At 51.1% G+C, this 87,255-nt stretch carries 77 protein-coding genes and 1 pseudogene; 19 read left to right on the top strand and 59 right to left on the bottom strand.

Going from position 1 to position 87,255, the window contains the following annotated elements:
- The 7 genes from K0T92_RS21175 to ssuD all read right to left on the bottom strand — a co-directional run.
- On the bottom strand, window positions 1-182 hold a 182-nt coding region (locus K0T92_RS21175), incomplete at its 3' end, for a hypothetical protein (protein ID WP_219874478.1).
- A gap of 46 nt (window positions 183-228) precedes the next feature.
- Window positions 229-423 carry a hypothetical protein gene (locus K0T92_RS21170; protein ID WP_219874477.1) on the bottom strand — a complete coding sequence of 65 codons (195 nt, stop codon included), beginning with the start codon at window positions 421-423 and terminating at the stop codon, window positions 229-231.
- A gap of 374 nt (window positions 424-797) precedes the next feature.
- Window positions 798-1,391 carry a class I SAM-dependent methyltransferase gene (locus K0T92_RS21165; RefSeq protein ID WP_343223762.1) on the bottom strand — a complete coding sequence of 198 codons (594 nt, stop codon included), beginning with the start codon at window positions 1,389-1,391 and terminating at the stop codon, window positions 798-800.
- Window positions 1,392-1,427: 36 nt separating this feature from the next.
- The gene (locus K0T92_RS21160; protein WP_219874476.1) at window positions 1,428-3,206 is read right to left on the bottom strand and encodes an ABC transporter ATP-binding protein; all 1,779 of its coding nucleotides are present in this window, start codon (window positions 3,204-3,206) and stop codon (window positions 1,428-1,430) included.
- An 11-nt stretch (window positions 3,207-3,217) separates the two neighbouring features.
- Window positions 3,218-3,388: a hypothetical protein gene (locus tag K0T92_RS21155; protein ID WP_219874475.1), complete on the bottom strand. Its 171-nt coding sequence runs from the start codon at window positions 3,386-3,388 to the stop codon at window positions 3,218-3,220.
- 29 nt (window positions 3,389-3,417) lie between these two features.
- Complete coding sequence (locus K0T92_RS21150) at window positions 3,418-5,160, bottom strand: ABC transporter ATP-binding protein (RefSeq protein WP_246628331.1); 1,743 nt, start codon at window positions 5,158-5,160, stop codon at window positions 3,418-3,420.
- 232 nt (window positions 5,161-5,392) lie between these two features.
- Window positions 5,393-6,574: an FMNH2-dependent alkanesulfonate monooxygenase gene (gene ssuD, locus K0T92_RS21145; RefSeq protein WP_219874473.1), complete on the bottom strand. Its 1,182-nt coding sequence runs from the start codon at window positions 6,572-6,574 to the stop codon at window positions 5,393-5,395.
- A gap of 505 nt (window positions 6,575-7,079) precedes the next feature.
- Here ssuD and K0T92_RS21140 point away from each other — a divergent pair.
- Complete coding sequence (locus tag K0T92_RS21140; protein WP_219874472.1) at window positions 7,080-7,682, top strand: TetR/AcrR family transcriptional regulator; 603 nt, start codon at window positions 7,080-7,082, stop codon at window positions 7,680-7,682.
- Between the two features lie 567 nt (window positions 7,683-8,249).
- Here the strand turns inward: K0T92_RS21140 and K0T92_RS21135 are convergent.
- The 3 genes from K0T92_RS21135 to K0T92_RS21125 all read right to left on the bottom strand — a co-directional run bounded on the left by K0T92_RS21135 (window position 8,250) and on the right by K0T92_RS21125 (window position 10,838).
- Complete coding sequence (locus K0T92_RS21135) at window positions 8,250-9,389, bottom strand: glycerate kinase (protein WP_219874486.1); 1,140 nt, start codon at window positions 9,387-9,389, stop codon at window positions 8,250-8,252.
- A gap of 223 nt (window positions 9,390-9,612) precedes the next feature.
- Entirely contained in the window at window positions 9,613-10,383 is a 771-nt protein-coding gene (locus tag K0T92_RS21130; protein ID WP_219874471.1) for a dioxygenase family protein, read from the bottom strand.
- Between the two features lie 62 nt (window positions 10,384-10,445).
- A complete protein-coding gene (locus K0T92_RS21125; RefSeq protein ID WP_219874470.1) occupies window positions 10,446-10,838 on the bottom strand; it encodes a DoxX family protein in 393 nt (130 codons plus the stop codon).
- Window positions 10,839-11,145: 307 nt separating this feature from the next.
- Between K0T92_RS21125 and K0T92_RS21120 the strand changes: the two genes are divergently transcribed.
- Entirely contained in the window at window positions 11,146-11,691 is a 546-nt protein-coding gene (locus tag K0T92_RS21120; RefSeq protein WP_219874469.1) for a helix-turn-helix domain-containing protein, read from the top strand.
- A gap of 79 nt (window positions 11,692-11,770) precedes the next feature.
- On the opposite strand, the gene K0T92_RS21115 is transcribed toward K0T92_RS21120, so the two are convergent.
- Window positions 11,771-12,748 carry an aldo/keto reductase gene (locus K0T92_RS21115; RefSeq protein WP_219874468.1) on the bottom strand — a complete coding sequence of 326 codons (978 nt, stop codon included), beginning with the start codon at window positions 12,746-12,748 and terminating at the stop codon, window positions 11,771-11,773.
- 30 nt (window positions 12,749-12,778) lie between these two features.
- A complete protein-coding gene (locus tag K0T92_RS21110) occupies window positions 12,779-14,098 on the bottom strand; it encodes an MFS transporter (protein ID WP_219874467.1) in 1,320 nt (439 codons plus the stop codon).
- Between the two features lie 172 nt (window positions 14,099-14,270).
- On the opposite strand from K0T92_RS21110, the gene K0T92_RS21105 reads away from it, so the two are divergent.
- From K0T92_RS21105 to K0T92_RS21095, 3 genes are all read left to right on the top strand, one after another.
- Window positions 14,271-16,541, top strand: a complete 2,271-nt coding sequence (locus tag K0T92_RS21105) for a GDYXXLXY domain-containing protein (protein ID WP_246628330.1) — start codon at window positions 14,271-14,273, stop codon at window positions 16,539-16,541.
- 334 nt (window positions 16,542-16,875) lie between these two features.
- A complete protein-coding gene (locus tag K0T92_RS21100; RefSeq protein WP_219874466.1) occupies window positions 16,876-17,532 on the top strand; it encodes a cysteine hydrolase family protein in 657 nt (218 codons plus the stop codon).
- A gap of 121 nt (window positions 17,533-17,653) precedes the next feature.
- Complete coding sequence (locus tag K0T92_RS21095; RefSeq protein ID WP_219874465.1) at window positions 17,654-18,406, top strand: SDR family NAD(P)-dependent oxidoreductase; 753 nt, start codon at window positions 17,654-17,656, stop codon at window positions 18,404-18,406.
- Between the two features lie 51 nt (window positions 18,407-18,457).
- Here the strand turns inward: K0T92_RS21095 and K0T92_RS21090 are convergent, their stop codons facing one another.
- Together K0T92_RS21090 and K0T92_RS21085 are read right to left on the bottom strand one after the other, a co-directional pair.
- Complete coding sequence (locus K0T92_RS21090) at window positions 18,458-19,369, bottom strand: RNA polymerase sigma-70 factor (protein WP_219874484.1); 912 nt, start codon at window positions 19,367-19,369, stop codon at window positions 18,458-18,460.
- Between the two features lie 475 nt (window positions 19,370-19,844).
- The gene (locus K0T92_RS21085) at window positions 19,845-20,921 is read right to left on the bottom strand and encodes a branched-chain amino acid aminotransferase (RefSeq protein WP_219874464.1); all 1,077 of its coding nucleotides are present in this window, start codon (window positions 20,919-20,921) and stop codon (window positions 19,845-19,847) included.
- A gap of 124 nt (window positions 20,922-21,045) precedes the next feature.
- Between K0T92_RS21085 and K0T92_RS21080 the strand changes: the two genes are divergently transcribed.
- The gene (locus tag K0T92_RS21080) at window positions 21,046-21,930 is read left to right on the top strand and encodes a LysR family transcriptional regulator (RefSeq protein ID WP_219874463.1); all 885 of its coding nucleotides are present in this window, start codon (window positions 21,046-21,048) and stop codon (window positions 21,928-21,930) included.
- An 80-nt stretch (window positions 21,931-22,010) separates the two neighbouring features.
- Here K0T92_RS21080 and K0T92_RS21075 read toward each other — a convergent pair whose 3' ends face one another.
- The 7 genes from K0T92_RS21075 to K0T92_RS21045 all read right to left on the bottom strand — a co-directional run bounded on the left by K0T92_RS21075 (window position 22,011) and on the right by K0T92_RS21045 (window position 29,409).
- Window positions 22,011-23,168, bottom strand: coding sequence for a GNAT family N-acetyltransferase (locus K0T92_RS21075; protein ID WP_219874462.1), 1,158 nt, complete (start codon window positions 23,166-23,168; stop codon window positions 22,011-22,013).
- Between the two features lie 18 nt (window positions 23,169-23,186).
- Window positions 23,187-24,533, bottom strand: a complete 1,347-nt coding sequence (locus tag K0T92_RS21070) for a F390 synthetase-related protein (protein WP_219874461.1) — start codon at window positions 24,531-24,533, stop codon at window positions 23,187-23,189.
- Window positions 24,526-25,380: an MBL fold metallo-hydrolase gene (locus tag K0T92_RS21065; RefSeq protein ID WP_219874460.1), complete on the bottom strand. Its 855-nt coding sequence runs from the start codon at window positions 25,378-25,380 to the stop codon at window positions 24,526-24,528. Before K0T92_RS21065 ends, K0T92_RS21070 begins: the two co-directional genes overlap by 8 nt.
- Before the next feature lie 18 nt (window positions 25,381-25,398).
- On the bottom strand, window positions 25,399-26,403 hold the full coding sequence (locus tag K0T92_RS21060) for an NAD-dependent epimerase/dehydratase family protein (protein ID WP_219874459.1): 1,005 nt from the start codon (window positions 26,401-26,403) through the stop codon (window positions 25,399-25,401).
- Window positions 26,400-27,578: an ATP-grasp domain-containing protein gene (locus K0T92_RS21055; RefSeq protein WP_219874458.1), complete on the bottom strand. Its 1,179-nt coding sequence runs from the start codon at window positions 27,576-27,578 to the stop codon at window positions 26,400-26,402. The genes K0T92_RS21060 and K0T92_RS21055 overlap by 4 nt, the downstream gene beginning before the upstream one ends.
- Window positions 27,568-28,566, bottom strand: a complete 999-nt coding sequence (locus K0T92_RS21050) for a beta-ketoacyl-ACP synthase III (protein ID WP_219874457.1) — start codon at window positions 28,564-28,566, stop codon at window positions 27,568-27,570. The genes K0T92_RS21055 and K0T92_RS21050 overlap by 11 nt, the downstream gene beginning before the upstream one ends.
- Before the next feature lie 219 nt (window positions 28,567-28,785).
- A complete protein-coding gene (locus K0T92_RS21045; RefSeq protein ID WP_219874456.1) occupies window positions 28,786-29,409 on the bottom strand; it encodes a CDP-alcohol phosphatidyltransferase family protein in 624 nt (207 codons plus the stop codon).
- Between the two features lie 115 nt (window positions 29,410-29,524).
- On the opposite strand from K0T92_RS21045, the gene K0T92_RS21040 reads away from it, so the two are divergent.
- From K0T92_RS21040 to K0T92_RS21025, 4 genes are read left to right on the top strand one after another with little or no spacing between them, the layout of a single operon-like run.
- Window positions 29,525-32,122, top strand: a complete 2,598-nt coding sequence (locus tag K0T92_RS21040; protein ID WP_219874455.1) for a PEP/pyruvate-binding domain-containing protein — start codon at window positions 29,525-29,527, stop codon at window positions 32,120-32,122.
- Complete coding sequence (locus K0T92_RS21035) at window positions 32,119-32,967, top strand: UbiA family prenyltransferase (protein ID WP_219874454.1); 849 nt, start codon at window positions 32,119-32,121, stop codon at window positions 32,965-32,967. Before K0T92_RS21040 ends, K0T92_RS21035 begins: the two co-directional genes overlap by 4 nt.
- 28 nt (window positions 32,968-32,995) lie before the next feature.
- Complete coding sequence (locus K0T92_RS21030) at window positions 32,996-33,586, top strand: CDP-archaeol synthase (RefSeq protein WP_219874453.1); 591 nt, start codon at window positions 32,996-32,998, stop codon at window positions 33,584-33,586.
- 29 nt (window positions 33,587-33,615) lie between these two features.
- Entirely contained in the window at window positions 33,616-33,786 is a 171-nt protein-coding gene (locus K0T92_RS21025) for a hypothetical protein (RefSeq protein WP_219874452.1), read from the top strand.
- A gap of 262 nt (window positions 33,787-34,048) precedes the next feature.
- Here the strand turns inward: K0T92_RS21025 and K0T92_RS21020 are convergent, their stop codons facing one another.
- Window positions 34,049-36,895, bottom strand: a complete 2,847-nt coding sequence (locus K0T92_RS21020; RefSeq protein ID WP_219874451.1) for a phosphotransferase — start codon at window positions 36,893-36,895, stop codon at window positions 34,049-34,051.
- Between the two features lie 244 nt (window positions 36,896-37,139).
- Between K0T92_RS21020 and K0T92_RS21015 the strand changes: the two genes are divergently transcribed.
- Window positions 37,140-38,012 carry a DMT family transporter gene (locus K0T92_RS21015; RefSeq protein ID WP_219874450.1) on the top strand — a complete coding sequence of 291 codons (873 nt, stop codon included), beginning with the start codon at window positions 37,140-37,142 and terminating at the stop codon, window positions 38,010-38,012.
- Window positions 38,013-38,869: 857 nt separating this feature from the next.
- Here K0T92_RS21015 and K0T92_RS21010 read toward each other — a convergent pair.
- From K0T92_RS21010 to K0T92_RS20985, 6 genes are all read right to left on the bottom strand, one after another.
- On the bottom strand, window positions 38,870-39,079 hold the full coding sequence (locus K0T92_RS21010; RefSeq protein WP_219874449.1) for a hypothetical protein: 210 nt from the start codon (window positions 39,077-39,079) through the stop codon (window positions 38,870-38,872).
- A gap of 60 nt (window positions 39,080-39,139) precedes the next feature.
- The gene (gene pgmB, locus K0T92_RS21005; RefSeq protein ID WP_219874448.1) at window positions 39,140-39,811 is read right to left on the bottom strand and encodes a beta-phosphoglucomutase; all 672 of its coding nucleotides are present in this window, start codon (window positions 39,809-39,811) and stop codon (window positions 39,140-39,142) included.
- Complete coding sequence (locus K0T92_RS21000) at window positions 39,808-42,120, bottom strand: glycoside hydrolase family 65 protein (protein WP_219874447.1); 2,313 nt, start codon at window positions 42,118-42,120, stop codon at window positions 39,808-39,810. The genes pgmB and K0T92_RS21000 overlap by 4 nt, the downstream gene beginning before the upstream one ends.
- Before the next feature lie 521 nt (window positions 42,121-42,641).
- Window positions 42,642-44,162 carry a methyl-accepting chemotaxis protein gene (locus K0T92_RS20995; RefSeq protein WP_219874446.1) on the bottom strand — a complete coding sequence of 507 codons (1,521 nt, stop codon included), beginning with the start codon at window positions 44,160-44,162 and terminating at the stop codon, window positions 42,642-42,644.
- 311 nt (window positions 44,163-44,473) lie between these two features.
- Window positions 44,474-45,532, bottom strand: coding sequence for a dual-specificity RNA methyltransferase RlmN (rlmN, locus tag K0T92_RS20990; RefSeq protein ID WP_219874445.1), 1,059 nt, complete (start codon window positions 45,530-45,532; stop codon window positions 44,474-44,476).
- A gap of 758 nt (window positions 45,533-46,290) precedes the next feature.
- Window positions 46,291-47,205: an alpha/beta hydrolase gene (locus tag K0T92_RS20985; protein ID WP_219874444.1), complete on the bottom strand. Its 915-nt coding sequence runs from the start codon at window positions 47,203-47,205 to the stop codon at window positions 46,291-46,293.
- A gap of 374 nt (window positions 47,206-47,579) precedes the next feature.
- On the opposite strand from K0T92_RS20985, the gene K0T92_RS20980 reads away from it, so the two are divergent.
- Window positions 47,580-47,930 carry an ArsR/SmtB family transcription factor gene (locus K0T92_RS20980; RefSeq protein WP_219874443.1) on the top strand — a complete coding sequence of 117 codons (351 nt, stop codon included), beginning with the start codon at window positions 47,580-47,582 and terminating at the stop codon, window positions 47,928-47,930.
- Between the two features lie 86 nt (window positions 47,931-48,016).
- Entirely contained in the window at window positions 48,017-48,799 is a 783-nt protein-coding gene (locus K0T92_RS20975) for an SDR family NAD(P)-dependent oxidoreductase (RefSeq protein ID WP_219874442.1), read from the top strand.
- Window positions 48,800-48,865: 66 nt separating this feature from the next.
- On the opposite strand, the gene K0T92_RS25160 is transcribed toward K0T92_RS20975, so the two are convergent.
- The 20 genes from K0T92_RS25160 to K0T92_RS20880 form a co-directional block, all read right to left on the bottom strand.
- Window positions 48,866-49,195: a low molecular weight protein tyrosine phosphatase family protein gene (locus K0T92_RS25160; RefSeq protein WP_343223764.1), complete on the bottom strand. Its 330-nt coding sequence runs from the start codon at window positions 49,193-49,195 to the stop codon at window positions 48,866-48,868.
- Between the two features lie 451 nt (window positions 49,196-49,646).
- Window positions 49,647-50,117 carry a NanQ anomerase/TabA/YiaL family protein gene (locus tag K0T92_RS20970; RefSeq protein WP_219874441.1) on the bottom strand — a complete coding sequence of 157 codons (471 nt, stop codon included), beginning with the start codon at window positions 50,115-50,117 and terminating at the stop codon, window positions 49,647-49,649.
- A gap of 198 nt (window positions 50,118-50,315) precedes the next feature.
- On the bottom strand, window positions 50,316-51,170 hold the full coding sequence (locus K0T92_RS20965) for a MurR/RpiR family transcriptional regulator (protein ID WP_219874440.1): 855 nt from the start codon (window positions 51,168-51,170) through the stop codon (window positions 50,316-50,318).
- Window positions 51,171-51,235: 65 nt separating this feature from the next.
- Entirely contained in the window at window positions 51,236-52,123 is an 888-nt protein-coding gene (locus K0T92_RS20960) for an ROK family protein (protein WP_343223761.1), read from the bottom strand.
- 3 nt (window positions 52,124-52,126) lie between these two features.
- Complete coding sequence (locus tag K0T92_RS20955) at window positions 52,127-52,816, bottom strand: N-acetylmannosamine-6-phosphate 2-epimerase (protein ID WP_219874439.1); 690 nt, start codon at window positions 52,814-52,816, stop codon at window positions 52,127-52,129.
- 27 nt (window positions 52,817-52,843) lie between these two features.
- On the bottom strand, window positions 52,844-53,686 hold the full coding sequence (locus K0T92_RS20950; protein WP_219874438.1) for a carbohydrate ABC transporter permease: 843 nt from the start codon (window positions 53,684-53,686) through the stop codon (window positions 52,844-52,846).
- Window positions 53,687-53,698: 12 nt separating this feature from the next.
- Window positions 53,699-54,574 (bottom strand): carbohydrate ABC transporter permease, encoded by an 876-nt coding sequence (locus K0T92_RS20945; RefSeq protein ID WP_219874437.1) that lies wholly within the window; start codon window positions 54,572-54,574, stop codon window positions 53,699-53,701.
- 73 nt (window positions 54,575-54,647) lie between these two features.
- Window positions 54,648-56,060 carry an ABC transporter substrate-binding protein gene (locus K0T92_RS20940; protein WP_219874436.1) on the bottom strand — a complete coding sequence of 471 codons (1,413 nt, stop codon included), beginning with the start codon at window positions 56,058-56,060 and terminating at the stop codon, window positions 54,648-54,650.
- Between the two features lie 8 nt (window positions 56,061-56,068).
- Window positions 56,069-56,719: an SGNH/GDSL hydrolase family protein gene (locus tag K0T92_RS20935; protein ID WP_219874435.1), complete on the bottom strand. Its 651-nt coding sequence runs from the start codon at window positions 56,717-56,719 to the stop codon at window positions 56,069-56,071.
- A gap of 5 nt (window positions 56,720-56,724) precedes the next feature.
- Window positions 56,725-57,636 (bottom strand): dihydrodipicolinate synthase family protein, encoded by a 912-nt coding sequence (locus tag K0T92_RS20930; protein WP_219874434.1) that lies wholly within the window; start codon window positions 57,634-57,636, stop codon window positions 56,725-56,727.
- A 1,450-nt stretch (window positions 57,637-59,086) separates the two neighbouring features.
- Complete coding sequence (locus K0T92_RS20925) at window positions 59,087-60,718, bottom strand: MDR family MFS transporter (RefSeq protein WP_219874482.1); 1,632 nt, start codon at window positions 60,716-60,718, stop codon at window positions 59,087-59,089.
- 198 nt (window positions 60,719-60,916) lie between these two features.
- Entirely contained in the window at window positions 60,917-62,143 is a 1,227-nt protein-coding gene (locus K0T92_RS20920; protein WP_219874433.1) for an MFS transporter, read from the bottom strand.
- 43 nt (window positions 62,144-62,186) lie between these two features.
- Window positions 62,187-63,203, bottom strand: a complete 1,017-nt coding sequence (locus K0T92_RS20915) for an ABC transporter substrate-binding protein (RefSeq protein ID WP_219874432.1) — start codon at window positions 63,201-63,203, stop codon at window positions 62,187-62,189.
- 59 nt (window positions 63,204-63,262) lie between these two features.
- A complete protein-coding gene (locus K0T92_RS20910) occupies window positions 63,263-63,592 on the bottom strand; it encodes a 4Fe-4S dicluster domain-containing protein (RefSeq protein ID WP_219874431.1) in 330 nt (109 codons plus the stop codon).
- A complete protein-coding gene (locus tag K0T92_RS20905; RefSeq protein WP_219874430.1) occupies window positions 63,589-65,187 on the bottom strand; it encodes an FAD-dependent oxidoreductase in 1,599 nt (532 codons plus the stop codon). The genes K0T92_RS20910 and K0T92_RS20905 overlap by 4 nt, the downstream gene beginning before the upstream one ends.
- 18 nt (window positions 65,188-65,205) lie before the next feature.
- Entirely contained in the window at window positions 65,206-66,051 is an 846-nt protein-coding gene (locus K0T92_RS20900) for an ABC transporter permease (RefSeq protein WP_246628327.1), read from the bottom strand.
- Between the two features lie 15 nt (window positions 66,052-66,066).
- On the bottom strand, window positions 66,067-66,873 hold the full coding sequence (locus K0T92_RS20895; protein WP_219874429.1) for an ABC transporter permease: 807 nt from the start codon (window positions 66,871-66,873) through the stop codon (window positions 66,067-66,069).
- Window positions 66,874-66,906: 33 nt separating this feature from the next.
- Complete coding sequence (locus K0T92_RS20890; protein ID WP_219874480.1) at window positions 66,907-67,704, bottom strand: ABC transporter ATP-binding protein; 798 nt, start codon at window positions 67,702-67,704, stop codon at window positions 66,907-66,909.
- A 183-nt stretch (window positions 67,705-67,887) separates the two neighbouring features.
- Window positions 67,888-68,409 carry a peptide deformylase gene (gene def, locus K0T92_RS20885; protein WP_219874428.1) on the bottom strand — a complete coding sequence of 174 codons (522 nt, stop codon included), beginning with the start codon at window positions 68,407-68,409 and terminating at the stop codon, window positions 67,888-67,890.
- A gap of 2 nt (window positions 68,410-68,411) precedes the next feature.
- Window positions 68,412-68,654: a helix-turn-helix domain-containing protein gene (locus K0T92_RS20880; RefSeq protein ID WP_219874427.1), complete on the bottom strand. Its 243-nt coding sequence runs from the start codon at window positions 68,652-68,654 to the stop codon at window positions 68,412-68,414.
- 225 nt (window positions 68,655-68,879) lie between these two features.
- Between K0T92_RS20880 and K0T92_RS20875 the strand changes: the two genes are divergently transcribed.
- Window positions 68,880-69,161: an ArsR/SmtB family transcription factor gene (locus tag K0T92_RS20875; RefSeq protein WP_219874426.1), complete on the top strand. Its 282-nt coding sequence runs from the start codon at window positions 68,880-68,882 to the stop codon at window positions 69,159-69,161.
- Between the two features lie 69 nt (window positions 69,162-69,230).
- Window positions 69,231-70,439 carry an MFS transporter gene (locus K0T92_RS20870; RefSeq protein WP_219874425.1) on the top strand — a complete coding sequence of 403 codons (1,209 nt, stop codon included), beginning with the start codon at window positions 69,231-69,233 and terminating at the stop codon, window positions 70,437-70,439.
- Window positions 70,440-71,263: 824 nt separating this feature from the next.
- Here the strand turns inward: K0T92_RS20870 and K0T92_RS20865 are convergent.
- The 7 genes from K0T92_RS20865 to K0T92_RS20835 form a co-directional block, all read right to left on the bottom strand.
- Complete coding sequence (locus K0T92_RS20865; RefSeq protein ID WP_246628326.1) at window positions 71,264-72,322, bottom strand: NAD(P)-dependent alcohol dehydrogenase; 1,059 nt, start codon at window positions 72,320-72,322, stop codon at window positions 71,264-71,266.
- Window positions 72,323-72,341: 19 nt separating this feature from the next.
- Window positions 72,342-74,582 (bottom strand): FAD-dependent oxidoreductase, encoded by a 2,241-nt coding sequence (locus K0T92_RS20860; RefSeq protein ID WP_219874424.1) that lies wholly within the window; start codon window positions 74,580-74,582, stop codon window positions 72,342-72,344.
- A gap of 33 nt (window positions 74,583-74,615) precedes the next feature.
- Window positions 74,616-75,428 carry a carbohydrate ABC transporter permease gene (locus K0T92_RS20855; RefSeq protein ID WP_219874423.1) on the bottom strand — a complete coding sequence of 271 codons (813 nt, stop codon included), beginning with the start codon at window positions 75,426-75,428 and terminating at the stop codon, window positions 74,616-74,618.
- A gap of 13 nt (window positions 75,429-75,441) precedes the next feature.
- Entirely contained in the window at window positions 75,442-76,326 is an 885-nt protein-coding gene (locus K0T92_RS20850; RefSeq protein ID WP_219874422.1) for a carbohydrate ABC transporter permease, read from the bottom strand.
- A 64-nt stretch (window positions 76,327-76,390) separates the two neighbouring features.
- Window positions 76,391-77,707, bottom strand: coding sequence for an ABC transporter substrate-binding protein (locus tag K0T92_RS20845; RefSeq protein ID WP_246628325.1), 1,317 nt, complete (start codon window positions 77,705-77,707; stop codon window positions 76,391-76,393).
- A 120-nt stretch (window positions 77,708-77,827) separates the two neighbouring features.
- Complete coding sequence (locus tag K0T92_RS20840) at window positions 77,828-79,288, bottom strand: response regulator transcription factor (RefSeq protein WP_219874420.1); 1,461 nt, start codon at window positions 79,286-79,288, stop codon at window positions 77,828-77,830.
- 5 nt (window positions 79,289-79,293) lie between these two features.
- A complete protein-coding gene (locus K0T92_RS20835; RefSeq protein WP_219874419.1) occupies window positions 79,294-81,063 on the bottom strand; it encodes a sensor histidine kinase in 1,770 nt (589 codons plus the stop codon).
- Window positions 81,064-81,335: 272 nt separating this feature from the next.
- Between K0T92_RS20835 and rpe the strand changes: the two genes are divergently transcribed.
- Entirely contained in the window at window positions 81,336-82,004 is a 669-nt protein-coding gene (gene rpe, locus K0T92_RS20830) for a ribulose-phosphate 3-epimerase (protein ID WP_219874418.1), read from the top strand.
- A gap of 36 nt (window positions 82,005-82,040) precedes the next feature.
- The gene (rbsK, locus tag K0T92_RS20825) at window positions 82,041-82,988 is read left to right on the top strand and encodes a ribokinase (RefSeq protein WP_219874417.1); all 948 of its coding nucleotides are present in this window, start codon (window positions 82,041-82,043) and stop codon (window positions 82,986-82,988) included.
- Window positions 82,989-83,494: 506 nt separating this feature from the next.
- On the opposite strand, the gene K0T92_RS20820 is transcribed toward rbsK, so the two are convergent.
- The 4 genes from K0T92_RS20820 to K0T92_RS20805 form a co-directional block, all read right to left on the bottom strand.
- On the bottom strand, window positions 83,495-84,454 hold the full coding sequence (locus K0T92_RS20820; protein WP_219874416.1) for an ATP-grasp domain-containing protein: 960 nt from the start codon (window positions 84,452-84,454) through the stop codon (window positions 83,495-83,497).
- A 16-nt stretch (window positions 84,455-84,470) separates the two neighbouring features.
- Complete coding sequence (locus K0T92_RS20815; protein ID WP_219874415.1) at window positions 84,471-84,677, bottom strand: hypothetical protein; 207 nt, start codon at window positions 84,675-84,677, stop codon at window positions 84,471-84,473.
- A 251-nt stretch (window positions 84,678-84,928) separates the two neighbouring features.
- Window positions 84,929-85,468 (bottom strand): DinB family protein, encoded by a 540-nt coding sequence (locus K0T92_RS20810; protein WP_219874414.1) that lies wholly within the window; start codon window positions 85,466-85,468, stop codon window positions 84,929-84,931.
- A 186-nt stretch (window positions 85,469-85,654) separates the two neighbouring features.
- Window positions 85,655-86,194: an NAD(P)H-dependent oxidoreductase gene (locus K0T92_RS20805; RefSeq protein ID WP_219874413.1), complete on the bottom strand. Its 540-nt coding sequence runs from the start codon at window positions 86,192-86,194 to the stop codon at window positions 85,655-85,657.
- A gap of 217 nt (window positions 86,195-86,411) precedes the next feature.
- Between K0T92_RS20805 and K0T92_RS20800 the strand changes: the two genes are divergently transcribed.
- Window positions 86,412-86,768, top strand: a complete 357-nt coding sequence (locus tag K0T92_RS20800; protein WP_219874412.1) for a winged helix-turn-helix transcriptional regulator — start codon at window positions 86,412-86,414, stop codon at window positions 86,766-86,768.
- 361 nt (window positions 86,769-87,129) lie between these two features.
- Window positions 87,130-87,255, top strand: a pseudogene (locus K0T92_RS25700) (IS256 family transposase); the annotation flags it as partial.

The raw sequence follows: 87,255 nt of genomic DNA, 5'->3' as shown, positions 1-87,255 counted from the left end.
ACATACAACGCTCGTTCAGAAACCCCGCTTTTGTTCATAAAAAGTCGTGGCCCACTGCTTCTACGAGAATCCGTGTACAGCGAATTGCCGCTCTCTATAGGTAAGCTAACTCTTTGCAAAATTTCTGCTGTTGAAGACGAAATACCTGCCAAGGTGCAGGTATTTCGCCATATTTGCCTCAATTGGCCCTTTCTCCCGCTACATTCCTGCACTTATGCAGGCATTGCATCATCCACGGTCTCTTTTAACCGGAATGCCTGCGCTTACGCAGGCATTCCTTCTCGGCTGCAGCCGGCCGCCGACGCCATGCAAAGACAACACCACGCCTCCCGCTGGAAAATATACCTGCGGTACGGTGCGCGGTGTCGCGATGCGATGCTGCAATACGGTGCGATGCGATACGATACGATGCTGCGTTGCCATGCAATGCGATTCCACCACATGGGGCGGGCGAATATACCTGCGAAACGGCAGGCTTTCTCTCCATTTCGGCCTGTTGAAGACGAAATACCTGCCAAGGTGCAGGTATTTCGCCACATTTGCCTCAATTGGCCCCTTCTCCCGCTACATTCCTGCACTTATGCAGGCATTGCATCATCCAAGGTCTCTTTTAACCGAAATGCCTGCGCTCACGCAGGCATTCCTTCTCGGCTGCAGCCTGCCGCCGACGCCATGCAAGACAACACCACGCTACTCGCTGCAAAATGCGTGCGGTACGGCGCTGCGACGCGGTGCCGTTAGAGGAGCTTAAAGGGCTATTCCATAAGTCATGAACATGACAGGAATAGCCCCTGGCTTTAACTATGAATGTTCCCGCTGTAACCAACAGTGCGGTACACATAAATCTTCGTCCGGTATAAATCATTGCATGTTATAATGCGCTCCGGCCGCCAGCCGGGAAGAGCGAAGCAGACGCTAATGACCCGGGCACCCGGCTTCAGCCGTTCATTGAAAGCCAAGTTTAACCGTTCCATCGCTCCCGGGTATAAGTAACACAAGACGACATCCGCCCGTTCATACGAGTAGGTGTATATATCCCCGCGATTGAACGTTATGATTCCTCTTAAAGCGGACTTTCGCGACAATAGCAGACGAACACTAAGCCGGGACACCCATAGCGGTACCGGGGAATTCTCGATTCCGATCAGTTTCTGGCAGGAACAATGGCGGAGCACATGGAGCGCCAGCGTCCCCCAGCCAGAGCCTGCCTCCACAATGATACCGCCCTTCTCCAGCCGGTTAATCTCGTTCGATACCGCATAGCGTACAATTGCCGAGGAGGGCATGGGGGAGATCCCATTCCTCCAGCTCGCATATACAATCGAGAGTACCGCAAGCAGTACCACCACTACAAATAAAAGAGATATCGCATTATAAAGGGAAATCATCATCGCTGTCTTCCCTTCTCAGCACTCATGAATCAGCGTTTATTGGGAATGATTCGTTACCGCAGCGGAAGAAGAGGCCGCGGCCGATTCCCCTTTTTGCAGTTGATACATTTTGTAATATCTGCCTTCAAGCGCCATTAGCGCATCATGATTGCCCCGCTCCACAATTTCGCCACGATGCAGCACGAGAATTTGATCGGCATCACGTATCGTTGACAGCCTGTGCGCGATAACCAGAGTCGTCCGGCCTTCACTGACGACCTTCAGCGCCTCCTGAATCAGCCCTTCCGTCTCACTGTCGATACTAGCCGTCGCTTCATCAAGAATCAGGATAGAAGGATCGTAGGCGAGCGCTCTGGCAAAAGAAATCAGCTGCCGCTGTCCCGCAGACAGCGTACTGCCCCGCTCGACTACCTGCTCGTCATAACCATTAGGCAGCTGCTCAATGAAAGTCGATGCTCCAACCTCCTGAAGTGCGCTGCGCACACGCTCGAATGAAATATGCTCATTGTAGAGGCTGACGTTGAATTTGATATCTCCGGCAAAAAGGTACGGATCCTGCAGCACAATGCCCATATGCTTGCGCAGCGCCTGCTTGGACATGGATGCCGTATCCATCCCGTCAATCGTAATTTTGCCTTGCCCAGGCTCATAGAAGCCAAGGAGCAGATTCACAATCGAGCTTTTGCCGGAGCCTGTATGTCCGACAAGCGCGACCGTCTCCCCTTTGCGCACCTCGAAGGAGATACCGCTTAGCACATTCTCCCCTGCCTTATAGGCAAAGCTCACATTATCGAACTTCACAATGCCTTCGGGACGGGCCACACCATCGGTCTTCGCGACCTCAGTGCCCTCCATATCCATAATTGCAAACACCTTGTCCGCAGCTACAAAGGCTCTCTGCGCATTCGTCAGCTGATCGAATATCCCGATAATAGGATGGAAGATCCGCCCCAAGTAATCGATAAAAGCATAGAAAACGCCGAATGAAATAGCAGACTGCAGCGATTGAAAGCCAAAATACCAAATGACCAAAGCAGTAACCAGGCTGCCGATTGTACCTACAATATTACGCGAGGACAGAGAGAATACGCGGAACTGTTTGATCTGATTAATATAACGCTCATCATTAAGCACCTCAAACTCTTGCAGCGTCTTGCTCTCCCGGCGAAAGGCTTGAATAATAGGCATAACGGCAATGGATTCATTGATCATAGCGTTCATATCGCTGAGACGTGCGCGCATGATGCTGATGAATCCCTTCGAATATTTCAGATGGATGATCATAATGATGGCGAACATCGGCGGCAGCAGCAAGCAATACAGCGCAAGCTTCACATCCAGCACAAATAGTGCTACATAAATACCTGTCAGCTGTATGAAGCTCACGACGAACGTAGCCATAAAGCTCATAAACAGGTCGCGTACCGCCTCTGTATCATTGGCAATTCTCGAAACAACTCCGCCAATCGGAGTATTGTCGAAATACCGGAGCGGAATCCGCTGAATGTGCCTCATCAGATCCATACGCATGTTTTTAATAATTTGGAGAGCCGTTGACTGCAAAATATAGGCTTGCAGGAAATTGCCGATGCTGGCGACCAGCAGCAGGCCCATATAAAAGGCAAGCAGCACAAGCACCGATGACAGCTCCCCGGTATCCTTGGACAGATGCTGATCAATGATCGTCTTCGTAATATACGGACCGCCAAGCTCAGCGCCAACCGCACAGCACAGAATCAGCAGCGCGCCAATAATTCTAAATTTATAGACGAGAGCATACCCGAGTAGTCTTCTCGCCGTCGATTGCTTGGGCATAATGGAGCCTCCTAAAAGTTTTGCGAAGCATTACTTCCTTGAATCTGCATCGCAGCAAAACTCGCTTCGTAAGCATAGGCTTCGTTTTGCGAAGCATTACTTCCTTGAATCTGCATCGCAGCAAAACTTGCTTCGTAAGCATAGGCTTCGTTTTGCGAAGCATTACTTCCTTGATCCTGCATCGCAGCAAAACTCGCTTCGTTTTGCGATGCTACTCTTCCAGACTCGCTTCCATCTGCTGGCGCTCCCATTGCTGCTTGTACCAGCCGCCAAGCAGCATGAGCTGCTCATGCGTGCCTTCCTCAACAATGCGCCCTTCATCCAGCACGATAATCCAGTTCGCATGCGCTACTGCGGATAAGCGATGGGTCGTAATCATCGTCGTTCGGCCTGCACGCTCCTGGCGGATATGATGGAGAATCCGGCTTTCCGTCCGTGCATCTACCGCTGACAACGCATCATCAAGCAGCAGCAATTCCGAATCGATGAGCAGTGCCCGGGCAATCGCCAGACGCTGCTTCTGCCCGCCAGACAGCATGACGCCGTTCTCACCGACAATCGTCTCAAGACCCTCCGGCATGCCAGCAATATCCGAGGTGAAGGAGGCCATCTCTACTGCCCTTTCAATCTCCTCATGCGATGCATCCGGCTTGCCGAGCGCAATGTTCTCACGAATGGTTTTGGACAGCAGCAGATGCTCCTGCGGCACGTATGCGATCCAGCTTTTTATCCGATCCAAAGCAATTTGCTCCACAGGAATATCAGCGAAGTACAGCTGTTCCCGATCAACGGTATACTGGCGCAGCAGCTGCTTCAGCAGCGTACTCTTCCCACTGCCTGTCCTCCCTACAACGCCCAGTGTCTCCCCTCTCTCCAACCGCAAAGAAATCTGCCGGAGACTTGGTTGGCTCGCTCCAGGATAAGTGAAGGTCAGCCTCCTCATCTCAATGGAAGAAAGAACGGCCACTTCGGCAGGCGTTGCCGGGTCCTCCAGATCCGGTGTCTGAGCCTCCGTCGTTGCCAAACGGTCTGCGGATGCGCTTCCGCGCTGGAGCACGTTAATGAACTCACCGAAGGAGATCATCGGCCAGATCAGCATGCCGAGATAAATATTAAAAGATATCAATTGTCCAAGTGTAATCTGGCCATCCAATACAAGATAAGCGCCATAGCCGATCCCGATGGAGTAGCTCACGCCAACAATGAGTGAAATAACGGGCTGGAACAGCGCATTCAGAACGGACACACGCTTATTCTTGTTCATGACCTTCGAGGTCACTTTGTCAAAGGCAGCCAGATCATGCTCCTCCTGCACATAGGAACGAATAACCCGAATACCCGATATGGATTCCAGCGCATGATCATTCATTTGGCCGAAAGAAGCTTGGGCTTCAAGAAAACGGATTCTGACGCCCTTGCCCAGCTTGCTGATGACCCAGGCCAGGAAAGGCAGCGGTATCAGCGCCGCAAGCATTAGTTTGTAGCTGATAAGAGAGATCATAGTAACAATAACGACAGATGCGCCGACAAGCGTATTTACCAGTGTCATGACACCATAGCCAGCCGTCTGGCCGATCGCCAGAATGTCATTGGTAGCAAGCGCCATCAATTGTCCCGTACTGTTGCGCTGGTAGAAGGACGGCGTCATTCTGGTCAAATGGGCGAGCAGCCGCCCTCTAAGCAGCTTCTCGATCAGCGCGGAGTTGCCGAACAAGGTTGTAATCCAGACATAGACCATTACATAGAGCAGCAAGGACAGGCCTATGAGCAGCAGCACGGTCTGGCTCAAGCCGGAGGAGGTCAAATCTCCATTGCGAATATGATCTACTATATTGCCAATCAACTTGGGAGGTATAATTGTAAGCAGACTAACCGCCGTCATCAAACTGATTGCCAGCGCATAGCTGCCCCATCTCTCTCTGAAAAACCACTGCAGCCGAGTCACAAAGGACAAGACCCTCACCTCTTTCCTTCTCACGATTAAGATACAAAGATATTTTACAGTTCCTTCCGAATGAAGTCTACGCGAACAAAATGTAACGATTTTGACAAGCCGCCGGCGCATACCTGCGAAACGAAACAGGACCGGGCCTTCCCCCTTGAGAGGATACCCGGTCCTGTCCTATTTACGTATGAGTGTGACGGCAGCTCTGCAGCCCGTCATGCCTGCTATATATTGAAACCCTCTATCGGGCCGCATAAGCAGCCTGTGCAGCGGTGGAGTCCGGCTTCACGCGGTGCTCCGGAATTTTATTATTGGCAATGATTTCACCGAAAGGACTAATAAACGCCCTCGCATCCCCGGTTTCCTCCGGACGGCGAAGCGGCAGCCTGGGGAAGAGCAGCTCCGCTGTCCGGTAAGCTTCCTCGAGGTGAGGATAGCCGGAGAGGATAAACGTCTCAATGCCGAGCGCCGCATACTCCTTCATTCGGGCAGCCACATTGTCCGCACTGCCGACCAGCGCCGTCCCTGCCCCTCCGCGAACGAGCCCAATGCCTGCCCACAGATTGGGACTGATCTCCAGCTTGGAGCGGTCTCCCTTATGAAGCTGAGACATCCGCTTCTGCCCCTCCGAATCCATTCTGGCGAAAATGCTCTGCGCCGACGCAATTGTCTCCTCGTCCAGATGCGCAATCAGCTCATCCGCCGCCTGCCACGCCTCTTCCTCCGTCTTGCGCACAATGACATGCAGCCGAATTCCGAACCGCAGCGTCCGCCCCTTCGCAGCCGCCAGCTGGCGCATCCGGTTAATCTTCTGCTCCACCTGTGCAGGCGGCTCGCCCCATGTCAGATAGACATCAACATGATCAGCGGCAACATCCATCGCCGCATCGGACGATCCCCCGAAATATAGCGGCGGATAAGGCTTCTGCACAGTTGGATACAGCACCTGTCCTCCCTCTACCCGTATATGCTCGCCTTCGAAGTCAACCGATTCCCCATCCAGCTCACGACGCCACACGGACAGAAATTCATCAGTGAGCTTGTAACGCTCGTCGTGATCCAGAAACAGGCCGTCCCCCGCCAGCTCCACAGGATCGCCTCCGGCTACAACATTAATGAGCAGCCTTCCCTTCGAGAAACGATCCAGTGTAGCCGCCATCCGCGCGGCGAATGTCGGCGTCGTAAGGCCCGGGCGCAGCGCAACGAGAAACTTCAGCCTCTCCGTTGCCGGCACAAGTGTAGAAGCGACTACCCACGCATCCTCGCAGGATCGGCCTGTCGGCAGCAGCACCCCGGTGTAGCCTAATTCATCAACAGCTTGAGCGATTTGCCTGCAATAATTATAGCTGACTGCTCTCGCACCCTCATTTGTACCCAAATAACGACCATCACCATGCGTGGGAATAAACCAAAACAGCTCCACGCCCATCCCTCCTCCAGCCATCTCATATCGTTGTAACGGAAGTTATCCGCCCTCGCTCGCTCCCTACAGCAGCCGCTTCCACACCGGCTTCATTAGCCGCACCTGTCGAATCCGTTGTATGGAGTCCTGTCTCCCCGAGGAATAGAATAATCCCTAATATTCCGATTGATTTTATATGATTTATTTACTATGATAGCTAATAATTCCTGTATGACAACCATCAGTTTCCTTGGTTTTGACGCTTAACCAACATTTCATGCCGTTTTTGTTGTTTATATTCAAAATTAGGCTGCGAAGCGGTGTGGTTTGTTGAGGAGAATTCGGGAGCGTTGTTGAGTTCTGAGTTCTGAGTTCTGAGTTCTGAGTGCTAAGTCTGAGCTCTGAGTGCTAAGTCTGAGCTCTGAGTCTGAGTGCTTCAGAGGATTGCAGAGCATGCGCCATTTTGTCGGAGAATCGGTATCATTCGTAATAGTGTTGGTTGGATGGGGATAGGAGGTTATGGGTAATGACAGACGGTCAAACGGTGGATCGCCGTGTTCGCCGCACGCAAGGGATGATAATCGATGCTTTTCTGTCTCTTTGCCAGGAGAAGGAATTCGGTGACATTATTATTAAGGACATTACAGAACGCGCCAATGTGAACCGTTCCACGTTCTATGCGCATTATGAGGATAAGGAGGATCTGCTGAACAGAATAACGAATGAAAAGCTGTCGGCGCTGACCCGGTTATCCCGCGAGCAGGCAACGCCTTATGAGCCTGGCCCCGATACACTGGATCCTTACTATGTCGCGCTGTTCGAGCATCTCGCAGACAACAAGCTGTTCTATAGCGTCATTCTGGGGAAGATGAACAACACTCTTTTCGCAGACAAAATGACCGCAGCGATCCGCGAGAGCCTTCACATCCGCATCTCCAGCATGAACAAGGAGCAGAAGCTGCTTGTTTCGCTCGATATTTTGCTTGATTACGCCAGCTTCTCGATTCAAGGCATCCTTACAAAATGGCTCGCCCAGCAGTCGATCCATTCCCCCCGGCATATGGCCCTCCAACTCACCCGGCTGTCGCTGCTCGGCATCTACAAGGCCACAGGAATAACGGAGCGGTGATAGCACTTCCCGGCAGTATCTTTCCAAACACAAAACAGCGACAGGGCATCCTCTCGGCAGCAGCGTGGGGAGAGATGACAGAGATGAAGGAGATGACAGTCAAAGCCTGCGTAAGTGCAGGAATTTCGGTTAAAAGAAGCCGGAGGCCTTGCAATGCCTGCGATGATGCAGGAATATTAGGCAAAATTAGCCGGATGGAGGAAAACACGTCGAAATACCTGCGCTTTGGCAGGCATTAGGTCCTCAGCAGGCTGGAGTGGGAAGAAAACCTGCTATTTTGCATTTTTGCAGGCATGATGGTTTGACCGCCGACGTGTAACCGAGCAGCACCGCGGGCCACGCTTGCACCGTGCGCCGAAAGGCGCGCACGATGCGGAATCGCGGTGCGCACTTTATGGAATCGCCAGGCCCGAGGCTGTGCTGTTCAACAGCCTGGTCGGGGAGCTCATCCCCCGGCCCAGCAGCCCGGCTCCGAACCCTAGCGCCGAACTCCGGCTCCGAACTCCGAATCCGAACCCCGAATCCGAACTCCGGCTCCGAACCCCGGAGCCGAACCTGCCCCCGCCCTTAATCCGGGCGATGGCCTAAGCGGATGCGGGCGGCTCCTTCCGCCGCCTCTTCCAGAAGCGGCTCCGCTCCGCTCAAAGCCTCTTCAAGCGTCATCGGCCGGTTCATAATACTGACGACCGCCGTTACCCCATGGTCGTACAGGCTCTCAATGCCGGTGCCGATAGAGCCCGCCAGGATGATGACAGGCACGCCGTATTTGCGGGCAGCATGGGCAACTCCGCAAGGCGTCTTGCCGCGTGCCGTTTGGAAATCAACCTGGCCCTCGCCCGTTATGACAAGATCGGCATCCCGAACAGCGGCATCCAGCCCCATAACCCGGGCAATGATGGATACCCCTGATTCCAGCTTGCCGTTCATGAAGGCCAGGATTGCGCCTGATAATCCGCCCGCAGCACCCGTACCTGGAATGTTATGCAGGGCGATTCCTTGCTCACGCTGGATAACATCTGCGAAATTATTCATGCTGCGATCAAGCCGTCGAACGGCTTCCGGCGCGGCTCCCTTCTGTGGCCCGAATACAACCGATGCCCCGCTTGGGCCAACGAACGGATTGTCCACATCGCAAGCAACTATAAACTCGCACTCCGATATGCGCGGGTCCAAGCCCGCGGTGCGGATCTCTGCGATGGCCTCCAACTGTCCGCCGCCAAAGCCTACGGATTGACCAGCTTGATCCAATAGCTGGATGCCCAGCGCCTGAAGCATCCCTGCTCCGCCATCATTGGTCGCGCTCCCCCCGATGCCGAGTATAAACTTGCAGCAGCCATGATCCAGCGCCGCCAGGATGAGCTGTCCAAATCCATAAGTCGTTGTTACAAGCGGGTTCCGTTCATGGGGAGCAAGCAAATAAAGACCCGCGCACATTGCCATCTCGATAATACAGGTGGTTCGGTCGCCCAGTATGCCGAATCCGGACTCTATATCCCGGCCTAATGGATCCTTGACGGTCGTCTTGATCAATTGCCCCTCTGTTGCCTCAATCAAACATTCCAGCGTCCCCTCCCCGCCATCAGCCATCGGAATAACGACGGTGACGCTTTCTGGAAAGGCCCGCTTAACGCCCCTTTCGATTGCAAGGCCCGCTCTCTTCGCTGACAGGCTGCCTTTGAATGAATCTGGTGCAATGACAATTTTCACCTGTATATCCTCCTTCGACAAAACCTCCACCGCGCGCAGCTCCCAGCGGCGCTGTTCCGCTGCATGACGGTGGTCGGTCCGCGCCCTCGTCATCATCACAATCCACGAACGAACGATCACATCTGCACACATCTATTGAACATTATAGAGATCACTCCAGCACAAAGAAATAGGGGAGCAGCATAAAGCCGCTCCCCTTCTCCTGACGCTAACCTGCGCTGTCTCAATCAAATCTCCAGCAGCTCAAGCTGAGGCTGCCGAACTGATAGCTGCGGTGCAGCAGCGCAGCCTTCCTGCTCCTGTCTCCGGTTCCCATCGCCAGCAGAAGCGGGATGAAGTGCTCCGGCGTAGGTACCGCTTCTCTCGCATGCGGCGCCAGCTGCTCGTATTTGATCAACGATTCCACATCCCATGCCAGCAGCTTCTCCTGCAGCCATCCGTCAAACTCTGCCGCCCATTCATTAATGCCGGACGCGCCCCAATCGAGCCGCCGCAAATTATGGACGGTTCCTCCGCTCCCGATGATCAGAATATCCTGTTCACGAAGCGCGGAAATGGCCTTGCCGATCCGATATTGCTCCTCATTGGACAGATACCGATTGACCGACAGCGCGATGACCGGAATATCCGCTTCGGGATACATCAGATGCAGGACGACCCACGCGCCATGATCCAATCCTCTTTCTGTATCAATCGCTGCCGGAATGTTCTGCTCCTGGAATAACGATTGAATCTCCTTCGCCAAGTCTGGAGTACCGGCCGCCGGGTATTGCACCTGATACAATTCCGGTTGGAATCCGGAGAAATCATAGATCGTTTCATACGATTCCGCACCTGATACCTGCTGCTCGCTGCTCTCCCAATGAGCGGAGAACAGGACGATAGCCTTCGGCTTTGGCAGCCCGGCTGCAAGCTCCTTCAAAAAATCTGTATAAGCGTGATTCTCTATTGCCAGCGACGGAGCGCCGTGCGCGATAAAAAAGGAGGGTAACATATTCAGACTCCTTCCTCTCATTCCATATTTGTTTACTGCCCATCTGTGATCGATCGGAACAGTTATTTTTTGGCGATGAGCTGATCGACTCCGACTCCACGTTCATCCGCAATGGTGAAGTAGGCAGCCAATGCAATCAGCGCAAGATCCAGCTCATAACCCGCCATTCCATCGGTTCCAAGCAGGCCGCCCTCCAGCTTCGCAGTGAAGATTGCCCCGAGAAGCAGGATGATAAAGGCTGCCGAGAAGTACCGCGTTGCAAACCCGGCAATTAGTGCGATACCGCCGATCAATTCGAGGAAAGCAACGATATAAGCGACAAATTCCGGGATGCCGATACTGCCGAACCACCCCGCTGTATTGCCAAGCCCCATCTGAAATTTCGAAATCCCGTGCGCCATGAACAGAATCCCCAGCAACACCCGCATCAACGTTACAACTACTTTTGTCTTCATTATCTGCTAACACTCCTTCATTAAATCGATCCATTATTGTGAAATTATCCTTTTGCACCTTGATCATTAATCCATCTGCTAAGCTCCAAAAGTTATATAATAAATATATTATATTCATATAACAAAACCAATGGACCAAAAAAGAAGCACTACATCTGCAGGCTCACCTCCTTAAAAAGTATTCTTATAGCGAACTTTAGTTCATATATAATAACAATAATTTATCACTTGCCGTGTAGAGTGTCAACCTTCTTTTTGGTATTATGAATATCATGTATCTATTGCCAAACCGAGGAGTTGTTAACGAATGGATATCGGGGCTGCGATCCGCTCTATTCGCAAGCGCAAGGGACTGACCATTCCCCAGCTATGTGAAGGAACCGGTCTTTCCAAAGGATTCATAAGCAATGTCGAGAATAACAAAACCTCTCCCTCCATAGCTACTCTTGAGAGCATTGCCGCCTTTCTCAAGGTTCCTCTGCCGTACCTGCTGCTGCGCAAAGAGCAGCGCATGGACGTCGTGCGACGGGATGAGCGCAAACATACGACAACCGGCAAGGAGAAGCTGAAGGTCGAGCATCTGTCTGCCGAAGGCGGGCTGCGCATGATGATCGTGGAGTCTCCGCCAGGCTCATCCACCGGCGACCCCCATGCCCACGAAGGGGAGGAATGCCATTTTGTACTGAAGGGAAGAATATTGGCGGAGCAAGGCGAGGATTCAGCAATTCTGGAGGAGGGCGATGCCTTCAGCTGGAATGCCAGCGTACCTCATAAAGTAACCAATATTGGCGATCAGCCCGCATTAGTGCTTATCTCCGTCTATAGAGAAGTTCATTCCGACGATGTCATGTAACTGCAGGTTGATATAGCAGAGGCCTTCCCGTTGCCAAACCAATGGCTGAGAAGGCCTCTTTATATGCGTATAATTCCGCCTAGGGCAAGCGATAAATAGCGAACGGCTCGCCATAACGGCAGGGGCTGCTAATAGCATCCAGCTCTTCTTGCAAGCCTTCCGGCTCAAGGGAGATAGACAGGCTCTTCAGATTATCCTGAAGCTGACCCGTCGAGGTCGCACCCACAATAACGGTCGCAACCGCAGGCCTGTCCATCAGCCAGGCCAGCGACAGCGCGCTCGGCGTATGTCCGTAAGCCTCCGCCAGCTTGCTCGTCTGCTGTCCCAGAGCAATGGTTCGCTCATCAAGGAATCTGTGGAAGTTCTGATCCTTATCGGCCCTGGATCCGGACGGCACCTCGCCTGTGGAGCTGTATTTGCCGCTAAGAATGCCTCCTGCCAGCGGAAAATACGGGATGATGCCGACACCTTGATCCAGACACATCGGCACAAGCTCAAGCTCAGGCGTGCGATCTGCGAGCGAATAGCTGGATTGTGTGGCGATAAACCGATTAAGCCCGAGGCGATCACTAATCCCTAGCGCCTTCATCAGTTCCCATGCCGCATAATTCGAGGCGCCAATATAGCGAACCTTCCCTGAGCGGATCATATCCTCCAATGTGCGCAAAGTCTCTTCAAGCGGTGTATAGGGGTCAAAGGTATGAATTTGATACAGATCGATATAATCCGTGTTCAGCCGCCTCAGGCTGTTCTCCAGCTCCAACTGCAAATGGTAACGGGATGAGCCTCGCTCATTAGGACCCCTGCCCTTCACCAAGCCAGCCTTCGTTGCCAGCACAACCCCGTGGCGCTTGCCTTCCAGAGCGCGGCCGATAATCCGCTCCGATTCCGTATTCGCATATATATTCGCCGTATCGATGAAATTGATGCCGCTGTCTATCGCATGGTGAATAATCCCTGTAGAAGCGGCCTCGTCAGCCCTTTTCCCAAAGGCATTCGTACCTAATCCCAATGCGGATACTTGAAGTCCGCTATTGCCAAGATGACGATACTTCATATTGAACATCCTCCTCTAAATGAATCCTTATCAAGAAGCCTCAGGCAAGGAAGACCTCCTGTACCACAGCAGCATGCCAAGCGAACATAAACAGACAATGAACAAAAGGCCGTATATGTGCTGGTATGCCTTAACGAGCGGAGAAAACCGCTGCTCATGAAGCAAGATTCCGCACAGAGCGACCGATATTGAGCCGCCGAAGAACTGAACCAGCTGCATGAATCCCATGCCTGAGCCGATCTGCACGCGAGGGAGCGCGAGTGACGTCTCGTTGTTCAATGACGCGATTGTCGCCGAGAAAGCAGGAGAGAAGAACAGATAGCCCCCGATAATAATTGCTGGCGATACTGCGAGCTCCAAGGAAAAGAAGGCCAGCACAGCGGCAAGTATAATGTGCCCTAACAGCAGGAACCGGACATTCCCATAGCGGTCGATCCACCGTCCCACAAACCTGGAGAGAACAGCAGAGAGAATAGCGCCAGGGGCAATCATCAAGCCGATGCTCAGTGCCGACTGCTGGAACAAATGCGCCAGCACAAGCGGCATAAGGAACAAGTTCCCCAGATTAAGGACGAGTATGCAGAAGCCAACGAGCAGCAGCTTCCTGTACCCCGCCTTCTTCAACAGCTCAGGATTGATGAACGGATCCTTCCCTCTTCTCAGATGCCATGCATGTGCGGCAAAAGAAAGGACGCTGATTGCCAGCCACAAAACGGACAAATGTGTAACGGCCGTAAGCAGTGTTGCCGCATTAATGACGGTTAGTGCCGCGCCCGGAATATCGAAGCTGGACGCTTCAGGCTTCTCTTGCGGCAGCAGGCGCACAAGAACGGGAAGAATGACCAGCACAAGACACGTAACGGCAAAAAGCCCATTCCATCCGAAAAACTCGCTGATGGCTCCGCCGACAATCGGCCCAAGCCCGAACGCCATCGCGCTGCCTGCCGAGATCATTGCAATTGCCCTGCCCCGCCGCTCAATCGGGATGTACCTGCTGGCCAGAACCAGCCCAAGTCCCGCCATGGAGCCCGCACCTGCCGACTGCATAATTCTGGCTGCCAGCAGAATGTGAAATTCATGGGCGAAGATGCCGAGGAAGGAGGAAAGCCCAAGCACAATAAGCCCTACGATAAGCAGTCTTCGAATCGAGACCACATCCGACAACCGGCTGTAGATGACCGTAGATAGCGCGTATCCGATCGAGTAGCTGGATATAATCCATGACCCCAGATCTTCCGTAATATGAAGTTCCTGAATAATGCTTGGAATCGATACATTAAACATTGTGGTGTTCATAACAATAAGAAACAAGCCAAAGGTCCATATCGGCATTACAAGTCTGTCATTCATAAATCACCAGACACGCCTTTCGAGATGTATGTTTTCGTTAGTGGTAAAGCGTATAAGAATAATATAAGTTATTCTGCGCCAAATCAACACTTGAACACCGTTCCTGCACATCTGTTCAGCGAAGGGTACTAATAGAAGTTAGTACTAGGAGGCTACTAAAGGGGGAATTATAATGACAGTAAGAAAGAACAGAGGGGTAGTGACTTCGATGCTTCAGCTAGGTGCGATACGAACCGGCTTTGTACTGGGTATTTCGTTATTGCTTGCAGCCATTATCTATTTCTTCGCAGCCAATTGGGGCGGTCTGGACCGTGTAGAGCGAATCTTTGCTTCAGCCGGGCTGGTCGCACTGTTCTACGGCGCATCCTATGCCCTGTCCAAATTCCGGTCGATGCTTGGCCATCATACCTTCCTATCCGCGCTGCTTCTTGTCGGGGGCTGTATTTCCTTCGGCGCGGCAGTCGCTCTGCTCGGGCAAATCTATAATTCACATGCCGACAGCTACAGTCTATTCCTTGTATGGGCCATCCCCGCCCTATTATTCGCAGGGATTACACGATATCACCCTTTTTACCTGCTGTCCTATGTGCTGATTCATTTGACGCTGTGGTTCTACTTCTTTCCTTCATCCATGCCCGTGAACCATAGCGAAGCTGCGCTTCTAACCATTGGCGGCTTATTCGCCATTATCAATCTGATCCTCTTTATTCTTACAGAACGCTATATGGGGACATCCTCGCCGCTGAAGTTCATAAGCTTCATCGTTCTTCATACTTCTCTGCTGCTGATGACCAACTCGTTCGTGTACGAAAACGCGGGGCCGTGGATGAATTTGATAGGTGTGTCAGCAATCATTGCAGGGTTCTACTATTTCACCCGCGTCCGGCTGAGCAAGACTTACCTTGCGGTCAATGCCTTGGCGGCGTCCGCATTCGCGATCTTTAAATTCATCGAGCTGGCAGTCAGACATGCCTCTACCGCCTTTTTCTTCTACGGACTGGTCTTTGTCGCACTGCTGCTCGCGGGCAATGTGTTCTTCTTCCGCTACTTGAATAAGATGGGCCAGGACGACGACGGACACCCTCTCGATGCTGAACATGAACAGTCCGCTAAGAAAAAGCCTCGCCGCCGCTCCGACGGGAATGTTGCCGCGGTCGTATCCATCATCGTCACCGCGCTTGGCGTTACGATTGGCAGCGCATGCTTGATCGGACTCGTGCTGTTTACGATGGATAGCAGAGATCCGCAGATGATCTTCCTGTTCTTGTCCTTATTATTCGCCGTTCCGATGATTCTCTTGACAGCTATTAACCCTACCGTTCGCTATACCTTGCTCTACATCGGGTATCTGCTCGGGATCGTGTCCATCGTGTGGATCAACTCCATCGTAGTTGCGGCTCTCTTCGCGCTTCTCTTCGCAGCGGGGTGGATTCGCCTGGAAGGACGCTTGCAGCGCTTCATCTCCTACGGACTGGTTAATCTGGCACTGGCGATGGTGTTGCATTCGTTCGATTTCCGCCTGGAGCTGACCATCCTTCTCTTGGCCATTATGAATGCGGCCGCATATCTCTTCCATTCCCGCATCAGGGATGGTATAACCCAGCAGCAAATTAAGGAAAGCAGTCTGAGCTTCACTTTGCTCTTCTTGTTCTGGCTCACATTCTTCGGGGATATGTTCCCGTACTCTTACGCCATATTCAATGCCTTCTACTTGATTGCTGTCAGCTTGTTGCTGTTTCAATCCATTCGCAGAAATCTGGCACTGGAGACGGCCATCAGCTCGGTATTCTGGTTCGCCTTCCTGGTTTACAAATATTACGATCTCTTATGGTCGCTGCTGCACAAGTCCATCACCCTTGCACTTCTCGGCCTGCTGACCCTGTTCATCACTTATGCCATTGCCCGCCGAAGCCATATATCCGATGACAACGACAGTGCCGCAAACCACAATTACTGGCAAAGGGGCTTTCTGCTGCTCATTGTCATCATGCTGCAATTCGGATTCCTCACTTATCAGGCCGTGACCAGTGAACGGCTGCTGCGTACTGGCGATTCAATCAAGCTGGAGCTTGCGCCCATTGATCCCCGGTCCTTGCTGCAAGGGGACTATGTGACGCTGAATTACAGCATTTCAACACTGCCGCAGAGCGTAGCATCAGGACTGGAATCCCGTGGCAGCAGACAGAAGTTAAAAGTCGTGCTTGCGCCGGATGCCAAAGGGGTGCATGTCTTCAAACGCTTGTATCAGGAAGGCGAGACTCTCGCCTCCGATGAAATTGTATTGAATGGCACAACCAGCGGCTGGGGGCCCGTCTATTATGGAATCGAAACTTATTTCGTGCCAGAGGGAACCGGGCTGGAAGTAGAACGCAGCGCCCGATTCGCTTATATTCGTGTAAGCGCCAATGGGAATGCCCTGCTGGAGCGATTGACGAAGGAATGACCGGATTACCGTCCTGTCCTCGTTGATGAATGCCAATCTGTCTCTTTTTGAAAGCTAGAATCTGCTGTAAACTATGCTAGAGATTGTTATCTGCAATGGCAGGAGGTGCAATTGGGGCCCCCTGTTTTTTGCTGTGTGACAAACATTACCCTTAATCAGGGGATGACATGTGATTACTAGCATATTAAAGGGGGACAACAATGGTCATCAATTTACAGCAAACAATCGGTACAGTTATTCATCCACTGACCACTAGGAATGGGATATCAGGAAACAAAGAAGGGTTGCTTCAGCAACTGACAACAACCAATATCCCTGGCGGGGAGTGCGTGCAATGAGCCGTCATATCTACCCGGATTGGTCTACATCGGCACTTATTACGATTGATACACAGAATGATTTCACTCTGCCCGGGGCTCCAGCCGAGGTTAGCGGAACCTTCGAAATACTGCCTAATATGAAGCTGCTGCTGGATTTATACCGGGTCTCCAACCTGCCCATTGTGCATGTTGTCCGATTATATAAAGAAGACGGATCCAACGCAGAACTTTGCCGGCGGGAGGCTATTGAGCAAGGAGCACAGATTGTCGCTCCGGCGTCCCCGGGCTCTGAGCTTGTGGCGGAGATCAGACCCCTTGAGCGGGTCCGATTGGATCCGGATCTATTATTGAGAGGCGAGCTCCAGCAGATTGGCGCTAAGGAATGGATCATGTACAAGCCGAGGTGGGGAGCCTTCCACGGGACACAATGCGAGCAATTTCTGCGGGACAGGGGAGTGACCTCCCTCTTGTTCAGCGGATGCAATTATCCTCATTGCCCGCGGACTTCCATCTATGAAGCAAGCTCGCGCGATTTCCGGATCGTGCTTGCCGGAGATGCCGTATCAGGACTGTACGATCAGGGCGTGAAAGAGTTAAAGAACATAGGCGTGGAGGTTATCAAGACGACAGATATAATGGGCTGCTTCCCTAAGCTCAAATTTCTGGTCTAACGTGATGATCCATTTTCCCCCCGCTGAACTCCCCGTAGTGAATTTGCAGCCCCGGTTTCGGCTATCCTACAGTAGTCGAGGATAACGGACACCAAGAGAATTTATATGGGGGTTGTGGCTAATGGCTATGCTAATGAATAAGGTAGCGATCGTAACGGGGGCTGGCAGCGGAATGGGGCGGGAGGAAGCGATCCTGCTTGCTCGCGAAGGAGCCAGGGTCACGGCAACTGATATCAACGAAGCGGCCGTACTTGCGGTCGTTAAGGAGATCGAGGCGGCGGGAGGGGAAGCGATAGCTTTTGCTCATAATGTCGCTTCAGAAGAAGAATGGGTCAACGTGGTGAATGGTACGATTCAGAAATTCAGCAAAGTGGACGTGCTTGTGAACAACGCAGGCATTTCGCTGGCTGTCGGCTTGCTGGACACGACGATGGATCAATGGAACAAGGTCATTCAAATCAACCTGACAAGCGTTTTTCTGGGCATGAAGCATGTTATTCCGCATATGGAGACTAACAAGGGCGGCTCCATTATTAATATCTCATCCATCGCCGGGCTCACCGGAAGCAGTGGCGCTGGTGCTTACACGGCTTCCAAAGGCGGTGTCCGGATGCTGTCCAAAGCGGCTGCGGTAGATTTCGGCAAGCATAATATCCGCATTAACTCGGTTCACCCCGGCTTTATCGAGACACCAATGAGCTCGGACCTGGTTCATGATGATCGAATGCTGCAATGGTTTCTGTCTCAGACGGCTTTGCCGCGAATCGGACAAGCGTCAGAGGTAGCCGCCGCTGTATTGTTCCTGGCTTCTGATGCTTCCTCCTATATTACAGGCATCGAGCTTCCGGTGGACGGCGGCGTGACAGCCAAGTAAGTAATCATGCGCCAAGACGGGATAGATAAGCTGTGAATGTGGAGCGTGCCGCTAGTGGACATTCTTCAGCTTATCCGGATTATTGACAATATAAATAGCCGTAACGACATTGTTCTCCTGCCCGAAAGAATAGACAGATCTAATATGTCCGTCCACATAGGTCACGATTCCAGGCAGACCGTTGACAACCGTCTTCTTGAACGAGAAGCCCTCCGTCACCTTTGCTCTAATGCCAGTGAGGAAGCGGAGCACACGATCGGCTCCCAGTATAGGATTGATCGCAGCACGCACCTTGCCGCCGCCGTCAGAGTAAAGAATCGCCTCGCTGGACAACAGGTTCAGTATTTGGCCGATATCGCCGATAGCGAGCGCTTCAATAAATTGATTGATCGTGCCCGCAGCACCTTCATCCTGCGCTGCCATCTTCGGAGGGAGCACGCTTTCCTCCCCCTCCTGCAGCAAGGTTTGATTGCCGATTCTGCGCTTGGCGCGATGGAAGATTTGTCTGCAGTTCGTGCCGCTCTTGCCTACGATCTCGGCAATTTCCTCATAATCATACTGCAGCACCTCCCGCAGCAGGAAGACGGCCCGCTCCACTGCACTAAGCTGTTGAAGCAGCAGCAGATAGGCCGTTGACAGTGATTCCTGCTGCGCATAGGCGCGGTAGGGATCGCTGCTGTCATTCTGCTCCGTCACCAGCGGCTCCGGCAGCCACGGTCCAATATAAGTTTCGCGCTGCTTCTGTGCAGAGCGCAGGCGATCAATACAGCGATTCGTAACCATCCTGCACAGATACGATTTGATATTATCAATCCGTTCCGGCTCCACGCCATTCAAGGAAATAAAAGTCTCCTGTACAATATCCTCCGCATCCATAACACTTCCCAGCATCCGGTAGGCCAGCGTGAACAGCAAGGTTTTGTAGGTGGTATACATTTGCTCCGAGAACGATGTTTGCTCCATCAATGCTCTTCCCTTCTCAGTTTCGTAAGCGCGAGGCACACACGAATGGTTCAAGTCGTTGTCTCCAACACCCATTATACTTGATCAGATTACTGGATATCTAATTTCCCCTTGTAGTTTGACGGCAGCGTGACGGAGTAAGAAGCCTGCGAATGTGCATGTATTTCGATTACAAGACGCCATAATGGTTAAATTCCTGCGATCAAGCATGAATTTGGGAGAAAATCGGCCCTTAAAGAGAAATGAAGGTGAAATACCTGCACTCTGGCAGGCAATTCACCTTCATGGGGCAAGAAATGAGAAATGAAATGCCGTTTCGCATGTTTTGTATATTTCGCATGTTTCGCCTGGCTAGCATCTCGCATCTCGTATTTCGCATCTCGCTTGTCTCGGCGGCGTTCGATTGATGGATCGTCCTCTGGCGAGAAGTGCGTCAGCAACCCATGATCGCAGTCATTCTACATGGTTTGCGCTGCTATTCGCCCAGCTTAACAACCCAGCCGAACGGATCCTCTGTGGTTCCATTCTGAATACCCGTTATCGTATCGTATATACGGCTCGTTAATTGTCCGGTACGGCCTTCGCCGATCACGAGCTTGTCGTTATTCCAGTTCAACTCTCCAATGGGAGAAATAACAGCGGCTGTTCCCGTGCCGAACGCCTCTTGAAGCGTTCCGTTGCGACTCGCTTCATACAGCTCTTCGATTGAGATCGCCCGCTCTTCCACAGGCACATTCCAATGGCGCAGCAGCTGCATGACAGAATCTCTTGTAATGCCTTCCAGAATACTGCCGTTCAATGCAGGCGTCACCACTTTGCCATCGATCATGAAGAACACGTTCATGCTCCCAACTTCCTCGATGTACTTCCTGTGAACACCATCCAGCCACAGCACCTGTGTAAATCCTTTGTCTGCCGCTTCTTCCTGCGCTTTCATCCCTGCGGCATAATTGCCCGCTGTCTTCGCATTGCCGACACCGCCGGCTACAGCACGGACATACTGGGACTCTACATGGATCGTTACAGGATTGATGCCCTCCGCGTAATAAGCGCCCACCGGAGAGAGAATAATGATGAACAAGTACTCTTTGGACGATGCTACACCGAGCAATGGTTCGGTTGCGAATACGAATGGACGAATATAGAGCGATGTTCCCGGCTCCTCCGGAATCCAGTCCTGATCGACGAGAATCAATTGCTTCAATGCCTCCATCGCAATATCTTCGTCGACCGGCGGCATACATAGACGCGCATGGGATTTATTCAGACGCTCCCAGTTTTTCTGCGGACGGAACAGTTGAATTTGCCCATCCGACGTCCGATAAGCTTTCATGCCCTCGAACACGCTTTGGCCATAATGAAAGATCTTGGCTGCCGGGTCCAATGAGATTGGCTGATAAGGAACAATGCGCGGGGAATGCCAGCCTCCCTTCGCCTCTTCATAATTCATAATGAACATGTGGTCCGTATAATATTTGCCGAAGCCGAGCTTGTCCTCTGCAGGTTTCGTTTTTTTCGTATCCGTAAGCTCTACAGTTATCAGATGTGCCATCTGCGACATCATACTCCTATTGATCAATTTGTTAATTGAATCGTAACAAATGATTTTGTATATTTAAAGTATCTGATTTATATGATTAATATACCTGATTGGTATGATTGGGGAGAGGGACTTATTGGATATTCGCCAGCTGAGATACTTTCTTGCGGTAGCGAATGAAGGGCAGGTTACAAGCGCGGCCAAATCATTGAATATGGAGCAGCCGCCGCTCAGCCGCCAGCTCAAGCTGCTGGAGCAAGAGCTTGGCGTAACGCTGTTCGATCGGAGCGGCAAGCGGCTCAGGCTTACCCCGACAGGAGAGCTTCTGCGCTTGCGGGCCGCAGCGCTGCTGCAGCAGTTCAACGAAACCATTACCGAGGTGAAGGAGCAGGATGAGGGCATCCAGGGAGTATTATCCATTGGTGCGGTCGTCTCCTGTATTTCCCTGCTTCCGCAGCGGATCAAAATATTCAGGGAGCAGTACCCTCGTGTCACTTTTAAAGTGCAGGAAGGTGATCATTTTCTGCTGGGAGAGCAGCTGGAGCAGCGAACAATTGAGCTGATCGTAACACGGCTGCCCTTCGAGGCATCATCGGAGCTGCAGCGCTATTCTGTTCTGCAGCTGCCGTCCGATCCGTTCGTAGCCATCCTCCCCAGTCAATGGAGTCCGCCAATGTCGCAGCTGACGCTGACCATGCGCGAGCTGGCCCAGTATCCTTTTCTAACGTTGAAAACAGACCAAACGACGGGCATGCATGCCAAGGTGGTCAATGAGTTCCGGCAAAATGGCCTGGAGCCGCAAATTCTGTGCGAATGCTCCAGCGTTGCCATCATACTTGCATTCGTAGCCGCAGGAATCGGCGCCACGATACTGCCCAAATCCGTTATGGCATCCTTCCCCTTGAACAATATGCGGATGTACGATATTACCAACGCCGAATTCCAATCCGATGTGGGTATTGTATGGCTTCAGGACCGCTATCTATCCAAGACCGCCAAACGTTTCATCGATACGTTCTGACAGCCCGCTGTGCGCCGACCGGATCAATGTGTAATTGCGCTCTATCCGCTCCGCCGCACGCATTCGTTAGCTCACGATATTCATAGTTGATGCTTCCTCATCATAGGCACTCCTATCTTCATAAGCAGTCCCTCCAATATCCTCCACGGCCAACGCCGATAAGGGAGCAGATGACGGTCATAGACCGCGCTGTATTCTATCTCAGGCGTGCCCCCGCGCATTATCTTGAAGTGGGAGGCGCCCGAGCTCAGATGCAGTAGCAGCCCGCGGCTCGCGGCTTCCTGCAATACGACAGCCATCAGCATCCGGTATAGCCCCGCCTTCTGAGGCAGAGCGGTGTTGTAGCCAACCAGTGGAGCTGTAATGATCCCATTGCGGATAAAGCACCCGATTATTCCTTGGAGCACCCCGTCCCTATCGCGCAGGCCGAACATCGTCATCAGCTTCTTACCGTGGCACAACCGGATATATGCAGTCGTAAACTGCGGATTCAGCGAAGAATATTTGGCGATATACAGCAGGTCATACAGCTCCTTGATCCGCTCATAATCCCGCTCGCCAAGCTGCTCATGCGGGACAAGCTCCAGGGGTGAGCGCGCAAGCTGCTGCCGATCCCAGACATTATTCTTTTTCATCATATAATCTGGCTGCCGACCGTCGAAGAAGTACACCTGCCTGCTCGGTACGAAGCGGAATCCCAGCGCGGACAGATCATTCATTAGCCCCTTATTGGTGCGCTCATTCAACGAACGGAAGATGATGGCATGACCGGGATACTTGGTTGTCAGCTGTTCCTTCAACTCCGATAGATCCTCTATCTGCAAATCCTCGTATAGATTCGTAGACAGCAGCCAATTGTTGATATGAACGGCCTGGTTGATCCTCGCCCCTTTTAACAGTGGTGAGATTAGGCCAAGCATACCGGACAGCAAGCGCTCCAGCAGCCGATTGTTCAACAAATACAGCTCTTCCCTGGCATAGCTGACATAGGTGGAATAAGGGGAGCTGACGTAGGAGTTGCCATATTGCTTGTCATTCACCGTTACCGGCAGCAGCGGCTTGCCCACACGTACAACCTGGAACTCCGTTTCCACATTATGCACATAGGCCCGCGTCCCTTCCTCAAGAAGAGGCCTCATGTATTGCAGCTCGAATGATGCGGCTCCTCCCTCCCCTTCCTGAATATCCAACCCTGCCAGCTGCTCCAGATCCCTCAACCATTGCACGCTTGCCCCCATATGCTCCCCCTTCAACATTCAGCCCGATGGCGCATCTTCAGCTCCTGCAGTTCCATACTCCCGTTTAATTCGCCTCAGCTTCGTTGGCCCCGCATCCAATCGATAGGTTGTAAAATGTACATCGGGCGGCAGACAGCCATGCAGCCGAAAAACATCGGTCAGCTCCTGCCGCACCCTCGCCTCGGCAGCAGCATTATTCCCCGACTCCAGCTTCACGGCCACTTCCAGCTCCATTGGAGAAAGCTGGCTGACCCGATATTCCATCACCGCCTCAGAGGATAACAAGATCGCCCGGCGTATGAAGTCAGGGAACACCGGAATCCGCTGCTGCCCATCTTCTCTGTGGATGCCATAGAACAGATCATCCATTCGGCCTTCAATCGTCTCAATCGCCTTAAACAGAGAGCCGCAAGGGCAAGGCTCCTCCCGGAATGTCAGAATATCATTGAGCCGGTAGCGGATTACAGGCTGTGATGCCCGCGAGAAGTCAGTAATAATGGGGAGGAATCTGCGGCGCTCCTCATCGATATATTCCGGCTGAATGACCAGTACATCCTCATTGATATGGAGTGTTCCATGGGTGCAGGTGGAGGCGAGAAATCCTTCCGTGCATTGGTATACCTGATGAATCACGGATTGAAAGGCATGGCGTATATACTGTTCGTCCAGCGGCTCCAGCACCTCCGCAATGGAGATGACCTTCTTGGGCTGCAGGCGAAGCTCGCCCCGGTTCATCGCCTCCGCTAGCAGCCTTAGCATAGAAGGCGGCGCCACCAGCACCGTCGGCTGCAGCTCCTGCAGCCTGGCAATATGCTGCTCTATAGGATCCAGCAGATCCAGATAATGAAACTGCAGCAGCCTGGACTGCACCGTTTCGTATAGATTGCTGTTCGCTCTAAGGAAGAAGGCGATCCGCTGTTTCTTGTAAATCGGGTCAGGCAGCACCTTGGCCATAATTGTTCCCGCCCATGCCGCCCGTTCGCGGTCACTGACAAGGAAGATGCCCCGGTGGCCCGAGGTGCCGGAGGACAAGCCTACCGTAACCGCGCCAATCTTGGACGAGAAATCCCGCGTCATCTCCGCCTTGACCGCCAGCTCATAGGCCTCATTTTTGCTGATGCCCACTGTATTCAAATCATCGAATCCATCCATAAACTCCGTCTTGCTCATCACCGGCCACTGCTCCCAGTCCTCCACAGCCAGCCCGTCATAGCGGCTCCTGTAATAACGGGACTGGCTCCTAACCTTCAGAAGGAAGGCTCTCACCTTCCTCCCCTGCCATGCTGCAAGCTCTTCCCGGGTGCGGAACCGATTCCGCAGCCGCAAAGTCCTCATATAGGCGAATAGCAGCGCAAGCTTATTCAATGCCGACGCCCCTCCCTTCCTCCTCTACACGGCAACGCTCCCATGCCTCATGGCAATGGGAGAAGATCATTTGCAGACGAGGCTGATTATGATGGAGCTCCTCCAGCTTGCGGAACGTCTCCTTATAGGCGCTGGAATCGAACAGGGCGAAGGCGATGGGATGGGGCAGCCGGCTTTCCCTGATTGCCCTGGCCGACCAGCTGGCATCCGCCCCCAGAAGGTAAGCTGCTCCATGCCGATCCACCATATAGAGCCCGAGCTGGCCGACTGCATGGCCCGGAAGATCAATGGCCAGCAGACTGCCGTCCCCCATCACATCGTAACCATGCGTAAAAGGGGCCAGTGATGCAGGGAGGCTGCAAAGGGCCGATGGCCCCAGCAGGGTCAGCCGATCCTTAATATCATCCGGCATCAGATCAGGCAGGAACGCCTTTTTAACCGCCGCAAATCCTTGCAGTCCTGCGACCGACTCATAGGCAGCAGCCGAGCATATAATGCGGGCATTGGGAAAATCCCGCAAGCCCCCGACATGATCCGCGTGAAAGTGGGAAAGAAAAATATAACGGATATCCTCCGCGCGATACCCCCGCTGCTTCAACTGATGAAGGGCCGACTGCCCCTCCGAATACGTTACAGGTGTCGTCCAGCGGTATAGACGGTAAGGAAAGGCGTCCGACGCCCGGAAAAAGTGCGAGGAATACCCCGTATCAAACAAAATCAGCCCCCAGTACGGGTGCTCGATACAACCGAAGATCGCGGGAAACGCCATCGACCTCCATTTGCCGCCCCGTATGGAAATGGCCTCCAGCTGCTTGCAGTAGCCTGCACTGAACAAGGTGAGCTGCAAAATGAACCGACCTCCTTCTTAACCGTTCTGACCGTACATCCGCTTCCACCAGTCTGCGAACAGCCTGATGCCCGCTTCATTGCTGATAGAAGGACGATATCCCAGCTCCTCCCGGGCGGCCGTAATATCCAGGGTCTGATGAAAGCCCAGCGTTCCTAGCGTATACCGCGTCAGAACAGGCTCCGCCTTGCCGAGCAGCAGCGTCTTGGATGCCAGCTCCATAAGGCCGGCAAGCGAATAAGCCAACTTGTACGGAATTTCCTTGTGATGAAACGGCATATCCAACAGCCGAAAAACCTGCTCTAATATATTGATGAACGGAATCGGCTCGCCATTCGTAATATTATATTTTCTGCCTAGTGTGCTCTCGGGAGACCGCATGCACAGCAGCAGCGCATCTACACAATTGTCTATATAGGTAATATCCATCATAATCTGCCCCTTGCGGAACAGCGGGACGAACTTCTTCTGATTGGCTCTGACGAGCCGCGGGAAGATCGCATTGTCTCCCGGACCGAAGAGCGCCCTCGGCCTGATTGTTACCACTGGCAGACCTTGCGCGAATGCCTCATCCACCAGCGACTCGGCCATCCGTTTGGTCCGGGCGTAATGATTAACCGGCTTGTTCGGCAGAGGCGACGCTTCCGAGATCCCGAATCCGTCCTTGTATTGAAAATATAACGAGGGAGTCGAAACGTGAATCAGCCGTGTTACCCCATGAGTCCGACAGCCTGCAATGACATGACGGGTGCCCATCACATTGCTGCGGTAGAAGTCGCGGTATGCGCCCCATGGCGTCGAGAGCGCCCCGCAATGGAAGACATAGCTCTGCCCCCTGCATGCGTCCAGCATCGCCTGTTCATCTTCGAGAGAGGCGGGAAGAAATCTCGCCCCCTCCAGAGTAAGCTCGCGGCCAACCGCCTCGTTTCTCCCCGCTGCCGTCACCGTATATCCCTCTTCCAGCAGCCGCTGCACAAGGCGTCTGCCCAGAAATCCGGTCGCTCCGGTTACAAGTACATTCATAACTCACCATTCCATTCAATATCGATCGTCGAGGCTTCCAATGGAGAGATGTTCAGCCTGCGGCTGATTCGCCATATCGTGCCATACACGCCCATCTGGCCCAGGAATGGCAGCGGATCCTTGAACCGGAACAGCACGTCCCGGGAGGTCAGCAGCTTGTGCAGCCAACGGAAGATCCCTCTTGGAGAGCGTATCTGCGGCAGCCCATACAAGAGCATCGCTAATGCAATCATGCTGCTATGATTCCCCTTGGGCGTTATCACTTCATCGGAGGAGCGGAATATGGCTCTGCCGATCCCATCCGCTGCCGTGAACAGATGAATGCCGCTCGTCAAGCGCGGATTGCACTCAATAGGATGAATGCGTCCATCCTTCCCGACAATGAGATCCAGCGCGATCAAGCCTGTATATCCGGCAAGCTTGACGAACCGCTCCATCCATTCCATCACGTTCGGGTCCGGCTCAAAGGTAAAAGAGATGCAGGCTCCCTTGCCCGCAGTGAACTCTGAAGAATAAGCGGAATATGCCCCCATGCGTCCCTCGCTCGCGACTGCAAATGTGCATATTTGCCTGCCCTCCACGAAGCGCTGCAGCACCCAGCTCTCGCCCTCCTTCATCCGCAGCGGCAGGGGCGGCCTGCCCGTGAAGATCTCCACCTTGCTCGAGAAGCGCGAGAACTCCGGCTTCATCACCCACTTCTCCCGCGCTTCGGGATCGATATCCCCAAGTACGCGGTGAAGCTCGGATTCCTGCCCAATAAGCCAGGAATCCGGCGCTTGGAATCCGCTGCGGCGCAGCAGCGCATTAAACTCCCATTTGCTGTGCAGCGTGCGCATGACCGCAATGGGACTGACAAAGACCGTGCAGCAAGCACTCAGCCGTTCGTAAGCTTTGGCAATATAGAACGCTTCTTCGCAGGTCGGTATTAAGCAATCAATCTTCTCTTCACGTATTATAGCAGCGAGTCGTTCCACAAAGCCTTCCTCGTCGGCGGCAGGCGAAGGAATATCAAAGCATCGCTCCACATATCTGCTGCCCAGGCACAGGTGCTTGGGCAGACACTCCGCTACATAGATGCGATGCCTCTCCTGGCCGAGCAGCCTTGCCAGCTCCAGCGTTGCCGGAGCCCGTCCGCCTGTCAGCAGCACCCGCTTCTGATCTCCATTAATAATCAAGAATCATCCCCCCGAGCGAGACACCGGCCGCCATGCCGATGATCGCCAGCCGGTCGCCGCGATGAATCTCTCCCCGGCTGATGCCCTCGTGAAGAGCCAGCGGAATGGAGGCTGATATCGTATTGCCGTAATCGGCAATAATGTTAAGCAGCTGCGTATCTGTAATGCCCAGCTTCTTCTGAAGCAGCCGCATCGCCATTGCACTGCCCTGATGCGGAATGACCCGGTGGAAGTCCTTGATGCGGCTTTGGGTCGGCCCCATCAGCCGTTCCATAAAGTCCGGCAGAAGCTTCGATACCATCTTGAAAATTTTATGGCCATCCATATCGAACAGATACTCGCTCCGCGTCCGCTCATTGTAATGCCTTGGCGGGAACCGCGTACCCCCTCCGCGAATCTCGGAGAAATCCGCTCCAGCACTGTACGTTTCGATTCTGGAGGACAGAATCCCTGACGCCTCCCCGTCATTACTCGGCCCCAGAACGACAGCTGCGGCACCGTCGCCGAACAGAATGCTGCTCTCCAATTGCTCCCAATTAATCCCGGCGGAAGCAACCTCGGTGGATACGAGTACGACATGACGGTATTTGCCTGCTGCAATCAGGCAGGACATCGTATCCAGGCCGACCAGAAAGCTCAGACATGTCGCGTTTATATCAAAAGAGGGGATGCCCGACCATTGAAGCCCAAGCTCCCTCTGAATCAATACAGCCGTTGCTGGTATGGGCTGCTCGAATATGGCGCTGGCGCAAACGATACAGTCGATATCCTTCATCGTTAATCCCGCCGCTGCAACAGCATCGGTGACAGCTTGCGCACCCATATAAGAGGCAGTCTCGTCCGTGACGAAATAGCGGACATCCACACCCGATTTTTTGGCTACCCATCCCGGACTGCAGCCCAGCTTAATATCCAGCTCCTGAGCCGTAACCGCTTGCTTGGGCAAATATTTTCCAGTTCCTAGTATTTTAACTTTTATCGGCTTCATTTGCAGCCTCCTGGTTGTAGGAAATAATAAAATATTTCTCCAATAAATGATCGATATTAATGCGATATCTCTATCTCACCCTTAGAATACGTTATCCTATTCGAAGTGTATAGTACTACCATTTTGTAGTACCCCTAACTCCCCTGACGGCAAAAAAAGCCCCGCTCTGCCTGATTTCCGGCAGTCGAGGCTTCCCTTTATACTTACAAGCCAACTATTCTATACAACGACCCAAATCAACACGACCGAGCCGGGAATGAGCAGATACAGCAGCTTCGTTGCGATACCGTTCTTCGCATAAGGAATGGATGAGAGCATAAGCACAGCGGCCAGCAGAAAATACACACTCCAAACAATGGCTTGCAGCGCAGAATTGGCTCCACAAGCGTGCAGCAGTGCATACACGATGATGAACCAGCTCGCGCATACGGTCGTTGGCACACCGGTAAAGTAAGCACCCCGCTCCGTTTCCTCCATCCCCGCGATGTTGAAATAAGCAAGCCGCCAAACACCTGCCCCCACGTACAACAACAGGCAGGGAAGTATCGGGAGCGCCTGTTCCTGGAGCATCCAGATGAACAGCGGCGGATACAGGCAGAAGTTAACGGCATCGGCCAAGCTGTCGAGCTGGCCGCCAAGCGGGGAGGATTGACCGAGCCGGCGGGCGGCGATCCCATCCATCCGGTCCAACAGAACCGTAAACGCATAGCAAGTGAAGGCCCATGGCAGGGCATTCTCCACTAGAAGAATGAAGCTGGCGAAACCCGTTATGATCGATAATGTTGTAAGCCCGTTCGGAACATTCATAAACTGTAGTGCCGGGAACATCCGTTGATTGCGCACGATCGGCTGCCTACCTCCTATTCTTCCAAGATTTCAATTGGTATTGGTCTGGCAAACATATATAATTATACCATTGGAATTAGAAGGAATCACTGGTAGAGAAGGAGTTGAATTCATGTCCGCGCAAAAGGCTGCATCTCGCAGTCCGCAGCCGCTTCTGCTGCACTTGTCCCAGGACGAGGCCGACACGGCAGCCGTCGGCGGCAAAGCGGCAAGATTGATGGAGCTTCATCGGCTCCATTATCCCGTCCCACATGGCTTCGTGCTGACTGTTCCTGCCTTTCAGCTGTATTGCGACTTCAATCATATTGATGTGCTTGATCCTGACTCCAATCGGGACATGCAATCGGAGCGGATCATGTCCGGCGAATTTCCGCTTGCACTGCGGGAGGCTGTCGACAGCGCACTGCTGCATTACGCCTTCGACCAGTATGCGGTACGCTCGTCCTCCGTTGCCGAGGATGGAGCCGAGCATTCCATGGCCGGGCAGTTCGAGACTTATCTGAGCGTCGTCTCCGATGATGTCTATGATCGTATCCAGGCCTGCTGGTCCAGTATGTTCAGCGCTGCTGTAGCCGCCTATAGCGAGAAAAGCGATATCGGGCATTCCGTCCAGATGGGTGTCATTGTTCAGGAACAGAAGCATCCTCAATACGCCGGTGTCCTGTTTACGATGAATCCGATCACCAAGGACACCGATCACCTCATTATCGAGTGGGTAGACGGGCTTGGCGACAAGCTGGTAGCTGGTGAAGTAACGCCGGAGCGCGCAATCGTCTCCCGCATGACAGGACAAATTCCCCGGCAGACTAGCGATCCGCTGCTCGCGGATGCTCTGTCACGTCTTGTAAAGCTGGCCTTAAAGATCGAGCATGACTATGGATTTCCGATTGATATCGAATGGTGCATAGATGGATATGAGGTCGTCATTCTGCAGGTACGGCCCATCACCGGCTTGAAGGGACGCCACATGGTGCTGTGGACGAATGTGAACATGGTGGAAAATTTCCCGTCCGTGGTCACGCCGTTCACATGGTCTATCGTGGATCAATTCTATCAGCATTACACAAGAAGAATGCTGGGACTGTTCGGCTGGAGCGATAGGCAATTATCGCAGATCCGCTCTGTCGTGGATCATACAACAGGCATTCATGCCGGTCGCATCTACTACAATCTGAGCCATTGGTACGAGGGTGCATATCTTCTGCCCATCGGTCCGCTGCTCAAGACATTGCTGGACAACTTCATCGGACAATATGTGCCATTCCAATTCGAGCCTCGCTCCGATCTTCCCGTGAAGTCCAGAAGCGGCGGGTTCAAGGCTCTTCGCTACAGCGCCTTTGGTTGCCAGTTCGTGAAGCTATGGGCAACCGCTTCAAGGCGGGTTCAGCAATACGAGACAGACTTCTATGCCCAGAGGCAAATTTGGCGCTCTGACGGCTACGAAGGGAAATCGCTGGACCATCTGCTACAAGTATTAGATACGGTGATGAACCGTTTTGTGAGCCGTTATTATGACCGGCCTGCGGTTGTGGACCTGCTGGCAGCCATCTTCCCCGGAGGACTGAAGCTGCTCATCAAGCGCTGGGTCAAGGATGCGGGGATCAACACTGACCTCGCGGCTGTGCATGTGATGCAGACCGATGATATCCGCAGCCTGGAGCCAACCCGGCTTATTGAGGAACAGGCCGCTATTATCGGAACGCTGCCTCAGCTGCAGCGGCTATTGTCCGAGGGGCGATACGAGGAGCTGGAGGGGCAGCTTCAGGGCGAGGCTCTGCATAAATTCCAGCGGTTCATGGATGAATTCGGGGGACGCTGCTACCACGACTGCACCATTGTCTCCCCTACCTTCGAGGAACGCCATGACCTGTACTGGCAGCTGGTGCACAAATATCAAGAGGCCGCGGGGCCAAGAGCCGCATCGGATGAGCATTCCTCCTCCTCTCATGATATCGACTGGATCGGCGGGATCAACCGATCCTTATCGTTCTGGAAGCGATTGGCCTTCCGCTTCATGCTGCGCCATACGCATGGAGCCATCCGCCTGCGGGAGAAAAGCCGGATTATCCGCAGCCTGCTGTTCGGGGAGATTCGCCAGATCGCATTGGAGATCGGGAAACGGCTTGTAGAGAAGGGACATCTGGGGCAGAACGATCATATTTTTTATTTGCGGTGGAATGAGATTGAAGAATTGGCGTATGGCAAATACCAGTTTCCGGAGACCATCCCTCAGCTTATCGCTCTGCGGCAGGAGGCGCATAAAAACAACGAGAAGGTTGATCCTCCGGGCTTGTTCATGCGGGAGCAGGGCATCTACTATGAAGTCAAGGAAGCGGATTCCGGCGGTAATGAGGCGCATGAGGAATCGCGGCTAGTCGGCGTCGCCGTATCAGGAGGCAGAATAAAGGGGCGGGCGCGGATTATTTTTGACCCCGTTCAAGACCAGCGCTTGCAGCCTGGTGATATATTGGTCACACGCAGCACCGATCCCGGCTGGACGCCGCTGTTCAAGATTGCGGGAGGATTGATTCTGGAGAAGGGCGGCATGCTGTCACACGGAGCAATCGTCGCGCGCGAGTTCGGCATTCCGGCCATTACAGCCGTGGAGAAAGCTACTGTACTAATAACCGACGGGGATCTGCTTATTCTGAACGGGGATACGGGCGAGATCGAATGGATTGAACGCGCGTCCCGGCAGACCGCCGTATGATTCATGTATGGCATTATGTCCAGGAGAGATATCCCATCACCGTCACCCTGCCGATGTCCACAGTTATCGCCATCGGGGTTATGCCTGTACTGCAGGTCAGCTGGCAGCAATATGCTATCGCTGTACTCGCGGTCTGGCTCGGAATGTTCCTGCTAAGGGCTGCGGATGATCTGCATGCCATCGATACGGACCGCATTAAGAGTCCTCATCGCGGCTTGGTAACAGGACGCATTGCTGCATCCTCCATAAGATATGCTTGCATGCTGGCCCTGCTGCTGCTCGCATTGCTCTATATTCCGCATCGGGAGGCATTGGCATTCCTCGGCGTGCTGGTTGTCTATTACACGTTATTGTACAGAATCAGCGAGCGGCTCCCGCTGCTGCTTCGTCCTTTCGGCTCCAATATGGTCTTCGCCGCTCTGCCGTTCCTCGCTGAGCTTGTCTACTCAGGCCAATTCAGTGCAGAATCGGCAGGCTGCGCTGGATTCGTATATTTGGCGGCCGTTGCACATGAGTATGCCCATAATGTTGGCGAAGAGAAGCCCGCTCCCCTGCGCACGTATGACAGCATCATTGGCTCGCGGGGAACAGCCGCCATTGCAGCTGCACTATTCGCCCTCTCCTTCATCTTCGGACTATGGATGAGCCGCAGCATCGAGGAATCATACGGTTTTGCCATTGTGCTTACTGCTCACATGCTCGTGAATATGTATTGGGCTGTGCAATTGATCCGGCGGCCTATCGCCTCATCCGCAAGAAAGTTTTACATCCTTGGATTTACTTTTTTCATCCTGCCTTTGGGTGCTCGTATAGTGGAGCGGCTTATAAGCTGGGGGACTAACTGACTAATCGTTTGGGAGAGGTTAGGGATAAATGATGCTACCTATACAGGTGCTGCTTTTTATGCTGCCGATTATATTAGCGGGTGTAACAAATATGATCTTCGTGAAGCTGCCCGTAGTCCGCAGGAACCGAAAGCCGATGGATGGCGGAGGCTATTGGCGGGATGGCAAGCGAATCTTCGGTGACAACAAGACTTGGCAAGGCTTCTTTGGCATGATTGTATTCACCGCATTCTGGTTCGGCCTCATGGGCTGGCTGACCGGACAGTGGACTTGGCTGAAGGAGAACTCCCTGCTCCCGTGGGAAACGTATAACACCCCTTTTACGGAATGGGGCTACGGATTGCTGTGGGGGTTCGCTTATGTCCTGTTCGAGCTGCCGAACAGCTTCATCAAGCGGAGGCTTAATATTCCGCCCGGGCGCAATATTAAAGGCTGGACAGGCATCAGCTTCACCTTGATCGACCAAGCCGACTCCGTGATCGGATGCGTGCTGGCCACTTATATTTTCTACCATCCGACAGGCCTGGAAGTGCTGCTGTTCCTGCTTATCGGCACAGGGATTCATTATGTCGTCAATCTGCTGCTGTTCGTGCTGGGCTTGAAGAAGCAGGCAGGCTGAGCATACTGAAAAGTGAGGAGTGGGGCATAGTGACTCAGGAAGAAGTATTGGAAGGCGGCAATATGAATCATATTGTCCGCAGGGCAAACACGGTTCTCCGCCCTATCGGCTATTGGAGTCCATCTGTTCATGAACTGCTCAACCATTTGGAGAAGCAAGGGTTTGATGGGGCGCCGAGATTTCTCGGAATCGACGACTAGAGAAACGGTGCTGCTGACGGAAATGCTGCCTTTCAAAAAATGGTTGACGAGGGCCACTTGGCGCATTATGAGAGTGAGATCCGGTTTGTAACCGATCATTTCGAAGATTGGATGTAGGTGCGAGCCCTACACTATCCGGTAGAGTATAGTTTAATACATCAGCGGCAGCCTTGGACTTTATTTTCAGGTCCAAGGCTGCCGCTGGCTTTATAGTCGGTTTAATCCATGCTGTAACATCGTTCACATAGAGCGGAGCGGTCAATCAGAAGTTGGTTTCTGGGACAGCCCCTGCCCCATTCCCTTCACAATTTCCCGAATTGGCAAGCTTCTCCGTAATATATCGGGACAGGTTAAGGTAAACTCTCTCCATGTAAGGGAGATGCAGCAGATTGTTCGCAAGCAGGTAAAGATTGAAGCGAACGGCGGCGAGCTCAAGCGCATTCAATAATGTGATCCGCTCGAAGGCTTGCTTGTCCAGCGTTATGCCGCCCTCCCGCTCCAAGCTGTGGCGATACCCGTCCAGATAATGATCCCACTCCTGCATCGTCGCATCCGCTGGCAGCGTATAGATCAGAAATTCGAGACAATCATGCTGAGGGTTCCCGTAGCTCGCCAGCTCCCAATCATACACCACAAGCCGCTTCGAGTCCGGCAGAGTACGCAAGGCCAAATTGCGCGGATTGAAATCATTATGCGTCAAGGTGCTGTGGTATTGCTTCATCTCTCCGATATGTGCTGCGATGTCCCGAATAAATTCAGATATCAGCCCGTACAGCTCTTTGGACATCAGGGCAGGGAATCTCTCGTGATTATAATCGGTCAAGGCGAGCAGCAGCTCCGCAGCGTCCTCATAGCCTGCTTCGTCCAGCCTCTCTACGGCAATGGCTGCCGGAATGCTGTCCTCCTGATCCAGATATACGGCGTGCATAGCGGCCAAATCGTTCAGTACGACGCCGATATGCTCCTCATCCCATTCTGCGGCCGTCCCAATGGCGTTCATGTGGCTGCAGGATGACAGATCCTCCATCAGAATCGCGTAAGCTTCCTTGTCTTCATTGTGAATGACCCCGTATATGTCAGGACAATAGCGAAGCAACGATGATGATACATGCTTGTATAAGGCAATCTCCCGTAAATGAGCCCCCTCAAAACCGAATATATGCAGCTGCGATTCGAATAATCCTGATAATCGATCCTCCCCTGACAGCTTGGCTATTCCGATGCCGAGATCCATCATTTCCCGGTCATCCGACTTCACTTTAAGTACCACTGGCAGTGTCTCGGGCCCCGTTTCCCGTTGAAGGTGGAGCCCATAGCGATGCAGCCCTTGGAAACGGCTTGTCTGCTTCTTCATCATATTCGTTACTACACTTGATTCCGTATTCAAATCTATCGAATCGAACGACGTTACTTTCCCATACTGCTCACCTAATAATGATTGGAAGAAGCGTGATGTGATCTCACTGCGGTTGATCCCCGTCTGCGACGACTTCCTTCCCAGCCTCTCATGCGCTTTGACAAATTCATTCGATCCAATTGCCGCGCTGGTCGATATATCAAGTGCAAGACAAGCTCCAGCAATAATTTCCGCCAGCTTGTATGCTTTGCCATGTCCGCTGCAGCCCATCATATCCAGGCATTCGCGCTGTGTAGGCAGACTTGTTCCGCCCCCTACAGTCCCGATTACGAGCGAAGGCAGCACAGCATGAATGGAGATGCCGTCCTTCTCCTGACGCGGCTTGAAAATTCCGCAGGCGGACTCATGCACACAAGCAATATCTTGGCCTGTAGCTGTGAAGATCCCTGCGAGCACATTCGCAAAGTTCACGTTATGCCCGACCATTCCCGTCTGCAGCCCGCCCACTTCGGCCGCATACCAGCGATGCAGATATTGTTCCGTTGAGAGCCGCATCGTCTGGCGGAACAGCGTCTCCGGGATATGAATGGAGGCGACCACGCCAATTCCTCTGCCTTCAATGAAGCTCCGCAGATTGACCTTTTTGTCCCCGGCCATATTACCCTCAATCATATAAGAGAGGTAGTTGATAGCAGGTATATCCTTGACAGCATCGGCAATCCACTCACAGGCAACATAGGTGCAGGAGGTCGTCATATTCTGTCCGGCGGCATCCCCTGTTTCATAACAGAACTGAACATGCAGTCCGTCCCCGAAGGGGTACGTCTTCATGCTGATCAGCTTGGCGATCGAAGATGCGCTTTGTGCCTTGGCTTTGATAACGTCATAATGGTCTTCCATCCATTCCGCAAGACGGATGGCGCCCCGCATATCCCCACAGAAGAACACCGGAGCCCGAACCATCGTCTGGCGTGTAACATGCACCTCTATGCCTCCAGCAGCATTACATAGCTTGGCCCCGCGTGAGATAGAGCTGATGAGCGCACCTTCTGTTGTGGCGATAGGGATTGGAGAATATCCGCTCGCATAGGTTCCCTTGATCAACAGCGGCCCTGCAATTCCGAGCGGAATCTGCACCGCACCGACGAAATTCTCAATATTCCCGGCTAGCTGTGAAGGATTGTCATGGAATATCGACCGGGACACATAGCTCAGCTTCTTGCCAGTTGCGTGCTCCAGCCAGTGCTGACGGGCTTCCGTTGCTTCTTGCGTGTAATGCTTGCGGCCGATGAATGAGGGCATCGCTGCCAGTGAGATGGAGGTGGACTCAGAGCCCGCTGAGCCCACTGAGCCCGCTGAAGCTTCAGAACCTTCAGAACCTTCAGAACCTTCAGAACCTGGAAGTGTGGAGTGCCCTAAGAAAGCGCGATGAAACCGTTGCTGGAATTGCTCCCATGCGGCCGAATTGCATTCGGCTACATCAATGATCAGGACATCCTCGTCATCTTCAACAATCGCTGTAATCGTCAGCCCATGCAGAAAATGATCCCGTTCACTGCTTAGAAGCTTGAAGCGGGGAAGAATCTCGCCTATTCGCAGCGGGAGAAGATGCCTGGTGACGATACGAAAACCGCAATTCCAGTAATGAGAAATCGTCCCCTCATAATAATGCCCGCTATGCTCAAAATACAGCTCTGGCCTCCGATTACGATGAAATTGATGTACATTCTGCTTTGGTTGAATCCGGTTCATGTCCAGGAAGCACACCCCCTACTAGCAATAATGGAAGATCTAATCTATTGTTCCTTATATTTCTCTTACATATAATTGTATACAACACGGTTCACCTTCACAATACGACAACAATTATTTATTCCGGCTTTCCTTGCGTGCAAGCACCCTCTCTTTTTGACTGGCAACAATCGCTTTCAGCCCCTATAATAAGGTTGCTGTCCGGATGACGGATCGTCCGGAATGAAAGGAATTGTGAAAATATATGAAACGAGGAATTGCCCTGCTTATTCTTGCTACGATATTATGGGGCGGCAATTATATTTGCGGACGCTACCTGGGGCCTGCGCTGCCCTCAACACTGCTGAACACGATTCGCTGGGCGATATCGACAGCTATTCTTGTTGGCATACTGGCAATGAACAGAAAGAGCCTGCCTGTTATCGCTCGTTGGAAGGAGTTCAGTATACTCGGATTTTTGGGCATCTTCTCATTCTCGACCTTGACTTACTTCGGACTTCACAGTATTAACGCCTCTCAAGCCGGCATGATCTCCGCTGGAATCCCAATCGCGATCCTGCTGTTCACCCCCTTGGTGCTGAAGGAGCGAATCGGGCCCAAATCATGGCTTGGCGCGATCGTATCCATTATTGGCGTCATCATCTTGTTTCAAGGCAAGCATACCGACGCCTCCGGCGGCTCCTTCATTGGTCAAATAGCCGTTATTCTCTCCTGCCTGGCATGGGGGCTGTATACGGTTCTTGGCAAAAAGTATGGCAAAGAGATCGATCCGCTGACAATGACGGCTGGTGCAGCGCTGTACGGCACAATCTTCAGCGCTATCAGCTGCGTGGGCACTGTTGACCTCGACAGCATCCATATGACGGGAATGGCATGGATTTGTGTGCTCTATGTCAGCACCTTCGCTTCCGTAGGCGCGTATCTCGCCTGGAATTCCGGTGTGAAGATCGTCGGTGCAGGTTATGCTGCCCCCTATATCAATCTGCTCCCGGTATGGACAGTTGTATTCGGACTCATTCTGCTGAACGAACAACTTTCCTTGCTCTCACTCGCTGGCGGCATACTGACAATTCTCGGAGCCGTTCTGGCAGGCCTTAAACGGGGAGCACTAAGATAGAAGAAGGATGGGGCGGAGAAGAGAAGGAGAAGAAGGCGGCAGTCGCCGTAGACAAACCCCTTCATGTTCTTCTTCACATCCCCTAGCAACACAGCCGCGGCCGATTCACACATTTGCTGCCCACCTGACAATGACAGTACTCGCAGGCTGACCACAGACTGGCTCATGAGCTGGCTCATAGGCGCTGGCTCATAGGCAGACTCATAGGCTGCTGACTCATAAACTGGGCGCCATCTCTGCTAACTTCATCTCGGTAGGGGGAAATGGAACCCGCGCAAGCATGGAAAAGAAGAAAACCTGCCTAAGCGCAGGAATTCCAGCCAAAATAACCCGTGGATGCAAAATGCCTGCGAATATGCAGGAATATTAAGCGAAATCGGTCCAAAGAGACATATACGGCGGAAATACCTGCACTTTGGCAGGCATTCCATCTTCAGCAGACCGATTATGGAAGAAAGCCTGCCTTTTCGCAGGCATTATCGTTGAGATGCTCGTTGGCATACTGGTTGGCATGTTCGTTGGCATGCCAGTTTGGCGTGCTCGTTGACATATTCGATTACATGCCAGGTTGGTGTGCTCGTTGACATGCTCATAGACATGTTCGTCGGCGTGCTCGTTGACATTCTCGTTGGTGTGCTCGTCGGCATATTCGATTACATGCCAGATTGGCGTGCTCGCCTACATGCTTGCTGGCGCGCTAGTCGCCATGTTCATTGGCATGCTCTTTGGCATGCTAGTCGCCATGTTCTCATTGGCGTGCTCGCCTACATGCTCGCTGGCGCGCTAGTCGCCATGTTCATTGGCATGCTAGTCGCCATGTTCTCATTGGCGTGCTCGCCTACATGCTTGCTGGCGCGCTAGTCGCCATGCTCATTGGCATGCTCGTCGGCATGTTCGATTACATGCCAGTTGGCGTGCTTGCTGGCACGCCTGTGCTCGTCGGTATGCTCGCCGTTCAGGCGCACTCTCTCCCCTCGAAGGGTGGCCTCAGAGGGGGTGATTTTCACCAACCTGCACTTCTGCAGGTTGCCCGACGGCTCGCCGTCACGCCACAGAAAAAAGGACATTGAAGCCGCCCGCTAGGCGTCTCAATGTCCTTTTAATTTTAAAGCTTATACGATGCAGCCTTAAGCCTGCTGGTACTTCTCAACGATCTCTGCATAGGACAGCAGGGATGTGTTCGGATAGATCAAATCGGCCTTGGCCAGCGATTCCGCTGATCCTACTCCCACTGCGAACATGCCCGCGCCTTTGATGGAATCCACGCCTGCCGCTGCATCTTCCACACCGATACATGCAGATGCTTCAACGCCCAGCAGACGAGCAGCTGTCAGGAAGATTTCCGGATCAGGCTTGCCCTTTGCTATTGTCGCTGCATCAACAATGACATCGAACTCGTCCTTCAGGCCGAGCGAAGTCATAACGGTGAATGCGTTCTTGCTGACAGAAGCCAGACCCAGCTTCAAGCCCTGAGCACGGATCTCCGCAAGAAGCGGCTCAATGCCCGGCAAAATATCTGCTGGCGTAATGTTCTGAATTAGCGTGCAGTAATGGTCATTCTTCTTCTCAGCCAGACTGTTCTTCTGCTCTTGCGTGAAGTCATTCTGTCTGCCCCCGAGCACCAGAATTTTCTCCAGGGAATCCATCCGGGAGACACCCTTCAGCTCTTCATTAAACTCCCGGGTAAAGGGAATGTTCAAATCCTCGCCGAGCGCTTTCCACGCCAGATAGTGATATTCCGCGGATTCTGTGATGACTCCATCCAGATCGAAGATAAACGCCTGTAGTGGTTTGCTCATCGTGCCACCTCTGCAGTCTGCTTCACATCAACCGAAACTTCACCGTTCGCTGGCAGCGTGTAGCTGTCGTTGTAGAGGCCAATAGTCAGCTCTGGTCCCTCTTGCGAGATCGTAACCTTCTTCTTGTCTACTTCGATCTTCAGGTAATGCTCGCGGTAAACGATCTTGAAGCTGTAACGCTCCCAAGCCTGCGGGATAAACGGTGCAAAGGAGAGCGACTCGTCCGCAGTTCTCATACCCGCGAAGCCCTGTACAATCGCCAGCCACGAACCTGTCATCGATGTGATATGCAGACCGTCTTCGGTATCATTGTTATAGTTGTCGAGATCAAGACGCGCCGTACGGTGGTACATCTCGAACGCTTTCTCTTCCATGCCAAGCTCCGCCGCGAGGATGGAGTGGATACATGGGGAGAGCGAGGATTCGTGAACCGTCATCGGCTCATAGAAGTCGAAGTTGCGGCGCTTCTCCTCAATTGTAAATTCATCGTTGAAGAAATAAATCCCTTGCAGTACATCGGCTTGCTTGATGAAGCAGCTGCGCAAAATTTTATCCCATGACCACTTCTGATTCAACGGACGATCTTCCGGCTTCAGCTTATCTACCGTCTTCAGATCCTTGTCAAGGAACGTGTCATGCTGTACGAATACGTTCAGCTCTTCGCTGAAAGGATAGTACATTTTGTCTACAATTTGCTGCCACTTGGCTGTTTCTTCATCGGTAATATGAAGTCCCGCAACACGTCCGCCATGGCCGCTTGCTTTCAACTGCTCAACAACCTTCAGCGTGTATTTCAGCGTCCAGGCAGCCATTTTGTTAGTGTACCAGTTGTTGTTCACATTGTTCTCGTATTCGTTCGGACCTGTAACGCCATGCATCATGTACTGGTCCTTCTTCTCATGGTAATGCACACGATCCGCCCAGAAACGGGAGATGCCCGTCAGCACGTCGATCCCGTACTCGTGGAGGTAATCCTGATCGCCTGTGTAGTTCACATAATTGTAGACGGCATAAGCAATTGCCCCGTTACGGTGAATTTCTTCAAAGGTAATCTCCCACTCGTTGTGGCATTCTACGCCAGTGAAGGTAACCATCGGATAGAGCGCGCCCTGCAGCCCTTGCTGGCCTGCGTTGTGGTATGCGCCTTCCAATTGCGTATGACGGTAAACTGCAAGATTGCGAGCCACTTCAGGCTTGGCTGTGGACAGGTAGAGCGGAATCGCGTAAGCCTCTGTATCCCAGTAGGTTGCTCCGCCGTATTTCTCGCCTGTAAAGCCTTTAGGCCCGATGTTCAGACGAGCGTCTTCTCCATAGTACGTACAGAAAAGCTGGAACAGATTGAAGCGGATTCCTTGCTGAGCCTCAGCATCTCCTTGAATCTCGACATCGGCGATTTCCCAGCGCTGCAGCCAGCCAGCCTTGTGCTCGTCAAGCAGAGCGGCAAAGCCTTTGGATGCTGCTCTAGCCAGCACTTCCTTGCCCTTGGCAATCAGCAGGCTTGCATCATGATCGCGATCCGTTGTAACAGCGACGTATTTGTTAAGCGTAACGGCTTGGCCTTGCTCCGCTTTCACTTGAATCGTATTCTCCACATACTCTTCCTGCTGGGAGAAGGAGATATTCGCTACCGTGCCTTCTACTTCTGCTTTCATGACCGTTGCTACTTGGAAGGTCGGTGTTCCGAATGGATTGTCCTTGGTCTTCATGACCAGGCCTGCTCCATAATCCGCTGCTTCGCGGTCGATTGATACCCAGAAATCCTCATCATAGTTGGAGTCCTCGTTGCGGATATCTCCATCCAGGTAAGGGATGAAAGTAACGATGCCGCTATAGTTCTTCGCTGTAACGGTATAACGGATAACCGCCAGCTCTTTCTCGGCAAGCGAGAGGAAACGAACAGCTGTAATTTCTGTCTCCTTCTCACCTTGAATGACGGTGAATTTACGAGTCAGAACGCCATGCTGCATATCGAGCTCACGGTAAAATTCCTTCACCGTCGCGTTATAGAGATCTACCTCTTCTCCATCAATCAATACACGGACACCGATGTAGTTCGTGGAGTTAATTACTTTACCGAAATAATTAGGATAACCGTTCTTCCACCAGCCGACGCGCGTTTTGTCTGGGAACCAGACACCCGCTACATACGATCCGCGGTGAAAATCCCCGGAATAGTTCTCTTCAAAGTTGCCCCGCATGCCCATATGACCGTTACCAAGGCTCATCATACTTTCTGCCAGTCGGAATTCTTCCTTGTGAAGTTCTGTCTCAATGATCTTCCAACTGTCGACCTGGAATAACCTTTTCATGAGTTCACCCTTTTTCATTAATTTTGCGCAAACGTTTGCGCACTGATACTCTATATCTATTATAATGTTTCGTGAAGATATAGGAAATGCTTTTTTGCGCCATTGCATGACAGAATGTTGGATATTGAAAGCGCTTCGAAGTCGGCTGCCTGTATAGCAGCGGTTTTATACAACAAAGGCTGCCTCTTCAGGCAGCCTCGGGCTGATGAGAAAGTCCGGCGGACTTTCCTGAAATTGCATTTTATTGGATTGGCCTTACCCCTCTGCACTACTCGGTGCTCAGAGAGGCAAGCCTGCGTAAGAGCAGGATGTCCGGTTAAAAATACCGATAGAAAGCTAAATCCCTGCGTAAGTGCAGGAAGTGTGAGCGAAAAACCGTTGATTGGGGGAAAAACGGCGAAATGCCTGCACTTTGGCAGGCATTCGGTTCTTCAGCAAGCCGGAACGAGAGAAAGACTTCCTGATCGCAGGCATGTTCGCCGTTTACGGAATGACTTCGCCGGACGACTCTGCCGGAATTACTATCCCGCCACCTTTTGCAGATTCGATTCCGCTTCCTTAATCCGATCCTGGCTGACGCGATTGTTCTGCAATAGCGAGGCCAGCGTAGCAGATAATTGCTCCAACGTGGCGGATACTTCTTCGCTGATGGACGATAGGTTCGTAGTGGAATCAGCAATGACACGGGAGGAGCCGCTGATCCTGTTCACTAAGCCGCCGCTGTCGGCAGACAGCGTGTTAAGCTGGGACACCGCATCAGAGATGGAATCGAAGGATTGTTTCGTCTGCTCGGTAATCTGGTTGCTCTCATTCATCCGCAACGCAGCCTGGTTCATCTTCACGCGGGTGGACTCGGATTGATTAGAGAATTCATCCAGCTGCTCCGAAATTCTGACCGCTGCCTGTGAGCTCATCTCTGCAAGCTTGCGGATTTCCATCGCTACCACCGCGAAGCCCTTGCCGTGCTCCCCCGCTCTCGCCGCTTCAATGCTTGCATTCAGTGAAAGCAGATTCGTCTGGTTCGCAATATCTTTGATCGTTGAACTGAATTGGCTCGTCTCCGCCAAACGGTCGATCAGCATGGAGGTTTCCTTGGTCACGGATTCGATATCATGCTTGAAGTCTGCATTGGTCTCCGAAAGCTTGTCCATACTGCCCTTGCCCTGATCCGATAAGTACGCCGCTTCGCTGGTCTTGTTCAGCAGCACCTCAAAGGAACGGGACAATTCACTGATCAGTGTATTCATATCTTGAATGGAATCGCTTATGGATATCGTGGAATCCACCTGATCCGCTGCACCGCGGGAAATTTCCTGGAAGGCAATATTCATCTCTTCAAAGGAATTGGTGTTCTCCTCACCCGCCCTCGTAACCGTATTCAGATGCTGGGTTACTGATGAGACATTGTCAAGAACGACCTGCTTCTGGTTCTGCTGCAGCTGAGACAGCTCTTCGGCTCGTGCCCGCGCAAGCTCCATATTATCAATCATCTGCCTTGATACGACAACCAGGCTATACAAAGCAGCTGCTACCAGCACATAAATGATGAAGTAGGTCATGAGCGATTCAGAAGCCATGTTGATGCTTTCGCGCTGAACAGTGGCCATAAAGATCAATTGTCCGGCACCAGCAGCCATACCCAGTAGCAGAGGCCCCATCTTCATGAAGATGACAGACAGAACTGCCAAATACATGATCGAGTATGTATTGCTTAAATTCGGTGTCTGGATCATCGTAGCCGCTGTATTCAGTATGATGCCCAGAATGGCTATGTAACCAATATGGTGAATAAATTTTCTAGAATAGTAAAAGTAAGCGTAAACACTAGTTGTGACAAGCTGCATCCCGATGCTTAGAAGGACGTATGTACCGACAGTACCTTGAGCGACAGAGCTCAGAAACCCCAGAAACGTCATGCCAATAGCGATGTACATCGCCAGCAGCGCAACAAAATTACGCCGGGTCATATCCCGGTCCTTATCTGGTAAAAGCGAGTCCCTTTCCTTTACAGACATTCGAATCCGCCTCAATACATTCAGCATAATCTTCCCCCATTTATAATGTAGTTCTTGTTCCGACCTTTTGCTTGTCTCCGTCCGTTGTCTGTAATCGTGCTTGGAAAAAGTCGCTGTAATGTATGTATCGGTGAAAAAGCACCTCTCCTAAAGAGCAACTTAAAAATCTTTGAAGCAAACAATCGTTCATAAATAGTGATGTTTTAAATGCGAATGGGAGGGACAAGCAAGTGATCTTCAGTAGTCATGGGCAGGACTCGAATAAGCCCGCTGCTGATGCAGCGGGCTTATTCGAGCAATGGAACGAAGGCGTATAACAGGAGGCGTTTTTTTATTTCTTATGCTTCCCTGATCTGCTTGCTTCTCAGTTGTCCGCAAGCGGCGTCAATATCCGTACCGTGTTCGAGACGGATGCTGCAATTCATGCCATGCTTCTTCAATACATCATAGAAGGCACGAACGGATTCCTGCTCGCTTCTCTGATACTGGCTATGTTCATCCACAGGATTGTATGGAATCAAGTTAACGGTAGCAAGCTGCTGCCTTTCGCCAATCAGCTCCACCAGCTCTAGGGCATGCTCCTTGCGGTCATTCACGTCCTTGAGCAGAATGTACTCAAGCGTTATTCTCCGATTGGTCTTGTCCAGATAATAATCAATAGACTTCATCAGCTTGTCGATCGGAATAGCCCGGTTGATCTTCATGATCCGCGTCCTCAGCTCGTCATTCGGCGCATGCAGGGAGACCGCAAGATTCACCTGCAGATTGCTATCGGCGAATTCAACGATTTTGTCGGCAAGACCGCTCGTCGATACCGTGATATGTCTTGCGCCGATGGCGAGCCCCTTGTGATCCTTAACGACCTCCAGGAAGTCTACCATGTTAGCGAAATTATCGAACGGCTCGCCAATGCCCATCACAACGATGTGGCTAACCCTCTCCTCCTCACCCGCTGCATCCAGGTGAAGCTGGACCTTCATGATCTGCTCCACAATCTCTCCGCTGGACAGATCGCGGCTCTTCGCGAGCAGCCCGCTCGCACAGAAGCTGCACCCGATGTTGCAGCCAACCTGGGTCGTGACACATACGGACAGACCATATTTATGCCTCATGAGGACCGTTTCAATCAGATTGCCATCCTGCAGCCTGAACAGAAACTTGATCGTCCCATCCGCTGATTCCTGCCTCAAGTGCTCGTTCATCGTCCCGATAACAAAATGCTCTTCCAGCAATTGCAGGCATTCCTTGTTCACGTCCGTCATTTCGGAGAAGTCCGTGACCCGCTTCCGATACAGCCATTCCCAAACCTGCGATGCCCGGAACCTCTTATGTCCATGCTCCGATAACCATGCTGTCAACTGATCTAATGTTAATCCATAAATGGATGTCTTATTCATTCGTTAGCCTCTTTTCAGGAGCTTCATCATTCCGCCTGTCTGCTGGGCAGCAAGCCAACAAGCCCTTCATTTATTGTCCCAGAATTATAGGGCTAAAACAAGGGCCGTGTTCCCCTCTTGTTTGTCTGGGAAGCAGTGTTTCCCGGATGCGGCGAGCGCAATTGTTCGTATAGAAAAATAAAGGGTCTGTGCGCAAAGTCCAATATTGAATAAGTCAGTCCCAAATGATGTAAAGGGATGCCTTAAGAACAACTAAAAAAAGGGACTGGAAGCATCTTTTCATTGTAATATGGGGAAACTCCTTCTCCAAGTGATTTGAAGGCAGAGTGATGGAGTAAGAAGCCTGCGAATGTGCAGGAATTTCGGTTACAAGACGCCATAATGGTGAGATTCCTGCAATCATACATGAATTTGAGGAAAAATTTGCCGTTAAGAGGAAATGAAGGTGAAATACCTGCACGCTGGCAGGCATTTCACCTTCATGGGGTCAGAATCGGGAAACAACCTGCGGTTTCGCATGTTTTGCCTAGCTCGCATCTCCTCGCATCTCGCTTGTCTTGGCGTTGGAATGACGGATCATCCTCTGGCGAGGAGTACGTGGGCAGTCCCATGATCGCAGGCATTCCACATCGTACAGCTTCTTAAAATGGGAGCTGTGATTCCAAAAGGTTCGGGACAGCCCCTTCATTTTACCGTATGCAGCTGTCCCTCATTATTTGCTTCATTTTGTCGAATTTTGCAATATATTAACCTTTCAATTAGTGATGATCAGTCGCGCCATAGAACATCAAATAATTCTCCATTTGGCTGCTCCAGTAAGCATCATCATGATGACCGCCTTCGATGACATGGAATTCATAAGACTTTGTTTTTTTCATTTTTAACACCTTGTCCAGCTGCTTGGTAGCGGCTATAAAATCGTCTTGATCCCCACAATCCAAGTAGATGCTTTGCTTATTCAGCTTCTGGCTTGCCGCTAGAAGAAGAGGGTCATTATGCTTGCGGATCTCATCCGTTGGATACACGAGATTCTTCAGAGGAGCCCACATATCGCCAACGAATAATGCAGGCGCATGGCCGCCAACTTTACTGAATAGCAGCGGGTTGCTGAGGCCGATATGCAAGGCAGCGAACCCTCCCATCGAGGTGCCCCCGATATATCGGCTGTTGCGTGATTGTATCGTCTTGAAATGCGTGTCGATATAAGTGATGACATCTTTCGTTATATAATCTTCATACATGCCCTTATTCAGCACGCCGGGATCACCGGGATTGCCGCTCCCTTCTTCATATCCCAGCTCTTTGGAAGAGTTGACGCCAAAGCTGTTCTCGATTCTTGGAGCAACAATAATCATGGGCGTTATCTTCTTGCTGGCAATGAGCGCATCCGCTTGTTCCTTCATTTTGAGTGTGTCAAACCAGTGATCCTCATTAAGCTTGTAGGAATGCAGCACGTACAGTACCGGATACTTCTCCTGGGCGTCATAATTCGGCGGCAAATAGACATTGAGCTGCATCTCTTTGTGCAGACTGTCACTATAGAATGTTACTTTCATGGTGGAGGAGTGCTCATTTGCCTTTGCAGGGGTAGGGGCAGGCGCCGCCGCAAATACCGTCTGCTGGCCAAGCATCAATACGAGAACCAGAGCGCATAGCACTTTAACTAGCTTCATGATATTAATTCCCACTTTCCTCATATATAGTGAACGAACGGATACTAATTTCTCTCTACTCTCTTGAGTCACCCATAGACCGATCTGGTCCCCCTTTTAAACGTGAATCCTCCTTCCTCACCCGTCATGTCCCCCACCAGCATCCTCATTGTATCAAGGCGTCCGGCTCGCGTTGATTGCGTATCCGCAATGTAAGACTGCTAATTGACAATTTCGTATTTCGCTGTTTGCCCGCAATGGAAAAAAGCATGCCAAGAAGATGCATGCTGGTCTTTTGAGTTGACTCCGCTGCTGTACCGCTTGACTTTTCAAGTTCGATGTCATACACTCAAATAACCAAATACTTAGTTATATAATCTTTGGAGACGATCATAATGGAAACCCCTGATACTTCCCAGCTAGAGATCAGAGTTCACGAACAACTACGATCATGCAGCCCCATATTTCTCGCTTTAGCGGATCCTGTCCGTCAGGACATTATTATGATGTTGACGAAGCATGAGAAGCTGAATGTCGCCCAGATTGTGGAACGCTCGCCTATGTCCCGGTCAGCGATCTCACATCACTTGAAAATTTTACGGCAGGCGAATCTGATCTCTTCCAATAAAGTAGCGACGGAGATCTTCTACAGCTTGGAGATTGAATCCGCGGTATCACAGCTGAAGGATTTCATTGGCACGACAGAGCAAATTATCGAATTGAAGACACCCGATGAGGCTGAATAAGCCTTTTCTTTTTCAACCTTATAACTAAATAACTAATTATTCGAATGGTTAGTTATTTAAATCATATAATACCAGGAGGCATATTCATGAAGGAAACCGTTCTTATTACAGGAGCATCAAGCGGCATAGGCAAGGAGTTTGCAGAGATTTTCGCGAGCAAGCATTATCGGGTTATTCTAGCCGCGCGGAGCGAGGAGAAGCTGAGAGTGATCGCTAAGCATTTGAAGCAGCAGTATCAGACTGAAGCTGTTGTCATAGCTGTTGACCTGGCTCAAAGCCAGGGTCCCCGTCAGCTGTACGATGCCATTAAAGGAAAATCCATCGATATTGATGTGCTCATTAATAATGCAGGCATTGGCTCATACGGCTTTCTGCACGAACAAAATGTCCAGTCCGAGCTGGATATGATTCAGTTGAATGTTCATGCTCTCTCTCATCTCATGATGCTGTTTCTGCCCGATATGGTGAAGAGGAATAGCGGCCGAATTCTTAATCTGGGCTCTACGACTTCCTTCTACCCATGTCCGCTGAGCGCCAACTACTCCGCATCCAAAGCCTTTGTCCTCCATCTGACGGAGGCTGCTGCCAATGAACTAAAGGGAACAGGGGTCAGTGTTACCGCGCTTTGCCCGGGGGCCACAGGCACAGAATTTTTCCGCAATGCCAACATGGATAAGCAAAAAGTGTCCAAAACCGACGCGCTCATGGACGCCAAAAAAGTCGCCCAAATCGGATTCCAAGCACTGATGAAGCAAAAACCGTTCGTAGTACCAGGCTTCCAGAACTGGCTGCTGGCTCAGGCGCCCCGCTTCTTCCCCAGACATTTTGTAGCCAGAATTACTCGCAGTGTGCTTGAGCAAAAGCTGTGAATCACGCATTCATATTCTGTCTGAGCTCTGTCTGATCGCAGCCAGCTCATGAATCACTGTACTTCCTTATTCGGGAACCTCAACATATTGGGATACCCTCGATTTTAGAGTTTCTATCAGCTCTTCATCCATGTAATTGTAATCATCAGGGATGTCCAGACAAATCAAAGGTTTATGCAATTGTGTACTTGAGAACTTCTGTTTAAGCCGGCTTATATGCCTTTTTTCCATCACAAATATCATATCAGACCAGCCAATGTGCCCTTCAGTAACTTTAATCCTTGCACTGTCCTCCGTTCCTGCGGATCTGACCGCGTAGCCGTTGAAGCCATCGAAGATCTTCTCGGCTGTTAAACTGCGCCATCTATTACGGCTGCAAATAAAGAGTAATTTAATGTGCTGTCACCTGCTTCTTCATTTATAAAGACGGATTCCAAACGATCTGTGACTGGCTTGACCACTCGGTAGGCTGAGTGGCGACTGCGGGGTGACCACTAGCGGAGGCGCAACCAGCGGAGGCGCAACCAGCGGAGGCGCAACCAGCGGGATGAAAAACCTGCGAATGTGCATGAATTTCGGTTAAAAGGAGGCGTAATAGTAAAATTCCTGCGATAACGCATGAATTCGAGGGAAAAGTGGCCGATAAGGGGAAATGAAGGAGAAATGCCTGCACTCTGGCAGGCATTTCTCCTTCATCGGGTCGGAAACGCGAGAAAACCTGCCGTTTCGCAGGCATATCTCGCATCGCGCATGTTACTGGGAGCGCTCCCCCTCGGGGGGCAACATCTTAACTGCCAGAAGGACAATCACCGGAACGAAAGGATTGTCCTTCTTTCTTTTCATCTCTCTAGGCCTGCATCAGTCCGACGTGAATTTTGATGACCGCCTTCTTGATTCTCGCGGGCTCTCCCATACCGGGCCTGTGAATGTCGTGCGGGAAAAAGACCGCGAACATGCCCGGCTTGAGCCGGATCAGCAGCTCATCCGCCGAAGGCTCGTACAGCGCATAATCCTGCTCGCTGTCATACGGCTTAACAGCCGTGCTGTCCTCCTGCAGAGAGGACCAGCCTATCGTCTCTTCTCCTTCAATCAGGTAATGGACATCGATATACTGCTCATGCTTCTCAGCCACCTGCTCCGTCAACGACTTGACGTCGAACTCCATAATCGAAGCGTACAGCTTGTCGCCATCGAACTCGACACGCCCTTCGGCTGGATGCTGCTGAAGCAAGCTGCTCAGCTTCTCCAATGCTTCTACGATGACCCTATGTTCGAATGTAGTGTGGTCTTGCCATGATGTCATAGAACCTAGAATCATAATTCATTCCCCCAGCAATGGATTTCAAAAAAACGATGTAACCCTCGCAGGGCCCAGGCCCGCGCGCGGGTACTCCATGCGAGTAGCAAATGCGATTATTCCGTGGGATTAGCACTTGCAATTAATCCATGCGACTAGTCCGCACGATTAATCCCGCTCGATCTTCTCGCACGATCTGCCCGCGCACAGCCCTATATATCAAAGCAATTTCACGGCCACCGACGCTGCCGTATGCTCTTTATTCCTTATCGATTCCTCGTAATCTCTTTTGAAATATTCCACATATAAGACGTCCAGCAGGTAGAGCTGCGAAATTTTCGCGGACAATGAACCGCCCTGAAGAGGGCCCTCATTCGCACCGCAAAGCAGTGTAAGATCAGAATACGAGGTCAGCGGAGACTTCACGAATCTGGTAATGGAGATAACAGTAGCGCCGCACTCCTTCGCTTTCTTCGCCACCTCAATCGTATCCTTGGTTGAACCGGAATAAGATATAATAACCGCGACATCCCGCGGGGTCATTAAAGCCGCCGACATCATCTGAAGATGCGAATCGATGGAGCATTCCGTCTTGTTCGTGATGCGCATAAATTTAATTTTGGCTTCCATCGCAGTCATTAAGGATGAACCGACACCAAAGAAAATGATCCGCTCCGCCCCAAGCAAATGCTGGATCGCTTGATCGATCTTCGAGTTGTCGATCAGATTGAACGTTTCGTTCAGCGCGCTTATATTGGTTGACAGCACCTTGGATGCGACCTGCTCGATCGTATCGTTCATCAGAACCTTGTCTGTGAGCTGCGGAATTTCATTCTCTACCGTGATGCTGTGCGCAAGTGCAATCTTGAAATCCTGATATCCCTTGTAGCTCAGCGACTTGCAAAATCTGAATATACTGGATTCGCCTACTCCGCAAGCATCCGCAAGATCCGTAATCGACATATATACGACACTTTTGGCATTCTCCAGCACATGATCCGCTACCTTTTTCTCCGTATTCGTCAGATTGTTGTACTTGGAATGAATGGTTGTAAAAATATTGATTGTGCGCAAGCTATCACCTCTTGAATGCTCAGGATTGGGTCCGTTCGATCACAGCAGCTCCAACTGCGCCTCGTTCAGCGGAGGAAGAGAGAGGCAGCACCTAATAACCCGGCTTTATTGCCCAGAGATGCCTTCACAATCGACACATCAGCGAAGCTTGGCATCACAATAGCCTTGGTCTCTTCTGCGACGAGACGAACAAGGCGCTCCTGCTCCATCACTCCGCCTCCTACAATAATAGCCGCGGGGTTGAACACATGGATCAGCGACGCCAAGCCAAGGGATACTTCAGCAGCCCAGTCATGCAAAATTTGTTGCAGTTCGACGTTCCCTTTCCCTATTTTATCAAAAAATACCTTCCCGTCCACACATTCCGGGTCCGCTTCCCGCGCCATTCGGATTAAAGCTGTCGTTGAAGCATGCGACTCATAACGGGACGATCTTGCGCCTCCGCTCATTCCCGCCAGAGGGCGGGTGAAGATATGGCCGAATTCCGCCGCTACTCCATTCGCTCCCCGGTAGATCTGGCGATTGATGACAATCGCTCCGCCGATGCCCGTGCCGAAAGTCAGGCACAAGAAATCACGGAATGACCGGGCTGCGCCGAAGGCTGCTTCACCAAGCGCAGCGGCGTTCACGTCATTCTCCACCTTGACGGGCTTTTGGAACCGGGCCTCTATCGTCTCCTTGAGCTGCATTCCTGTATAACTCGGTATGTTCTCGTTGGCATAGACAATGCGGCCTGCTTCGGCATCCACTTGTCCCGCCGTACTGATCGCGATGGCATCGAAATCATCATCGTACATTGCCAGCTGCTCCAGCAATCTGCTGACTACATGCGGACCACCCTTATGACTTTCGGTGGCGTATTCTTTAAACTGCCCGATATGCCCCTGTTCATCACAAATGCCGATCTTCGTATTCGTGCCCCCGATGTCCGCCGCCACAATTCTCATACTCATCGGCTATTCCACAGCCTTAATAAACTTCTTCGTAATTTCCATCGGTCTCGTAATTGCAGACCCTACCACTGCCGAATAAATACCAAGCTCGAACAATCTTCTCAATTCCTCGGGCGTCGAGATGCCACCTTCAGCAATGACCGGAACAGATACCGTATTCACCAGCCGCTCCACCAAATCAAAATCAGGCAAGGATCTGTCCCTCGTCCCTTCCGTATAACCGCTCAAAGTCGTTCCCACAATGTCGAACCCGAGCCGGGCAGCCATGACCCCTTCCTCGTACGTGGAGCAATCGGCCATGAAGAGCTGGTGCTTGTACTTGTCTCTAATTGCCGGGAACAACTCCGATATTGTCGATCCGTCAGGTCTTGCGCGGTCCGTGGCGTCCAGCGCGATTATATCTGCGCCTTCGCGGCAAAGCTCGTCCACTTCCTTCATCGTAGGCGTGATGAATACTTCCGAGCCCTCATACACTTGCTTAATGATGCCGATGATCGGCAAATCCACCTGCTTTTTAATTTCCCGTATATCGTCCACGCTGTTGGCCCGAATGCCCGAAGCGCCGCCCAAGAAAGCCGCATATGCCATTCTTCCCATAATAAATGGACTGTGCAGCGGTTCCTCAGGCAATGCCTGGCAAGAAACGATCAGCTTATGTTTTATCATTTCGAGTATATTTATTTGCGTTTTCATTGGTTTCCAACTCCACACCTGTTAGTTTTACTCCTTCACTGCTCCAGCCGTCATGCCTTGTGTAAAGTACCGTTGGAATAATAAGAAGATCAACAGCATCGGAATTGCAGCAACGGTTGCTCCTGCCATCTTGTAGGCAAAGTTCGGATTCAGATCCTGCATCAAGGTCGCAGTTCCTACCATTAATGTCTTCATTGTCTTCTCTTGACCTATGACCAGCTGCCACAGGTAGTCGTTCCATACTTGCACGAAGTTTAATATGAATAATGCACCGATACCAGGCTTGACGATAGGCAGCATAATTTGGAAGAAGGTTCTCCACTCGCCTGCCCCATCAATTCGGGATGCTTCTCTTAATGCATCAGGCGTCGAATCGAAAAAGCCTTTCAACAGGAATACGCCAAATGCGGTAGCAACGTTAGGCCAGATCATACCGCTGAAGCTGTTGACCATCCCGAAATCCTGGGTAATGCGAAATAACGGCACAATCATAATTTCTTTAGGAATCATCAAGCTCGATATGAAAATGATGAAAATGATGTTTCTTCCTTTGAATTTGAGCTTCGAGAAGCCATAAGCGGCCATAGCCCCTACCATTATGACAAGGATCGTGGCAACTCCCGAGACGAACAGGCTGTTGAAGGCCCATCTTAAGGCCGGCTGGCTTTGGAACACATCCGCATAATTGGAGAACGTGATCGTGGTCGGCCACCAGTCAGGCGGCATCTTCACAACATCCGAGCTGTTCTTAAGCGAGCTTGTAAACAGCCAATACAAAGGAAACAGGTTAACAATCGCGAAGAGGACGACGATCACGTTTGTTATAACATCAAACCGCTCCATCTTCTTCTTATTTTTCGTCTGCGACATGCTGATTACCCCTCACTTCTCCTTAATCAAGCTTCTTAGCTGAGGCACCGACAGCAGCAGCGTAATGAGGAACATAATAACCCCAACCGCAGAAGCCATGCCGAGCTGATTGTATTTAAAGGCGTTATTGTATAGATAGTACATCAGTGTCACAGAGGCATTGTTCGGCCCGCCCCCGGTCAAGAGCTGGATAACGACGAATATTTTCAAGACGGCAATGATGTTGATGATCGTAATATAAATTGTGGAGGACTTGACAGAAGGGATCAAAATTTTGAGAATGACCTGCCATCTGCTGGCCCCGTCCACCTCCGCTGCTTCAAACAGATCCTTGGGAACCCCGATCATCGCCGCGATATACAGGATAATGGCTTGCCCAACATTGGTCGCGAATGTTACGAATATAATAACCGGCAGAACCGTCTGTGATTTTCCCAGTAGATTAACCGTACCAAGACCCATTTCCTGAGAAAAATAAGAAATCAGTCCGTTGGCAGGGTTCAGCAGAAAGCTCCATACCATACTCATGACGACCATCGAGACCATCACAGGGATGTAATAGCTTCCTCTAATAAAGGAGACATACTTGGCGTTCTTGTCGAATACAGCAGATGCTACGAACAGCGCAAAGCCTACCGTTAGAATGACGATAAAAACAACGAATACAACCGTGTTGATAAGCGCTTTAAAGAATACAGGATCGCCAAACAGAGACGCGTAATTATCCAGTCCAACAAACTTCTCGTTCTGATAATTAATCTGATAGAAGCTGAGCCTTATGCCTTCAATAATCGGATATACCAGAAAAACCAAGAAAATCAGGATCTGAGGCAAGATAAACAAATATCCGGTAAAATTCTCTTTGATGGATTGATTACGTAGTCTCATATCGTTGTACCTTTCTAATTAGCAGCCTTGAGACCGCTTGGACCCCAAGGCTGTTAATCGTTTATTTATCCGTTTACTTCTTCTGATAGATGACGGAGCTCGCTTTGTTCGTTTCAATGATCTTGTTGCCGTTAGTCTGATAATCCGCGATCGCCTGCTGCGGCGTCTTGGCTCCGATATACAGCGCCTGAAGCTCTGGATAGAGAACTTCCCTTAGCTGGCTGTATCCCGGGATGTTGCCTGTGAAGTTGAACAGATACTTGGAGTTCGCATCATAAGCCGCAAACAGTGGCTTCTCGCTCTTGAATTCCTCGGAAACGGAAGTTCTGACCGGGATGCCGTTCTTGGATGACTTCACCAGTTCCGGATCCGTGGAGAAGAATTTCACGAAATCTTTGGCTACTTCGACTCTTTTCTCATCATTGGTCTGGAATACGCTTGCTCCAACTACATAAGTGAAGGACAGCGGATCGCCGCTTTCGGACGGGATGTTGGCAAGACGCATATCGAACTTGTTCGCTTTGCCGCTCTCCATATCCGCTTTCGTGTTGCTGAACAGGATCGGGTTCGTGAAGCTGATCGCCAGCTGCTGGTTCTGGAACATGCCGTTGGCATCATTGGACGATACGGATTCCGCACCCGGGTTCGTATAGCCTGCGTCCTTGATTTTCTTCAGCCATTCCATTGCCTTAACGCCCTTCTCATCATTCACAATGATGTTGCCTTGCTCGTCAAAGAATGGGTTGCCGAACATTCTGAGGTAAGCCAGATTCCATGTGTCCCCTTGGTTGTTCACAGCATACTGCGCCATTGGGTAAGCATTGGAATATTTGTCCTTAGGCAGCTTGTCTTTAAGTCCCTTCAGAATTTCCTCGTATTCCGCAAGTGTCCATGTTTTGATCTCTGTTTCTTCGCCTACGAATTTATCCAGACCCGCTGCTCTGAACATGTCCGCGTTGTATACGAGCGTGCCAGGATTATGCTGGAACGGATAGAAGTAAACATCATCTCCGAAGGTCACTGCATCCCAATAGTTCTGGGCAATATCGCTTTTCGCGCTGTCATCCACGATATCAGTCAGCGGCACCAATGCCCCGCGGTGCACATAATCACCCATTGCAAAAACGCTTTCAAAGAAAACATCAGGAGGTGTGCCGCCGCTCAGATTAACATTGAGAAGCTGATCGCGCTGGTCGCCGGCGATAACTTCCACATTCACCTTCGCATCGTACTTATCATATTGCTTCGTGAATTTCTCAGCGGCGTATTTCAAGAAGCTGTCATAGTCGGCTCCTTGTTCCGTAGCGTCCAGAACACCTTTCCACTGTGGTGTCAGCCATACTTTGATCTCCACTTTTTCCTTGCCGGAAGATGCGTTGGTTCCTTTATTGTTACTTGCTTCATTATTGCCGCCTGCACATCCAGCAATAATTGAAGTCAACATCATGAGAGCGACAACAGCGACAAGAGAACGCTTCCTTTTCATAAAAAACATTACCTCCCGTTTAATATACTTGTGACCTGACCCCGCATAAATTCCGCCATTAGTCGATGCCCTCCGGCATCCAGATGCATATAGTCAATCTCATTCATCGACACATGCAATTTCGCATCCGCAAAGTGAATATCCGTCCCCGCAATCAGGCTCTCCAGATGATCCGCCAGCTCCAACGATTTGCCGCTGCACTGGCTGCCCATCGGCTTGCCGATTGAGGTATGCACATACTTCCCTCCGATTGCAGGAGGAGAAACTACGAGAACCTCCGGGGCCTGTCCGCCGATTCCTGCCGCAGACTCCCGTGCTTTCCTGGCGAGTCTGACGATACCTTGAGCAATGTTATAAGAAGTGAGACCGAACCGTTCCTTCGTGTCGTTCGTACCGAGCATAATGATTACGAGGTTCAATGGCGAGTGCGACAGCAGACACGGGTAGAGGTAGGATAGCCCCGACAGCCCCTCGAACAGAGGATCATCGCATACACTCGTTCTGCCGCTGAGCCCTTCTTCTACAACCCGGTAGTCGCTGCCCAAGCTGGCTGCCAGCAGGCCTGTCCACCTCGTGTCCTCATCGAATCTTGTACCTGTTGACGCATCATAGCCCCAAGTATTGGAGTCTCCAAAGCATACAATCGTTTTTCTCCTCACTTGTATCACCTGCAGAATCGTTGAATAGTCTGATCGATCATGACGATAATATTGTCGATTCGGCCGCCATCCTCGCTGGAAATCCCTTCGAGAGGCCCTCTTACACTGCCGATGTTGACGCCTCTTCTTCTCAGCACTTCTTTGATCCCTGCGTACATAGAGCCGTTCAGCGAGCATAGCGCGATAATGATGTCGTTAATCTCGCTCTGCAGGAGCCGCGCCTCCTGGAACTTGCCTTCCTGGACGAAACGGTTCGCCTGAAGGAACAGCTCCGGCATCGCGCCATAGGTGCCGCCTATTCCGGCATCAGCACCCATAATTCTGCCAGCGACGAACTGTTCGTCCGGACCGTTGAAGACGATGACATTGTCTCCGCCGGTTTTTTTGAAGCGCTCAATGTCCATCGTTGGCATTGAAGAGTTTTTGACGCCGATGACCTTCTTGTTCTCCAGCAGCTTCTCGAACAGTGATGTCGTGAGCGTATATCCTGTCGTCTGTGGAATGTTATAAATAATGAAATCAAGAGGAGTTGCATCGATAATTTCGCTCCAATATTTAAGAACTGCGCTGTCGGGCAGCTTGAAATATATAGGCGGAATCGCAGATAAGGCATCGTAACCCAATTCTGCCGCATGCTTCGCTAATGCAATACTGTCTCTTGTGGAAGGCGCCCCCACATGGGCAATGAGCGTCATTTTACCCTTCAAATGCTTCGCTGCATAGCTCAGTGCCGCTTTGCGCTCGTCCAGGCTGTGGTAGATGCACTCTCCGGAGCTGCCTCCGACATATACACCCTGGACTCCTTTCTCATACAAATACTGGCCTAAGTCCTTTGTTCGAGCTTCCGAGATATTTCCTTCATCGTCATAGCAAGCATAGAAAGCGGGAATGATTCCGTGGAACTTGTCTAATCGCACTGCGCTGCCTCCTCTATCCGTTATGTCTGACAAGAACAAGATAACACTAAATTTCGATATTGTAAATTAATTTCACCAAATTTATTATTGTGAAAAATCTTTCCTACAATTGATTGATCGTCGCATCTTCCTTTATTTCTCTGCTGCAAATGTGGATTGCCCTTCCGCGTCTTAGTATGGTTCGTTTTCCGCTTCATTATTATTACAATTGGCTCTGCTGAACATTGGGGATTGCAGCACTGCCGCTGCGATTGCTGGCTGGCGTGGGCTCCCATGTGCTGGCCTCATGCACGCCGAGAACTGCGCTGGGTGCAGCCTGTGGGGCGAACCCGCATAGCTCTACTGCGTGGAGGGGAAGGTATCTGAAATCATTCCGTCGACGACGACGAACATTCCTGCATAATAGGCATGCTTTTTCTCATTTGAGACCGCTGATGACCGAATGCCTGCCAAAGCGCAGGCATTTCACCGTGTTTTCCCGATAGCGGCCCAATTCGCCATATATTCCTGCACTCTCGCAGGCTTTCTCCACTCAGTGGCCTCATTGCGCTAAAATTCCTGCACTTTCGCAGGCTTCCCTTCCCCCCTCTCCCTCTCTTCCTCTTCCTCTTCCTCTTCCTCTCACACACTCTCACTCTCTACCAACCGGATGTGCTGCTGTCAGTCACTCGTACACGTTTGAAGACTAGTTAACGGCAAGCACACCGGACTTTCTCTCTCGACATTCCTGCATATAGGCATGCTTTTTCTCATTTGAGACCGCTGATGACCGAATGCCTGCCAAAGCGCAGGCATTTCACCGTGTTTTCCCGATAGCGGCCCAATTCGCCATATATTCCTGCACTCTCGCAGGCTTTCTCCACTTAGTGGCCTCATTGCGCTAAAATTCCTGCACTTTCGCAGGCTTCCCTTCCCCCTCTCCCTCACTTCCTCTTCCTCTCACACACTCTCTCGCTCTCTACCAACCGGATGTGCTGCTGTCAGTCACTCGTACACGTTTGAAGACTAGTTGGGTGTGAAGACCTCTGACGTTCTCAATAGTCTGCATACAGGACGATCAGGCAGACTTTTTCTACCTCTCAGCCTGCGGAAGAGCGTTTGCCTGCAAAAGCGGATGCCGCGATGCCGCACCGCTCGCACCTCGCAGCATGCACCTCGCAGTACCTCACAGCGCGCACCTCGCAGCACCTCGCAGCACGCACCTTGCACGGACCGCGCCCAGCCCAGCGCCAACGCGCGCTGTTTCGCTGCATGACGGCGGCCAGCCGACCATATACAGCACACTTACTCCGCGCACAGCGCACAGCGCAGTGGGGGGCCATACGTGTTGAAGCCAAGCGACACAGCTGGGCGACAAAAAAGGAAGGCTTGATTAGGCTCCTGGTCTATACGGAGCCCTAATCAAGCCTTCCTTACTATTCTTCATGCTGATAACCCGTCCTGCCCACCTTTAGTGGGAGGTCGACTTCTTCAGCTGGTTGACACCACTGGCACTGGTTTCATCCGATTTGGGTGCCTGCTGTTCATTGGATGTGCGCAGCGGAATCTCTTTCAAGAAGAAAGTGAGCAGCAATCCAACGCCGACTAATATGGCCCCGATGATGAAGACGGTTGATAGCGTATCGCTTAATACGGAACGCAGAATATCAATCATATGGGCGAACAAAGGCTGCACCTGATCCGGCAGCTCCGTGTGTATTTGCTCCAGCAGAGGCTGGTTCATCAGCAGTTTGGGGTCAAGCAATCCGCTCAATTCAGCGGCTACTTTCGGATCGACTTGCGACAGGTCCATACCCGGGTCGGAAGCCATCGCTTTATCCATATTGCGAGTTAGCGTAGAGGTCATAACCGAGCCCAGTATGGCGATCCCTATCGTGCCTCCGAGGTTGCGGAATAGCGTCGAGGTTGCAGTACCAACGCCTATCTGAGATGGCGGCAGCGCATTCTGGACGGTCAAGGTAAAGACCGACATGCTTAACCCGAGTCCAATACCGAATACCGTCATGCTGGCGACTGCGAATGCCACGCTATGCATATTGGCCATCATAAGCATACTGCCGATCATAACAGCTATGCCAATGATAGCAAAGTGCTTGTATTTGCCCGACTTGGCAATCCAGCGGCCTACCAAGGTGCTGAGAATAATCATCGTGATGGACATCGGCATATTGACGAAGCCCGATTGCGTAGGAGTCAAGCCTTCCACGCCCTGTACGAAGAACGGCAAATAAATCATGGCCCCCATCATGCCGGCATTCATTAGAAAGCCTACAGAGATGGAGAGGGTTACCACACTGTTTTTAAAAATGGAGAGCGGCAGAACCGGACTCTTCGCTTTCCTTTCGATCATAATTAACAGGATGATACCAATGATGCTCGCGGCAAAAAGGCCAAGTATTTGCGCAGAACCCCAAGCGTATTTATTACCCGCCCATGAGAAGCCGAGCAGCAAGGCAACGATCGAAGCCGAAAGAACAAGTGAGCCCCAGTAATCGATCGACTCTGATGAAGTGCGCGCCGTCTTGGGAAACATGCGCCAGATCATGACGAAGGCAATAACGCCCAGCGGCAGAAAGATCCAGAACAGCCATTTCCACTCCATGTGATCAATAAGCACCCCGCCAAGCGTAGGTCCAAGAATGCTCGATAAGCCGAAGATCGACATCATCACACCTGTCCATTTGGCTCTTTCGCGCGGAGCGAACAGATCCCCGACAGCGGTAATGGTAGTAGACATGAGAATACCGGCTCCAACGCCCTGAATAGCCCGGAATATAATCATTTGTACGATATCAGATGATAGTCCGGTTAAGAAGGAACCGATCATGAAGATAACGATCCCGCTGAGCAAAAAGGGCTTCCGTCCATAAATATCGGACAATTTGCCGACCAATACAGTAGAAATCGTGGACATGAGCATAAAGATCGTAATGACCCAGGAATAATACTCCATGCCTCCCAGCAAAGAAATAATCCGTGGCATCGCCGTACTCACGATCGTCTGGTTGATAGATGCAAAAAACATAGCCGCCATAAGAGCGATCATAACGGTCACTTTTTGTTTCTGTGACAGATGATTCATCATGCCACCGTCCTTCCATAGAAATAATATCTCCGTTTATGTATTAAACCATACTATTATTAGGTTGGCAACCTATTTATATTTGGGCCACAAAATAAACCCCGCAGCAGGTGCGAGGTTTATTATCCCTTTTCAACGAGAACGCATTGCCCTCCCAGGCAGAGCTGGTGCAAGGACATGAAACGCATGAAGCGGACTTCATCCGATCTCCGGCTTAACGACGGGCAGCAATCCCCGGCTCTCTCTTACTAATCGGCCAATCCACAGTGCCTGCAAGCAGCTGAATCCGAAGACCAGCACCAGCGCCCAGAACCAGCCCCGTATACCGATGTAGGATGTCAGCAATCCTCCTAATGCCGGGCCTGACAAGCTCCCCATGAACTGCCAGGAGTTGGTGAAGCCGAAGGTTCTGGATTCCATCCCGGGGCGAACGTACTGGCGGATCTGAGCTTGAACGTTGGGCAGCAGCGCGGCGACACAGACGCCCATAAGAAATCGGCAAATGACAATAGCCGTATACGAATGGGCCATCGCTTGCGCTGCGCTGAGCACAGCAGCAAGGAGCGTCGCCACCGTAAGCATAGGAAGCGCCCCGATGCGATCCGACAACTTGCCGAGAAACGGGGAACACAAGATGACGGCTAAGGAGGTCACCGAAAGCGCAAAGCCAACGTTGAAGCCTCCATGCCACCAATGTCCATCCGCGGTTTCAATGAAAAAGCCCAGCAGCGGCGCCGTCCCGATCAAACAAAAGTTGATGCAGAAGGCGCTCAGCATTAATTGAGGAAATGGCTTCGTACGCCAAATCTCCCGGAAATCCTGCCACAAATTGGTCGTTGGTTCAACGCGGGGCCGCGTATCTCTTGGATCCTGTACAAATTTCCATACAAAAATTGTAGCCGTCAGAATGAATGCGCTCATGACCGGAAACCCGAATCTGGGCTGCAGGAATATGAGGAGCACCGCACCGATAAGAGGGCCTATTACGGCGCCGCTTTCGGCCATCATCTGCATTTTGCCCACAGATACTCCTACCCGATCCTTAGGCGCTCCAGTAACGACGAGAATCATCGAGAACGGCAGAATGCCGGTAAAGCAGCCCTGCAAAAAACGAAGCACCGCCATTTCCACCTGGCTGCCCGCAACCGACATGAGCAGCGTCATCACAGCCATGCCGAGCCCTGACCACAGCATAATGGGCTTCCGTCCGATCCGGTCGCCCATTCTTCCAAGTACCGGCATAATCAGCATCATAGCTGCGAAATTGCCTGCAAAAATAATGCCCGTCCATATCGCCAGCTCTTCTTCACTCAGCCCAAGCCTCACCAGTTGCCCCGGCAGCAGCGTAATATACATGCTATGGGCCGTGCTTACGAACAGTTGTACCAGCATTAGCGCTGCATGCTGCTTGCGCCAGCTATTCATGAACTGCTTTTACCATGATGTTATACTTCTCCCACTCTGTCTCTTATTTTAGAATCCATTCTTTAATGTCAAAATCATTCTCGGCCAGCTTCTCCTCGACCAAGAAGTTTTTTGTACCCTCAAGCAGCTCGATTCCGGGATCTGTGAAGGGTTCATCCTTGATCCATTCAATCGGCGCTGTCTTCTTCGCCAGCTCGGGCGTCGTTTTCTGAATGTCAGCGATAAACTGATAATACTCCTCCGGATGCTTCTTCAAGTCCTCCAGTGCTTTCTCCCGCGCCTCATTCCATACTTTAGGGAAATCCGGGAACTTCTTCAGATACTCCTCGGAGACGACCGTTGCGTTCGAGCCATACAGCTCCGGATGTTTCGTCGCATCGTCCAAATGTGAGAAGCCTTCTTCAATCAGTTTAAGCGCATATACGCCATTATTGGTCATAGCATCGACCTCGCCCCGGGCCAAAGCCGCTTCTCCGTCAGGACGAAGCATATGAATCAGCTTATAATCCGTTATCCCTTCCTTCTTGAGCAAGCCGACGACATACCGGTGCATGAAGGAGCCTTTCTGAATGGCGATGGTCTTGCCCTGCAATTCCTTCTTGTCCTTCAAGTCCTTCCTGCCGATCAGATAGCCGATATTATCGGTTGAGGCCTGTGTAATCAATCTCGTCTTCGCGCCGGAGGAACGCGCAAGAATCGCTGGCGTGTCCCCAAGACTGCCGATATCAAGCCTGCCGCTAATGAGCGATTCGCTCAAATCCGGGCCATTGGGGAAGCCGCTTAGCTTAACTTCCGTAATTCCGTGTTTCTTCAGCTCCGCTTGAATAATCCCCTTGTGCAAGCCCCAGCCCTCAGCGGCTCTCGGCAGATTCAATTCATTCACCCCGATATAGCCATAGTTGAGGACAGACGGGACTCCGCCTGCCTGCTCCTCGCCGCTGGCCGTATTGCCCGCTTGATTGCCGCATGCCTGCAGCAATAGCATTGCCCCTAGCAGAAGCACCGCTATACTTATACTGAATTTATTTCCTCTGACTCTTGCTCTCTGCTGCTGAACCATCTCTGTTGTTCCTCCCCATCCACCTATACGAATCTTTTTGAGCTTGATGATAATAGCGACTATCTTGTTTTTACTGAAAGCTGATACATATATTCATGCTTGGCAATCGGCGTGCGGCCCTTGCCCCAGCCGACCTTCTCGCGGTAGCCGCCGAACAAACCAAGCCTCTCCACTTCATCCTCGCTTTGCAGCGTGACCTGCTCCGAATCGGGGGCCACGTACAGAGCGTCTGTCGGGCAGTACAGCTCGCACATGAAGCAGGTCTGGCAATCACTTTGGCGGGCAATAACAGGAATGCCGCCCTCGACTTTGTCGAACACATTCGTTGGACATACGGACACGCACAAATTGCACGATATGCACTTGGACTCGCTTACGATCTCAATCAATGCAATACGGCCTCCTTCTTAACATCCTCTTTCCTGACCTGCACCTGATCAAGTCCGCTGCTGACAAGACGGTAATGCTGGGAAGCATCCAGCTCCGGGAAATCATCGCGCTTGTGCATACCGCGGGTCTCCGTCCGTTCACGGGCCGTATTGTACATCCAGCGCGCCGTCGCAGTCATTGCGGCAGCTTCTCTCTTCTTGACCGATTGCGCATCCAGGGTGATCGTCTCATTGCGGATATCCTTCCAAATATGATCCAGCGTCGACAGCGATTCACTCAGACCGCTGGATGTCCGGAACAGGTTGCGGTCATAAGGGGCGACCTCATCCTGTACTGCGCGGATTCTCTCCTCCGTCTTGCTTGGCTTGCTGTCCGTAGCCGCCGTTGTTAATGGAGAGGAGGACAAGCCTTTGAGCGACCGGGTGGACGAGGCTTCGCCCAGAGCGGCCGCATAGGCTGCCGCCCCTTCACCGGCGAACGAGCCTGAGGACATCGCCCATGCCGCATTGTGGCTGCCGCCGCCAGTGAAGCCGCCGCATATCAGCTCACGAGTCGCCGCATCTCCGGCCGCATAGAGGCCCGGCACCTTCGTTGCGCATGTCTCATCGACGATGTGAATGCCGCCCGTGCCTCGCACCGTGCCCTCAAGGCGCAGCGTTACAGGGAATTTATCCTTGAACGGATTAATGCCAAGACGGTCGAACGGCAGGAAGAAATTCGTCTGATTCACACGCAGAAGCGGATGAATATCCTCTGGCGCTTGATCGAGAGAGGCATATACCTGGCGCCCCTGGAGCAGGTTGCGTGCGATAATTGACCGCCCCCGCTGTGATCCCGCTCCTTCCACGACAGTTCCGTCTTCATAATAGAAGCTGGCATACCGGTAATAGGCCGTCTTCGTCACCGACGAGAAGGTCGGCGAAATGGCATAGGCATTAGAGAATTCCATGCCTGACAGCTCCGCACCGGCTTCCGCCGCTAATAAATAGCCGTCTCCTGTCAGCACATTGCATCCAAGCGCCTTGCTCAGGAAGGCACAGCCCCCTGTTGCAATGATGACTGCCCCTGCCTGAACGCTCCATGTCTCTCCCGTATGCACATTATAGCCATGAGCTCCGCCTACCCCATGCTCATCGGCAAGCAGCTCCAGGGCGGGACTATGGTCGAGAATGCGCACGCCCGCTTTGTGAACAAGCCTGCGCATCAGCTTCATATATTCCGGCCCTTGAAGCCCTCTCTTATAGGGGTTGCCCAGTTCATCAAGCGGGAATGGATAGCCATACTCCCCAAGCTTGTTCATATTTTCATACGTGCGATCAAGAACTCGGTCCATCCAGCGGTTATCCGCAAGCTGCCCGCCCAAGCCGAACCGGCTTTGCTTCGCTTCCTCGCGCTCCTGCTGATCCGGCTTGATGTACCAGACGCCTGTTCCCGAAGGAGCTGTCGCTCCGCTGGTGCCGCAATACCCTTTATCGACCAGCACAACCTTGGACCCTTTGGATACCGCTGTAATAGCTGCCCATGTTCCCGCTGGCCCTCCGCCGATCACCAATACATCCGCCGTTAATTGCAGATCCGCTTTTCTTTCGCTCATTTCATCATGCCTCCCTAATTATCCTTTGTAGCTGTCCTGCCATTGCAGAAACCTGCGTTCCAGCAATCGGACGAACGAGTCTATAAGCTTGCCGACAACTGCAAACAAGATGACACCGACAAAAATAATTTCCATCATTGAATTTTGCTTGGCGATCGTCATTAGGAACCCGATACCGGCCTCGGAGCCAATTAGCTCCGCAACAACAAGACCTAGCCAAGAGAGTGCCAGCGACAGCCGCAAGCCGAGAAAAAGCTGGGGCAGCGACGCCGGAAGAATAAGCAAAAAGAATTGCTTGTAACGCTTGAACGACAGCACCCGGGCTACATCAATCAGCTTATTGTCCACATTGCGAATGCCGAGGAAGGTATTGATATATAAGGGGAAAAAGGCCCCCTTGGCGATAATCAATATTTTGGATACTTCGCCGAATCCGAACCACAGGATGATCAGCGGCGCGATTGCCAGATGCGGGATCATCCGGAACATCTGCACGCTGGGATCCAGTACATACTCCCCATAGCGGGAGAATCCGGCGACCAGTCCTAGGAGCAGGCCAATGCTGCCGCCAATGGCGAAGCCCGCTGCGGCGCGCTTGAGACTGACGCCCAAATGATAGGCCAGATCTCCGCTTGCGAACAAATCTCCGAAGGCCGCAAAAATCATCGTTGGTGTGGGCAGAAAAAACGTAGAGATGAGCCCCAATTCACCTGCCAGCTGCCAGATGACCAACAGGCCGACCGGCAGCAGACCGCCAATGGCAAAGCTGCCCATTCGCTCCTTCCATCTTGTTGAAACTCTCCATCCCTTCCCGGTCTGCGTGGCATGATCCGGCTGTCCAAGCAGCTCGATCGGCTTGCTCAATTCATCCACTCCTTCCTATCCTTTATAGCTGTCACGCCACCTGATAAGCCGATGTTCCAGCAGTTTGACAGCAGAATCCGCCAGCTTCCCGACTACAGCGAATACAACAATGCCCACGAACACGACCGAAGTCTTGCTGAACTGCCTCGCATCTGACATTAAGTAGCCGATACCTGATGTGGATGCCATTAATTCCGCAACGACAAGCCCCAACCATGACACAGCAATCGACAGGCGCAGGCCAAGCAGAATATTCGGCATGGAAGCAGGCAGGGCCAAGCGGATGACTTGCTTGAAACGACTGAACTGCAGCACCTTCGCTACCTCGAACAATTTGTTGTCGACATTGCGAATGCCTAGAAATGTATTGATATAGAGCGGAAAAAAAGCACCTTTCGCAATCAGCAGCACTTTGGATTCCTCTCCGATACCGAACCAGAGAATGAATAATGGGGCGACAGCCAAGTGCGGAATCATCCGCAGCATCTGCACCGAAGGGTCAAGTGCTCGCTCCGTTTGGCGGAATAGGCCGACAAGCACTCCGAACAGCAGCCCCAGGCCGCCTCCTAACAGGAAACCCAGCCCGGCCCGGGTGAGGCTGATCCGCAAATGCTCTGCGAGCTCTCCTGATGCAACTAGCTTGCCAAAGGCTTCCGCGATAGTAAGCGGTGTAGGGAACAGCAAGGTGGAGATATACCCCAGGTCGCCGAAGACCTGCCATCCGACAAGGACGGAGACCGGGATCAGAGCACCTAGCAGAACGATCGTCGACTTCCGCGTTCCGCGATTCGTTAATGATGTCGTTGGAGCACTCAAGCGCATCCGCTCCTCTCCGGTTTGTGCGCTGTGCCGCGCTTAAATACCCGCACCGCCGACCAGCTCCAATTCCTCGATTTTGTCGAACTCGCTAAGCACCTTGAAACGAAGCTGGTGGAAGGCCGTGCTCGACTTCTTCCGGGGGAACGCAAGATCCACGCCAATAATGTTCTGGATCGCGCCTGGTCTGGGCTTCAGCACTACAATCCGATTAGCAAGGAACACCGCTTCGTCAATATCGTGAGTCACGAATATCATCGTTGTGCGATTGCGCTGCCATATATCGAGCAGCACCTCCTGCATATGCGCACGGGTAAAGGCATCCAGAGCGCCGAACGGCTCATCCAGAAGCAGCACCTTGGGATTGCGGAGCAATGCTCTGGCAATGGCTACCCGCTGGGCCATCCCTCCGGACAATTCACGCGGGTATGATTTCTCGAAGCCCTTCAGTCGCACCAGCTCGATCAATTCATCCACCTTCTGGCGAATTTCGGGCTTGCGAAGCGACAAGTCGGCTGCAATGTTGCGCTCCACCGTGAGCCATGGGAACAGCCTCGGCTCCTGGAATATAAATCCCTTATCGATGCCGGGCCCTTCTACCTTGCGGTCTCCAAGGCTGACTGTACCCTTATAATGAACATCCAGGCCTGCGATGATCTTCAATAGCGTGCTTTTGCCGCAACCGCTCGGACCAATAACAGTAACGAATTCTCCCTCTTGAATGTCCAGCTGGATATTATGCAGCGCTTTAACATCCCCTTTAGCGGACTGGAACGTCTTGCTTAGATGCTGAATATGCAGCAGGTTTGTTGCACTCACGGATTCTCTCCTCCCCATACCCTTTGTTGCAAACAAAAAGGAGGCCCCCTTGTGAATAGAGTGCCTCCGTTTGAACGGTCGTTTTATATTATTCCCCTGTGAATAGTAGGAATTAATGAACACTATATAATCCCTTGCCTGCTTTGTCAACTTGGATTTTAATACCAGCATTCTCGGGAGAGGCGGTTAATAGAGCTTGCGTTAAAGCCTTGGTTGATTCGATAATCGGATCACTTCCATGAGATCAATCCGCTGCTTGGTGTTCTCATGATACAACCATTTGTCTTGAACATGGTCAATAAAGAGCACCCCATTCAGATGATCCACCTCATGTTGAACGCAGCGCGCAAGGTATCCCTCGCACTCGAAGGAGATTTTCTCACCTTGCCTGCTCAGGCTTGTGATCCTAACCCGATTCGCCCGCTTTATATGCCCATAATATCCCGGAAAAGACAAGCAGGCCTCAGCCCCCTCCTGTTCTCCGCTCATCTCCAGAATTTCAGGGTTGATGAGCTCGATGAGCCCTTCGCCGCAATCCATAACAATCAATCTCCTCAGCATACCAATCTGCGGAGCGGCTAGACCTGCACGCCCTTCTGCTGCATATAAGGTTTCCGCCATGTCATCCAGCAATTTTAACGTTTTGGCGTTGATTGTTTCTACTGGTTTGGCCGCTTTACGCAGGACAGGATCCCCAAAAGGCAAAATACTTTTTACAGTCATCGTTATGCTCCTTTTGTATATTGGGGTGGTGTATGTACCCACAAATCATTCGGTGAACATTCTAAAGCGGTGCATAATGCATCAAGCGTTTCCGCCTTCATCTGTCTGGGCTGATTAGTCATCAACACACTAATAGAAGCCGGGGATAGACTGTAACCTGCCTTTTGTTGGAGCAACCTCCCTAAAGCTGCCCCCGTCCAAATCCCTCTTTCAGCCATAACATTTCTCAACTTCCATTCAAGCATCGTGTCGCCTCCGTTTGATTTCGGTGCTAACTTAATATATTAGGTAATACCTAATATAGCACAGAACCATCCAAATATAACAGCTATGGGATGCGGGCTCGCCGGCAACCGCCTTCTCCGGCTCCTCTAATCGGTTGAATGAATTAGGCTTTACTTTCATGATGAACTATGATAGCTTTATTTCCATACATTTAGAAATAGCGAAACGGTCAGGAGGCAAACACAATGGTTGATGATACCGCGGAACTACGGCAAGCCGTCAAAGTGTACAAAGCGCTAGGAGAGCCGACCCGTCTCAAAATCGCCTTGCTGCTGACTGAAGAGAGAAACCTGTGCTGCTCCGATATTATGGGCAAGCTGGAATCAGTCGCCGGTTCGACGCTTTCCCACCACCTGAAGCAATTGACGGATTGCGGCCTGCTGGATCTCAGGAAGGATGGAACGTACATCTACTACAGCGTGAACCGCGAGATGGCGATAAAGTATGCGCCTTACTTGCTGCAGTAGTTCTTGTTCGTCCTAATTTCTATATTTTTAGAAATATAAAAACATTGGAGTGGAGAAGGAGGCAGCACAATGAATTCAAATCAGTGGAAAATCTACATGCTGGCTATCGTCAGCTTTCTGGTCGGCACGTCGGAGTTCATTATCGCAGGCATTCTCGATAAGGTAGCGACAGATGTCGGTGTCTCGGTATCTGCAGCGGGTCAGCTTATTACGGTGTTCTCGCTCGCTTATGCTTTCGGGACTCCTTTAATAATGGCGGCCACGGCCCGGCTGGAGCGGCGAAAGTTGCTGCTCTACGCCCTCTTCGTATTCGTCATCGGCAATGCAATTGCAATCGCTCTGCCGGGATTCGGATTTCTTATCAGCTCTCGGGTCGTCTTGGCGCTTAGTACCGGGGTATTCGTCGTTACGGCATTGACCGTAGCCTCCAAGCTCGCCCCTCCCGATAAGCAGGGAAGCGCCATTGCTACGCTCGTCATGGGGTTCAGCACAGCCTTGATCATTGGCGTTCCTATCGGCAGGGTTATCTCCGCCGCCTACAATTGGAAGGTTATCTTCGGAGGAATCGGAGTATTAGGATTGCTTGCCATGCTTGCGATATGGTTCACGATTCCGCAAACGGACGGCGAAGAACCGGTTCCGGTCCGCAAGCAGCTCGCTCTGCTGAAGGAACCGAAAATTCTTATCGCCTTGTCGGTAACCTTTTTCTGGATCGCCGGGTATGCCATCGTCTATACGTACATTTCTCCGTTTCTGCTTACCGTTACAGGGATGAGTGAAAAAGCCGTGAGCGCTGGGCTGTTCGCCTTCGGCATCGCCAGCTTGATCGGCTCCAAGCTTGGGGGCTTCGGCACGGACAAATGGGGTGTTCCCCGCACGTTGATCGGCGGGATGCTGCTGCACGCTATCACTCTTATCCTGCTGTCGCTGGCAGCCCACTCCGCGGTTATCGTGTTCCCGCTGCTTATGCTATGGGCTTTCTCCGCTTGGTCGTCGGGCCCTACCCAGCAGTACCATCTCATTACGCTTGCTCCGGAAGCCTCCGGCATTATGCTGAGCCTGAATAGCTCCGTCCTGCAGCTTGCAATGGCCGCTGGCGCGGGAATCGGAGGGATCATCGTAGGAAATGCGCCTCTGGCGTCCATCAGCTGGATCGGGGCTGCATCCGTAGTCGCCGCTGCAGCGATAGCTGCTGCATCCCTCGGGCTGCTGCGCTTCCGATCCCGGCACCAGCGCGAAGAGAAAGAACAACGCTTGCGGGAAGCGGCGAAGGCCTAATGCGATAACATACAAAAAGCTGCTTTCCGAAAAGTCCTATATCCAATAAGTCAGTCCCAAATGATGTGAAAAGATGCCTCCAACCCACTAAAAGGTGGACTGGAAGCATCTTCATTGTATATGGGGACTTAGTGGGGCCTCTGAAATCGTCAAACAAACTTTCTGGGAAACTCCTTCTCCAAGTGTGGTTAGACGGCAGCGTGACGGAGTAAGAAGCCTGCGAATGTGCATGAATTTTCGGTTACAAGACGCCATAATGGCAATATTCCTGCGATCAGGCATGAATGTGAGAAAAAATCGGCCGATAAGGAGAAACTAAGATGAAATACCTGCACTCTGGCAGGCATTTCACCTTCATGGGGCCTGAAACGAGCAATTAAATGCCGTTTTGCATGTTTTGCATGTTTTGCATGTTTCTCCTAGCTCGCATCGTGCATCTCGCATGTCTCGCCCAGCTCACATCTTGCATCTCGTATGTTTCGCTTAACTCGCATCTCGCATGCCTCGCCCAGCTTGCATCTCGCACCTTGCATCTCGCACCTTGCATCTCGCACCTTGCATCTCGCACCTCGCAGCTCGCAGCTCGCAGCTCGCATCTATCATGTCTCGCCTAACTCGCACTATCATGTTTCGCTCATCTCGCAGCTCGCTCGTCTCTTTTGTCCGTACCGCGCACGTCTCCCGGCGGTGTGCGAATGACGGATCGTCCTCTGGCGAGGAGTTCGCCAACAGTGCCATGATCGCAGGCATGCCACATCGTACCGCTTCTTAAAGTGGGCGTTGAGATTTCCACAAAGGACTCTCGGGACAGCAGCTGTTGCCCCTTACTCTGATCGGGGATAAATCATCACTTTAATCGCTTTGTCCTTTTGCGTTCTGCAAAGCTGCAGAGCCTCGCTTATATGCTGCAAATCAAACTGATGCGTAATAATCTCGCTCATATTGAGGTCGCTTTTGGCATAGGCCTGTATCGCTGCCGCATAGGTGTTGGCATATCGAAATACACCATAGATGTTCAATTCAGAATCAATGATCTTATCTACATCGAGCAATACTTTATTCTCAGGAGGCAGGCCGACGAATACGATTCTCCCGCCTCGCTTAACTACATTCACCGTGCTTGAGATGGAGCTGTGATTCCCTGACGATTCGATGACGACATCGATTCCAGTGTGGTCGGTTAACCGCGCCAGCTCCTCAACAATGGAATCCTCAAGCGGGTTAAAGACGGCTGTTGCCCCCATTTGCAGGGCAACCTCCCGGCGGAACGCAACAACATCGCTCGCATAAATCTCCTGCACGCCAAACAGCTTTGCCGCTTGAATAGCCAACAAGCCTATAGGGCCGAGACCTGTTATAAATAGTTTATCACTCGGTCTAACGTTAGCGCGGTTCATGGCATGGTAGCCTACCGATAGCGGCTCCAGCAAGGCGCCTTCCTCGAAGCTCATCGTATCCGGCAGCTTGAACAGGACATCGCTGCGCATAACAATGTAGTCAGCCCACGCCCCGTTATCTGGCGGAGTCGCCAGAAAGAACACGTCCGGGCACAGATTGTATCTGCCGCCCTTGCAATAGTCGCACCGTCCGCATGGCACTCCGGGTTCAATGGCGACCCGATCCCCGACCGCCACATTGCTCACATTAGCTCCCACCTGGACAATTGTACCCGCTACCTCATGGCCTAATATGAGCGGCTCCTCAACGACATATCTTCCAATTCTGCCGTGCTCATAGTAATGAATATCCGAGCCGCATATGCCGATACACGCCACCTTTATCAAGGCTTCATCAGGGCCCGGCACAGGCCGTTCCATCTTTTCCACTTCGATATGCAGTTTTTCCTTCATAACCGCCGCATTCATCATCACGTTGCCCATCATTCCCCGCCTGCCTCCTCAGCTATCGAATTTGTACACCCACGATTTCGAATTGCGAATGGCCGTTTGTTTCCAGACATCGGATTCGCATCTCTTGCATCGTAATAGCGTCCTCAAAATAATGAACCTGCTTGCGCTGCCGATTATCATTCACTTCTGCGACTGCAGTCCACTCCTTCCCTCGAAGAACCTCTATCGCGTAGCTCTTTACTAATTCAGGGATGGCCTGGAACGGTGTGCGATGATGATGCAAATTGATCAGGTCTTCATTGACGTCATCATTGAACGTAATATGGACCTCGCTTGCCGTTGCAGGCTCCTCCCACTTGAAGTGCAGCCACTCCGCCCCATTCGTCACCTCGGCAGACCACATATGGGGACCGCCATACGGCCTCATGTAACCATCAATAGCTTTGGACGGATGGTAGACTTCCATTGGCTCCTCTACCCTCACACAGAACGGCTTCCGCACGGTCCGTCTCATATTCCATTGCACGACTAGTTGATTCGGGTCCAGACCTTCTAATCCTCTTGCGACGTTTAATTGCTGCTCTCTAAGGAAGGACAGAACACCGCTCCATGGCTTATGCGACAAATGCAAATGAATGCTGGCGTTCTCTCGAACAATAATAAAGGCATTCTCAGCTGCAGCTGGACGCCATGGCAAATGGAATGATACCCACTGCAGGTCACCCGCTTGAACCGAGGCAGCATCCTTCACCTCTAGCTGCACAGGGATATAATTCTCTGGTCTGCCCGTACTCCACAGCTCAACCTCCACAGTAGTCGCTTCCGCCACATCCATTAGAATTTCAATCGTAGTGATTGCAGGATCCACCGGCACCAGAATGGCTGCGTCTGCTTCCAGATGATGCTTCTCAGCCGGAGAATCGATATTAATGGTCGATCTATAGCTGGATGCGGATACCGTCGCTGCTCTCGCCAAATCCCTGGTGTCCTCATGCTTCAGGCCAATGATGGACGCATCCTGCCATAACAATGCCTGCTGCAGCTCCTTCATGTGGTTCTGGTACAGCCCGCGCGGCGTTACGCCATGCTCTACACATAATGCCGCTGCTGTTCCAGCAGCCTCGCCAATGGTGGCACAAGTTCCCATTACACGGGTTGCGCCGAACGCGACGTGAGTAGCACTAATATTGCGGCCTGCAAACAGCAGATTGCTCACATTGGTTGAATACAAGGAACGATAAGGAATCTGGAAGATGCCGTCGCTATGGTAATGCATCGATTTGTGATTATCAGCATACATGCCTTCCTTCTGATGCAAATCGATCGACCAGCCCCCGAAGGTAACGCAATCGTCAAACTGCGTTTGAGCTTCAATATCATTTTGGTTAAAGACATAATCGCCGATAAAACGCCGATACTCCCTTTTCCCTGGCACACTGCCGACCCATTCCAGCGTCATCCGTTCAGCATCAAAGTTGCCGGAGTTCTTAATGTAATCCCATATCCCGTAAATAACCGACCACAGCTCATCCCGAATACGTTCGTTATCGTAGAGGGTATCGATCTCTCCGCCCCACTCTATCCACCAATAGTGGCAGCCCGAATCACCGCTTCTCAGCACTCGTTTGACCGGAATGGGCGTTTGCGTAATATCCTTGGCGAAGCTTGGCGCGATATATTGGACGGGATGATCCACTTCCTTCGTATAGAACAGCAGTGTACTGCCTAGTGTAATATCATCTGCCGCCTCCGGCGCCCATTTCTCTTGAAATTCAGCGTGCGCTTCCCGTCCGATCCGATATTTGGCTCCTGCCAGGAAGCCGACAAGGCCATCGCCCGTACAGTCCAGGAACACGGGACTCTCGAACCTGATTCTGCGCTCAGAGCCCATCATCCAGCCCGTTACGGCGTGGATGACCCGAGCGCTCTCCGGCCCGTCAGCTTCAATCTCATGCACATCGGTATTTAGAAACAGCTGAATGTTCTTCTCGTTCCTCACCGTCTCAAGAACAACCATATCCCATAAATACGGATTGCCATCCGGGTTTACGTACTGGTTTTTCAGAAACATTTCACCCATAATTCCCGTCTCTCGCGCATATCGATTCACGCCATGTCCTGTTGCGCCAACAACCCAAACTCTAACCTCACTGCTTGAATTGCCGCCTAGCATCGGACGGTTCTGTATCAGCGCCACCGTTTTGCCGTTCCTTGCGGCTGCTACAGCAGCACATACGCCTGACAACCCGCCGCCGATCACCGTAATATCTGACTTAACCGATTCAAACCTCATTTTCACTTGCCCCTTTCGCCATGTGGTTATGCGTTATCCTTTAACAGCAGAGCTGGCTAGTCCCTCTACAATAAATTTCTGGCCAATCAGGAAAACAATGATCATCGGAACCATGCCGGCTGTAGCCGCTGCCATCATTCCGTTGTAATCTACACTGTTCTCCAGCACGAAGCTTTGCAAGCCCAGCGAGACGGTATACAGATTCTTATCCAACAGGAAAATAAGCGCGTTCTCAAAATCATTCCAGTGCCAGGAGAAATCAATAATGGCTAATGTGGCTAAGGAAGGCTTGGCCATCGGCAGCATGATGCGAAGAAAGATGCTGAAATGGCCCGCGCCATCGAGCATGGCGGATTCCGAGATATCCTTCGGCACGGCAATGAAGAATTGCCGGAGCATAAATACGCCAAGTACGGTAAATAAACCAGGCAGTATCAATGCCCAATGTGTGTTATAGAGCCCAAGCGAATTAAACATAATGAATTTAGGGATGAAAATAATTTGGTTCGGAATCATCATCGCTACGAGATAGATTAAGAACAACGTGTCTCTGCCCTTAAATTCAATTCTGGAAAACCCGTAAGCGGCTACGGCAGCAAAAAACACGGCTCCAATCGTGCTTATAATCGATATTTTCAGAGAATTCCAATAATAACCGACGAAGCTGGCTGCTCCCGTCCACACTTTCTCGTGATATTTTAAAGTAGGCTGATCGGATATCCACTGAAACGGGGACTGAAACACTTCGAATGGCTGCTTAAAGGAAGTGCTTATCATCCAAAGAAATGGATAGATCATGATGAGTGCAAACAGGAGCATGACTATCGTAGAAATAAGTTTACGCATATGCTCTATCCTTTCATGAATAATGAACCCATTTTTTCTGAGCTATCCATTGTATAGCTGTGATCAGAATAATGATAACTAGCAGAGCAACTGAAATCGCAGAAGCATAGCCCATATCATAGTATCTGAAGGCCGTCTTGTAGATGTACAGGGATAATACGGTCGTACTGTCTCCAGGCCCGCCGTTCGTCACGGCTTGGAAGATACCCATCTGTTTGATCGATACAATAAATCCTGTCATGAGCAGGAAAAGTGTTGTCGGACTCACCAAGGGCCAGATCACATATCTGACCGTATGGAACAAGCGGGCTCCATCCATCTTGGACGCTTCAAGCTGCTCGGAGGATATCTCCTGCAGAGCCGCCAAATAAATAATGATATTGTATCCGAGCAGGAACCAGATCCAGATAATGTCGAACACGAAGATGGCGGAAGAGGTCGAGGACAGCCATCCCGGCGGATTGCTGATACCCAAACTCATCAATAATGTATTCACCGGGCCATTGACCGGCTGGAAGATCAGCATCCATACAAACGCAATCGCAACACCTGTGGTGATATACGGCAGAAAGAACATCGTTCGCAGCGTTTTTTTGAAATATACGCTCTTGTTCAGCACAAGCGCCGCGAGAAAGCCGAGTCCGACAGATATAGGAACTGATCCTAGAAAGATCAACGTGTTTTTCAAAGAATGATAGAAGACCTCGTCTTGAACCAATCGGGAGAAATTGCCCATCCCGACGAAATCAGCCTTCAGCTGCGGAAACTCCCAATTCGTGAAAGCCAAAAAAATAGAAAATAGAGCAGGAAGAATTATGAAAGCGGTTACACCTATCATGTTAGGAGCAATGAACATATACCCTACCAGCTGTTGTCGTCTCATCCAGTTAAGCTTCATCTGCAGCTCCCCTAATTGAGCGGAGAAACGGCTATCCCTTTCCCCGCCCCATTATTATTCAATGTTAATTTCTCTTCAGATACTCATTATGTCTCCTGACGACATTCTGAAGCGTCTCCTCTAAGGACTGCGCTTTAATATAGTACTTGTCAAACTCCTCGGTTCTAATATCCAGTACCTCCTGCGGAAGCGAGACCTGGAAAGTAGGCAGCTCATTCGACAGCACTCTTTCTAACGATTCCAGATCATACTTATCCTTCAAATCGCCAAGCAGCAGCTCAATTGCCTTGGACTGATCCGCATCCTTAGAGGCTGGAATACGGCCTCCCTTAGCCTGTGGAAGCATGCCGCCGTCAGCATACCACTTCAGAAATTCCCATGCTTCTTTGGTGTATTCGGATTTGGCATTAATAGCAATTGCATCGCCCAAGCCGCCCAAATAGCGGAAATCATCCTGCGCCTCTGTCATTCGCGGCAGTGGAGCAAATGCAGCTTTAAAGTCACGCGGATAATCCGTCAAATTATTGGCATCCCGGAATACCCATTCGCCCGCATTCAGCATCGCGACCTTATTGCCCAAAAATTCTGCGATCAAATTCATTTTGGTCGTCTCGATCAAGCTAATCGGCGGACTCACTTTAGAGGTATGCATCATGTCATATTGCTGCTGCAGGGCTTCCCCTACGATAGGAGCGTCGAAGTTAGAGGTGCCATCCTCCTTGACCGATCCCTGCACGGCCAAAGATCCGTCGAACGAAACAACATCTCTCCAGAATGGAAATGTCGCATAGCCCCATCTGGAATCGGTTTGCAGCGCTTTTGCATATTTCTCAACATCGGCTAATGTCCAATCCGTTGGAACCGGCAGCCCGGCCTCATCAAGAGCATCCTTGTTCAACCAGACAAAGTGCATGTTTTTCTTCGTTGGAAGCGCATAATACTTGTCATTCACCAGCCATTCCTTCGCGCCTGCCCCCATCTTGTCATCGATGTTATAGTCACTGAATTGGCTCAGGTCGAGCGCTGCGCCGGACGATACCCGTTTCGACAGCAACGGTTTGGTATAGTTTGCGAAGATATCGACATTCTGGCCGGAGACGAGTGCCGTATCTAATTTCAAATTGCCGCTGTCGTCATTGACATATCGAACATAGGTAACCTGGATATTGGGGTTCTGCTTGTTCCACGTATCCACAATCTCTTGCGGCCCTGCTTCAGCCGGAACGCCTCCCCAGAACGTCAGATTAACCACTTTGTCCGAGGAACCAGCCGATGATCCCGCTTGCCCGTTCGTGCCTTGGTTATTATTGTTGCCTGAGCAAGCAGATAGAGCAGCTACTAACATTAGAATAACAACGAATCCTACGCTCTTTTTTTTCATCTTCATTTGACCTCCATCTGTGTTGTTAGGTTACGAGTCCATCTTATAAAGGATTGAGGATGAAAAGAATGAACATATCCATTAATCGCATAGAACAAAACAATTGAAATACAAGGGCGCTCATCCTTCTCTATATTGAGAAGGCGTGACGCCCTTCATTCGTTTGAATATGCGATTGAAATAATTAATATTTTTGAACCCGACATTCTCTGAAATTTGCTGGATTGTGAGATCGGTCTGCGTCAAGTAGAACAGCGCTTTGTTAATCCGGAGCTGATGCACATACGTAATGAGGCTTTCCTTCGTCTTCGCTTTAAACAAGCTGCTGAAATAGTTTTCATCCATTGCAATCATAGCCGCCATGCTTTTCACTGAAATATCATCGTTGTGAAAATTGTCATTAATATACGTAATGACCTTATTCACTTCCGGATGGTCTGTCATAATCGTCGGCTGCGTCTGTTTGTAGGCATTCAGGCATGACTGCAATTTCGCCAGAACCGCCCCCTTCAACTGCTCATGATTTCTTGCATCGAATAACGCGCTCTGGCTGCTGCTTCCCTTCTGAATCATGGAATACAGCGTATAGTCGATATCTGCCGCTATCTTCTTCACCTGCACCATGGATAAATGGCTGCTCTGCATATCGTTCCATATCTCATCAATAAGCTCCTGGCAGCGCTTCTCTTCCAGCTTCTCGAAGCTGGATATCAGCTCTCGTTTCTTTCTCCATACAAAGTAAGGAGCAGATTCCTTGACCTCCATCGCATCCACATAGAATACGCCCTTCTTTCCGCTATACCAGACTATGCTCATCTGCTGAATGATTCTGCTCCACTGCATATGCAGCTGCGAATAGGGCAGGTTCGTCCCATACACAATCGCGTAATTGTTGTCTCCTGCGGAAGTATCAATTAATGGCGCCTCCGGCTTATGCCAAATAAAGACGGTGGTCAGTCCTTCACTGTGATAGAGATGAGTCACTTCTGCATAGCGGTAATCAATAAAGGGCAGCGCTCCAATATGCTCCTTGGAAGTCCAGCGTTCCTCGCCTCGAATAACAGATACAATGGTGAGATTGAAATGCTGCAGCTCGGCAATGACCGATGGCACAGCCACAGGCTCCTCCTGCTCCAGCTCGGTTATATGGCGCCACATCTGCTGATAGAACAGATGGATTCGTTGATCAGCGTACTGGGACTGCTCTTCAAGCTCCAATTTAATTTTGGATAGCGCCTCGACCAAACTGGTTACACTCATGGAAAGCTTCAGAATATAATTCGAAGCCCCGTATTCCAGCGCCTTTCTCACATATTCAAATTCATTCATGCAGCTCAGCATAATAAATTTGCAGGTGTAATCCAGCTCCCTGGCTTGCTTCAATAACCCGACCCCATCCATAACCGGCATCTTGATATCTGTAATAACCAGATCAAAATGCTTTTCTTGAAGCAGCTGCAGAGCCTCCTCTCCATTATCTGCTTCCCCTAAAATGGTGAAGCCAAGCTCCTCCCAATTGACAATCATTTTGACCGACTCTCTGACGAACATCTCATCCTCCACAAGCATCACTTTCCACATCGATGTCAGCTCTTTTCATATGGTCTAGAAAGCAAATAAGGCAGCTGCATGCGCACTAATGTCCCTTGCTCCAAAGGAATAACCTCCAGTTTGCCATCTTCCTTGAACAGGATATGGAGCCTGTCCTTTAAATTTTGCAGACCAATCCCTTTCCGGCTTCTCCCTCTTTGCTTCATGCTTTGCTCTGCAATTCCAACCCCGTTGTCTTCAACTTCAATAAACAGCAGCTTGTCCTGAGTGAAAATGCGTATGCGAATGGTTCCTTGCCCTTTGAGCGGCGCAATCCCATGAATGATGGCATTCTCGATTAAAGGCTGAATGCTTAGCTTCGGAACAAGGGTATAGTCCATAACCGAGCTGTATTCATATTCTACATCCAGCCCGTCATTGTAACGCAGTTCATGAATGAGCAAGTAATCCTCCACCAGATTAATCTCGTCCTTGAGAAAAATTAATTCTGCTTCTGCATGCAGGCTCGTCTCCAGAATATTGCCCAGTGACACACAAATATCCGGGATATCCTTATCGCCTTTTCTTATGGCCAGCCACTTGATTGTATTGAGCGTATTCAGCAAGAAATGGGGATTGATCTGTGACAATAGCATTTGAAAATGAACCAGCTCCCGTTGCTTCTGCTCATCCTTCAACAATTTCACCATCGTATTCATATCTGTTGACATCTGATTGAAGGAACGAATTAATTGCAGAATTTCCCCTGAATAGTTCCTCTCGGGAATGGTTAGTTTCAGATTCTGTTTGACGATACTGCTCATTTTCTTTTCCAGCACCGTTAATGGCTTCGTGAACTTATACGAAATAAACATATTAATCCCTATAAACAGCGCAATAAAGGCAATAAAAATGCTGAAAAATCTGATCTTCAATAAATGGACTTCATGGAACAGCACTTTTCTGGGAATAACATCAACGAAGTACCAATCCAGCTGCGGGATACTCCGGTAATTAATGAGAGAATCTGTACCTTGATCGAAATAAAATCCGCCCTTCTCAGAGGCTGTCTGAAAGAAAGAGAGGACGCCCGGTTCAAGCACGAGCTCGCTATTAAAGGAAGAGACCAGCGTACCCGCCTTATCGATAATGTAGTACTGATGCTCCTGATCGCTTCTCACAAATGTTCGGAACCATGTCTCATAATCAATACTGACTCTCGCCAGGCTGAATGGCCTGTTGCTGGTATCTCTCATTGTCGAGCTAAGGGTTAATAAATGCTTGCTGCCCGTAATATTGCGGGAAACATAATTCGGATCATTGGCAATCCACATATAAGGGCGTTCCACACTTAATTGCTGTGCCCAACTCTCACTTCTTAATTTGTTGTAATCCAGCATCTCTTCGGGCTGAAATGAGGTGTAAACGTTTCCACTAAAATCCAGCAGTGTATAATATACAATTTGTGAATTAAATAAAAAAATACTATTATCAATGTTTTTGAGCACCTGCTCTAAAAGGTCAATCCGTTCAAGCACATTGTAATCCTCAGGCTTTGTCAGCACATCGTAAGTCACACTATCGTTCTGAACCATCACTAATGTTTTATAAACCAGACTCATGAGATCCTCCGTGGATTGCTGCACTTGATCCAGACCTTTGGAGCTTTGCGCAACAATTTTGTCCTGCAGCGCCACTTCGAATTCGTTGAATAAATACACACTCAGAACAATTACAGGACAAATAATAAGCACGAGCATCGATAGAAAGAGCTGCCCCTTTAATCTTTGGGGTTTCATTTTGTAGTAAATCGCCTTGATGCCCATGTGTGATCCCCCTTCAACTATGCCGCTGGAGCCCCGTTCCCTTCTATTCTAATAGATTTCCGTACACGACTGATGGAACAAACCTTATATCTTCATCATACATATCACTGATTTTCCTTTGACGGACAGGCGGAGCGCTCTCTTTTAGCCGCTTATCTTTGTTCCAGTCGGTTGTTGGATATGTTCATTCTTATTGGCAGCCGTAATTTATATAGTTTAATTATAAAAACTTGCAGCATGATCCGAACAGGATAAAAAGGGGAGAACAGCCTTTGATTAAAATTGGACCTTCATTAATGTGCGCAGATCTCGGCCGGCTGATCGATAATATTCAGCAGTTGGACCTGGCAGATGTTGATTTCTATCATTTCGATATTATGGATGGCAGCTTTGTTCCTAATATTACGTTGGGGCCTGATGTAATGAGAGCGTTGCGCCCCTGCACGGACAAGCCGTTTGATGTCCATCTGATGGTGGAGGAGCCGGAGAGATTCATCGCTCTCATTGCCGAGGCAGGCGCGGATATGATCTCCGTCCATGCCGAATCCAAGGTGCACCTGCAAAGAGCGCTCCAGCAAGTTAGAAGCCATGGCCTTAAAGCCGGCGTGGCGCTCAATCCTTCGACTCCGCTATGCGTACTGGATTACATTATGGATTCACTGGATTACATCTGTTTAATGACGGTGAATCCCGGATTCGCCGGACAGAAATTCATACCGAGCACGCTGGGTAAAATCAAAGATTTGAAGAAAAAAATCGATCAAGCAGATTGCGGCGATATCGCAATAGAGGTTGACGGGAATATCAGCAAGGCTATTATTCCGGAGGTTGTAGCGAGTGGCGCTGATATGTTAGTGTGCGGTACTTCCAGCATTTTTATACCGGGGCAATCATTGGGGCATTCCGTTGCTCAGGTGAAGCGGCTCATTTCGCATGCATAGGGAATCCATTGATCCATGCAAGGAGGAGGCAGACCGATGACCATTACAGTTATAGGCAGTGTAATTATGGATATTGTTTTCTTGACCGATCATTATCCCCGGCATGGAGATACCGTGTTCGGCAAAGAGGTTAGATACTCCCCTGGAGGCAAGGGGGCCAACCAGGCAACCACCTGTGCAAAGCTGGGCGCCGCAACCACCTTTATTGGCTGTGTGGGCAATGATGCTTTTGGACAAACCTTGCTGCACAAATTGCAGAGCAATCAGGTCCATATTGAATCGATGAAGACAGTGGAGGATAGCGGGACGGGAACGGCGCTTGTTACCGTTGATTCATCCGCCGAGAATACGATACTCGTAGTGAAGGGTGCTAATGATTGCCTGACGATCGGGGATATTGATCGCTGCGAGCATATCATTAGCAGAAGCCGAATACTGCTCGTGCAGATGGAGATCCGCAGTGAAGTCATTAAGCACGCGATGATTACGGCTCGAAGGCATGGCGTAACGATCCTGCTCGATCCCGCTCCCACCGATGGTATCGACACTTCTTCCCTGCAGTATGCAGATATTATTGTTCCGAATCAGCAGGAAGCACGGTTTCTGACCCGTATTGAGGTTCACAATATCTCTACAGCTATAGAAGCAGCCCGTTATCTGCACCGGCATTATGGCATCGCCAAATCGATCATCAAGATAGGGGAGCAGGGCTCCCTTGTGTATCAGGATGGAACGCATGAGCATATTCAAGCCATCGCTGTCCATGCCGTCGATACGGTCGGAGCTGGAGATTCGTATGCCGGAGCACTGGCCTACGCGTTAGCTGGGGGGCAAACGTTAATAGCTGCCGCCCAATTCGCATCCATTGTCAGCGCGCTCAAAGTTACAAAGCATGGCGCTCAAGACGGTATTCCATCCATGGAAGAAGTCCTGGCTTTCTGCAGCACTCGAAATTTGACCCTGCCGATTGAATACAGCATGTAAGAGGGGAGTGCACCAAGCACGATGCCACCGCGCAGCAGGCGTCGCGCATGGGACGCGAGCTTTGGGGGGCGTGCGGGGGAGTGACATATGTTAGGGCTATTGAGAGCAGTCCAGGTCCGGTGGGTGCTTCCCGGCAACTAGGCTCCACACGTGCGCGAGTGACTGGCTTCAACACATCCGGTTAGTATGGAGAGGGGAAGCCTGCGAAAGTGCAGGAATTTCGGTTAAAAGAAGCCGCTGAAGGTGGAATGCCTGCGATCATGCAGGAATATGAGGCGAATTCGGCCGCTATCAGAAAAATGCGGTAGAATGCCTGCACTTTGGCAGGCATTCTGTCTTTAGCAAGCCGGAATGTGAATAAGCCTGCATATTCGCAGGCATGTTCAACGTTTACGGAATCGCTGCAAGGATTTATTAACGCTACGGTTCCGTCCTTCTCAAATTTCCGTATAAGGGAGGGCCAGTCCATTCCTTCCAGTCGGCCCTGCGTACCATGGAGTCGCGAGCTATGCCAAGCGGGCTCCCAGTGACTCTGAGTACAGGAATTCAGCCATAGCGGCCGTAAGCGGTGCTCCACTTAAAGCTTCAACGAAGAGGAACTGCCCCTGCGGATTAATTTCAAGAAAAGTGGGCTCTTCACCGTTGAGTTTTAAATCGACAATTCCCATTTTCAGATTCAGGGCTTGTACAGCCTGACGAATCTTCGAGGAGAGCGTTTCATTTAAATCGTAGCTGTGGCATTTAAAATCTATGTCAGGTCTCCAGTCCAAGTTGCTTGATTCTATGGAGCTAGCCAGAACGAGATCACCGAATACGTGAACTCGCAAATGACGATCCCCAGGTATGTACTCCTGATATATAGCTGGACAGAGTCGAATAGACTCGTCTGACGCAAGATGTTCAGGTCTGAGCTTTTGAGTTACGATTGGTGTGTGACGGCAAGGCCGAATTGTCTTCACAACTACCTGATTTTTGAGCAATGAACAGAATTTTCTGACTTCATTGGGATCACTGCTGATCAGTGTTTTTGGAGTGGCCAAGCCAACCTCTTGTGCAACCTTGAGTTGGACTGCCTTATTCTCAGCGATACGGTTGGCGCTAGGATCATTGATCCAATTGCCCCTGAAATTGCTAAGAAGGAGGCCATATAACGCCCAGGAAGAACTGTTATTGATCACGTTATATGTAACGTCTGCGTGGGTTGCATTATCGTTCAGCCCTACTTCCTGGGGCACGAAGCCACGACGGTACCAGATCGTATCAATCTCTCTCACATCTATCCCTTGCCCGTCGTAAGTGGGTAACACGGAACAATTTTCCCGCTCGTTAAGGTTCGTCCACGTTAGCAGCCCACTCTCAGATATACGGTCACTAGGAATAATATGACACTGTATATCCTTTTGCTTGGCCAGTTCTCTTTGAACCGTATGGGCATGAAGGTCGTTGTGATGACTCACAATCGCCACGCAACCTCTTTTGATATCAGACCTCATCTGAGTCGCAGGCGTGGTAGTGATCGCCATGTCGGCAGAACGTAATGCTAGGATTTCCCAATAAATGATCTACGCCAAGTTCCTCACGCAACTGCTTTTCCCAATCTGCGATGCGTTCGTCATTAATGAGTTCCAATGGAGTGGGTTGGAACATTAGAACTGTAGGTTTCTTCTCCGAGGATTCATTTGTCTTCACCTTCATTCACCTCCTTACGATTGTGCAGCTTACACGTCTATCTCCCATTCGCATCTGGCCTCGACTACTACTTCTTGGTAGTGTGCACTGCAGCCCTGAGCGGTGTTTGTGATGGCTCGCTAGTAAAGTAGTATGTACCAAATTAATCCGGATATACATGAGATCAAACCTGCATTTTCGCATTTTTGCAGGCATGTTCAACCTTTACGGAATCGCTCCGGCATGATGAATGAAGAGTCCGAGCGGCTCTGCTATACGCTGCTCTCCAGAGCATTTTTCAAGCGGGTTAATTGCAGCAGATGGTGGCGGTAGTGCATTTCGATAAGCAGGTACCATTCTTTCGCATGCAGCGCGCCGAATCTCGGATGGGAAACGGTGCTGTTCGATGGAGCTTTCTCAAGTGTCGGCTCGATTTCTTTCATTCGCTGGACGACGCTGTTCAATCCCAGGATCAGCTGCTCCTTGCTTTCCGGCTGCCCTGGTGTATATTGCGGAGAAGCCGGAACTTGAATACGTATGGGAGGAAACCCTCCCTGCTCGAATATCGCTGCACCATCCTTGGTCTGTTCCGCTGGAGAGGCCGAAGCGTCCCCGCTCTGTGTCATGCATTGTTCAATATTGCGCAGATGCATGTGAAGAGCCGAATTAATCAAATGCTGATACATCTGTCCAAGCGACCACTCGTCCTCACTCGGCTTCCGCTGCAACTGCTCTATGCTGAAACCCTCCAATTCGTGAAGGTAATAAACCACATGATCCTCCAACCGCTTCAATGCTTCCATCGTGTTCATAGTATTCAACAGCTCCTTTATGTTCATCTGCTCTAACTATACAAGAAGGCTACTGACAACAGCATGTCAGTAGCCTTTCAACATTTTTGATGGATCGCGATACAGGCAGTGGACGCGCTCAGCTTCTGCAGATTTCCAGGCAGCTGCATCTGCCTAATTTGCTTTCTTAGCTACGGTTCTCCCGAATCAGTGTATAAGAGCCCGCATGGAAGTTTGGATATGCTCCACATATCTTTTGGCCTCGGCTGCAAGATAAGCATCCGTACCTGGAGTAACATTATAGGAAACAAATGCGGGCAGATAAATCCCGTTGCACCTGGTCAATGTTCTTTGGATGGGCCGCAGCAGTTCACTGATTGTGAACCCGTTATCTCCGCCGGACTGGTAGGATTGCTCTGTGCCTCCCGTTGTTGTTGCTATCATAAACTCTTTGTCCATTAAGGCTGTTCCTTCAGGTCCGAAAGCCCAGCCATATGTCAGTACGTCATCAAACCACTTTTTGAGCAATGGGGGACAACTGTACCAATAGAACGGGAACTGAAACACGACCCTGTCATATTGCGTGAGAAGCTGCTGCTCCCTTTCCACGTCAATTTCCCATCCAGAATACTCCTCATAGAGATCGCGAACATAGATGTCTGCATGATGCTTCAGCTCGTGCGCCAAGGCCTGATTAGCCCGGGATTTATCAAAATGTGGATGTGCAGCGATTACCATAATTCTCATAACATTCACCCTTAATCGTTATTGTAGGGTCGCGATCTACATCCTTATTATTTCGCAGAAAAGGAATTGTGAAAAGTACGCTCTTTTTTCATACTTAGTCCTATAAATGGTACCATCGGCACCGACTATACTGTCGTGCTGTTGCAAAACGGTATCCTTTGGTAAAATGTATCGGAGAAAACTAAACTTCACTTTATACGATCGAGGGTTGGGAACGATGCCGGAAGAAGTCCGTGATGAGAAAGCAACGCAAGGAATACAAGCTACCCTTGATGTGATGGGCGGGAAATGGAAGCCGCTTATCCTGTTTATTTTGCTGCATGAAGGTACGAAGCGGTTCGGGGAATTGAGACGCCAGCTTCCGAATGTAACACAAGGCATGCTGACCAACCAGCTCCGTGAATTGGAACGGGATAAATTGATCGTACGTCAGGCGTATCAGGAGATTCCACCCAAAGTTGAATATTCATTGTCCGATCATGGCCGAACATTAAGCTCTGTATTGACCGATATGTGCGGCTGGGGATATAAGCATATTGAATTTATGCAATCGATTAAATCAGGAAAAGAATGAAAGACGGCATGGATCGTGCTCGTGGAAAAGAGCGGCTGCGGCACTTCTCCCGTGAGCTTCAGTGGTTGTGGTTGGCTTCTTCAACGTATTCGAAAAGAAGGAACCTGCGTAAGTGCAGGCTTTTTCGTCTAAAGAAGCCCCGATCAGCAGAATACATGCAAAAACGCATGCTTATGAGGCGAAAATCAGCCGATAGGGATAAATACGGCCAAATTCCTGTACTTCGGCAGGCATTTCATCTTAAGTAGGCCAGAACGAGATGACGTACAATAGTTTGTGTACCAAGATTTGGCCCCTTAACAGGGAACAAAAAAGTAGAGTATCCTCGGGGTTACCACGCACCAAGAAGGGACTCTACTCCATGACTATAATAGCAGAAAACCAGCTCACAAACCTATTTGAAAATCTTGTCACTCAGTTTGTAAAAGAAAACCTGGAATCCATTATGAAGGCGGAGATCAAACACTTCATGGAGGATGAAACGAAC

Source organism: Paenibacillus oenotherae (genome assembly GCF_019443105.1).
Lineage (GTDB): Bacteria > Bacillota > Bacilli > Paenibacillales > Paenibacillaceae > Paenibacillus_Z > Paenibacillus_Z oenotherae.
The sequence above is the reverse complement of the archived record's forward strand: the minus strand, read 5'-3'. Positions and strand labels throughout refer to the sequence as shown.

Coding starts and splice junctions, on each gene's coding strand:
- K0T92_RS21170 (WP_219874477.1), bottom strand. CDS start 423: ATGGCAACGCAGCATCGTATCGTATCGCATCGCACCGTATTGCAGCAT.
- K0T92_RS21165 (WP_343223762.1), bottom strand. CDS start 1,391: ATGATGATTTCCCTTTATAATGCGATATCTCTTTTATTTGTAGTGGTG.
- K0T92_RS21160 (WP_219874476.1), bottom strand. CDS start 3,206: ATGCCCAAGCAATCGACGGCGAGAAGACTACTCGGGTATGCTCTCGTC.
- K0T92_RS21155 (WP_219874475.1), bottom strand. CDS start 3,388: ATGCAGGATCAAGGAAGTAATGCTTCGCAAAACGAAGCCTATGCTTAC.
- K0T92_RS21140 (WP_219874472.1), top strand. CDS start 7,080: ATGACAGACGGTCAAACGGTGGATCGCCGTGTTCGCCGCACGCAAGGG.
- K0T92_RS21130 (WP_219874471.1), bottom strand. CDS start 10,383: ATGTTACCCTCCTTTTTTATCGCGCACGGCGCTCCGTCGCTGGCAATA.
- K0T92_RS21125 (WP_219874470.1), bottom strand. CDS start 10,838: ATGAAGACAAAAGTAGTTGTAACGTTGATGCGGGTGTTGCTGGGGATT.
- K0T92_RS21120 (WP_219874469.1), top strand. CDS start 11,146: ATGGATATCGGGGCTGCGATCCGCTCTATTCGCAAGCGCAAGGGACTG.
- K0T92_RS21115 (WP_219874468.1), bottom strand. CDS start 12,748: ATGAAGTATCGTCATCTTGGCAATAGCGGACTTCAAGTATCCGCATTG.
- K0T92_RS21110 (WP_219874467.1), bottom strand. CDS start 14,098: ATGAATGACAGACTTGTAATGCCGATATGGACCTTTGGCTTGTTTCTT.
- K0T92_RS21105 (WP_246628330.1), top strand. CDS start 14,271: ATGACAGTAAGAAAGAACAGAGGGGTAGTGACTTCGATGCTTCAGCTA.
- K0T92_RS21100 (WP_219874466.1), top strand. CDS start 16,876: ATGAGCCGTCATATCTACCCGGATTGGTCTACATCGGCACTTATTACG.
- K0T92_RS21095 (WP_219874465.1), top strand. CDS start 17,654: ATGGCTATGCTAATGAATAAGGTAGCGATCGTAACGGGGGCTGGCAGC.
- K0T92_RS21090 (WP_219874484.1), bottom strand. CDS start 19,369: ATGGAGCAAACATCGTTCTCGGAGCAAATGTATACCACCTACAAAACC.
- K0T92_RS21085 (WP_219874464.1), bottom strand. CDS start 20,921: ATGGCACATCTGATAACTGTAGAGCTTACGGATACGAAAAAAACGAAA.
- K0T92_RS21075 (WP_219874462.1), bottom strand. CDS start 23,168: ATGGGGGCAAGCGTGCAATGGTTGAGGGATCTGGAGCAGCTGGCAGGG.
- K0T92_RS21060 (WP_219874459.1), bottom strand. CDS start 26,403: ATGAATGTACTTGTAACCGGAGCGACCGGATTTCTGGGCAGACGCCTT.
- K0T92_RS21050 (WP_219874457.1), bottom strand. CDS start 28,566: ATGAAGCCGATAAAAGTTAAAATACTAGGAACTGGAAAATATTTGCCC.
- K0T92_RS21040 (WP_219874455.1), top strand. CDS start 29,525: ATGTCCGCGCAAAAGGCTGCATCTCGCAGTCCGCAGCCGCTTCTGCTG.
- K0T92_RS21035 (WP_219874454.1), top strand. CDS start 32,119: ATGATTCATGTATGGCATTATGTCCAGGAGAGATATCCCATCACCGTC.
- K0T92_RS21030 (WP_219874453.1), top strand. CDS start 32,996: ATGATGCTACCTATACAGGTGCTGCTTTTTATGCTGCCGATTATATTA.
- K0T92_RS21020 (WP_219874451.1), bottom strand. CDS start 36,895: ATGAACCGGATTCAACCAAAGCAGAATGTACATCAATTTCATCGTAAT.
- K0T92_RS21015 (WP_219874450.1), top strand. CDS start 37,140: ATGAAACGAGGAATTGCCCTGCTTATTCTTGCTACGATATTATGGGGC.
- K0T92_RS21010 (WP_219874449.1), bottom strand. CDS start 39,079: ATGTCCTTTTTTCTGTGGCGTGACGGCGAGCCGTCGGGCAACCTGCAG.
- pgmB (WP_219874448.1), bottom strand. CDS start 39,811: ATGAGCAAACCACTACAGGCGTTTATCTTCGATCTGGATGGAGTCATC.
- K0T92_RS21000 (WP_219874447.1), bottom strand. CDS start 42,120: ATGAAAAGGTTATTCCAGGTCGACAGTTGGAAGATCATTGAGACAGAA.
- K0T92_RS20995 (WP_219874446.1), bottom strand. CDS start 44,162: ATGCTGAATGTATTGAGGCGGATTCGAATGTCTGTAAAGGAAAGGGAC.
- rlmN (WP_219874445.1), bottom strand. CDS start 45,532: ATGAATAAGACATCCATTTATGGATTAACATTAGATCAGTTGACAGCA.
- K0T92_RS20985 (WP_219874444.1), bottom strand. CDS start 47,205: ATGAAGCTAGTTAAAGTGCTATGCGCTCTGGTTCTCGTATTGATGCTT.
- K0T92_RS20980 (WP_219874443.1), top strand. CDS start 47,580: ATGGAAACCCCTGATACTTCCCAGCTAGAGATCAGAGTTCACGAACAA.
- K0T92_RS20975 (WP_219874442.1), top strand. CDS start 48,017: ATGAAGGAAACCGTTCTTATTACAGGAGCATCAAGCGGCATAGGCAAG.
- K0T92_RS20970 (WP_219874441.1), bottom strand. CDS start 50,117: ATGATTCTAGGTTCTATGACATCATGGCAAGACCACACTACATTCGAA.
- K0T92_RS20960 (WP_343223761.1), bottom strand. CDS start 52,123: ATGAGTATGAGAATTGTGGCGGCGGACATCGGGGGCACGAATACGAAG.
- K0T92_RS20955 (WP_219874439.1), bottom strand. CDS start 52,816: ATGAAAACGCAAATAAATATACTCGAAATGATAAAACATAAGCTGATC.
- K0T92_RS20950 (WP_219874438.1), bottom strand. CDS start 53,686: ATGTCGCAGACGAAAAATAAGAAGAAGATGGAGCGGTTTGATGTTATA.
- K0T92_RS20945 (WP_219874437.1), bottom strand. CDS start 54,574: ATGAGACTACGTAATCAATCCATCAAAGAGAATTTTACCGGATATTTG.
- K0T92_RS20940 (WP_219874436.1), bottom strand. CDS start 56,060: ATGAAAAGGAAGCGTTCTCTTGTCGCTGTTGTCGCTCTCATGATGTTG.
- K0T92_RS20925 (WP_219874482.1), bottom strand. CDS start 60,718: ATGAATCATCTGTCACAGAAACAAAAAGTGACCGTTATGATCGCTCTT.
- K0T92_RS20920 (WP_219874433.1), bottom strand. CDS start 62,143: ATGAATAGCTGGCGCAAGCAGCATGCAGCGCTAATGCTGGTACAACTG.
- K0T92_RS20915 (WP_219874432.1), bottom strand. CDS start 63,203: ATGGTTCAGCAGCAGAGAGCAAGAGTCAGAGGAAATAAATTCAGTATA.
- K0T92_RS20905 (WP_219874430.1), bottom strand. CDS start 65,187: ATGAGCGAAAGAAAAGCGGATCTGCAATTAACGGCGGATGTATTGGTG.
- K0T92_RS20895 (WP_219874429.1), bottom strand. CDS start 66,873: ATGCGCTTGAGTGCTCCAACGACATCATTAACGAATCGCGGAACGCGG.
- K0T92_RS20890 (WP_219874480.1), bottom strand. CDS start 67,704: ATGGGGAGGAGAGAATCCGTGAGTGCAACAAACCTGCTGCATATTCAG.
- def (WP_219874428.1), bottom strand. CDS start 68,409: ATGACTGTAAAAAGTATTTTGCCTTTTGGGGATCCTGTCCTGCGTAAA.
- K0T92_RS20880 (WP_219874427.1), bottom strand. CDS start 68,654: ATGCTTGAATGGAAGTTGAGAAATGTTATGGCTGAAAGAGGGATTTGG.
- K0T92_RS20875 (WP_219874426.1), top strand. CDS start 68,880: ATGGTTGATGATACCGCGGAACTACGGCAAGCCGTCAAAGTGTACAAA.
- K0T92_RS20870 (WP_219874425.1), top strand. CDS start 69,231: ATGAATTCAAATCAGTGGAAAATCTACATGCTGGCTATCGTCAGCTTT.
- K0T92_RS20865 (WP_246628326.1), bottom strand. CDS start 72,322: ATGATGGGCAACGTGATGATGAATGCGGCGGTTATGAAGGAAAAACTG.
- K0T92_RS20860 (WP_219874424.1), bottom strand. CDS start 74,582: ATGAGGTTTGAATCGGTTAAGTCAGATATTACGGTGATCGGCGGCGGG.
- K0T92_RS20855 (WP_219874423.1), bottom strand. CDS start 75,428: ATGCGTAAACTTATTTCTACGATAGTCATGCTCCTGTTTGCACTCATC.
- K0T92_RS20850 (WP_219874422.1), bottom strand. CDS start 76,326: ATGAAGCTTAACTGGATGAGACGACAACAGCTGGTAGGGTATATGTTC.
- K0T92_RS20845 (WP_246628325.1), bottom strand. CDS start 77,707: ATGAAAAAAAAGAGCGTAGGATTCGTTGTTATTCTAATGTTAGTAGCT.
- K0T92_RS20840 (WP_219874420.1), bottom strand. CDS start 79,288: ATGTGGAAAGTGATGCTTGTGGAGGATGAGATGTTCGTCAGAGAGTCG.
- K0T92_RS20835 (WP_219874419.1), bottom strand. CDS start 81,063: ATGGGCATCAAGGCGATTTACTACAAAATGAAACCCCAAAGATTAAAG.
- rbsK (WP_219874417.1), top strand. CDS start 82,041: ATGACCATTACAGTTATAGGCAGTGTAATTATGGATATTGTTTTCTTG.
- K0T92_RS20810 (WP_219874414.1), bottom strand. CDS start 85,468: ATGAACACGATGGAAGCATTGAAGCGGTTGGAGGATCATGTGGTTTAT.
- K0T92_RS20805 (WP_219874413.1), bottom strand. CDS start 86,194: ATGAGAATTATGGTAATCGCTGCACATCCACATTTTGATAAATCCCGG.
- K0T92_RS20800 (WP_219874412.1), top strand. CDS start 86,412: ATGCCGGAAGAAGTCCGTGATGAGAAAGCAACGCAAGGAATACAAGCT.